This is a genomic window from Paenibacillus sp. J22FR5 (assembly GCF_059691975.1).
Map to the genome: position 1 here is coordinate 57,672 of NZ_JCAUAN010000013.1, position 101,955 is coordinate 159,626.

Annotated in this window: 93 protein-coding genes, 9 pseudogenes and 1 riboswitch (1 of these 103 cut by a window edge); of the genes and pseudogenes, 85 read left to right on the top strand and 17 right to left on the bottom strand. The window is 42.6% G+C overall.

Annotation, left to right across the window (positions count from 1 at the left end; all coding sequences use genetic code 11):
* From AC58P7_RS17805 to AC58P7_RS17850, 10 genes are all read left to right on the top strand, one after another.
* A protein-coding gene (locus AC58P7_RS17805; RefSeq protein WP_497345123.1) for a putative glycoside hydrolase crosses the window boundary here: on the top strand, nucleotides 1–1,065 show its 3' portion. The gene continues 405 nt to the left of window position 1, outside the view; 1,065 of the gene's 1,470 nt are visible here — the last part of the coding sequence; its start codon lies off the left edge, out of view; its stop codon occupies nucleotides 1,063–1,065.
* Nucleotides 1,066–1,292: 227 nt separating this feature from the next.
* A complete protein-coding gene (locus AC58P7_RS17810; protein WP_497345125.1) occupies nucleotides 1,293–2,186 on the top strand; it encodes an SDR family oxidoreductase in 894 nt (297 codons plus the stop codon).
* 468 nt (nucleotides 2,187–2,654) lie between these two features.
* The gene (locus AC58P7_RS17815; protein WP_497345127.1) at nucleotides 2,655–3,077 is read left to right on the top strand and encodes a DoxX family protein; all 423 of its coding nucleotides are present in this window, start codon (nucleotides 2,655–2,657) and stop codon (nucleotides 3,075–3,077) included.
* 81 nt (nucleotides 3,078–3,158) lie between these two features.
* A complete protein-coding gene (locus tag AC58P7_RS17820) occupies nucleotides 3,159–3,488 on the top strand; it encodes an ArsR/SmtB family transcription factor (RefSeq protein WP_497345129.1) in 330 nt (109 codons plus the stop codon).
* Nucleotides 3,485–3,904: an SRPBCC family protein gene (locus AC58P7_RS17825; RefSeq protein WP_497345131.1), complete on the top strand. Its 420-nt coding sequence runs from the start codon at nucleotides 3,485–3,487 to the stop codon at nucleotides 3,902–3,904. Before AC58P7_RS17820 ends, AC58P7_RS17825 begins: the two co-directional genes overlap by 4 nt.
* Nucleotides 3,905–4,116: 212 nt before the next feature.
* Nucleotides 4,117–4,269: a hypothetical protein gene (locus AC58P7_RS17830; protein WP_497345133.1), complete on the top strand. Its 153-nt coding sequence runs from the start codon at nucleotides 4,117–4,119 to the stop codon at nucleotides 4,267–4,269.
* Nucleotides 4,270–4,406: 137 nt separating this feature from the next.
* Entirely contained in the window at nucleotides 4,407–4,979 is a 573-nt protein-coding gene (locus AC58P7_RS17835) for a TetR/AcrR family transcriptional regulator (RefSeq protein WP_497345135.1), read from the top strand.
* A 267-nt stretch (nucleotides 4,980–5,246) separates the two neighbouring features.
* Nucleotides 5,247–6,380 carry an NADH-dependent flavin oxidoreductase gene (locus AC58P7_RS17840; protein ID WP_497345137.1) on the top strand — a complete coding sequence of 378 codons (1,134 nt, stop codon included), beginning with the start codon at nucleotides 5,247–5,249 and terminating at the stop codon, nucleotides 6,378–6,380.
* Between the two features lie 40 nt (nucleotides 6,381–6,420).
* Nucleotides 6,421–7,614: a multidrug effflux MFS transporter gene (locus tag AC58P7_RS17845; RefSeq protein ID WP_497345139.1), complete on the top strand. Its 1,194-nt coding sequence runs from the start codon at nucleotides 6,421–6,423 to the stop codon at nucleotides 7,612–7,614.
* A 359-nt stretch (nucleotides 7,615–7,973) separates the two neighbouring features.
* A complete protein-coding gene (locus tag AC58P7_RS17850) occupies nucleotides 7,974–16,310 on the top strand; it encodes a glycoside hydrolase family 94 protein (protein WP_497345141.1) in 8,337 nt (2,778 codons plus the stop codon).
* 210 nt (nucleotides 16,311–16,520) lie between these two features.
* Here the strand turns inward: AC58P7_RS17850 and AC58P7_RS17855 are convergent, their stop codons facing one another.
* The 6 genes from AC58P7_RS17855 to AC58P7_RS17880 all read right to left on the bottom strand — a co-directional run bounded on the left by AC58P7_RS17855 (nucleotide 16,521) and on the right by AC58P7_RS17880 (nucleotide 21,116).
* A complete protein-coding gene (locus tag AC58P7_RS17855; protein WP_497345143.1) occupies nucleotides 16,521–17,369 on the bottom strand; it encodes a helix-turn-helix transcriptional regulator in 849 nt (282 codons plus the stop codon).
* Between the two features lie 47 nt (nucleotides 17,370–17,416).
* Nucleotides 17,417–17,869, bottom strand: a complete 453-nt coding sequence (locus tag AC58P7_RS17860; protein ID WP_497345145.1) for a response regulator — start codon at nucleotides 17,867–17,869, stop codon at nucleotides 17,417–17,419.
* A 3-nt stretch (nucleotides 17,870–17,872) separates the two neighbouring features.
* A complete protein-coding gene (locus tag AC58P7_RS17865; RefSeq protein ID WP_497345147.1) occupies nucleotides 17,873–18,232 on the bottom strand; it encodes a sensor histidine kinase in 360 nt (119 codons plus the stop codon).
* A 546-nt stretch (nucleotides 18,233–18,778) separates the two neighbouring features.
* Nucleotides 18,779–20,239, bottom strand: coding sequence for a carboxylesterase/lipase family protein (locus AC58P7_RS17870; RefSeq protein ID WP_497345149.1), 1,461 nt, complete (start codon nucleotides 20,237–20,239; stop codon nucleotides 18,779–18,781).
* 111 nt (nucleotides 20,240–20,350) lie between these two features.
* Nucleotides 20,351–20,641, bottom strand: a complete 291-nt coding sequence (locus tag AC58P7_RS17875; RefSeq protein WP_497345151.1) for a LysR substrate-binding domain-containing protein — start codon at nucleotides 20,639–20,641, stop codon at nucleotides 20,351–20,353.
* 109 nt (nucleotides 20,642–20,750) lie between these two features.
* Nucleotides 20,751–21,116, bottom strand: a complete 366-nt coding sequence (locus tag AC58P7_RS17880) for a hypothetical protein (protein WP_497345153.1) — start codon at nucleotides 21,114–21,116, stop codon at nucleotides 20,751–20,753.
* Nucleotides 21,117–21,422: 306 nt separating this feature from the next.
* On the opposite strand from AC58P7_RS17880, the gene AC58P7_RS17885 reads away from it, so the two are divergent.
* From AC58P7_RS17885 to AC58P7_RS17895, 3 genes are all read left to right on the top strand, one after another.
* Complete coding sequence (locus tag AC58P7_RS17885) at nucleotides 21,423–22,901, top strand: GMC oxidoreductase (RefSeq protein ID WP_497345155.1); 1,479 nt, start codon at nucleotides 21,423–21,425, stop codon at nucleotides 22,899–22,901.
* A 36-nt stretch (nucleotides 22,902–22,937) separates the two neighbouring features.
* A complete protein-coding gene (locus AC58P7_RS17890) occupies nucleotides 22,938–23,726 on the top strand; it encodes a sugar phosphate isomerase/epimerase family protein (RefSeq protein ID WP_497345156.1) in 789 nt (262 codons plus the stop codon).
* A 133-nt stretch (nucleotides 23,727–23,859) separates the two neighbouring features.
* Entirely contained in the window at nucleotides 23,860–25,338 is a 1,479-nt protein-coding gene (locus AC58P7_RS17895; RefSeq protein WP_497345158.1) for a GMC oxidoreductase, read from the top strand.
* A 128-nt stretch (nucleotides 25,339–25,466) separates the two neighbouring features.
* Here the strand turns inward: AC58P7_RS17895 and AC58P7_RS17900 are convergent, their stop codons facing one another.
* Nucleotides 25,467–26,900 carry a GMC oxidoreductase gene (locus tag AC58P7_RS17900; RefSeq protein ID WP_497345160.1) on the bottom strand — a complete coding sequence of 478 codons (1,434 nt, stop codon included), beginning with the start codon at nucleotides 26,898–26,900 and terminating at the stop codon, nucleotides 25,467–25,469.
* 99 nt (nucleotides 26,901–26,999) lie between these two features.
* On the opposite strand from AC58P7_RS17900, the gene AC58P7_RS17905 reads away from it, so the two are divergent.
* From AC58P7_RS17905 to AC58P7_RS17940, 8 genes and pseudogenes are all read left to right on the top strand, one after another.
* Nucleotides 27,000–27,233, top strand: coding sequence for a DUF3502 domain-containing protein (locus AC58P7_RS17905; protein ID WP_497345162.1), 234 nt, complete (start codon nucleotides 27,000–27,002; stop codon nucleotides 27,231–27,233).
* 506 nt (nucleotides 27,234–27,739) lie between these two features.
* On the top strand, nucleotides 27,740–28,507 hold the full coding sequence (locus AC58P7_RS17910) for a sulfatase (RefSeq protein ID WP_497345164.1): 768 nt from the start codon (nucleotides 27,740–27,742) through the stop codon (nucleotides 28,505–28,507).
* A 2-nt stretch (nucleotides 28,508–28,509) separates the two neighbouring features.
* On the top strand, nucleotides 28,510–28,728 hold the full coding sequence (locus tag AC58P7_RS17915; RefSeq protein ID WP_497345166.1) for a hypothetical protein: 219 nt from the start codon (nucleotides 28,510–28,512) through the stop codon (nucleotides 28,726–28,728).
* Between the two features lie 6 nt (nucleotides 28,729–28,734).
* The gene (locus AC58P7_RS17920; RefSeq protein WP_497345168.1) at nucleotides 28,735–28,965 is read left to right on the top strand and encodes a hypothetical protein; all 231 of its coding nucleotides are present in this window, start codon (nucleotides 28,735–28,737) and stop codon (nucleotides 28,963–28,965) included.
* Between the two features lie 9 nt (nucleotides 28,966–28,974).
* Nucleotides 28,975–29,070, top strand: a pseudogene (locus AC58P7_RS17925) (DUF8821 family protein); the annotation flags it as partial.
* 95 nt (nucleotides 29,071–29,165) lie between these two features.
* A complete protein-coding gene (locus AC58P7_RS17930) occupies nucleotides 29,166–29,447 on the top strand; it encodes a hypothetical protein (RefSeq protein WP_497345170.1) in 282 nt (93 codons plus the stop codon).
* Between the two features lie 138 nt (nucleotides 29,448–29,585).
* On the top strand, nucleotides 29,586–29,900 hold the full coding sequence (locus AC58P7_RS17935; RefSeq protein WP_497345172.1) for a hypothetical protein: 315 nt from the start codon (nucleotides 29,586–29,588) through the stop codon (nucleotides 29,898–29,900).
* Nucleotides 29,890–30,846 (top strand): hypothetical protein, encoded by a 957-nt coding sequence (locus tag AC58P7_RS17940; protein WP_497345174.1) that lies wholly within the window; start codon nucleotides 29,890–29,892, stop codon nucleotides 30,844–30,846. The genes AC58P7_RS17935 and AC58P7_RS17940 overlap by 11 nt, the downstream gene beginning before the upstream one ends.
* Nucleotides 30,847–31,365: 519 nt before the next feature.
* Here the strand turns inward: AC58P7_RS17940 and AC58P7_RS17945 are convergent.
* Entirely contained in the window at nucleotides 31,366–33,426 is a 2,061-nt protein-coding gene (locus tag AC58P7_RS17945; protein WP_497345176.1) for an S-layer homology domain-containing protein, read from the bottom strand.
* 299 nt (nucleotides 33,427–33,725) lie between these two features.
* Between AC58P7_RS17945 and AC58P7_RS17950 the strand changes: the two genes are divergently transcribed.
* The 7 genes from AC58P7_RS17950 to AC58P7_RS17980 all read left to right on the top strand — a co-directional run bounded on the left by AC58P7_RS17950 (nucleotide 33,726) and on the right by AC58P7_RS17980 (nucleotide 42,241).
* Entirely contained in the window at nucleotides 33,726–34,637 is a 912-nt protein-coding gene (locus tag AC58P7_RS17950) for an ABC transporter ATP-binding protein (RefSeq protein WP_497345178.1), read from the top strand.
* Nucleotide 34,638: 1 nt separating this feature from the next.
* Nucleotides 34,639–35,391, top strand: coding sequence for an ABC transporter permease (locus AC58P7_RS17955; RefSeq protein ID WP_497345180.1), 753 nt, complete (start codon nucleotides 34,639–34,641; stop codon nucleotides 35,389–35,391).
* Nucleotides 35,392–35,623: 232 nt separating this feature from the next.
* Nucleotides 35,624–37,396 (top strand): sensor histidine kinase, encoded by a 1,773-nt coding sequence (locus tag AC58P7_RS17960; RefSeq protein ID WP_497345182.1) that lies wholly within the window; start codon nucleotides 35,624–35,626, stop codon nucleotides 37,394–37,396.
* 14 nt (nucleotides 37,397–37,410) lie between these two features.
* Nucleotides 37,411–38,481 (top strand): response regulator, encoded by a 1,071-nt coding sequence (locus AC58P7_RS17965; RefSeq protein ID WP_497345184.1) that lies wholly within the window; start codon nucleotides 37,411–37,413, stop codon nucleotides 38,479–38,481.
* Nucleotides 38,482–38,608: 127 nt separating this feature from the next.
* Nucleotides 38,609–40,363: an extracellular solute-binding protein gene (locus AC58P7_RS17970; RefSeq protein ID WP_497345186.1), complete on the top strand. Its 1,755-nt coding sequence runs from the start codon at nucleotides 38,609–38,611 to the stop codon at nucleotides 40,361–40,363.
* Nucleotides 40,364–40,449: 86 nt separating this feature from the next.
* Entirely contained in the window at nucleotides 40,450–41,340 is an 891-nt protein-coding gene (locus tag AC58P7_RS17975; RefSeq protein WP_497345188.1) for an ABC transporter permease, read from the top strand.
* Nucleotides 41,341–41,353: 13 nt separating this feature from the next.
* A complete protein-coding gene (locus AC58P7_RS17980; protein ID WP_497345190.1) occupies nucleotides 41,354–42,241 on the top strand; it encodes a carbohydrate ABC transporter permease in 888 nt (295 codons plus the stop codon).
* A gap of 166 nt (nucleotides 42,242–42,407) precedes the next feature.
* On the opposite strand, the gene AC58P7_RS17985 is transcribed toward AC58P7_RS17980, so the two are convergent.
* The gene (locus tag AC58P7_RS17985) at nucleotides 42,408–43,232 is read right to left on the bottom strand and encodes an alpha/beta fold hydrolase (protein ID WP_497345192.1); all 825 of its coding nucleotides are present in this window, start codon (nucleotides 43,230–43,232) and stop codon (nucleotides 42,408–42,410) included.
* A 183-nt stretch (nucleotides 43,233–43,415) separates the two neighbouring features.
* Between AC58P7_RS17985 and AC58P7_RS17990 the strand changes: the two genes are divergently transcribed.
* From AC58P7_RS17990 to AC58P7_RS18010, 5 genes are all read left to right on the top strand, one after another.
* Entirely contained in the window at nucleotides 43,416–44,012 is a 597-nt protein-coding gene (locus AC58P7_RS17990) for a TetR/AcrR family transcriptional regulator (RefSeq protein WP_497345194.1), read from the top strand.
* A 69-nt stretch (nucleotides 44,013–44,081) separates the two neighbouring features.
* The gene (locus tag AC58P7_RS17995) at nucleotides 44,082–44,711 is read left to right on the top strand and encodes a class I SAM-dependent methyltransferase (RefSeq protein ID WP_497345196.1); all 630 of its coding nucleotides are present in this window, start codon (nucleotides 44,082–44,084) and stop codon (nucleotides 44,709–44,711) included.
* 359 nt (nucleotides 44,712–45,070) lie between these two features.
* Nucleotides 45,071–46,510: a spore germination protein gene (locus AC58P7_RS18000; protein WP_497345198.1), complete on the top strand. Its 1,440-nt coding sequence runs from the start codon at nucleotides 45,071–45,073 to the stop codon at nucleotides 46,508–46,510.
* A gap of 56 nt (nucleotides 46,511–46,566) precedes the next feature.
* Nucleotides 46,567–47,625, top strand: a complete 1,059-nt coding sequence (locus AC58P7_RS18005; RefSeq protein ID WP_497345200.1) for a Ger(x)C family spore germination protein — start codon at nucleotides 46,567–46,569, stop codon at nucleotides 47,623–47,625.
* Between the two features lie 10 nt (nucleotides 47,626–47,635).
* Complete coding sequence (locus AC58P7_RS18010; protein ID WP_497345202.1) at nucleotides 47,636–48,733, top strand: GerAB/ArcD/ProY family transporter; 1,098 nt, start codon at nucleotides 47,636–47,638, stop codon at nucleotides 48,731–48,733.
* A gap of 320 nt (nucleotides 48,734–49,053) precedes the next feature.
* Here AC58P7_RS18010 and AC58P7_RS18015 read toward each other — a convergent pair whose 3' ends face one another.
* Nucleotides 49,054–50,232: an MFS transporter gene (locus AC58P7_RS18015; protein ID WP_497345204.1), complete on the bottom strand. Its 1,179-nt coding sequence runs from the start codon at nucleotides 50,230–50,232 to the stop codon at nucleotides 49,054–49,056.
* A gap of 207 nt (nucleotides 50,233–50,439) precedes the next feature.
* Between AC58P7_RS18015 and AC58P7_RS18020 the strand changes: the two are divergent.
* The 4 genes and pseudogenes from AC58P7_RS18020 (at nucleotide 50,440) to AC58P7_RS18035 (ending at nucleotide 54,192) form a co-directional block, all read left to right on the top strand.
* Nucleotides 50,440–50,983, top strand: a pseudogene (locus AC58P7_RS18020) (LysR family transcriptional regulator).
* A gap of 96 nt (nucleotides 50,984–51,079) precedes the next feature.
* Nucleotides 51,080–51,490: a hypothetical protein gene (locus AC58P7_RS18025; RefSeq protein ID WP_497345206.1), complete on the top strand. Its 411-nt coding sequence runs from the start codon at nucleotides 51,080–51,082 to the stop codon at nucleotides 51,488–51,490.
* Nucleotides 51,491–52,639: 1,149 nt separating this feature from the next.
* Nucleotides 52,640–52,720: riboswitch (cyclic di-GMP riboswitch) on the top strand.
* Between the two features lie 148 nt (nucleotides 52,721–52,868).
* Nucleotides 52,869–52,952 (top strand): putative holin-like toxin, encoded by an 84-nt coding sequence (locus AC58P7_RS18030; protein WP_497345294.1) that lies wholly within the window; start codon nucleotides 52,869–52,871, stop codon nucleotides 52,950–52,952.
* Between the two features lie 277 nt (nucleotides 52,953–53,229).
* On the top strand, nucleotides 53,230–54,192 hold the full coding sequence (locus AC58P7_RS18035) for a S8 family peptidase (protein WP_497345208.1): 963 nt from the start codon (nucleotides 53,230–53,232) through the stop codon (nucleotides 54,190–54,192).
* A 208-nt stretch (nucleotides 54,193–54,400) separates the two neighbouring features.
* On the opposite strand, the gene AC58P7_RS18040 is transcribed toward AC58P7_RS18035, so the two are convergent.
* From AC58P7_RS18040 to AC58P7_RS18050, 3 genes and pseudogenes are all read right to left on the bottom strand, one after another.
* Nucleotides 54,401–54,718 (bottom strand): lamin tail domain-containing protein, encoded by a 318-nt coding sequence (locus AC58P7_RS18040; RefSeq protein ID WP_497345296.1) that lies wholly within the window; start codon nucleotides 54,716–54,718, stop codon nucleotides 54,401–54,403.
* Nucleotides 54,719–54,733: 15 nt separating this feature from the next.
* A pseudogene (locus AC58P7_RS18045) lies at nucleotides 54,734–55,417 on the bottom strand (DUF2278 family protein); the annotation flags it as partial.
* A 611-nt stretch (nucleotides 55,418–56,028) separates the two neighbouring features.
* Nucleotides 56,029–56,654: pseudogene (locus AC58P7_RS18050) on the bottom strand (IS1595 family transposase).
* A gap of 74 nt (nucleotides 56,655–56,728) precedes the next feature.
* Here AC58P7_RS18050 and AC58P7_RS18055 point away from each other — a divergent pair.
* The 6 genes and pseudogenes from AC58P7_RS18055 to AC58P7_RS18080 form a co-directional block, all read left to right on the top strand.
* Nucleotides 56,729–57,973, top strand: coding sequence for a Gfo/Idh/MocA family protein (locus AC58P7_RS18055; RefSeq protein WP_497345210.1), 1,245 nt, complete (start codon nucleotides 56,729–56,731; stop codon nucleotides 57,971–57,973).
* A gap of 22 nt (nucleotides 57,974–57,995) precedes the next feature.
* The gene (locus tag AC58P7_RS18060) at nucleotides 57,996–58,220 is read left to right on the top strand and encodes a family 1 glycosylhydrolase (RefSeq protein WP_497345298.1); all 225 of its coding nucleotides are present in this window, start codon (nucleotides 57,996–57,998) and stop codon (nucleotides 58,218–58,220) included.
* A gap of 17 nt (nucleotides 58,221–58,237) precedes the next feature.
* On the top strand, nucleotides 58,238–58,402 hold the full coding sequence (locus tag AC58P7_RS18065; RefSeq protein ID WP_497345300.1) for an SDR family NAD(P)-dependent oxidoreductase: 165 nt from the start codon (nucleotides 58,238–58,240) through the stop codon (nucleotides 58,400–58,402).
* A gap of 236 nt (nucleotides 58,403–58,638) precedes the next feature.
* The gene (locus tag AC58P7_RS18070) at nucleotides 58,639–58,875 is read left to right on the top strand and encodes a hypothetical protein (RefSeq protein ID WP_497345212.1); all 237 of its coding nucleotides are present in this window, start codon (nucleotides 58,639–58,641) and stop codon (nucleotides 58,873–58,875) included.
* A 555-nt stretch (nucleotides 58,876–59,430) separates the two neighbouring features.
* On the top strand, nucleotides 59,431–59,841 hold the full coding sequence (locus AC58P7_RS18075) for a hypothetical protein (RefSeq protein ID WP_497345214.1): 411 nt from the start codon (nucleotides 59,431–59,433) through the stop codon (nucleotides 59,839–59,841).
* Between the two features lie 271 nt (nucleotides 59,842–60,112).
* Nucleotides 60,113–60,634: pseudogene (locus AC58P7_RS18080) on the top strand (SMI1/KNR4 family protein); the annotation flags it as partial.
* Here the strand turns inward: AC58P7_RS18080 and AC58P7_RS18085 are convergent.
* A complete protein-coding gene (locus tag AC58P7_RS18085) occupies nucleotides 60,630–60,761 on the bottom strand; it encodes a hypothetical protein (RefSeq protein ID WP_497345216.1) in 132 nt (43 codons plus the stop codon). The pseudogene AC58P7_RS18080 and the gene AC58P7_RS18085 overlap by 5 nt on opposite strands.
* A 132-nt stretch (nucleotides 60,762–60,893) precedes the next feature.
* Between AC58P7_RS18085 and AC58P7_RS18090 the strand changes: the two genes are divergently transcribed.
* The 21 genes and pseudogenes from AC58P7_RS18090 to AC58P7_RS18190 all read left to right on the top strand — a co-directional run bounded on the left by AC58P7_RS18090 (nucleotide 60,894) and on the right by AC58P7_RS18190 (nucleotide 82,101).
* On the top strand, nucleotides 60,894–62,381 hold the full coding sequence (locus AC58P7_RS18090; RefSeq protein ID WP_497345218.1) for a hypothetical protein: 1,488 nt from the start codon (nucleotides 60,894–60,896) through the stop codon (nucleotides 62,379–62,381).
* A gap of 253 nt (nucleotides 62,382–62,634) precedes the next feature.
* Nucleotides 62,635–62,901: a hypothetical protein gene (locus AC58P7_RS18095; protein WP_497345219.1), complete on the top strand. Its 267-nt coding sequence runs from the start codon at nucleotides 62,635–62,637 to the stop codon at nucleotides 62,899–62,901.
* Between the two features lie 200 nt (nucleotides 62,902–63,101).
* Nucleotides 63,102–63,383 (top strand): DUF6985 domain-containing protein, encoded by a 282-nt coding sequence (locus tag AC58P7_RS18100; RefSeq protein WP_497345302.1) that lies wholly within the window; start codon nucleotides 63,102–63,104, stop codon nucleotides 63,381–63,383.
* A 104-nt stretch (nucleotides 63,384–63,487) separates the two neighbouring features.
* Complete coding sequence (locus AC58P7_RS18105; protein WP_497345221.1) at nucleotides 63,488–65,419, top strand: fructose-1,6-bisphosphatase; 1,932 nt, start codon at nucleotides 63,488–63,490, stop codon at nucleotides 65,417–65,419.
* A gap of 766 nt (nucleotides 65,420–66,185) precedes the next feature.
* Nucleotides 66,186–66,509 carry a helix-turn-helix transcriptional regulator gene (locus AC58P7_RS18110; RefSeq protein ID WP_497345223.1) on the top strand — a complete coding sequence of 108 codons (324 nt, stop codon included), beginning with the start codon at nucleotides 66,186–66,188 and terminating at the stop codon, nucleotides 66,507–66,509.
* 283 nt (nucleotides 66,510–66,792) lie between these two features.
* On the top strand, nucleotides 66,793–66,939 hold the full coding sequence (locus tag AC58P7_RS18115) for a GyrI-like domain-containing protein (protein WP_497345225.1): 147 nt from the start codon (nucleotides 66,793–66,795) through the stop codon (nucleotides 66,937–66,939).
* Nucleotides 66,940–67,256: 317 nt separating this feature from the next.
* On the top strand, nucleotides 67,257–68,045 hold the full coding sequence (locus AC58P7_RS18120) for a hypothetical protein (RefSeq protein WP_497345226.1): 789 nt from the start codon (nucleotides 67,257–67,259) through the stop codon (nucleotides 68,043–68,045).
* Nucleotides 68,042–69,019 carry an ABC transporter ATP-binding protein gene (locus AC58P7_RS18125; RefSeq protein WP_497345228.1) on the top strand — a complete coding sequence of 326 codons (978 nt, stop codon included), beginning with the start codon at nucleotides 68,042–68,044 and terminating at the stop codon, nucleotides 69,017–69,019. Before AC58P7_RS18120 ends, AC58P7_RS18125 begins: the two co-directional genes overlap by 4 nt.
* Nucleotides 69,009–70,799, top strand: coding sequence for an ABC transporter ATP-binding protein (locus tag AC58P7_RS18130; RefSeq protein ID WP_497345230.1), 1,791 nt, complete (start codon nucleotides 69,009–69,011; stop codon nucleotides 70,797–70,799). The genes AC58P7_RS18125 and AC58P7_RS18130 overlap by 11 nt, the downstream gene beginning before the upstream one ends.
* Nucleotides 70,800–71,858: 1,059 nt before the next feature.
* Nucleotides 71,859–72,974, top strand: coding sequence for a 4-hydroxyphenylpyruvate dioxygenase (gene hppD, locus AC58P7_RS18135; protein ID WP_497345232.1), 1,116 nt, complete (start codon nucleotides 71,859–71,861; stop codon nucleotides 72,972–72,974).
* A gap of 17 nt (nucleotides 72,975–72,991) precedes the next feature.
* Nucleotides 72,992–73,945 carry a hypothetical protein gene (locus AC58P7_RS18140; protein WP_497345234.1) on the top strand — a complete coding sequence of 318 codons (954 nt, stop codon included), beginning with the start codon at nucleotides 72,992–72,994 and terminating at the stop codon, nucleotides 73,943–73,945.
* A 4-nt stretch (nucleotides 73,946–73,949) separates the two neighbouring features.
* Nucleotides 73,950–75,215: a fumarylacetoacetase gene (gene fahA, locus AC58P7_RS18145; RefSeq protein ID WP_497345236.1), complete on the top strand. Its 1,266-nt coding sequence runs from the start codon at nucleotides 73,950–73,952 to the stop codon at nucleotides 75,213–75,215.
* Between the two features lie 118 nt (nucleotides 75,216–75,333).
* A complete protein-coding gene (locus AC58P7_RS18150; RefSeq protein ID WP_497345238.1) occupies nucleotides 75,334–76,491 on the top strand; it encodes a homogentisate 1,2-dioxygenase in 1,158 nt (385 codons plus the stop codon).
* Nucleotides 76,492–76,561: 70 nt separating this feature from the next.
* Nucleotides 76,562–78,283: an aromatic amino acid hydroxylase gene (locus tag AC58P7_RS18155; RefSeq protein WP_497345240.1), complete on the top strand. Its 1,722-nt coding sequence runs from the start codon at nucleotides 76,562–76,564 to the stop codon at nucleotides 78,281–78,283.
* A 21-nt stretch (nucleotides 78,284–78,304) separates the two neighbouring features.
* Entirely contained in the window at nucleotides 78,305–79,000 is a 696-nt protein-coding gene (locus AC58P7_RS18160; RefSeq protein WP_497345242.1) for a CoA transferase subunit A, read from the top strand.
* Between the two features lie 30 nt (nucleotides 79,001–79,030).
* Nucleotides 79,031–79,714 (top strand): 3-oxoacid CoA-transferase subunit B, encoded by a 684-nt coding sequence (locus AC58P7_RS18165; protein ID WP_497345244.1) that lies wholly within the window; start codon nucleotides 79,031–79,033, stop codon nucleotides 79,712–79,714.
* Nucleotides 79,715–79,746: 32 nt separating this feature from the next.
* Nucleotides 79,747–79,839 (top strand): annotated as a pseudogene (locus AC58P7_RS18170) (thiolase family protein); the annotation flags it as partial.
* A 156-nt stretch (nucleotides 79,840–79,995) separates the two neighbouring features.
* On the top strand, nucleotides 79,996–80,526 hold the full coding sequence (locus AC58P7_RS18175) for an NUDIX domain-containing protein (RefSeq protein WP_497345246.1): 531 nt from the start codon (nucleotides 79,996–79,998) through the stop codon (nucleotides 80,524–80,526).
* A gap of 66 nt (nucleotides 80,527–80,592) precedes the next feature.
* A complete protein-coding gene (locus AC58P7_RS18180) occupies nucleotides 80,593–81,075 on the top strand; it encodes a DUF2975 domain-containing protein (RefSeq protein WP_171690456.1) in 483 nt (160 codons plus the stop codon).
* 10 nt (nucleotides 81,076–81,085) lie between these two features.
* On the top strand, nucleotides 81,086–81,304 hold the full coding sequence (locus tag AC58P7_RS18185; protein WP_004434885.1) for a helix-turn-helix domain-containing protein: 219 nt from the start codon (nucleotides 81,086–81,088) through the stop codon (nucleotides 81,302–81,304).
* Nucleotides 81,305–81,552: 248 nt separating this feature from the next.
* Nucleotides 81,553–82,101, top strand: coding sequence for a VanZ family protein (locus AC58P7_RS18190; RefSeq protein ID WP_497345249.1), 549 nt, complete (start codon nucleotides 81,553–81,555; stop codon nucleotides 82,099–82,101).
* A 271-nt stretch (nucleotides 82,102–82,372) separates the two neighbouring features.
* On the opposite strand, the gene AC58P7_RS18195 is transcribed toward AC58P7_RS18190, so the two are convergent.
* On the bottom strand, nucleotides 82,373–83,710 hold the full coding sequence (locus tag AC58P7_RS18195; protein ID WP_497345250.1) for an S-layer homology domain-containing protein: 1,338 nt from the start codon (nucleotides 83,708–83,710) through the stop codon (nucleotides 82,373–82,375).
* A 711-nt stretch (nucleotides 83,711–84,421) separates the two neighbouring features.
* Here AC58P7_RS18195 and AC58P7_RS18200 point away from each other — a divergent pair.
* From AC58P7_RS18200 to AC58P7_RS18265, 14 genes and pseudogenes are all read left to right on the top strand, one after another.
* Nucleotides 84,422–85,717, top strand: coding sequence for a class I SAM-dependent methyltransferase (locus AC58P7_RS18200; protein ID WP_497345252.1), 1,296 nt, complete (start codon nucleotides 84,422–84,424; stop codon nucleotides 85,715–85,717).
* Nucleotides 85,718–85,734: 17 nt separating this feature from the next.
* A complete protein-coding gene (locus tag AC58P7_RS18205; protein ID WP_497345254.1) occupies nucleotides 85,735–86,754 on the top strand; it encodes a hypothetical protein in 1,020 nt (339 codons plus the stop codon).
* A gap of 53 nt (nucleotides 86,755–86,807) precedes the next feature.
* Nucleotides 86,808–87,050 (top strand): acyl carrier protein, encoded by a 243-nt coding sequence (locus tag AC58P7_RS18210; protein WP_497345256.1) that lies wholly within the window; start codon nucleotides 86,808–86,810, stop codon nucleotides 87,048–87,050.
* Nucleotides 87,051–87,101: 51 nt separating this feature from the next.
* On the top strand, nucleotides 87,102–89,303 hold the full coding sequence (locus AC58P7_RS18215; RefSeq protein WP_497345258.1) for an amino acid adenylation domain-containing protein: 2,202 nt from the start codon (nucleotides 87,102–87,104) through the stop codon (nucleotides 89,301–89,303).
* A gap of 52 nt (nucleotides 89,304–89,355) precedes the next feature.
* Complete coding sequence (locus AC58P7_RS18220; RefSeq protein ID WP_497345260.1) at nucleotides 89,356–90,420, top strand: cysteine peptidase family C39 domain-containing protein; 1,065 nt, start codon at nucleotides 89,356–89,358, stop codon at nucleotides 90,418–90,420.
* 67 nt (nucleotides 90,421–90,487) lie between these two features.
* Entirely contained in the window at nucleotides 90,488–91,255 is a 768-nt protein-coding gene (locus tag AC58P7_RS18225) for a sugar phosphate isomerase/epimerase family protein (RefSeq protein WP_497345262.1), read from the top strand.
* 22 nt (nucleotides 91,256–91,277) lie between these two features.
* Entirely contained in the window at nucleotides 91,278–91,544 is a 267-nt protein-coding gene (locus AC58P7_RS18230; RefSeq protein ID WP_497345263.1) for an acyl carrier protein, read from the top strand.
* On the top strand, nucleotides 91,541–92,899 hold the full coding sequence (locus AC58P7_RS18235; RefSeq protein WP_497345265.1) for a class I adenylate-forming enzyme family protein: 1,359 nt from the start codon (nucleotides 91,541–91,543) through the stop codon (nucleotides 92,897–92,899). The genes AC58P7_RS18230 and AC58P7_RS18235 overlap by 4 nt, the downstream gene beginning before the upstream one ends.
* Nucleotides 92,900–92,902: 3 nt before the next feature.
* Nucleotides 92,903–93,808, top strand: a complete 906-nt coding sequence (locus tag AC58P7_RS18240; protein ID WP_497345267.1) for a glycosyltransferase family A protein — start codon at nucleotides 92,903–92,905, stop codon at nucleotides 93,806–93,808.
* Nucleotides 93,809–93,841: 33 nt separating this feature from the next.
* The gene (locus AC58P7_RS18245) at nucleotides 93,842–94,696 is read left to right on the top strand and encodes a VOC family protein (protein ID WP_497345269.1); all 855 of its coding nucleotides are present in this window, start codon (nucleotides 93,842–93,844) and stop codon (nucleotides 94,694–94,696) included.
* 128 nt (nucleotides 94,697–94,824) lie between these two features.
* Nucleotides 94,825–96,216 carry a family 43 glycosylhydrolase gene (locus tag AC58P7_RS18250; RefSeq protein ID WP_497345271.1) on the top strand — a complete coding sequence of 464 codons (1,392 nt, stop codon included), beginning with the start codon at nucleotides 94,825–94,827 and terminating at the stop codon, nucleotides 96,214–96,216.
* A 24-nt stretch (nucleotides 96,217–96,240) separates the two neighbouring features.
* On the top strand, nucleotides 96,241–96,381 hold the full coding sequence (locus AC58P7_RS18255) for a thiamine pyrophosphate-binding protein (RefSeq protein WP_497345273.1): 141 nt from the start codon (nucleotides 96,241–96,243) through the stop codon (nucleotides 96,379–96,381).
* A gap of 404 nt (nucleotides 96,382–96,785) precedes the next feature.
* Entirely contained in the window at nucleotides 96,786–96,977 is a 192-nt protein-coding gene (locus tag AC58P7_RS18260; protein WP_497345275.1) for a hypothetical protein, read from the top strand.
* A 163-nt stretch (nucleotides 96,978–97,140) separates the two neighbouring features.
* Nucleotides 97,141–97,278 (top strand): annotated as a pseudogene (locus AC58P7_RS18265) (Mur ligase family protein); the annotation flags it as partial.
* Between the two features lie 57 nt (nucleotides 97,279–97,335).
* On the opposite strand, the gene AC58P7_RS18270 reads toward AC58P7_RS18265, so the two are convergent.
* On the bottom strand, nucleotides 97,336–97,980 hold the full coding sequence (locus AC58P7_RS18270; protein WP_497345277.1) for a peroxiredoxin-like family protein: 645 nt from the start codon (nucleotides 97,978–97,980) through the stop codon (nucleotides 97,336–97,338).
* A 73-nt stretch (nucleotides 97,981–98,053) separates the two neighbouring features.
* On the opposite strand from AC58P7_RS18270, the pseudogene AC58P7_RS18275 reads away from it, so the two are divergent.
* Nucleotides 98,054–98,196, top strand: a pseudogene (locus AC58P7_RS18275) (short chain dehydrogenase); the annotation flags it as partial.
* A gap of 20 nt (nucleotides 98,197–98,216) precedes the next feature.
* On the opposite strand, the gene AC58P7_RS18280 reads toward AC58P7_RS18275, so the two are convergent.
* A complete protein-coding gene (locus tag AC58P7_RS18280; protein WP_497345278.1) occupies nucleotides 98,217–99,158 on the bottom strand; it encodes an LLM class oxidoreductase in 942 nt (313 codons plus the stop codon).
* 337 nt (nucleotides 99,159–99,495) lie between these two features.
* Between AC58P7_RS18280 and AC58P7_RS18285 the strand changes: the two are divergent.
* The 6 genes and pseudogenes from AC58P7_RS18285 to AC58P7_RS18310 form a co-directional block, all read left to right on the top strand.
* Nucleotides 99,496–99,620, top strand: a pseudogene (locus tag AC58P7_RS18285) (sugar ABC transporter permease); the annotation flags it as partial.
* A gap of 518 nt (nucleotides 99,621–100,138) precedes the next feature.
* Nucleotides 100,139–100,465 (top strand): hypothetical protein, encoded by a 327-nt coding sequence (locus AC58P7_RS18290; protein ID WP_497345280.1) that lies wholly within the window; start codon nucleotides 100,139–100,141, stop codon nucleotides 100,463–100,465.
* Nucleotides 100,383–100,799, top strand: coding sequence for a reverse transcriptase domain-containing protein (locus AC58P7_RS18295; protein WP_497345282.1), 417 nt, complete (start codon nucleotides 100,383–100,385; stop codon nucleotides 100,797–100,799). The genes AC58P7_RS18290 and AC58P7_RS18295 overlap by 83 nt, the downstream gene beginning before the upstream one ends.
* 297 nt (nucleotides 100,800–101,096) lie before the next feature.
* Complete coding sequence (locus tag AC58P7_RS18300) at nucleotides 101,097–101,357, top strand: hypothetical protein (protein ID WP_497345284.1); 261 nt, start codon at nucleotides 101,097–101,099, stop codon at nucleotides 101,355–101,357.
* A 147-nt stretch (nucleotides 101,358–101,504) separates the two neighbouring features.
* The gene (locus AC58P7_RS18305) at nucleotides 101,505–101,684 is read left to right on the top strand and encodes a hypothetical protein (protein WP_497345286.1); all 180 of its coding nucleotides are present in this window, start codon (nucleotides 101,505–101,507) and stop codon (nucleotides 101,682–101,684) included.
* Between the two features lie 83 nt (nucleotides 101,685–101,767).
* The coding region (locus AC58P7_RS18310; RefSeq protein ID WP_497345288.1) for a hypothetical protein at nucleotides 101,768–101,955 on the top strand (188 nt) is incomplete at its 3' end.

Here is a 101,955-nt window from a genome sequence, read left to right on the forward strand (position 1 = left end):
GCAGAATTTGGCCAGCCTTACATAAAAGATCCCCAAGCACTCATGAAAACTCTTGAACAGCATAAAATCTACCCAATCGCTCGTATTGTTTCCTTTAAAGATACGGTTTTGGCGAAAAAACGTCCAGACCTTTCTTATGTTGACGGCAACAGTATTTGGCGAAATGGTAACGGTGACGGGTTTATCAACCCATTCCTTAAAGAAACATGGGATCATAATATAGATGTAGCAAAATTGGCTGCAGAACTTGGGTTTAAAGAAATACAATTTGACTATGTGCGATTCCCAGAAGGCTTTGAAAGTAGGGACAAAGTTCTTAAATATTCATTGGGCGATTACAAGGATAAAAAACCAACTAAATTTGAACAAGAAGAAAAAGATTATGTTGAAGCCTCTAAGAAATATCAAGACGATTTGACTTCTTTACAGATAAAGTTGACAGATGCTACGAATACCTACAATTCAGCAAATACCGACGAAAATAAAAAAGCAGTGGACGATGCTCAAAAGAGCATGTCTGATCTAAAAAAACATGCACCCCAAGTACCGGATTTTAGCGATAAAGCACGTATGACACAGCTTCGTGTTGATGCTGTCAGCGACTTTGTCGCATATGCCAGAGAACAACTAAAACCGTATAAAGTAAAAGTCTCTGTTGATATCTTCGGATATTCTGCTACATTGCCTGAAGCTCCAGGTATCGGTCAGAACTTTAACCGCATTTCAAGCTCAGTAGATGTAATTTCGGCTATGATTTATCCAAGTCATTGGTCCGATGGTTATTTTGGAATTTCAAAACCAGATAAAGATCCATATAAACTTGTTACCGAATATATGAAAGCTGAAAAAGTGAAGTTTGCACAACTCCAGACTCCACCCCTATCGCGTCCTTGGATTCAAGACTTTACAGCAAGCTGGTTAGGTGCCGGCAATTATATTAAATATGGCAAGGCTGAAGTAGATGCACAAATTAAAGCCTTAAAAGATGCTGGTGTTACTGAATACCTAATCTGGAATGCTAACAATTCCTACACAGAAGGTGTAACCTATATACCAGTTGAATAACACAAAAACAAGGCTGCCGCGGAACCAACCGGGCAGGCGGCAGATGATCAGCTGCCTATTCTCAACTAAATATAACTGACAAGTAAGATTTCGACTTTTCATCTCCATCTTTTCAAAATGTTCAGGAACGGCACGGTCCAATACAGGACGGTGCCATTTAATTTGTGTAGCCTAAGTGATTTTCAGAGCATAAACTGAGATATGCCGAATGCAAGGAGTAGAAACATATGCGACAAGTAGATGGATACATGAAAAAAGTCGAGATGATTCCAATCCAATTCCCGCCGCAGCAACAGCCGTTTCAACCAGGATTGGAATGGATGATGGTGCCGCTACCAGTTTCGGAAGACCCCAACTATCGAGGAAGCGGAAAGCTGGCGGGAAAAACAGCTATCGTATCCGGCGGGGACAGTGGTATCGGCAAAGCGGTCTCAATTGCATTTGCCAAGGAGGGGGCAGACCTCGTCATCGTTTACCTAAATGAACATCACGATGCCGAAAACACGAAACAACGCATTGAACAATTAGGGCGTAAATGCTTGACGATCGCTGGCGATTTGGGCGATGAAAGTTTTAGCCGGTTTGTAGTAGATAAGACGCTGAACACATACGGGTCAATCGACATTCTCGTAAACAATTGTGCGGAAATGCATATTCAAAAGAGCTTCGAACAGATAAATCCTCAACAGTTGGTACGAACGTTTCAAACGAACATTTTTTCCTTCTTTTACTTATCACAAGCCGTCCTGCCTTATTTAAAGCGGGGAAGCTCGATTATTAACACGACATCCAGGGTCGCCTATCTCGGGAAGAGCGATTCGATTGACTATGCAGCTACAAAAGGCGCCATTGTAACATTTATCCGTTCACTTGCTTTGAATTTGGTTGATCGGGACATTCGCGTGAATGGTGTCGCCCCAGGACCGGTCTGGACACCACTGAACGTATCGGCAGGGTATACGGTTGAGGAAATCATGACATTCGGTTACGAAACTCCGATGAAACGGGCCAGCCAACCGGCGGAGTTGGCCCCTGCTTATGTTTATCTAGCAAGCGACGACTCCAGATATGTAACGGGACAAATGATTCATGTTAATGGTGGTACCATTACGAATAGTTAAAACGTTAAGCATACAGCGGATAATACTGACAGGACTACTAAGTTTATGTAAAAAAATTGGGAATCCACTTCCCGAACGTGTTACAGGATGTGATCTTTTAATCAATTTATTGATGAAATGTATATTAAAGAACTTAGGGAACGTACAGGCGATTTACCATTAATTTTAGTACGACCGACATTGATATTGACTAATACTGAAGGAGAAATATTACTTGTACAAAAAGCTTCGGCATTATCGCGCCGAGGCTTTTTAACATTTAGTCAAAGAGCCATATGGCATAAAGTGTTGTCACACATTGCTAACTAACGTTTTCATGTGGAGTTTAAAAATGTTGTTGACATGACACCATATGGTGTCTTATACTCAAATAGACACCATATGGTGTCCAATTGGGAGCTAGTCATTTAGAAAATTTGGAGCAAGAATATAGTTCACTTGAATCAACACTTATGAGGAGGAAACAAAATGAGCACGTTCATTGGTACGGAAACAACCGCGAAAGTAGAAACCCAGCCACGAGGAAAAATGATTGCTTATTGGTCAGTCACATTACTACTTGCAGCAGCTGTTACGTTAAGTGGTATCGGGCAACTGATGCAATATGGAGGAAACCTCGAGTTAGTGAAGAATCTTGGTTACCCATTATACGTCTTGACCATTCTCGGGATTTGGAAAGTGCTTGGAGCCATCGCTCTCGTCGTGCCAGGTTTTCCTCGGCTTAAAGAATGGGTTCACGCTGGTATCTTCTTTTTAATGACTGGTGCGGCTTTATCTCATGTTTTTGCTAACGATTATGGTGAGTACGGGTTTCATATTATCCTTCCGTTTTCATATGCTGCACTAAATATCGCCTCGTGGGCGCTACGTCCGAAGAGCCGCAAACTTTAAGGAGGTGGTAAAATCAACGGCTCTCCCTTCGTACCACCAATAAGTTTCTACTACAGAAAATAATATTTTGGAGTGGGTGCTATGAGCGAGAACAACCAGTCGCGGGATGTGTATGACGCGATTGCTGATCCAACTAGGCGCCGACTGATTCGTTTGTTAGCAGAGGCAGAGGAGATACCGCTTCATGAGTTAACGGCACAGTTTCAAATGGGCCGTACAGCGGTATCCAAGCATTTGACAATCCTTAAAGAGGCCGGACTGGTACTTGATCGAAAAGTCGGGAGAGAGACGCGATTTAGGTTAAACGCCTCTCCACTCAGAGAAATTCAAGATTGGGTGGCTTTCTACAGCAATTTTTGGCGTACGAATATGTTGCGCTTGAACCAACTATTAGAGGAGGAAGAAGAATGAGTTTAACATTAACCTTGGACTTTCAGTATAAGACATCGACTGAGAAGCTTTGGTCCGCCTTAACCGATTCAAGCAAGCTTGCCAAGTGGGTGGTCAACATCCACACCGGTCAAGTGACGGAAAATGATTTTAAGTCCGTCGTAGGACACCGTTTTCAGTTTCGCACTCAGCCGACTGAATGGTGGAATGGAATTATCGACGGCGAGGTGCTTATCGTGGACGCACCAAACCGGTTGTCCTATACTTGGGCCAGCGGAGAGAAGCACACGGTCACCTGGACGCTACAGGATTTAGGGGACGGAAAGGTTAACCTTCATCTCGAACAAACCGGAATCTCAAATGCTCAAGCACTGGGTGGAGCTAAGTATGGCTGGAGTAATTGGTGCGGCGAGCTTGAAAAGGTGTTGGAACAATAACTGCAATCGAAACAGAGAGCCATGGCGGGATTCCTGCCGTGGCTCTGTTGTCACTTGCCGAAGTAAATATGATCGGTTGCTTCTCTCGGATACCTATTTTCAGCAAATTCCCGTCCCAAACATATATCAAAAGTATTGCAGGAATAAACATGATCTGCATCACCAATAATAAGGTTACACCCTATAGGACATAAAGGAAGGAATTACACACCATGGACATTGATGCTTTTTTAGCTGAAGTCCTCAGCTCAAATGAGGATTGGCATGTAACAACGAAGGATGCAGTATCGGTAATAGATCCGATTATTGAGAAGGTTACCCCTTTTTTTGACAAACATGAAGATTACCTAGAATCAGGATTTTAAGAAAGTCAACACAATCTGGCAGCTGACGGATCGGATCAACTGCTTTCTCAGGGACGGGCAGGATAGTTTTATGAATTTGGATAACTGAGGACTCGAAGTAATTTGACTTTAATCGAATGATCGTTTAATATTGAAACATGAGACATAAAGATGAAAATAAAAGCGAGAGCATTTTTAATTCAGCGATCCAGCTGATAAATGAACATGGTTTATCGGAAACTTCGATGTCCAAGATTGCAAAAAAAGCCAACGTATCTTCTTCAACGATTTACGTTTATTTTGAAAACAAGGAGGATATGCTGAATAAACTGTATTTGAATGTCAAAAAGAAGATGAGTCTAGAAGTGCTTCATAATTACGATGACTCTATCTCGTTACAATCAGCTTTCGAACATGCGTTGAAAAAGTATATAAACTTTATTTTGACCAATAAAGAAGAATTTTTATTTATTGAGCAATTTGCAAACTCACCTCTCCTTCATAAGTTATCTCGAAAAGAAGGAACAGATTTGTTTGAGCCGATCTTTAGCTTACTTGAAAAAGGCAAGAGTCAACATGTTTTCAAACAAGTGGATACGAACTTGCTCCATATGTTCATGTTTATCCCGGCCATGCAATATGTAAAAGAATATTTTGGCGGTCGAATAGAGTTGAAACAGGATAGCTTGAACGAATTAATTCTAATGACCTGGGATGCTTTAAAAGCTTGAGACTTTCAGAGGGAACAAATCCCTCTGATTTGAAATGTTTAATTTTAATCGAACGATCGTTTATTTAAAAAACGAACAGACGGGAGATCATCAAGTAAAGCCAATAAATAAACGAACGTTCGATATTTAGATGTTTAATAACGAAAGGTTCGAAGCGCCAATCCATGAGCACTCATTTGGTCAGGGTTTGCTATTAAAGATGCTTCAAGTATTTGCCTTCTGATGTCTAAACTGTTATCAATAAATCAAATGAAAAGAGGACAAAAAATGAATTCGAAATACAATCCACTGTTCCAGCCTTTCACGTTAAACGGTATTACGATCAAGAACCACATCGTTATGGCACCAATGACAACTTGGGCAAGCAACGATGATTTAACCATTTCCGAGGAGGAAGTCAGCTATTACCGCAAAAGAGTTAATGGGGTTGGACTCGTTATAACGGGGTGCACGCAGGTCACTCCAAATGGACAAGGCTTTACGAATGAATTTGCCGCTTACGACGATTCCTTTATTCCGAGCCTGCGAAAACTTGCTCATGCTGCGAAAAGCGGTGGGGCCCCCGCTTTGCTTCAAATTTTCCATGCCGGTAATAAAGCTTTGCCGAACCAGGATATTGTTAGTGCCAGCGTAATGAAAACAGAGGCTACAGCATTTGCTCCAAGCGTAGAATCAAGAGAGCTCTCGCACGAGGAAATTTTATCGATTATTCATGCCTTTGGAGAAACTACGAGAAGAGCGATTGAAGCTGGATTTGATGGTATCGAAATTCATGGTGCTCATGGATTTTTGATCCAAAACTTTTGGTCGCCAATGACAAATCTACGTACAGACGAATGGGGCGGCACACTTGAGAACCGCTTGCGTTTCCCAACTGGAGTTATTGAGGAGATCAAAAGTGTCATTAAGAAGCTAACACAAAAACCGTTCATTTTAGGATTCCGCCTTTCCCCCGAAGAATCGAAACAAGGGGGGCTGCGAATGAAAGATACTTACGAATTAATTGAGCGACTTGTTGAACTAGATGTCGACTATATCCATGCTTCGTTGGATGATTTATCTTCAAAACCGATTAACAGCGAAAATGACAAAACACGGCTCGAATTGATTCTCGAAAAGGTAGACAGCAGAGTACCCGTCATGGCTGCTGGTTCCGTTAAAACACCTGACGATGCGCTTAAAGCTATAGAGTTAGGGGTACCGCTAATTGCTATTGGTCATGCGTTAGTTATGGACCCAGAGTGGGTTGAAAAAGCTGAAAATGGCCGGGAAGCAGAAATCGATATGGAGTTGAAGGTTTCAAAATCCGTCCATCTCAAACTTCCGGAAAAACTTTGGAATGTTATTCAGGCAATGCCGGGTTGGTTTGCGATTAGCAAAGAAGAAGAGCAATTGAACTAAACGGAAATATTGGAAAGAAGAATAGGAGATTGTATTTATTATGACCAACAAGAACACACAGCATGTTTTTAGACTAGCTTTGCTGCTTGGTTTATTTTCGACACTCGGGCCTTTTACTATCGATATGTATTTACCGGCGTTCCCGGAGATTGTGAAGCAATTCGATACGACGGCTTCGCTGGTGCAGCTCAGCTTGACCGCTTGTTTACTCGGACTCGGCATCGGCCAGATCGTTATGGGTTCGTTGAGCGACGTCTACGGTAGACGCAATCCGCTTCTCATCTCCATGGCCGTTTATGTCGTTGCCTCGTTAGCTTGCGCATTCTCGCCAAATATCGGGGTATTGATCGTATTTCGGTTCGTGCAAGGTTTTGCCGCTTCGGCGGGCATTGTTATCTCCCGCGCAATCGCTCGCGACCTGTACAGTGGTCACGAGCTCACAAAATTTTTCTCGTTGCTCTTGCTTGTTGGTAACTTAGGTCCGCTCGTGGCACCGGTTACCGGTAGTGGGATTCTTTCTTTTACTACTTGGATCGGCGTATTTATAGCGTTGGCACTGCTGGGAATCTACCTATTGACGATGACAAAATGGAGACTACAGGAGACTCTGCCATCTGATCGCCGCAGGCCCAGCAATTTCGTGCAGCAGCTGCGGAACTATGGATCGCTCATGCGAGATCGCAAGTTTGTTGGCTACATGCTGGCACAAGGCATTATGATCGCGGGGGTCTTCGCGTATGTTTCGGGAACGCCCTTTATTTATCAAAATATTTACGGGGCCTCGCCGACCGTATTCGCTCTATTGTTCGGATCGAACGGCATCAGCCTGATCATCGGCTCCCAACTGGTCGGGCGGATGGCGCATCGCGTATCCGAACACGCCTTTCTATTGTTCGGCCTATGGCTTGCCTGTTTGGCAAGCGTCGCTGTCTTAGTGGTGGCCATCGTCCATGGACCGCTGTTCGCATTGGTGATTCCGCTGTTTTTCTTCGTAGCGGCAATCGGCATTACATCAACGGCATCATTCCCGCTTGCAATGGAGAGCCAAGGTCATATGGCGGGCAGCGCTGCTGCGCTACTTGGTGTCATTCCCTTCTTGCTCGGAGCGGTCGTCTCTCCGCTAGTCGGCATCGCGGGTGAAGACACTGCTGTTCCGCTAGGCGTAATTATTTTATTGACGAGCGCCGCAGCGATGCTGGCTTACTTCTTTCTGGTAAGAAGAAGCCCACGATGAGCAGCTTAAGTTAGTAGCATGTGGTAAATGGAAAACACCAGTCTGGCACTGTAACTTAGTGATGGACTGGTTTTGTTTTTTTGGCAATAGAATTTTTTTCATAAAAAATTTGCTTCATTTTCAACGTAATTACCCCATCCCACGACTTCATTTTAATCATGTTATCCAGTATTTTAGAACTTTGCTCCACAACTACAAAGCAGATTTCTGACAACAACATATCTCTTTGGAGTATGAAAATTCCACTTTTACTAATTAAATCATGCAAATTTGGGGATAATTTGATTGTCCCGGAATTCTTCGTTGTACCGGACGACAGTACGCTAGAAATTGTTAACAACTGATCTCCGGAGGGACCCATGGCTTATATTACTGAAAAACTTTGTCAAAGAGCGCGTGAACTCGCATTGCAGCACACGCCAAGTGTAGTGCGAACTCATCCAAAATACGTATGGAATCAATTCGATGAAGACATAGAGAGCTTAAGGGAATTTGTAATCTCGTTGCAAAACAGTCCCGCGAGTTGTGCTTTACCAGCGGAAGAATGGCTGCTCGATAATGCTGAATTTATCGAGGAACAGGCATTAGGGGTGAAAACAAGTTTTTCCAACCGCTCCTTTGATTGCTTACCACGCCTTCGAAAGAACGGCATATTACGCATCCAAGCTCTTTGTGAAGATTATTTGGAGCAGGTTGACGGTGTATTGGATGAGGAAACCATTGTTTCCTATATGAACGCTTACCAGGAAGTTTCCGGATTGACGCATGCCGAAACCTGTTCCATCTCGCTCATCCTTCGGGTGACCTTGATTGGAAGGCTGTCCGAAACGATGGCACTTGTGCGTGATCACCGAGAGGTTTGCATGGAAGTTGAACGGTTGCTTTCACGGATAGAGCCTTCCAGGTTAAATCCGGAAGCGATCAACGCAGAATTGGAAGCAGCCGGGCAGACTATTCCACTTTCCGGACCGTGGATCGTCCATCTGATCAGTCACCTGCGGGAGTGGGCAGAGGATTCCGCATCCGTTCGCGAGTGGCTAGTATGCAAATTGGAGAACGGTTCTGATGACCTGGATCGCATCGTATCTTACGAGCATCGGCTTCAGTCAGCTTATCAGGTAAAAGCAGGCAATTTGATCAGCAGTTTACGCAAAAATGAGCGTCTGGATTGGAATACCCAGTTCGAACAGATCAGCTTGCTCGATCAGACGCTACGTCAAGAAAGTACGGGTGACTATTCTCTTCTTGATTCTTATAGCAGGAATGAGATTCTTAAACGCGTTGAAGGATTAGCACGCCGTATGCGTGTGCCCGAAACCTTGATCGCAAGTACAGCGGTAGCTCTCGCGAAGGAAGAGAAAGAACGGGTGGGCGAGGATCGGGAGAAGGCAGATGACTTACCGCGACCGACGTTTGCGGCTTACTTTTTATTTGAACCGGCTGGAATCAAGCAGTTAGTGCAATCATTGCGAACATGCAGCCAGCCTCGCCAAGTGCGGGGAACCAGTATTTTGCAGCGAGCAACCGGCGCTTATTTTGCTTCGCTTATTGGATTGTTCGCAGTTGCACTTCTTATCTCTGCCGCTTGGATTGGCGGTGAACGGGGCTTTACATCGGCAGGGTGGGCAATAGTTTTGCTTACGCTTTCCATTCTTGTAAGCGAATGGGTCATCACATGGCTTCATTTTGGCATTGAGCGCTTTTTCCGCCCCCGGCCTTTGCTGCGTTATGATTTTTCCAACGGTGTGCCTTCGGATGCAACCACGATGGTCGTCATTCCTGCCATCTGGTCTACACCTGAGGAAGTGGAGGAGCTTGCGGATCGTCTGGAAATCCATTATTTGGCCAACCGGGATCCAAACATCCATTACGCTCTTTTAGGGGATTTTACCGATGCTCCAGAGGAAAAGCTTTTGGAAGACGATGCGCTTGTTGCCTTCACCAAAGAAAGAATCGGGAGACTAAACCGGATGTATGCCAGCCCAGGAGGAGCGACCTTTCATTTTTTCCAGCGCCGCAGACAGTGGAACCCTGCCCAGGAAGTATTCATGGGATGGGAACGCAAACGCGGAAAATTGGTGGAATTTGTCGAGCTGCTTAAAGGAAGCAAGGAGACAAGTTACGACTCCATGATAGGAGATACGGTTGATCTCCCGCCAATTCGCTACATTATAACGTTGGACGCGGATACACAGCTTCCGATGGGGAGCGCGCAGAGGATGATCGGTACGCTGCATCTTCCTTATAACAGACCGCGCTTAAATCAAGCGCGAACCCGGGTCGTTGAAGGGTATGGCGTGCTGCAGCCGCGAATTGGAACTAGCCACGAGTCGGCCATGCGGTCGAGGCTTGCTTACTTCTGTTCGGAGCCGGGAATGGATCCGTATGCGTTTGCCGCCTCAGATCCATATCAAGACGCAATGGAGCAGGGGATTTTTACGGGAAAAGGTATTTTCGATGTAGATGTATTTGCGGAAGTGTTATGCGAACGTATTCCTGAAAATACGGTGCTTAGCCACGATTTGCTCGAAGGAGGGTTTCTGCGGGCAGCTCTGCTTTCGGACGTTGAACTAATCGATGACCATCCGTCTAAGTTTCTCGCTTATCAGAAGCGTATGCACAGGTGGGTACGAGGAGATTGGCAGCTGCTCTGCTGGCTTTTGCCCCGTGTTTGCGACCGTCGGGGAACGTTAAAGCCCGTCGATCTATCCGCTATTACGCGTTGGCAAATGATCGACAACTTACGCCGCAGCTTGTTACCGATTTCTTATCTCGTGCTCTTGGCACTTGGTTTAACCGTTCTGCCTGGATCCCCGGGGCGTTGGTTTGTTATCATTCTCGCAACCATGCTTTTGCCGATTATCCGCCAACTTTTTCTCATTCAGACAGCCGTTCGCCATCCCCGGAGAGTGTTGTCTACGGCAATACACGTCTTAATGAATATCTTGACCTTACCGTTTCAAAGCGCGGTTCTGCTCGATGCGATCTGTAAAACCATATACAGACTGTTGATCAGCAAACGCCGTATGCTTGAATGGACCAGTTCTTCTCATATTGAACGAAGCAATAGGGGAAACCAACACACGTTATTGCTTAACACACGCGGCGGATATGGATTGATTATCCTTTTTGCAGTAGCTGTAGCGATGTGGCAGGAGCCGGGACTCAGATGGATGGGCTTCACGCTTAGTTTGATTTGGGCTTTAGCTCCTCTCGCTGTCCGCTGGCTGGACCAGCCAGTTGCACGTGAGAAGCTGCTGCTCACCCCTGTGGAAGAGGATGAATTGCGCGTGTTGGCCAAACAAATTTGGTCGTTTTATGAGGATTTTGCCGGTCCTAAAGATCACTTTCTGCCACCTGATAATGTGCAAATTGACCCTCCAAACGGAGTTGCGCATCGTACGTCGCCGACCAATATCGGTTTTTTGCTAACCGCTGCCCTAGCCGCTCGGGATTTCGGGTTTATCGATACACCGGAGTTAGTGAAGCGTGTAGAGCGTACGGTGGGCACCGTCGAACGGTTAGACAAATGGAACGGGCATCTGTATAACTGGTACGATACCCTCTCACTTGGCGTACTGCCGCCATCCTATGTCTCAACCGTGGACTCGGGTAATTTCGTGGCCAGTTTGATGACGGTCAAACAAGGGTTAGCACATTGGCTAAAGACCGACTTCACCATGAGCAACCAGCCAAATCAGACAGTTGTTGGAAGCCATAAGGGGTTAAATGTTGAGTTTGCCGTCGAGCTTGATCAAATGAGTCCTGGAGAAATGACTCTAATCGGGATGGAAGAGCAACACGCTGACAAGGGGACGGAAGACAGATACACGTCGACTCAAGCGGCTTCTATGGATTGGATGGAGCTCGGCTACAAGCTGATCGCTCGTCTCGAGACATTGATTACGGAGACCGATTTCAGGCCGCTTTATGACCATAAAGCCAAATTATTCGTTTTAGGGTACCATGCGGCATCCGGCGAGCGGGACAACATTCTCTATGACCTGTTAGCTTCCGAAGCCAGACAGACAAGCTTTGTTGCGATTGCACTAGGGCAGGTATCTGTGTCTCACTGGCTTGCACTCGGTCGAACGGTAAAAAGGCAAGGGAACCAGACTACCCTGGTTTCATGGTCCGGGACAATGTTTGAATACTTGATGCCATGGCTGATTATGCGTACTTATCGGAACACCATCTGGGACAGCACCTATCGAGGCGTCGTGAAGCGGCAAATCGAATACGCTCGTGAACGGGGAGTTCCCTTCGGTATCTCAGAGTCTGGTTATTACGCGTTTGATTATCAGATGAATTACCAATACCGGGCTTTTGGAGTTCCAGGCCTCGGTTTCAAACGTGGACTTGAGCAAGATTTGGTTTTGGCGCCTTATGCGACTGTCATGGCCCTTCCATTCGCAATGCGTGATGGCTTGAAGGATTTACTTCGAATGGAGAAACTCGGAGCGCGCGGACAATATGGCTTTTACGAGGCCATTGACTTTACCCCTGGGCGAATGCCTGAAGGTGAGACTTGCAAGATTATCCGCAGTTTCATGGCACATCACCAAGGAATGAGCTTGCTGACGCTTGCCAATGTACTGCTGCCTAGTAAAATGTATGATTACTTTCATCGCGATAAACGTGTGCAGGCGGCGGAACTGTTGCTACAAGAACGGATTCCTTCTCGGGATTCCATTATAAATCGTGAATTATCGGGACAGTCGCGGATCGAAAAACCGAAACCGGCACAGATTGCCCCACTACGGGAGTATGTCTCTGCCGATACTTCGGTTCCGGAAGTGAATGTACATTCGAACGGGGCGTTCACGACGATGATCTCCAATAGCGGCAGCGGATTCATCCGGTTCGAAGGCATGGATGTAACACGCTGGCGGGAAGATCCAGTGACGGACCACTGGGGAAGCTATATGTATATTCGGGATGTCGCAACGGATAAGGTGTGGTCTCCGGCCTTCCAACCTTGCCGCGTGCGGTCAGACAAGCAGCGGGCGCAGTTCTCGCAAGAGCGATCCACTTTCCTGTGTGAGGAAGACAATATGAACTCGACTCTTGAAATCAGCGTTTCGCCCGAAGTGAACGCGGAAGTCCGTCGGTTAACGCTTTCCAATGTGGGGAGTGAAGAACGGATCATCGAGGTGACGACGTTTCTCGAAATCGCGTTAGCGCCTCACGAGGCAGATAAAGCGCATCCGGCTTTCACTAAATTATTCGTTGAAACGCAATTTGATGCTGATACGGAATGCCTTTTTGCCCGCAAACGTCCCCGTGACGGCGGAGAGAAATCCGTGTGGGCGTTCCATACGTTAACAACCGGTGGCCGGCCTCTCGGACCTGTTGAATTTGAGACAGACCGGGCTCGATTTATTGGCAGGGGATACACATTATCCAGACCTAGGGGAATCGAAACCCGTCTTGGCAGCACGGTTGGTTCTGTGGCCGATCCTGCATTTATCATGCGGCGTCGTTTAACCATCCAGCCTGGTGAACATGTCCAACTGAGCGCTGTTACAGGTGTAGCAGAGTCGAAGGAGGAAGCGATCGACATTGTTCAGCAATTGTCTCAGGAACAACAAATCGAGAGGGCTTTTCAACTTGCTTGGACGAGGAGTCAAATCGAATTACAGCATTTACATATAACCTCTGCCGATTTGGCTGTTTTTCAATTGCTAGCGGGTCGTACGCTGTATACGGCTCCTCTGCGGCCGGAGCGTGAGAGCAGTATTGCTGTTAACCAAAAGGGACAGCAGGGACTCTGGGCGTACGGCGTCTCCGGTGATCGGCCCATTGTGATTATACGAATCGCAGATACGATGAATCTATCTTTTATTAACAAGCTTCTCATTGGATATGAGTATTTGCGACATAACAGGCTGTTCATCGATCTTATCATTTTGAATGAATCGGTAGAGGGATATCAGCAGGATTTACAGGAAGCCCTTCGGCGAATGTTGGAGCAAATCGTTGGACGACATGGCTCAGGGCAAGGGGGAGTACACATCCTCCCAGCCTCTCAATTATCGGAAGGCGATAAGTCATTATTGTTCGCGGTATCCCGTATTGTGCTGCGAGCTGATGGCCCAAGTCTGAAGTCGCAGTTAAAAGTACCTGTTCCGAGCCGCACATCGGATGAGCCGCTACCGATAACCGCTCCACCGAACCGCTTTGTAACTGATAAGGCAGTGGAAACGAATGATCTCCTTTTCTTCAACGGTTGGGGAGGCTTCACACCAGACGGCCGGGAGTACCATATCGTTCTGAAAAACGGCAACTACCTGCCGGCACCATGGATTAACGTGATGGCCAATCCGAAATTCGGCTGTTTGACATCGGAACTGTACACAGGGTATACATGGTGGCGCAACAGCCGCGAATGCAAATTAACCCCATGGTCGAACGATCCCGCAATCGACCAACCAGGGGAAGTTTGCTACTTACGGGACGAGGAAAGCGGAGAATATTGGCCGCTGGCACCGGCCCGCACGAACGCAGCCTCCACATATAAGGTGGTGTATGGTCGTGGGTATACGCGTTATCATCATGAAAGTCATGGTCTTCAACAAGAAATGACCGTTTTTGTGCCGCTGGATGATCCTGTCAAAGTGATTAAATTACGACTTCAAAACACGACGTCCGAGCAGCGGAGATTATCCGTCACTTATTATGCAGAATGGGTGCTTGGCGTGCACCGTGAAGGGAACGCTTCGTTCATCGTCACGGAATGGGATCCGGTGAATGCCGTGCTTACGGCACGCAACACGTATCAAGAAATTTTCCGGGATGCGACCGCCTTTCTAACGATTCATCCGCAAACGGAAGCACCGGCAGAATCGGCGAAAGGAAGCAAACAGACAGCCGCTGTGACTCCAGATATGGAAATGACATGGACAGGGGATCGCTTGGAATTTTTAGGCCGCAACGGCACTCTTGAAAATCCTGCTGCCATGAACCGACTTCACTTGTCGGGCGCAACCGGACCAACGTACGAAGGCTGTGGAGCGGTGCAATCCAAATTGGTGATTGAGCCTAACACTGAACAGACCGTCTACATCCTGCTTGGCTGTGAAGATTCCAGTGAATCCGCCGCTCAGCTTACACAAAAGTACCGTCAATCCCATGTTTGCGAGCAAGCATTCGAGGATGTGCAAAAGTTTTGGGACGATGCAATGAGTACGATTACGGTTTCAACGCCTTGCCCTGAGATGGACGTCATGCTGAACAACTGGCTGCTTTACCAGACGCTTTCCTGCCGGATGTGGGCGCGTTCCGCATTTTATCAAGCGGGCGGAGCTTACGGTTTCCGCGATCAGCTGCAGGATTCACTGGCTTTGCTTCATAGTCGTCCCGACCTCACGCGAGCGCAAATTCTACTGCACGCCGCCCACCAGTATGAAGAAGGCGATGTTCAACATTGGTGGCATGAAGAGACGCACCGCGGCATTCGCACCCGCTTTTCCGATGATTTGTTGTGGCTTCCTTATGCCGTGGTCAGATACATTGAACATACCGAAGACGAGAGCCTATTAAACGAAACCGTTCCGTTTCTTCGCAGCGAACCTTTAAGTGAAGAGGAGCATGAACGTTATGAGCCGACCGTATTGTCCGAGCAAAGCGGTTCGATCTTAGAACATTGCCTGCGTGCGCTCGACCGCGGTTTACGTTTTGGCGAGCATGGGCTGCCGCTGATCGGAATCGGGGACTGGAACGACGGCATGAGCCGTATTGGAGCTGAAGGGCGTGGCGAAAGCGTGTGGCTTGGCTGGTTCTTGGGTGATGTTTTGCGAGGAGTGGCTGATTTGTGCGAACATCGTGGGGACCTTGAGCGAGCAGAAAATTATCGGCGTATACAGGAAAAGCTTGCGGATTCACTTAATGAAAAGGGGTGGGACGGTCAGTGGTACCGACGGGCATTTACCGATGGAGGACAATGGCTCGGTTCCATCCATAATGCGGAGTGCCGCATTGATGCTATCGCTCAGTCATGGTCCGTCATTTCAGGAATGGCGCCGCCAGACAAAGCTTTGCAGGCTATGCGTTCATTCGATCGTGAGCTAGTGGATCGAAGCTTGTCGGTAGCGCATATTCTGTATCCGCCGTTTGACCAAACGGATCCAAGTCCAGGCTATATTCAGGGGTATCCTCCCGGTATCCGTGAGAACGGAGGCCAATACACACACGGCGTCCTCTGGAGCATCATTGCTTGGTGCGGGCTTGGGGACGGGGACAAAGCGTTTGAGCTGTTCCACATGTTGAACCCGATCATGCATACGAAGACGTCTGCAGAAGTGCGGAAATATGTCGGTGAACCTTATGTTATGTCTGCCGACGTGTATACAGAAGAGCCTCATAAAGGCCATGCCGGATGGACTTGGTATACAGGCGCATCGGGATGGATGTATCAAGCGGGCGTTGAATGGATTATCGGCCTGCGCCGCCGAGGAGAACGGTTGTTCATCCGTCCATGTATGCCAAGTGAATGGCCGGAGTTTTCTGCCAGCTACCGTTTCGGGAACGCAGAGTACCGCATCACCGTCAAAAATCCGTCACACAAGTCCAGTGGACAAACGATGCTATCGATCGATGGACTGGAAGTCGACTTTACCGAGTACGCCACGGAGGACGGTCCTTTCATCCGATTGCGTGACGATAGTCAAATCCACCATGTAGTACTGACGCTTTAGTTGAATATGTAGAGGGGTCCAGCCAACGTGATAACGACATGTTGGCTGGACCCTATTTACTTCTAAACACGGAATAAATTTTAATGTCGCTGGACAAAGCCACCAAGAATGATGAAGAAGTTGCTTGACCGTCCAAGGACATGCCAAGTTCGATAAATAGGATACGATCCAATTTTCATATCTTAATACAGTAAGTTTACTGGTTTTCTACTAACCTTCGCTCCGAAATTCCTGTGGGGTGCATCCAAAGTGTTTTTTAAAGATTTTTATGAAATGCGGTGGGGCAAGAAAGCCTAACTTAGAGCTGATGTCGGAGATTTTGAGCTCGGTGCTCTTTAACAGATAAGCAGCTTTCTCCATCCGCAGAGCGTATAAATAATCGCCGATCGTTTCCCCGGTAACGGTTTTATAGACTTTAGACAAATACACGGGATGTAGACCGAAATGATCGGCAACCATCTGCAAGGAAACTCCTTCGGACAGATGTTCTTGAATAAAAGAACGGACCTTGGCCGCGATGTTATTCTGAGTACTTTCCAGGTGGGTGCTGGAGCTTTCTTTCAGATTTGCTATCACTTTGGCAGCCCAATCGTATAAGCGTTGTGTGGATAAAAAGTTTGTTTTTCTTAGAAAGAATTCAAAATCTTCACTAAGCTGCTCATCCAGATTACCGCCATTTTTGAGAATGCCGATCGAAAGAGAAGAGGATACGTACAAGAAGATGGTGAACAGCTGGTCATAGGTAAATTCGGACTCAAGATTCGATACCAGGAGCGTATGCTCCAATTTCATAAGGGCTTCGTCCCAACTGCCCGATTCCAGCAATTGAGGAAGCAGCGGGGGTTCGAACAGGTTAATCGTTGAAGGCTCAAGCCGATTGTTCGATTCGTCATCGCTAAGCGTAATGAAATAGCTTTTATTTGACCCTACATTACGGGTAATAGCTAACACTGCACGTTGGTATAGCTCGGCGACAGGATCGGGAAACGTGCAGGTTGGGCTGAGACATATCGAGATATTGCTATTTAAGAAAGTATGAACGTGGTTTTGTAGCTTCACCGCGAAAGAATCGACTAGCTTCATTGCTTCCACGCGTTCCCATACTTTTATGAGAAAGATAAGAAAGGCAAGTTGGATTGAAGCGTATATTGAATACGCTGATAGGAGCTGATTTCTCTCCATTCGGCTTGCAACGCTTCAATCGCGCTCTGCACGGTGGCCACTAGTTCCTCAATCACGACAGGCTTAAGCAAGTAGTTAAATGCGCTCTGCTGCATGGCTTTTTGCGCATATTGAAAATCGTCATGACCCGATAAAATAATACATTTGATCTTTCTCGATAACTGGTTGATGTGTTCGATCAATTCGAGGCCATCCAGCTCCGGCATCCGAATATCGGTTATCAGTACGTCAATCGCATGTTCTTCTGCGATTTTTAGCGCTTCCGTGGCTGAGTATGCTTGATGAACGGCCTCGATCCCGTAATCCGACCAAGGGATCGTCAGAGCCAAGCTGTCGACGACCGTTTTTTCATCATCCACAATTAATAATTGATACATAGGTTATCCCTCCGAAATCTCTGGCTTACCCCAAAATAAGCTAACACATAAGCCCCCAAGCGTGCTTTGACTAAATTCCATGCCCGTAAACGAGTTGAAATGAATGCCAAGACGCTGATGAATATTCCAAAGCGCACATTCCATCGTTTCGTCCAGCGGCTGTTTGATTTTGAGTTTGATCGTTCTAATCTCTTCCTCCGTCATACCTCGTCCGTCGTCCTCAACCGTGATCCGGTAGCCGGCTTCGGTTTCAGTTCCTGTGATGATGACCTTGCCGGCTGACTGTTTTTTCTCGATCCCATGGATGATACTATTCTCGACTAAAGGTTGGATCAACGATTTCGGAATGGTCAAATGGTTCATGGAGTCAGGGATCCGAATTTCGTAGTGAAGCCTGTCCATTCGCATGCACTGGTATTATATCGGTATAACGATACGGAGAAGTGCCTGTCAATTTCGGAACGAGAGGATGTTCTAAAGCGGTTGGTCAAATAAAACGTTGAGCTGTTGGATAATTTTCAATCCATCTGGCGGCGGAACAGGGAAGGCGGCCTTGCGCGGAGCATGGGACCCTAGCTTCGGATAAGAGGTCAATACGTGGAGCGGATCTCAGCGCTGAGCCATCACCTTTCGAGTGAATAATAGAAAAGCGCAGGTCCATGCTGGAAAATCCTGCACAGGTTGTTGAGGTCACTGAATGCTGGTTGACTTTTTGATTCAAATAAAACAATACATTGCGCATCAGAATCAACACTGGCAGAATTAATGATTATCCATCTGCCCGCTTTCAACTCCCCACAAACAAACCGTTAAAAAGCGATGCAACAAATCTATCAAAAACAAAGCGGCAGTTCATGAACGGTTGACGATCCGAACTGCCGCTTTGTTTCTTTTCACTATAGGAAGAAATTATAGTACAAAGACTTGATTAGGAAAATGATTTTCAGGCAGCGCAGGTTCATGATCCAGCTTACATTCCTGATTGAGGATCATAACTGGGCGATTCGCTAAATTGAACATGGGCCAGTCAGGCAGACCCTCGGTTTGAGGCCGGCCCGTATGGATAAAAGCTGCCCAAGCCGCATGCATATGGACTGCGAGTTCCTTTCCACTTTGAGGGACCGCAAAAAAAGCAGCCATTGGATCCAATTCATTCGCTTGATCTGCCTCAGATTCACCTTGAAGGAAATGAAAGATAAAGGGATTTTCAGATCCATGAGTCGCACCCTGCCCGCCCGAAAACTCGAAACGATAAAGCCACAGGGGCTGATCTTGTGTTGCTGCCATTTCAGCGAGACGAATCGTCGCATTATGGTACACGTACTCGGTGAGTGTATGGCTCCAGGCATCTTGAGCAGGCTGCAAAAGAGCGGCTTCGCGGAAGGCGGCCCAGACCAGCGCGCTGTTCGAACCGAAAAGATTGAACATAACCGCATCGCTTGGTTCATTCATTTCCGGTGAATACGAAGTGTATAACACGCATTCGTCCTTATTCGTCCCGACAAGCATTGGAATTTTGCGGTCAAGCCCTGCAAGTAATTCGTCAATAGGCTCCATGGAGATGGTGAGTCCGTCGCGTACAGGACCAAAGGTATGAAGACTGTTGTCCTGTGCTTCCAGTATCGTTTGCGCGGGAAGCGTCAATAATCGATGCGCTTCATTATGGGGAATCTCCAGTTTATCCAGAAGCCGAAGAGTAATTCGGGAGGCTGTGCGAGTGTCCCGAATAGCTTGTGTCGCGCCGCTCTGGGCGATAATTTGGTGAAACAAGCTTTGCGCAGCGGGTACGGTCAGCAGTGTGCTTGCGCATTTGGCTCCGGCTGATCCGCCTGAAACGGTGATGCGGTTCGGGTCGCCGCCGAAAGTAGAAATATTTTCCTTGACCCATCGGAGCGCCGCAACGATGTCCAGTATCCCATTGTTGCCAGATGTCTGATAGGCTTCGCCCAACAGGTCGCCCAAATAAAGAAACCCTAAAGCACCCAATCTGTAGTTAATGGAAACGCATACAATATTATCCCGCTGAGCAAAGGTATAGCCGCTAAAAAACGCACCAGTCCCACTAGTAAAGCCGCCGCCATGGATATCGACAAGTACGGGACGATTCGCTTGCTCCACACCCGGCGTCCATATGTTGAGACTCAAGCAGTCCTCTGATTGCTCTCCAAAATTGTAGTAAGCATTAATCGGTTGGTATGAAATAGGCCCGTATCGGTCAGCCTGAAGCACCCCCTCCCAGGGCTGCAGGGGACACGGAGGAGTAAAACGGCGCTCGCCGATTGGGGGCTCCGCATAAGGAATGCCACGAAAAACGTGTAGATTACCTTCTTCTACACCGCGAATCTGTCCATATTTTGTATTTACTATCAAGGATATAGGCCTCCCATCATGAATTAATTAAAACTATTATATCAAGTTAAATCCATAAACAGTAATATATTATTTGACATAATATTAATAACTCATAGGTTATATGTAATCTTACAGCTGTGCGAAATAATCGATCAGAAACTGACGGAATGTCTGTGCAACTTGGCCCAGATAACGATTTTTCTTCCAGTGCAGTTCGATGGACCGGAAGCAAGAGGGACGTTCGATCCAAAGATGCCTGACGGACTCGTCCATAGTCCCGCTCCATGTGATGGAAGGGACAAATGCAATTCCCTGTCCCGCACGGATGAGCCCTCTTACCGTTGCCGGGTCATCGCTTTCAAACGTAATACGGGGGATAAATCCCGTTACCTTGCAGAAGGCGTCAGTTATCTCAAGCAAGCTGTTGCCTCACTTGAGGCAAATGAGACCCTCATTCGCAATTTGTTCCAGGCAGATGCTGGTTTTGGATGATAATGGATTATCCTTGGGAATGGCTAAAAGAATTTCCTCATTCAGTAATTCGATCTTCTCCGTACCCTTGAAGCCTGACCGGCAGGGAGGTTACGCGAAGGTTGAAGTGGGATGCAGCCGGGTTTCGGTAATGCTGATACAACTGAAAGGTAACTTCCGGATAAAGTATGCGAAACTCTTTTATTAAATGGGGAATAATGGAGGATTCCACATCGAAAGAGAAGTGGATTGTACCTTTCACTTCACCTTCCTCGTCTTGGAGCTCACATCTTGCTTCGTCCAGTTCCTTCAGAGCGGTTTCGATCCTCTTCAGAAACATCTTGCCCTTCGTGTTCAACTCAATGTGTTTGCTTTTGCGGTCAAATAAGGATACACCCAGCCCCTTTTCGAGAGTTTGTATCATTTTATCAAATCCGGTTGGGAAATATGAAGTTCTCCGGCAGAACGGGTTATTTTTTCAGAATGCGCCACATGTTGAAAAAAGATTAGCCGGGTGCGGAACCGAAACGCAAGGTGATCCCGATCTCGTGAGTAATTAGAACCTTTAAGGATGATTTCATGTAATTCAATTCTTTTCTTTAGAGCAATTGAGTTGCTCTAATGGGCAAGCACGGACGGCATTTATTGCATTCTACATGAATAGAATACTTACAATTGTTGATTGGCGGAGATAGCGAAAGCGATCATTTTCATCAAGGGGGGAGATAAAATGCCGGGCAACATGCTTGAGGACGACGGATCCTATCCATGGATTCCGCTGGTTTCACTGGAGCAGATGGAACAAACCGAATATGATGTGGTCATCGTCGGTTCAGGTGCAGGCGGAGGCGCTGTTCTTTGGCGGTTGTGCGAGCAATGGAGAGAAAACGGAAAGCGAATCGGCGTTGTAGAGGCCGGAGGCCTCTTCCTGCCGACACATGCCTTAAACGTACCTACGATCGGAAACATTGTGAAAATACATAATCAAATTGGTTCCAATCCTAACTATGTCAAGCCTGTTGGTATCCAACCATCCGGAATGCCTGGTGCAAGGAGCCTGCATGCAATCGGCGGTAAAACGCTGCTATGGGGTACCGTTGCTCCCCGCATGCTGGAATCGGAGCTTGCCCGGTGGCCGATTCCGTTAAAAGAACTGCAGATGTATTATAACATTGCGGAAGAAATCATGAATGTCAATAAAGATTATCCGGAAGGAAAATATTTCACGTCTATTGTCCTGAAACGGCTCCGGGAAAGAGGATTCATTGAAGCGGACCATTTACCTCATGCAACAAACTGGAAGGCCAGTCATGACGGCGTTGTAAATTCGAACGTCTATTTCAGCTCAATTACCTTTTTGGCGATCGCTTTGAATATAAGACTGCTTGATATTGCCATTAATGCGCATGCCGCCAAGATTTTGTACGCGCAAGGCAAAACCCAGGGAGTGGAGGTTATAGGCTCCGACAAGAAATCACACTTCATTCGAGCAAAGACGGTCGTTTTATCGGCTGGCACCTTTGAATCCCCTCGTATTTTATTGAATTCCGGACTCCATGGGAATATCGGCCATTATCTCACCCCTCATTCTCCCTTGGCTTCAATAGGTATGATTAATAGAGCGGAGTTTCCTGAGTTGTTAGGTGTAATCTCAGTACTTATTTCTCAAACGGAAGAACGTTCGTTTCAATTAGATATTCAGGGGCCTATGCCATTCCAAGCGTATCAATATCAAGTACAGCCGCTGCAAAATGAGCTTCTTTGTTACATGGACGGCTATGGTGTGGTTGAGTCGCGTTTCGAAAATCGGGTTTCCATAAATCCCGCTGTCCGTGATGAATACGGAATACCGGAGATTCAGATTCAATTTAATTACAGTGAAAAAGATTATGCCGTCATTCACCAAATGGCGCAGACCATGCTTCAGGCGGCAGGCGCCGCCGGTATGAGACTGATTCCTCAGAGTGGACGGCAAGAGCTAATAACGCTGGGACTGCCAGGAAGCGATAACCACGCAACGGGAACGTGCCGAATGGGCAATAATCCAGAGAAAGCGTCAACGGACAGATTCGGTGAAGTTTTCGGAGTATCCGGCTTGTTTGTGGCAGATAACAGCGTCCTGCCTGGCTTACCATCTGCGAATCCAACATTAACGTCGATTGCTTTGGCGATCCGCACCGCGGATTATATCAGCCGGAGATTCCGCTAAACAAGGAACGGAATTGACTGAGATAGGGTGAGATGGATGCGATTTATAAAATACGGTAATGAAATGCATGAGAAGTCCGAATTTCCTTCGGGACTACAGCTATACTCGGTATTTAAGGAGACCCAGGAGGATTATTTCGGTACGCTTAAGAAAGTGGCGGAAATGGGATATAAATTAGTAGAGACGGTCAGTTGGAGTTATCTGAATCTTCCAGCTCCAGAATTACGAAGTATGTTGCATCGTGCAGGGTTAAATCTCATATCCGCACATGTAATTGACATTCAATTGGAGAAAGATTTGCAGAATCAACTTGATTACGCCCAAACGATCGGCGCTCGTTACATCGTTATCCCTTTATTAAAGGAAAGGTTCGCAAACAAGGCGGCGCTTCAAGCGACCATTTCTTTCATGCGCAGGATCGGCAAGGAAGTAAAGCGTCGAGGAATGCGGCTGCTGTATCATCCGCACGATGTCGAATTTAAACTAATGAACGGAGTTAGCATCGTTGATCAAATTCTTTCGGGGGTAGGTAGCGATTTATTGCAATTAGAATTGGATTTGGGCTGGGTAAAAAAGGCAGGTTTGGACCCCATTGCAACACTAAAGAAGTACAGAGGCGTAACTCCGATTGTTCATGTGAAAGATGTGGATCAGAGCGGTAACTTTACAGATGTCGGGGGCGGCGCGATCGACTGGCCTTCGGTGTTTCGTGTGATGAAGGAAATCGGTGTTCACTATTATTTCGTAGAATTGGAACCCGGCCCACATCCTTTGGAGAGCGCAAAAAACAGCATTGATTATTTGAAATCCATAGGCGAAGCATAGGAGTCTTGTTAAATTCCCCAGTCGAAACTAAATCATCGGGATTTTATTCCTCTTTTTGATCCTCAAGAATAAAAGTATTACATGCTTTGTTTTTAATGAATGGTTGATTATCCGTTCTTAAGGAGAGGGAAAATTGCCGAACAATACATTGGACAGTTATGGATCCTATCCATGGATTCCGCTGGTTTCACTGGAGCAGATGGAGCAAACCGAATATGATGTGCTGATCGTCGGTACAGGTGCAGGCGGAGGCGCTGTTCTGTGGCGGTTGTGTGAGCAATGGAGGGCAAACGGAAAGCGCATCGGCGTAGTAGAAGCCGGAGGCCTCTTCCTGGCGACACATGCCATTAACATTCCTACGATCGGCGACACTATAAGATTACATTTTCAAATTTACTCCAATCCTAAATATGTCAAGCCTGTAGGCATCCAACCATCCGGAATGCCCGGTGCAAAGATCCTATATGCAATCGGCGGCAAAACGCTGCTTTGGGGTACCGCTGCTCCCCGCATGTTGTCGTCGGAGCTTGCCCAATGGCCGATTCCGTTAAAAGAACTGCATATGTATTATAACATCGCGGAAGAAATCATGAATGTCAATACAGATTTTCCGGAAGGAAAATACTTCACGTCCATTGTCCTGAAACGGCTTCGCGAACGGGGGTTCATGGAGGCGGACCATTTACCGTTTGCAACAAACTGGAAAGCCAGCCATGATGGAGTAGTAAATTCGAACGTCTATTTCAGCTCAATTACATTTTTGGCGATAGCTTTGAATCTAAGGCAGATTGATATTGCCATTAAAGCGCATGCCGCGAAGGTTTTGTACGCTCATGGCAAAGTCGGAGGCGTGGAGGTTATAGGTTCCGACAAGAAATCACACTTCATTCGGGCGAAGACGGTCGTTTTATCGGCGGGCACATTCGAAACCCCACGTATTTTATTGAACTCCGGACTCCATAGGAATATCGGCCACTATCTCACCTCTCATTCTGCCCTGTCCTCAGTAGGTGTGTTTAATAGAGCGGAGTTTCCGGAATTAATGGGGGGGTTGTCGGCTCTCATCCCTCAATCGGAGGGACGTCCGTTTCAATTGCAGATGGGGGGACCTATGCCATATTTTGATTATCAATATCTAGTACAGCCGCTTCAAAATGAGCTTATCAGCTATATGACCGGGTATGGAAAGGTCGAGCCGCGGTTCGAAAACCGAGTTACCCTTAGTCCCGATATGCGTGACAAATACGGAATTCCGGAGCTGCAAATTCATTTCAATTATAGTGAAAAAGATTATGCCGTTATTCATCAAATGGCGCAGACGATGCTGCAGGCGGCAGATGCCGCCGGCATGAGACTGGTTTCTCTGAATGAAAGGCAAGAACTGATTACGCTGGGACTGCCGGGAAGCGACGGCCATGCATCGGGAACGTGCCGGATGGGCAATAATCCGGAGGAAGCAGTAACGAACAGATTCGGTGAAGTCTTCGGCGTGTCAGGTTTATTTGTGGCGGATAACAGCGCTTTGCCTACCTTACCTGCTACGAATCCTACATTAACGACGGTTGCTTTGGCCATCCGTACAGCGGATTATATCAGCCGGAGATTTCGATAGGGGGAGGTTGTGTTGGGCACTATGATTGACGTTAAGGTCAATGGAAGGAATCGAAGCCATGCATATGAGAAGGAAAGGGCAGGCCGAAAATAATTCGTCTGTCCTTTCTGCTGTCATCCACATCCCGATTACAACATTTGACTGTTGATATAATCTGCGGTACGAATCGCCAATGCCACGGTAGTCAAAGTCGGATTGGCAGGCCCGCTCAGACGTACCACACTGTTATCAGCCACAAACAGACCGCTTATACCGTGGATTTGACCATAGGGGTTGGTTGCCGACGTCTCGGGATCAACGCCCATCCGGCAGGTTCCGCACTCATGGTTATCTTCCCCTGGCGCAATCTGCCTAGGCTGACTTTCCCAATCCAGTTTCATACTGGTTACTGCACTTCGCATAGAGCGGAACATTTCATTAATCAACGCCCGGTCCTGATTGCTATAGGCAAAATCCACTTGCATCCGTGGAACACCATATTCATCCTGTGTATCTGGTAAAAGGTATACGCGATTTGCATATTGCGGTTCAATGGTTCCAATGCAGAAAAATCGGAATTTCAGTTCGTCCAAGAGCGGCTTCTCTTCATAATCGTACCAAAAATAGTCAAAAGGAGAAGTTCCAAAACCATAAATGACCTGCCTCTTATCCTTAGGAATTGGAATCCAGATATTGGCAACGCCTGCTACTTCGCCAAATTGGTTGCGGTTCGCTTTGGCATCGGCTGTGACTTTCATATGATTAACCAGATAGTGCCCGATAGCAGGCCCTTGAATGCCGGAAGCAAGAAGAAGCCGCGGTGTCTCCCATGTGCCGCAGGAGAGGATCACGGTTTTGGCTCTTATCTTATAGGTTTTCTTATCCGGGGTCATGACCATAACGCCAACGGCTTTCCCTCGATCTGTCAGCACTTTGACAGCCCGCGTGTTAACTGCCAAATCGAAGGGTCTTATATTCAAAGCATAAGACAAAAAGAGAATCGAACTGAAGAAAACATTCGAATGAACCTGGCCATACTTGGTAGGTTCCAAATCAACCGCCATGGGGGTATCTGTTGCATCGTGAAATCCGCTAGAGCGAAGCCGGTTAAGCAGAATTTGCTGAATCGAAGAGCCCGCGGCATATCCTGAAGTTACATTCATGATTTGTTCGGCGATCAGATAATAAGGAACCATTTGTTCATAGGAAATTGGCCAGGACAAGAATCTATCGGGGGTTAAACGAGGTGATAGCAAGTACCATTGGAGCGTTCTTCCACCAAGCGCTCTTACTATTCTTGCTCCTGGATAAGAGGGCCATAACTTCCCGATGTACTCCGTATGTATTGGATTATTAAAGTATTGAACAAAACGCTCATCATTCATAGTCGGGATATTCCGTCCATGTGTCGGCAATAACAGAGAACCCGCTTCAATCACTCCGATTCTTTTTTCATTTTTACTTAAGTGCTGGCAAATTCTCCAAAGAGCGGCTCCCCCTCCCGCACCGCTGCCAACGATCAGCACGTCATAATCCGTTTGTGCCATATTCTCAATGGGAGTTAACGGAATCCAATCGTCCATAGTCATATATCAACAACCCTTCTGGAAAGTATATCCTCATATCTATGTGTAGATCGCGATGGTTATGTAACGCAAAAGCAAGCAGCCCCACTGCATGTAGTGCTTACTTTTTTCTATTCACCGGCCGAAAAGCTGCCGGAGTTGAGAGCAAAGCTGAAGGCCGCGGGTGTTGATAAAGTAATAGTGAAGAAACAAGAGGCTTTCCAACGATTTTGGTTTGAATCGTTCGAATCTCATCTTCTGTCATGCCCCGTCCGTCATCATGATTTTTTCTTTATATGTTTAGATTACGAAATGCAAAGTTTGTTTTGCGCTATATCGGAACAATTTTGAAACGAACTATAATAAAAGTGCAAGTCAAACTAAACATCGAGAGGGGAAAAAATAGCCAGAAAAAATAATGATCGCGGCTGTGCCATTGCGGTTGTCATGAGTAATTCGCCATCGCAGGCATTTTACCCGGTCCAATTGCCATGTACTCCGCGATTTGCGTCGGATACCGGAGGGCTTTGTCTTTTCAGATAAGGTGTGGGAGTAGTACTCCGATAGGTTCCATCCGACGTTCCATCTGGAGGTGAACCAGCTTGAACCGATAGACCCGCTTAATGGGACAAGGCGTATCATGCTCGAAGGTTATTACCTTTGTCATAAGTCGTACTGAAACAGGTATCGGGGGACAGCGCGCAGCTGGAATACGTCGGATAGCTTACAGGCAATATGGGTTTCCTCTGCGCCGCGAATATATGAATGAATTATTCGAAAATCAAAATAATTCAATAATAGAGAGGAACTAAAACATGAAGGCTATTATGCTTATGTTTGACACATTAAATCGACATATGTTACCACCCTATGGTTGCGATTGGGTTCATGCTCCAAACTTTCAAAGGTTAGCGGAGAGAACGGTTATGTTTGATCGTGCGTATGTAGGGAGTATGCCCTGTATGCCAGCTCGCAGAGAGATTCACACGGGGAGGCATAATTTCCTTCACCGCAGTTGGGGGCCGTTGGAACCGTTTGACGACTCCATGCCCGAGTTGCTGAAAAAAAGCGGAGTTTATACGCACCTTGTAACGGACCATCTACATTATTGGGAAGATGGCGGAGGAGCTTATCACACAAGGTACAATTCGTTCGAATTTATACGCGGCCAGGAAGGAGATCCCTGGAAAGGGCAGATCGCCGAACCAGAGCATCCAGCAATGGCCGAGATGGAAAATGTGCTTTCGCATATTCGTCAAGACTTTGTGAACCGCCAATATATCCGGGATGAAGCTGACTTTCCGCAGGCTCAGACCATAGAAAAGGGTATGGAATTTATCCGAAAAAATGTTATGGAAGACCGCTGGTTCGTTCAGATGGAGACGTTCGACCCACACGAACCATTTTTTGCACCGCAGAAATACAAGGATTTATACCCGCATGAGTACCAGGGGAAACATCTCGATTGGCCGCCCTATGCTCCCGTAAAGGAGACCAAAGAAGTCGTTGATCATGTCCGGTTTGAATATGCAGCGTTACTGAGTATGTGTGACGCGTACTTAGGGAAAGTGCTCGATCTGATGGACGAGCTTGATTTGTGGAAGGACACCATGTTCGAACCCTAAAAGTGCCAGCTACAAGCTTTAACCTTTCACATTCGTTTGGCACGTTATTGTTTGACGTATCAAATGACCCGTTACAGCAGTCCCCTTTGCAAAATAAGGAAGTTGAAGAAAACATGATTGTTTTATTGAAGGAGCTTATGGCTGCAAGTGAAACACCCGAAGAGCAATATATACGTTTAGGTCTTGCTAACAATGATATGAATAAGGACAACACAAAGTAATTATCCATGACCTTCAGTGAAAATACCCCACTTGGCATGTTGCTGGCTAATGAAGCCGCAGCTGCGGTATTGGAAAAATATATGCCTGGAATCTCAACTAATCCTACGGTAAGCATGGGCGCAGGCTTATCGCTCAAGCAACTGGCAGGCATTCCGCAAGCGAGCCTTCCTAATGAGTTAGTTATGGCTATTGTGGCAGATTTGGCTGGAATCGGGGGAAAGCTGGATCAAAGTTAGTAGAAGTCAAAGGAGTTAGAAGAGAAGTTTAAGTTTGCTAGGCAGAAGTCTAAAATAGCCGGAACAATTCGGGGCTCGTTTTTTGTAATTAAAGGAGAATATTAAAGTAAGGAAAAGCGTAAGTGGTCAATCACTTGTAAACAATTGCTTTTAAAAGGTTCCTCTTTTGGCAATCATATACCAAAAGGTGGTGATTTATATTGTGGATTATAAAAACAGAACATAAAAGAGATGAAGATGGTGGAACTGTAGCTCTAGAACTGGAAACCGATGATAAGCTTTTTGATGTTAATGTTAGATGGGATGGTTGTACAGAAATTCACGTATATTCAGTTACAGAAGAAAATCGTGAACTAAAAGATACTTTTCATACGTGTGATTTAAAAGGATTTATTGATACGCTGCAGACCCTTGATAAAGTTTGTCAGGATTACTTTGGTGAGGGAAGTTATTGGGAACGGAAAAAAGATGAAGAGGAATAGCGCATGTATAATGACCCGCATAATGCGGGTTTTCGTTTTTTTTCAATTCTCAAAATAATCCAATTTCTTACATATGATTTAAAGTTTTTGGTTATAGTACCAAATAGTGATAAACATGATGACGTGGAGGCATAGAGCATGTTAAATTTATCCGAACTCGAGAATGTTCATACGGATATTGAATCCGTTCACGAGGTCGTCCAATGTTTAAAGGCTAGAATCGATGGCATCTATATTGGAATTCACATCCTTAAGAATCGGGAGGGGAATTACTTTTATGAGCTCAGTCACTATTACAGAGGTGCAGACAATGCCGGTCTTTTAGTTGCAATGGAAAACCGTTATGCCACACTGGAGGAAGCAGCAAGGGGGGCACTACAAGATGCAACGATGTGTTACCGAAGAACTGATGAAGGCGGGTCTTGGCTAAGAAACGATTCCTTTGTTCAATAAAACAAGGGTTGCTGGATGTGAGAAGCGAGATGAATGGAAGGTTGGACTAGGGATGCAGCATACACTACTCTCAGAGCTAACGCAGCTTATCGCCGCACTCAAACGAAACGAGGCAGAGACCGTTTATACAATTCCGGGTGAGATCATGAGCGCTGTTAAAAAGGCAAAAAACCTGGAAAGGTTTCTACATGAAATATTTCTTGCTGTTAACGGCAGCGGCGGGGTCAACATCATTAGCATCATCCGAAGAGAATTTGGTATGCGATCGGAAATCGCCAATCATATTGATCAATGGGCGACGTTTAGCAGAGATCAACTCGAGGATGAACTCCACGATGCAATAGACCGGGCAGAAATTCGAGCAGGGAAGCAAAGCTTGTTTTTTGAAGGTAATCCCGACAAAAAAGAAGTGGCAGAAGCGCTTTCGCTGCTCAAAGGCATCGCACATGCGGCGGTCAGGTGCCAGTTTAATCCTAAGCGTGCTGGAGAGGAAGCATATATCGAGATACTGGATCATCTCATCAGGTTTTGCGGGCTTCCCCATACGCATTCTGCAGGTAATATGATCAGCTATAGAAACCTGATTTCTTCGGATCGACTGTCCTCGATGTCAGGAAACAATGAGCTCATTACTACCGCATTAAAAGCTTATGTAAAAGAGTGGTATCAGCGTACATCCTTTACGTTCCTTGAAGACAGGGAATGGTATTATACGTACGAATCCGTTCTAGCATATACATATATTTTAACCGGAGAGCAGCTTGAGCGTTTGCAAAATGATTTTATCCAGTATATCCGAGATGAATTCATATTGGTAAAGGCCAAGCCGGAACTTCACAAGGCTGAGCAGTTGAAAACTATGCTAGAAACCGTATTGAACTGGAGGGCTCCTAGTGAGGCAGAAAGTAGTTCAATCAATGCAGCTTCTATGTTGACTAAAAATTAAAGACTGAAGGAACGTACTTTGTTCCCACCAGTCTTTTTTAATATCGTTCTAATTAACTTCTGAAATATGCTGTTGAGTTGGCTTGAAAACTATTTCTATAGAGAACGTTATCTCTTTAGTTAACCTACAAACACAGTAAATGACGGCATTATAATTTTTTAATTCACATAGATTGTTGAGAAGAAGCTTGCAGTGTCGATTGAGCTTGACTAATCAATGATTGTGCTTGTGTTATTTCAGTTGAAGCCATTTTATGTACGGGAAAACGATTTAATCTTAGTGGAAATGGGTCGTGTATAAGACTACTTGTAAGATATCAATCATTTTCCAGTTCTATTTGGGTACTAAGAGCGCGCCGAATAACGATCTCCTAATTATCAAACACAACCAGGTTCCCGCAGGATTGAACGGCACTCTCTCTCCACTTGCAGACAGTTTACTGGAATAAATCGGAAAGGCGCCCTCAGTTAAGTGACTTCTAGAAAAAACTACAGTCAAAGAGCCAGGAATGGAAGCCGTCTATTGCGTTAAAAAATAAATTGGAATATCTCCACCAGCAGCGGGGATTGCAGTTTCGGTCCGATCATCTCCTAAATAAGACATTTGAAGGAGATGGATTTGTCCAGGCTCAAGAGACAAGTCGGTAAAATCTAGCCTGATCTCCACTATCTTGCCATTCGCTTTCGTAGTGTATTCCGGGGCATTCAATGTTTTGATTAACGACCACTTCCAGTCATCGCCGTTACCGCTATAATGGTAAAGCCGGTTACCTTCAAGTAAATAATCCGCCCGGAACTTCTGCCATGGTGCAACAAGATAGCCGTTATCTGACCATGCATCCGTGCGAATGTACAACTGCCCCTTACCCGGCGCCACCCCGGTTTCGAGTAACAAATGGAGACTATCGGTTGTACCTATCACCTTTAGACTGCCACCCTCACTTTGCTCAAAGGCGGATTGTTTCGTCCAACCCTCCATATTTTCGTTTATTGATGGTAGAGAAATCGATTCCGATTGTTGCCGAAGAAGTGCTCCACGACCAAAGCTAGCACCATCTCCATCCAGAAAAACGACTCCTAGACGAGTTCGAGCCACCGTTTCCGTACCGGAGAGGGTGATTGGCTGCTGCGGGGCTAGCTGGGCCCAACCGGAAAACAAATCTTTGTAATGAATCAGGGTATTCCGATCGGCGGAAAAATAGAAATCTGTCCATTGGAAAGGGAATCCGTGCATTGCAGCGGCCCACCACGCATAAGCAAAGGCTTCGCCGGATCCGTCCTCCGCTCGGGCGGAACCGGCGGGAACGGTTGAAACGGCCGCAGTACGGATCCCTTTCGTTTCCTGGTAAAAGTCACATTTCGCTGTTTTCTCCAGCCATAGGTCAACGGGCATAAAAGTGCCCTTGCTGAATAACCAGCTCTCGGATAAATACCAATCACCGGACTTGACCCGAGAAGGTGAGAGGCGGCCTTTCTCATCGTAGTCGCCATTCACATCGTCCGGATTCCAAGCCCCCATGAATACACGAAGCCCTCTTTGATGAATGTAGTCGATCATATGATTCTGTCTTTCGCGTGTAACGTCAAAATCATAACCGGCATTATCGAGATAGATTCCGTATGCCCCTAGCCGCTTCCACTCATCGACGTCATTTTCCATCTGCTCGTAAGAATGGTTGCTGGTTTTTACGCCAAGATCAACGTACCCGAATATTTGCTTGCCTTCCTGAACGAGGGTCGCGACTACCTTAGAGGATCTTTCCCAATCCCAATAACCCGGGTGCTCCACGCCGTCTCCAAGAATAAGCAGATCGAAAGGTTCGAACGCTTGAACCGCCTTTTCGAGGTTCCCCGCGGCATCATTGACAAGGCTCGGCGTTCCATAGTAAATGCCGAATCGCGATAGTGCCGTTTCTGGGCTCTCTTCAACTGATCGAGTGGCGGTGATGGATTCGGCGGGAGGGAGGAACCGTTCCTTTCCTCCTTTGACAGCCACTTTCTCGAGAAAACGAACCGCTTCGGCGCGGGTAAGTGTGCCGTCTGGTTCGAAACCGACTATCGTCTGACCTGAACGACCTTCGGCCAGGCCTTTTTGAAAGAGAAATTTAATAGCTTCCGACACCGAGTAAACGTTGCCGAATGTTGATGCAATCATTTGGGCGACTTGTCCACGCTTGACGGGAAGCGAGCGGGTGGCAGGGATTCTACCACCCTGTACCGGGATTGAATAAAGCGCGGCCGCAGCATAATACGCATCACTCCAATTCTTTGCATTGGAGGGGACGAGGTGCTCAACTGACTTTTTTGTCTGAGGGTAAAATCGTAGCAACATGGAGAGAAACTCAGCTTCGGTAACCGCCCGTTGAGGGAGAAGCAGCTTTTCTCCGTTTTCTTCATAGCCGTTGATGATCCCCTCATTAACACCCCATACAAGAGTATCGTAATACCAGGCCTTATTTTTGCTGTCCAAGTCAAGGTATTCCGTCGAATGAGATGCAGCGTAAGAGGCCGAAGGGAGGGTCTGGCCAACGACTACAACTGTCAATAAAACCGCAAGCGTCTTATGTAATATATTGTGCAAATGTCATTACTCCTTATAAGGTATCGAAGTTCCTTTCCCCATTATAGTTAAAGTATGGAATTTATGGCAATCGTTAAAGTGGATTATTCCGTTATGGTGGGATGAATGTGGCCGTAAAATACTTTAGTGTTTAACAATTGGGAAGGTGAAGTTCTTGTCAATTGGCGGTGATATGAACTTGATCCGATTCCCGTTTTGTGAACTGAATTCGGATGTGCGTATTCGTTATTTAGCATGTGCGGTAAGATGTTTACAGACAGCAAGGTGAAGAGAAGAAAATCATAGGAGGAGTGAGTTTTATGAAAAAATTAGCCATTCAATTGGATCATGTAACGAAGGATTATAAAGGGAAAAAGGCAGTCGATGATTTGTCATTGAATGTGGAAAGCGGAACGGTATTGGCGCTGCTTGGTCCCAATGGAGCGGGAAAAACAACAACCATATCGATGATTCTTGGTTTGCAGCAACCGACAAGTGGGAAAATCAAGTTGCTCGGAGAAGATCCGCGTGATATCAAGGTGCGCAATCGAATTGGCGCGATGCTGCAGGATGTAAGTGTAATCGATAATCTGAAGGTTGCGGAGACGATCAATTTATTTCGCAATTATTATTCAAATCCACTTTCGCTGGAGCAGCTGCTCCATATCTCTGGATTAGAAGCGGAGAAGAATAAAATGGCGGTATCGTTATCGGGTGGACAGCAGCGCAGGTTAGGATTCGCATTAGCAGCTGCAGGAGATCCGGAAATTATTTTTCTCGATGAGCCAACGGTGGGGATGGATATTACTTCGCGTCAGCTTTTTTGGGATACGATTCGTGCAATGGCTGGAAGAGGTCGGACGGTTGTATTAACGACTCATTACTTAGAAGAAGCGGACAATTTAGCTGATCGCATTGTCGTTATCAATAGCGGTAAGCTAGTGGCCGATGGTACGCCGAGTGAGATTAAAGCTGGAACAACAGGGCGCGTCATCTCGTTTACAGCTGGGGCATCCGTTACAACAGAAACTTTGCGAGTTGTTCCGGGAGTTGCGAACGTGGAGTGGAGTGGACGCAGAGTTAAGCTGGCAAGCAGTGATACGGATCGATTGATTGTTGCGCTAATAGAAAAGAATATCGACATGCGTGACATTGAAATTCAAAGCGGCGGTCTGGAAGATGCCTTCCAAGCACTCGTTCAAATTACAAATGAATTAAAAGGAGCAGTTTAGGATGAATACAAAACTTAAAGCGACAATAGCCCAATGTAAAGCGGAGCTTTTGAGGACGATACGGAATAAACGGTTTGTTTTTTTCTCGGTGGTTATGCCGGTTGCCTTCTTTTTTCTTTTTACCAGTACAATGGATAGTGGTACGAAAGTAAATGGTACGGATTGGGCTTCTTATTATCTCATGTCGATGACGGTTTATGGTGTGGTAGGTGCGGGTTTAACTTCGTTTGCTCAAAGAATTTCTAAAGAGCGTTCACAAGGCTGGATCCGCATGCTGAAAATTACACCGCTCCCTTCTGGATCGTACATCCTTTCTAAAGTGGTGGCGCAAGGCTTGATTAACTTAGCTATTGTTTTACTGATGTTTATTATTGGCGGTCTTGGTAAGGGAATTCATTTATCTTCTACGGTTTGGATAGAAAGTGGGCTTTGGATCTGGATTGGCGGATTCTCGTTCATGGCGTTAGGCACGTTGCTTGGTTCAATCAAAAATGCTGATGCAGTCCAGGTTCTTGCGCTAATGTTATACATGGGGCTTTCAATTTTGGGTGGTCTTTGGTTTCCGTCAGCTTCTATGTCTAGTACAATGCAAACGATTGCTAAATTCACACCGACCTACCGATTGGGGCAAGGGGCTTGGAATTTGGTTGGTGGAACGGCAATAGACTGGAATGGTGCACTTATATTAGCTGCCTATGTGATCGTGTTTATATTATTATCAACGTATATTATGAAAAGACAGGAAGCGATTTAATCGATGGGTAAATCAGGTGTGCGGCCCCAGTATGGCCGCCCTTCTAGGTGAAGCTATGAGGGGAAGGGCAAAGGTTCTTCCTTTTTATTTTCAACTTTTCAACATACGTGCATGTTTCACACTGGTCCAGAAGGATATATACAACCTGTATCGAATACTCATAACGATGAAGTAAAAGGCTCTATATGGAGGTTTATCTTGCCAAAGGTATTTCAACAATGGGGTGGTGAGCGTGCGCAGCAATAGATGGATTAATCCTTTGACTGTGAAAGCTATTCGTATTAAGGCAGGTCTTGTTAGATTGTTGCGTAACCCTTTCGGTACTTCTTCGCTTAGGAAACGAATTGTCGTTACTCTGGTATCGAGTTTTCTAGGTTGTTCCATTTTAATGGCGGCTGTTTCGTACAATGCTATTAACACGATGCAGCAAAACAAAATTAAAACGAACATGGCCTTCGATTTGTACCAGCAATCTATGAAGCTCACGCAAGTTTATTATAATCTGCTCCAGGTAACACAGCAAATGACACCTCAAGGCAATGTCGGCAACCTCATGGATACGTATTTCTCCACTGACGATCTTTACAAGAGATTTCAACTTTCGCTTAGCGTATCGAACAATATCGGACTGATCTCATTTTCTAACCCGGCCATGGAGCTGGTGATGTACTATAACCCCGAGGACAAGCACCCCCTTTATTCAAATCTGCCACTGCGTGAAGATTTTACAATGCAATCCTTGCCTAATGTGGCTGGCAACGAGAGCATCAAATATCAATCGCCACATTTATCGCTTTGCAGATTTAGTGATGATCAGGTCGTTTCGGTGACGAGAGAAATCGCTTTTTCTGACGGTACGAAGCAAGTGATTTATGTCGAGGCTAAGTCCGATATCGCGACGGACATTAGTAAACTTTCATCCAGTTTAAATTTGCCGTATGTGCTGATTTTGAGCGATCAAGAGGGGCAGGTTACATACAGCAGCAATCCTAGTGTTTTTTCTCTTGGACAGAACTTAAGTCTTGAAGGGAGTTCAGGCATAACGAGAGGTCACATTTGGGATCAGCTAGTTAGCGATTACGGTTATCATATCGCTCTTCTGCTACCCGTGGAGAGCTATAACCACGAATTTTACACTTGGAAAAATCATATGTTGTTAATATTGGGAATCGCTCTTATCATTCTTTTATCGATCGCTTTGCTGCTGCTGCGTCTGATCAATAGACCGTTGCGCGTGTTCGAATCGGAAATGGTAGCGCTCGGAAGAGGGCACATGGGCGCGATGCAATATCGTACAGGCATTTCCGAATTTGACAAGCTATTTGACCAGTTTAATAAAATGAAGCAACAAATTCAGCAATTGATTATCGATGTTGAACACAAGGAAAAACGACGGCATCAGTTGGAAATAGAGAAACTCGCATATCAGATAAACCCCCATTTTTTAATGAATACGCTTAATTCGGTACGTTGGCTGGCTGTCATGCATCGGCAGCCTGAAATCGACAAGTTCGTTTCAACGTTGATTTTTTTGCTTAGTTACAATTTAGGGAAAACCCAGGAAACGGCTACGCTCCGAACAGAAACAAAGGTCATGCGCGCCTATCTTGATCTGCAGCAAATGCGATACGATTTCGAAGTGAATTTGGATATTCCTGAGGGCAGCTATCTCGATAGTCCTGTCGCCCGGTTTATCCTTCAACCTGTTGTAGAGAATGCCGTCTGTCATGGCCTTGATGAACACGGCAAGCTGGAGGTGCGCATTTCGCCTGACGAAATAGCTCGTATCATCAAAATTATGATTCGCGATGACGGAAAGGGACTTAGCGAGGAGACGCTTGCGCTGCTGCAGCGTGAATCGCCTGATCAACAGCAGACGGGCCGGGGGATCGGTCTGCGATATGTGCGGTCTATGTTGGAAGCGTTTTACGGTGACAGAGCGCGTCTGCATATTGAAAGCACTCCGTATCATGGTACAACGGTTATCATGTATCTCCCCTATTGAAAGGAGAAACAGATATGATCCGTGTTTTAGTTGTCGATGATGATAAACTCGCGCGAAAAGGATTGATTTCAATCATGCCATGGTCCGAGCATGGCATGATTGTAGCTGGAGAAGCGGCTAATGGCGCAAAAGCATTGGAATTTCTGGCGCAGCATGCCGTGGATCTCATGTTTGTCGACCTCTCCATGCCCGTGATGTCAGGCATAGAACTGATTCAGGCAGCACGAATAAAGCACCCGAGTTTGCGTTCCGTTATGCTTACGTTTCATGAAGATTTTGAAAATGTGCAAAAAGCTTACCGATTGGGGGTTCTCGATTATATTTCCAAAGTGCGTCTGGAGTTGGAGGATGACGAGCAAATTCTCAAACGTATCCGGCATAAGCTAGCTGACGAATTTCCTCAGCATGTACCGAAAACCGGATCCACCGTGCCTGTCCAACATGATATTTTTAGAGATGAGAACGGTCGAGATGATGAGCAATGGCGCAAGCTCGAACAAGATTGGCATTCGCTTTACTGGTTGTATAACGATGCTATATTCCAGCAATTATGCACGCAAACGATTGAGTCGAATCGTTCAGTTCGCCGTCTTGAAGCGTTATTCATGCGTGTGATCTCGCAAGTTGAGATCGCAGCTCAGCTTGATACGGGGTTCTGGTCTGAAATCGATGACATCCGGACGGCGGTAGAATGGATTCGCCGCTACCGGATATTAATTTATTCGCAGGTAACAAAGTCAACAGATTTAACGAAAACGATGATTTGCATGCTCAAGGCGGTGCTGTTCATTCACCAGCATACGGCTGAAACGCTGCATGCAGAAAATGTTGCCGAACATGTGAATATGAGCCGGAGCTATTTTTGCCAATGCTTTAAAAAGTTAACAGGGTTGACATTCAACGATTATCTCAGGCAAGAGCGGATCCGTGCTGCTGAGCGGCTCTTATGCGAAACGAATCGGTCGGTGACATGGATTGCCAATGCTGTCGGGTATGGCGACGCCAAGTACTTTTCGCAGATTTTTTACGAGCAGACGCGGTTGCTGCCATCCGAATTTCGGGCACAATTCAATAGGGAGAATTGATCACAGATAATCGAACAAATACCCCCCTAAATGAAAAAGTTCCTCATAAACACGAGACATCCTTCAGACTCTTTATCTAAACCTTACATGTATAATAAAGGCGAAAGGATACAAGGGAGGGATTAGGTTGAAAAGAAAACTTGTAAGCGTTCTCCTGACAACATTGCTTGCTTCAAGCATGGCAGCTTGTACTTCTACGAAAGATTCAAGCGAAACGAAGGCGCCTTCAACTTCTGATGTGAAAGCTTCTTCAACACCAGAAGTGAAAGCGTCTCCAACATTGAGTTCTACACAAGCAACAACTGGAGATGATGCAGCATTTTCCAAATTTGCATCTCCTGTCGATGTTCATATCGGCATGGTTGTGGATCCGACAGACAAAACGTTGCCGCAAGGTGACAGTGTAGGTAATAACCAATATACCCGCTATCTGAAGGAGAAGTACAATATCAACATTATCGTTGATTGGACGGCTGCAACTGGCAATGACTATAAGCAGAAGGTCAGCCTCTCCATTGCATCGGGTAAACTTCCGGACGGCATGGTTGTTGACGATCGATCCTTTATGACGAAAGCCGCCAGTTCGGGACTGCTGTACGATATCACCGATATGTTCAACCAGAATGCATCTTCTCAAGTAAAGGATATTATGGCAAGCACACAAGGGCGAGCGTTGGAGAACGCAAGCTACAAAGGCAAAATGGTATCTCTCCCCAATATTACGGTCGATACCGATGGCGTTCACATCATGTGGATACGCAAAGACTGGTTGGATAAGCTGAATTTGCCGGTTCCAAAGACGGTTGGAGACATCGAGAAAACAGCTAAAGCGTTCATCGATAACCGTATGGGCGGGGACAAAACAATCGGCATTGCCGGCCCGTCAAAGAATACGTTTCCTTACGCTACTTTCCTTGTTTCTTCCAACAACATGGGTGGATTCGATCCGTTATTCGGCGCTTTAGATGCTTATCCGGGCTACTGGCTGGACAATGGAAACGGCTCAGTCACCTACGGGACGACTACGGACAATACCAAGAAGACGCTTGCTTTTCTGGCTGATTGGTATAAAAAGGGACTTATAGACCCTGAGGTTGGTACCCGAGACAATGTAGGGGATCCGATCAATGCCAACAAAGCGGGTATATTCTTTGGTCCGTGGTGGAATGGCGGATACGGAAACGGCGATTCCTTCAAAAACGATCCAAATGCCAACTGGCAAGCCTATCCTGTTTATTCCGATGATGGCAAATGGAATACCCATATGAAGACTACTGGCAGCACGTATACGCTTATCAGTAAAAACGCGAAGCCGGATGTCGTCAAAGCTATTCTCATTATGAATAACGCGCTTGTTCGCGATGAGGCTTCTTTCAATTTATCCGTCGCTGTGGCCTGGTATCCGCTGCGTAACGTGATGGCGGCTGCCAATGAGACCGAGTACGAGTATACCGAACTTCTCAAAGTATTGAACGGGCAGAAGAAACCGGAAGATTACAATGTGCCTAACAGCTTGTATAAGCTGATGTATGCGGATGCGAAGAAAGTACAAAATGTCATTAAACCGCCATTCGATAACCTGAATGTCAGCAACTTCGACAAGACAAACTTCGGCGATTTCCAGCGTCTATATTCGCTCATGATTGGCGACCGTCCATTTTCAACGATACCGATCAATAAAAAAGTATTCAGCGTAACCTATAACCAAACGCCAACGATGGAGACCAAATGGGCAAATTTGAAAAAGATGGAGGATGAGACTGTACTAAAAATCATCCTAGGCCAAGCGCCAATCGATTCATTTGATAAGTTTGTTAAAGATTGGAAGGCTCAGGGCGGGGATCAGATCACAGCAGAAGTAGCGGATCTCCTTAAAAAATAACTTGTAAAAACTTGCAAAAGGCGTTGATGGACTCAACGCCTTTTACAAATTTTCAATAAAGCTGTTGAGATTGGGGGACAAACGTTATGAGGAAAAGGGGCTTTCAGAAGCATTATTATTTGATGCTGCTTCCAGGCATGGTTTGGCTAATTATGTTCAGTATTGTGCCGATGTTCGGCATCGTGATGGCATTTGAAAATTATAATCCCGGAGTGGGCATATTCGGTTCCGAGTGGGTTGGGTTGGAAAATTTCAAATACATGTTTCAATTGAATGACAGCAAATCGGTAATCATAAACACATTCATTATCGCCGTGGGCAAAATCGTGTTCAATTTGGTCATCCCATTAATATTTGCAATTTTGTTAAATGAACTTACCCACATGCGCTACAAAAAGTTTGTTCAGACGGTCGTCTATTTACCACACTTCTTATCCTGGGTCATTATGGCGACGATTGTTATTGGCATTTTTGGCTATTACGGCGTCGTCAACACAGTCATTCAGATGTTTGGGGGAGATCTCAAGCTTTTTATGGCGGATGCAAGTATATTTCGTCAGTTGATCATCGGCACAGATGTGTGGAAAGAATTCGGCTACAATGCCATCATTTATCTCGCTGCATTGACAGGTGTCAACATGAATTTGTATGAAGCGGCTGCAATCGATGGAGCCAATCGCTGGCAGATGATAAGGAATATTACACTTCCGGCGCTATCGACAACGGTCGTGCTGCTGGGAGTTCTAAGCCTAGGCAACGTGCTCAATGCTGGTTTCGATCAGGTGTACAATCTGTATAATCCGCTTGTATACTCAACGGGCGATATTTTAGACACATGGGTTTATCGGCTTGGCTTGCAGAATCTTCAATTCTCACTGGCTACAACGGCAGGTTTGTTCAAGTCTATCATCAGCTTTGTGCTCATAGTCATCTCATACCGGCTGGCGTACAGATATGCCGATTATACGGTGTTCTAAAGGGGGAGTTGCAATGGTTAGAAATACCACGTTAGGTTCACGTACTTTTGAAATTGTCAATGTGATTCTCCTTGGCCTGCTCCTGCTTAGCTGCTTATACCCGCTATGGTATACCTTCTGTGTATCCATCTCTGATAAATCAGCTGCAAATGCAGGCTTGGTGACTCTCTATCCCATAGGTTTTTCATTATCTTCTTACAAAGAGATTATTAACGACAGACTTTTCGTGAATTCATTTTGGATTTCGATCCAACGAACCGTGCTAGGTACGGCATTCGCCATGCTGGTTACCGTTTTGATGGCTTATCCTTTGGCGAGACCTAAGAAAGATTTTGCTGCGCGAAATACGTTCATGTGGATCCTTGTTTTTTGCATGGTCTTTAATGGCGGTCTGATTCCATGGTATCTCACGATCCAACATTATGGTCTGATCAACTCCATCTGGGCGTTGGTGCTTGGCGGTGGTGTCCCGATCTTTAATGTAATTTTGATCATGAATTTTTTCCGGAATCTTCCTAAGGACCTCAGTGAAGCGGCAATTGTAGACGGTGCCGGCCCATGGGCAACCTTATTTCGGATCTATATTCCTTGTTCCATCCCTGTTCTAGCGGCAGTGGCGTTGTTTATCAGTGTCTATCACTGGAACGAGTTCTTTAATGGTCTGGTGCTGATGAACACTTCCGATAAATATCCGCTGCAAACCTATATCCAGCAGTTGGTTGTGAACATCCCGGTCGGCACAAACCTCACTCCTGAACAATATAAAAAGCTGTCTGAGTTATCCAACAGGACGCTCAATGCCGCCAAGGTCTTCATAGCCATGGTGCCGATGCTTATCGTTTATCCATTTTTGCAAAAATATTTCGTATCCGGAATAATGCTGGGAGCTGTGAAGGAATAACAGGAATGCAAATCCTGGTTTTGGAACTGATGAAGGGAGCCTAAAAGATACATACCTTACAGAGCTAGCAAATCTGAAATCATCAGCTGCGTTCACTCACATTGGGTGAACGTTTATTTTATTTTAGAAGGTGATGGAAAAATATAGTCCACCACCCAAGATCCCCTTATTTTTGGTTTAAATGTTGGGCAAGTATTAAAATGAATTCTGTTTGAGCTTCCAAGGGGGTGAAATGACCTATGCCAGGAATGATATGAAAAGAAGCATGCGGTAGCTCTTCATTTTTTAACTTTAGTCCAAGATGCGGATGTATATAAGAATCGTTCTCCCCGAAAATGATGGTTACCGGCATAGAAAGAAATTCAGCTAATCGTCCACGATAAATTTCAAGCTTTTCCATATCTCCTGAGCGGTAGAGCTCTAAAGTAATTTTATCCTTGATTGGATCTGCGAACAGCTCATAGAAATCATTTACGATTGCTTGAGATACATGGGGGACAGATTTCTTCATAAACCCTTCAAAAACGGGCTTGTTTTGAAGATAGGCAACCCATTGCTCTCCTCCGCCAAGAGAACGAATTATTAATGCGTCTTTATGCCAAATAAAATCAGGACTAAAAGTAGCATCTGAAATAACTAAACTTTGCACACGCCCAGGATTCATACAGGCCCACCTTGATCCTATAAGAACCCCCCAGTCATGTGTGACGAGATGAAAATGCTCAATGGCAATCTCGGCTGAAAAATCGCTAATAAATTCCATATAACGCTCCCACGTAGACGGCTCATCGAAGGCTTCACTTTGTCCAAAACCAGGAAGATCCGGAGCGATAGCTCTAAAACCGGCATTCTGGACGGCCAGGGCAGCTTCTGCCCATAGCAATGAGGATTCAGGGAATCCGTGCAAAAAAAGTACGGCTGGAGCATCCGGATTGCCGCAATCTAAATAGTAAGTCTCTTTTCCTTGAACTGGTATGGTTTTCTTTTGCATGATATACAAATCCTCTCTATATTTAATACCGACCGGTCTGTTTTAAAATAACATAACACTAGCTTTACAGCAAGATTTTTCTTCTAGCTGAAATGATGATGTTTAGGTATTCTTGATTGTTTTTCAGGAAGTAGTATAATATTTAAGACCAAATGGTACTTTTTTGAGGGGGAAGGTTTTATCATGCGCAAAGGCCAAATAACCAAAGAACATATCATTCGCGAATCGGCTGGTTTATTTAATACGAAGGGATATACAGGCGCTTCCTTATCTGAAATTATAGATCGTTGCGGTATACGCAAGGGTGGGATTTACAATCATTTTGAAAATAAAGATGAAATTGCTTTTGCGGCCTTTGATTATTCTTTTTCTCAAATTCTAACTCTTCTTTCCAAAGCACTAGGGAATGCATCCAACTCTAAAGAGAAACTGTTGGCTATATGTGAGGTTTATATCGATATCATTGAAAGTGATACGTTGGAGGGAGGATGTCCAATATTAAATACAGCGATTGAAAGCGACGATGGACACCCTCTTCTCAAAGAACGGGCTCAACAAGCGATGACAATTTTAATCGAAAAGTTAACCATGCTTATAGTCGAAGGCATTAAGAATAAAGAATTTAAAAATGATATAGATCCTGAAGAAGTGTGCAGCTATATCATTGCTGTGGTTGAAGGAGGCGTTATGCTAAGTAAATTATTTGATGATAGCAAGTATATTCGTCATTGCGCGAGTAATGTAGTTCAATATATCGATAATAGGATGCTGATCAAATAAACACTTCATTAGGTGTTTGTGGGTTAAGATAGCATTCCAATTAATATAAAACATAAAGGTGATAGAGATATGACGGAATTCTGGGAATCAAGTTTTATAGAAAAACAAACGATGTGGGGATTTGAACCTACAGACTCCGCAATCGTGACTAAGGACTTTTTCCTTGAAAAGAATGTTAAGGACATACTTATACCAGGTATTGGATATGGCAGAAATGCAAAGGTTTTTATTGACAATGGAATAAAAGTAACAGGTATTGAGATTTCAAAAACAGCGATTGATTTGGCGAGGCAAAACGGGCTTGATATTAGTATTTTTCAGGGTTCAGTAACTGTTATGCCTTTTGATAACAAACGCTATGACGGTATATTTTGCTATGCACTTATTCACTTATTGAATAATCGTGAGAGAGATAAGTTTATTAAAGATTGCTATAATCAGTTAAAGCCAAATGGATATATGATTTTTACGACTGTTTCAAAAAAAGCCCCAATGTTTGGAAAGGGCAAACAATTGGATAAAGACTATTTTGAGATAATGGAAGGCGTAAAAATGTTTTTTTATGATTCTGACTCCATAATACAAGAATTTGAAAAATATGGACTGGTCGAGTTTTCAGAAATTGACGAGCCAAGTAAGAACATGAAAAATAAACCTCCAGTAAAATTTATAATTATAAAATGTAAGAAAGAACTATAAATACACAGTAATAGTATCAAAATTTTCAGTTAGCGATAATTGCATTGGAGGGCGCTTTATTTTGTTCATTCAAGTAACAGGCAACATTCCTATTATGTAGAAATACGAGGTTTGAAAAATAAAAAGACTCCTTGGTATGATGTTTATGGTTCAAAAGCCACTGAACTGCTGGGGACGGAAGTCGCACCGCGAGTTCGGGAAGAGTTCGCAACAACTTGATGTCAGATGATAGCCCAACAATCTAGTTTTTGGATTGTTGGGCTTTTTTTTTATGCGTTACAAGTAATTGAAAACAATCGTTTCCTTTGAGAATAACTTTGTCTAAAATTGGGAAACTTTTAGTTTAGAGGTGCTATACAGTGGACAATCAACGTTCAGAACTACCGAAAAAAATAAAAGAGGGGCTCGCAAGTCCGCCCGATCTTATGATAAAATCCTTCGCCGTTGGGGAAAGGTCGGAACTCTCTTGCCTTTATTTAACGACATTAATAAATAAGGAACTCATTGAAGAACTTGTGTTTTGCAATATTTTATCGTCACAACAACCGATTCCTGAAAACCAAGATTCCGCTCAATGGTTATTAACAGCATTCGGCCAATTGGAAGTAAAGCCAGTGCAAGGGTTGCACGCCTGTATTCAAGAACTGTTAGATGGGCAATGTATAGTCCTTCCGACAGTAGGGGAAGGCGTGTCTATTAATGCTCGCAAACAGGAGCAGCGCAACATTACAGAGCCCGAAATGGAGTCCGTGGTCAGGGGGCCGAGAGAAGGCTTCGTGGAAGACTGGTCACGAAATGTATCGCTGATTCGGAAGCGACTGAAGAATGACAAATTGGTCATTGAAAAAATGCTAATCGGTACGGAAAGCAATACGACGGTATGCTTATTGTTCATGCGTGGAATCGCACCTCAGGAAGTCATAGATGAATTCAGGAAAAGGTTGAAAGCGATTCGAACAGACAGCATTCTAGAGAGTTCCTATATTGAGGAGTTTATCCAGGACAAAGCCTTGACTCCGTTCCCGCAATTCATTGCCTCCGAGAGGCCGGATGCGATCGCAGCGAAATTATTAGAGGGACAAGCGGCTGTCATAACGGACGGTACTCCCATAGTATTAGCGGGGCCGATTACGTTCTTTCAATTATTCACCGCGCCCGAGGATTATTATCAGCGGGCCGACATCGCCACCTTATTACGGTGGTTACGCATGTGTGCGTTTATTATCTCGATCTTTACGCCTTCCTTGTATATTTCCGTGGCGAGTTATCATCAGGATCTGCTTCCAGGAGTGATGCTTACCAACTTGGCCGCGCAACGGGAAGGGGTCCCTTTCCCGGGAGCGATCGAAGCATTTCTCATGTTATTCGTATTTGAAGTGATTCGTGAAGCAGGGCTGCGCATGCCTCGGATCGCCGGTCAAGCAATTTCCATTGTAGGGGCCCTGGTGCTTGGTCAAGCTGCTGTAGAAGCAGGAATCGTATCGGCTGCGATGATTATCGTTGTTTCGATAACGGCTATCGCAAATTTTGTTGCTCCGACGTATGGGTTTGGAATCGCCCAACGAATAATCCAATTTATTTTTATGATTTTGGCAAGTTTTTTGGGTTTTTTCGGGCTTATGTGCGGCGTCTTTTTTCTCTTGATTCATATCGTCTCTCTTCAGTCTTTTGGTGTTCCTTTCTTTGCGCCGCTGGCGCCTGTTCGAAAATCCGATTGGAGAGACTCGCTAATTCGTGTTTCTAGACCTTTAATGCAAAAGAATAAAGAATCGACAAAAATTGAGTCGGAGAAGTCATGATAAAACGATTATTGCTGATATTTAGCGTGCTAGTAATCTGTCCCGGATGCTGGGATATGAAAGAAATCAACCATTTGGCACTCGTAGATATGGTAGGGATAGATCGCGATGATCGTGGAGACTTCATTGCTTACTTTCAAGTTTTGAATCCGACTTCGCTTGAGGCTCGAAATAGCGGTCCGGCTAAAGCGGCGGTATATACGTTTAAATTCGCCGCTTCCAACCCGATGCAAATAACGGAAAAAGCCAGTGAAATGATGTCCAGAAAATTATACACATCACATTTGCAGTGTTACATCATCACGGAGAGAGAAGCAAGATACGGATTAATGACACTGTCTAACTTCTTGGATAATTTTCCGGATCGTCGAACGAATGTTTATTTCGCCCTTACGGACGAACCGTTATCGAAGGTCACGGAATCGTTCACACTACTTGACCGTATACCGGGAAGGAACATCCGAAGGATGCTCGATTTCCAAGCAAAAAGTTGGAGTATGAGTGTGTATCCAATCAGAATGAAGGATATTATTTCCGGCATTCCGTTTAGCCGGCCGACCATTATTCCTATCGTTCATTATTTTGGGAAACAACCGGCTTCAACATCGGAGCGATTAGAAAATATCAATGCTACCAAGGATGTTTTCAATATCACGGGAGGAGCCGTCTTTCTTCATGCGAAAATGGTCGGAAAGATAGATAACGATAGAAAAAAATTGTTTTATGTCTTAAACGGGTTTTCACATAGGAGCAATGAAGTTATCACCATACATGGAGAGAGCGTTAATTTGGAAGTGAACAACATCCGAATTGACCGGAAGTGGAAGTCCGGCAACGTTTTGCATATTCGCATCCATACGGAGTTAGGAATCACATACAATGAACAGAAACAAAGATTAACATTAGAGAATATTGACGAAATGACGAAATCTTTCAATGCTTATTATAAAGAAAAGAGCAATAAGTTTGTACGGTTCGCCCGGGATCATCATTGGGATTTGCTTGGGATTGGTGATACGAAACAAGGCTATGGCAAGTGGGAAGATATTACCGTGGACTTTGAAGTTCAATCGAAAGTAACGACTAATGGTAACATGATTACACCATATGAGTAGGGGATTTCCATTGGAGAAAACATCGATAAGTACGATTCAAATGTTTTTTATTACAACTTGCTACGTGGTGGGAACAACCTTTCTCTTACTGCCAACCGCAACGATCATGGATGCGAAGCAGTATGGGTGGGTGGTTGAATTATGGAGTACAGGCTTCGGGGTAGCGATCGGGGCAATATGGATTTACCTATCCAGCCAGCATCCGGGCCTCTCGCTTATAGAAATCTCCAATAAAGTCTTGGGGAAGTATGTTGGCGGATTCATTTCGTTTTGTTATATCGTATTATTTCTCCAAATAACTTCATGGGTTACCCGTAATATGAGCGACTTCATGCACGTCACGCTAATGCCGAGAACGCCTCAAACGGTTTTTCACATCATGGCTCTAGTCGTCTGCGCATATGCTGTCGTAAAAGGGATCCGCTCGATTGCGCTGGTCAGCATTATTGTAGTGCCGTTCATTTCCATCACATTTTGGGTTCCGTTTACCATTATGTTACAGGAATGGGATTGGAGAAACTTCTCGATACCATTCGATTTTGAGTTTTGGCCAACGGTAGCGAAAACAAAATATGCACTTGGATTTCCTTTTATGGAGACAATTTCCTTTATGATGATTTTTCCACTGATCCGCCAGAAGCTCAAGACCGCCTTTTTGGGTGGAACTGCATTTGCGGGCATTCAAATCGCCATTTCCGTATTTTTTGTGATTGGAATATTAGGGGTCTATCGATCGTCCCATCTTCTTTACCCTGAGTATGTTATCTTTCGGGAAATGGAGTTTTCCAGTTTTATGGAGCACTTCGATTCGATTCTTTCCGTGAACGTTATCTTAGTCGTCTTCGTAAAACTTAGCCTCATTTATTATTGTACCGTTACAGCTATCTGTCAGTTATTTTCCGTTCAAAATCGAGCATTGGTTGCATATCCTCTGGCGTGGGTGATTTCCGGTTATGCTGCACTATTCTCAAACATTTCCGAAAACGCGACATGGGTTCATAATTATTTGTTTATTTATTATGTCCCGTTCGGAATCGGCTTTCCGTTGCTGTTGATTGCGGTCTCCTGGTTTCGCAAACAGGGAAGAGGAGAGAAGCGTATCGCATGATCAGACTTCTTGGGATATTTGCCGTTTTTATCGTGGGGGGAGTCATGATCATGAGAAGAATAGAATCCCCACGACATGAAAAGCGGACCTTTGTTGTGATCACTTGTATCGGTCTCGCTCTATGGGTCAGCCTTCTACTCCATCGACCATTTGATTTGAACAAGGCCATAGGATGGATGATCAATCGCTTTTTCAATATACGTACACATTAGCCAAATTCGAACATTGTTGGTTAATCAGCGCACGCACGTTCTCCAGCGCTGAATACTCGGGCAGCGGCACAAAAGCGGCAGATACGAAACGGAAGCGCCGAAATCTTTTTAAGGGGAGGACTTACTTGCTTGTGCACCAAGGAGACGTCGCGACAACAGTAAGGCAAAAGCCAGAAAAGCTAATACGATAAAACCATACAACAGGAAATAGCCACCCATATGGTAGAATAGACTGCCAACGATCGGGCTACAAGCCATTCCCATATAGCGAAAAAAGTTATAAGCACCGACGGCGGTCGCGCGGTTTTTCATGAAAGCGCCCGTCAGCAGCGTCGTCTGCACGGGGAGCGAGAGCCCAAGGAATAACCCGAAGCAGATAATACCGGCCAGCAACCAAGCTATTGAAATCGAGTAGAAGATTAGGAAAAACAACACCGAAGACACATTTAGAAAAGTAGTCAGAACGATGACCTTTTTTCCGTCTATCCGTGCTTGGATTTTGCCTCCGAAGAAACTGCCTAGCACAATGCAGAGGGACATCGGCAGGAATACCAGTCCCTTTTGCTCAGCCGACAAGCCGTAACGTTCGCTTAAAATGTTCGGCAGAAACACAAGAAAACTATAAAAGACGTAATATTGTATAAACCCGAGAAAAATGACCGACGACCCGATCCGATTCTGTAGTATCGGCACGAAGTCCCGCAATTGAAAGCGGGCAGGCTTATCGTTATCGGGCTTGGTTTCCTGCAGGAAGGTGTAGTTGCAGATAAGCACAAGCAGACCTGTAGCCGCAAGCGCGAGGAACACAGAGTGAAAATTAAACAAACCGCTAAGGAAGCCGCCGATGATCGGTCCGAGTACAGGGCCCAGTGACACCATCATCTGGAATGTCCCCATCGCCTGGCCGCGTTCTTTCCCATCGAACAAATCACTAATAACCGTGACGGCCACTACGGAGCCAGCGGCGATTCCGATCGCCTGCAGCGCCCGGAAGACGAGCAACAGCTCTATACTTTTAGATAAAAAGCAACCAAGTGACGCGATAACATACAGCGATATGCCGAACAGGATGACTTTTCGTCGCCCTTTCGAGTCGGTAAGCGGACCATAGATGATCTGCATGATGGCAAGAAAAAAGGTAAATACGGAAATCGTCAGGTTGACGACAAACGAAGTTGTGTGGAATTGACTAGCAACCTCGGGTAACACCGGCGTGTAGATGGTTTGCGTGAACGGCCCAAGAAATGCGGCAAACGCCACAATATAAACAACGAATTTACGATTCATGATGTGTAATCCTTTCTATGAAGTCTGTCCTATTTACTATTCAATAGTATCCCTAGACCAACTGAAATCATTAACCACCTGCTGCGAACACTCATTTTTGGTCCTCCCAAATCGCATTATTGTCATCGTACTTGAAATCGATTATTTATTCCAACGCATTTCATGTTATAATCTCATTGACTTGAGGGAATGAATGGACAGTGCGAAATGGAACTTCTTCAACTGCAATATTTTCTCGCGGTAGCTCGTTTGGAACATATGACCGAAGCTGTACGAATTCTGCACGTTACGCAATCGTCACTAAACAAAACGATTCAACGCTTGGAGGAGGATCTAGGGGTCCCTCTATTCGATCGAATAGGTAGGAAGCTGCGATTGAATGAGTTCGGAAGCAGATTCCTTCGCCGTGCAGAAACAAATGCTGACCACGCAGGAAATGGTTACGCTTCTTGATAGAGGAGAGGTTGATTTTTGCTTGTCCTCACCTCCTATAGAAGGGGATGACATCGAATGTCAAGTCGTGTTTATCGACCCAATCCTTGTAGCTGTTCCAAAGGGGCATCGGCTAGCAGATCGAAGCAGCGTATCCTTGACAGAGCTAAGGGATGAATGGTTTGTCGGTGTAAAGATAGGGCTAATACGGGAGATAGCTTTATTATGGCACAGGAGTCGATATTTTTCGCGGGCTGCTCTGGAATTCCGTGAGGTAGTTGTAGAATATTTTGTGGCGATATCCAAAGGAAACCGTTAGCTTCGCCATTTCAAATTCGTGATGCACCATCCACGATTTAGCTAAAATCATTCAGTATCACCAAGGATAAGGAAGAGAAAGGGCACCAACATCATTATGAAACGAACTTACATGCGCGTGGGCAGCATTGTAGTAGCCGTAATTGCTGTCGCTAGTCTAATTATAGGAATTAAAGCATTGTTAACGATTCAGAACACAAATCGCATTACGAATGTTGAACTGGTCGGGGCGCAAACGATTTACGGAGAACCTGGCTCCCAAATGATCGTTCGGATGGGAAAAACACTGGCCGTGGCAACGGATAAAGAAGGCATTCCAGATCTGACCGCAGGTTTGGATCTTCAGCCGGGAACATCGATTCCAGATAATCATTTGCTGTTTTTTCCAAAAACGACCCGAGGGCTCCAAGCCGATCTCCACACAGATAACGAGATTTGGATCACGGTTCGCGGCGGGTATACAGTTTATGATGAGAGCGGAAAGAAAATAAAACCGATTATTGAATGATTCGTAGAACAAAGCTCTTTCCTCTGTAGAGGGAGGGGCTTTGTTTAAATGCAAGCCTCATTTACTCAACCTAGGTACTAGTCAAATGCCTAATTATACTTTATATGTTTCAGTGAAAATAAAGTATTAGATTGACGATGCGTCATTAAGGTAACGGGGGAAGAATGGAAGTAGGAGTAGAACGCTTTGTTATGGAAAAAGAACACAAGTGATTTTTTAATATTGGTAGAGGGGTGATTCGCCTTGAGAACTATCCAAAAGGCAAAGTATTGAAGATGAAAACCAGGAGGTATGGCAGTTATTTCCCCATATCCTTAATGCTGAAAAAGTATGGATAACTATTTGCTTGTCGAGTGACAAGAATTTGTTCCGACTGCCGAATGAGGCCAAGAATATATACTGATTACCGAGACAGAACTGTTTAGAATCTTTACTCATGTCTTGTGACAAGAACATTATCTAATTCCGACGGATTGCAGGAAAGTGAAGACCTTAACGATTAAGCTATTCCAGCTAATAGCTTGTCAATATTTAATTATTAATGTCGGATTCATGAGGTGGTATACTTAAAAAATTGCATAGGAAAGAACCGTTCCATAAAGCACGGCAAGATATTCCATATTTTTTCATTTCTTGTTACTTACTCTAAACGGAATGCTTCCTTAGTAGTTTAGATGGCAAAAATCCAGTGGATGAGTTTATTCACACAAGCAATTACCGCTACTATGAACAGCTTTCCTTCGGCACGTTTCTTATCATAATAAGCTCTTAATTTTATTTCTTCATGCTCTGTGGTGCAGTGCGAGAAATGCATGGATGGCTGCCGGGAAACTTTACTTCAACAATTAATAAGTCTGATTCTAATCAGTGCTGAAATAAGGAGAGTTAAGAATATTGTGACATCCCTATACTGCTTATGTCTTTTCATATGCTGTCGAAATCAGACAGGCAAAATAATTCGGGATATCATGGTATTAAAAGACGATGCTTTTGGACTAGAGGGTATGATGATTTTCCATGATCAAGGGCATTTCTTGCTTATGTTCGACAAATTCTTTGAATGCGCTTATAATTTATAATGTGTCTATCTCCCTATATATTTATCCAATGATTAGGAATATAATAGGTTTACAGTAAATAGAAGTCTACCCAAGATAATGGCAAAACCGTTTAAAGGCGGCGACGCAAAGCTACAGGGGCTAAGGGAAACTATGCCAGCCAGCTATCAAAAGGGTAGGCTTTTTCTGTCCAAAAAACATCTTTGGGTCCTATTATTACCCTTTCACATTACACTTTGTAGACTCTTTTTGTTAGATACTAGGCCACCCGGATCTCCCTTTCGACAGGAAGGAGGAGGGTAAAGGTGAAACCAGATGAAATGATAAAGTTGATTCTACAATTTGGGAGTTTCCTGCTGGCATTGTTAACCTTCATCGCTGTAGTCTTAATAAGAATACATTAATACCTTAAGAGACCTACCTTTCGCCGCTAAACGATCAGGTAGGCATTTATGAACCATTAGCCCAGGAGGTCCCAAAAGCCAAAGTATCTAAAAAAACAGGAGTGTTGGTAGCACTCTTGTTTTTTTATCAAAATTACAACTAGAAAAAATGTTCTCCCCGAATAATAGCATAGAGACAGCAGTCCGATCAACAGTAAATTCAGAATTTTTAAAATATTGAATGTATCATAATTATGGCTTCAATTTATAATTTAATCATATATAGGAGGTAATTAAAATGGAGCGAAAATTACATGTAATTCCCTTTCAAGTGCTGGAACAGGCTGAAAAGGTCAATGAAATTCCTAAAGGTGTTGAAATGATTCAGGCCCCAAAAATTTGGCATCAAACAAAAGGGAAGGGCATAACGGTTGCTATATTGGATACTGGCTGTGATATTACTCACCCTGACTTAAAAGAACGGATTGTCGGAGGAAGAAATTTCACGAACGATGATGGAGGAAAAAGGGATGTATACAAGGATTACAATGGCCATGGTACCCATGTTGCAGGGACGATCGCGGCAACGCAAAATAACAATGGTGTTGTAGGTGTTGCCCCTGAAGCAAATCTGCTCATTATCAAGGTTCTTGATAAAAATGGTTCTGGTCAATACGAATGGATTATTGATGGGATTAACTATGCAATTGAACAAAAAGCGGATATTATTTCTATGTCACTTGGCGGTCCAGTAAATCTTCCTGAACTTCATGAGGCAATTCAAAAAGCCGTTATACACAACATCCTTGTCATTTGTGCAGCAGGAAATGAAGGGGATGGCGTTGATTCAACAGATGAGTTTGATTATCCAGGTTGTTATAATGAAGTGATAAGCGTAGGTGCAATTGACTTGGAGAGACACTCATCCAATTTCTCAAATTCAAACAATGAAGTAGACTTAGTAGGTCCGGGCGAGAAAATATTATCAACTTACTTAAATGGCAAATATGCTACATTGAGTGGAACCTCCATGGCTACTCCACATGTTACCGGAGCAATGGCTCTGATCAAAGTTCTTGTCAATACAAGCTTCGAACGAAATCTCACAGAACGTGAGCTTTATGCCCAATTAATAAAAAGAACGGTACCCTTAGGGAATTCTCCAAAACTTGAAGGTAATGGACTTGTCTATTTAGATATTATGGACAAATTGTCTGGAATATTCAATCAACAATTTGTCGCTAAATTGCTGAGCTTATGATGGATAGTCTAGAAATACTGACACAAGAAAAAGAGAAAAGTAAAGGCAGCCAAAAACTTGGATTAAAGAATTTGTTCGCTAAAGGATAACAAGAGTTAAATAATGTTATGTTGAGAGGATGACATTTCTAACGAAAATAAATCTGCAAAAAAATAAAGAACCGTCTTCCAAACAATTAATTGGAAGGCGGTTCTTCTATTGCATGAACTCAAAAGAGTATCGTCCAGCCTGGTTTTACTTGATGCTTTGTATATGAGACTCCGGCGACTTTTAGCCCGCTAGGGTCGAGTAGAGTAATAATATCACCCTTGTCTCGGAAGAATGCAGGTTCAGTTACTGGGATGGACATAAACTGTCCGGGTTCGATGATGTCATGAATCTTGTACTTTTGCTTAGCTTTGTTTGCAATTACCCACCCTGTCAAGTCTACGGCCCGATTGGAAGCATTCAGCAGTATGACTGTTTCGTAACTGCCGTCTTCAGTCAGCACGACGACCCCTGCGATTCGAATGCTGCCGCCTTCCACCTGAACCGGCGTTATGTCAGTATTAGGTACTGGTTCCTCCGCAGGGCCAGTGATTACGTGTCCCGAATTATCGTCGGTGTGCCATGACTGGGACTGAAAAGCGAGGAATACGGCGATCCACCTGTCCTCCGAGGGGAAGTGAATCAGCAGCCCCCCGTCCTGGTAGACACCGTCGTCTTTCGTAAATGTGCCACTGTTACCTTGATTCATATGAATATCGTGAATGCCGTTGCCGATTTCGAATCCAAAAATTTTGTCCGTCTTGCCGTGTTCAGGACCCCATCTTTCACCGAATGCGTACATAACGGCATCTTCTGTTTCCATCGCGCGTCTGATGTAGAAGTCAAGCTTCTCGTTCAGATCGTTGTCTCTTCCCGGTATATTGAAGGCAAGCGGTAGCATGTTACGGCGATCGAATAGATTGCTACGAATATAATCGAGTGCATGTCCGTCAGGCTTGCTTATCAGCGGCGAAAAACCAAATGGCATAGCAGGCAACTCTGCCGTCGTGACATGCTGAAAATGTTCATTCGTACAGTATAACAACTCGGATGGGCTAAGTTGCGACTTGACATTGATCGCTATGCGGAAGTGTTCGTTATTTGCGATAGCGTGCACGTGGTAATGCGGGTTCTCGTTTGTTCCGAGACGCCGGTCGTGTGCTTTGCATTTGAGTAATCCGTAGGGATGGATGGGCATAATGTTCCTCCTTCAATCCGGACTCGAAAAAGTCCGTTGTTCACTCAATTAACCTTTCCACATAAGGGGAATAATTCCTCTTTCTATTCGTTGTAACTTTTTGTAAACCATGATTCATATAAAAAAAACACGATATCGGATGTCAGATTCAATCAAACAGGCGGCCATTACAGAGTATTGGCTCCAGACAATTAGCTTTAAGGTATTTTTAGTAGAATGGCATAAGCGTCAAGAGTTGAATTAGAGATAGCCTGGCTGCTGAGAGGGCAGTCTGAATATCCTTATTCCTGTTATTCCGAACGGGCAGCATTCCTATTATGAAGAAATATGAGGTTTGTAGAACAAAAAGACTCCTTAGTATTATGTTTATGGGTCCTAGATGCTGGCCAGCGAACGGATCCAAAAACAACATCGACAGTCAATAAGTCGTTTAAACGCTATTATGAAGTCGGTAGAGTGTTAGTCGCTCACAACACGGGACGATATGATGAAGGTGTGAATCAATGATTCTTATTGGGGGGATACGATGAAAGCGCCGCCAACTAATCATACCCTTAAGTACGATTTATTTTATGCGTAAAATGTCGAAGGAAAATAATTATTTATTTTGATTATCCAACTAGCTCAGGATAGGTAATCGTCTTAGATGAAAGGCAACAATGGACTAGCCTGTTGAATAACTCGCTCTTGACCTCACGGCGATTGAATCGATAACAAAACTCATCAAGATACGCTTGAAGGTGCTTTGCCGTGGTAAGTTACCACCAATAAAAGCTTTCGCATTTGAGATGATCGTGTGGAGCAACTTTAGATGATCTGGATTTTCTTTCAGGTCGTACTTTCTAGCTTCATGGTGGAAGCCATTTTGGCCAAAGCTTGGTAAGAACGATATCTATCGCTGGCAAATGTTGATCCAGCTTCAATGTACGTAGTTGCAAAGTCAGTGAGCGTCGTTGCTTTGACGTCAGGAATAACCTTCATCTTTAGGTATTTCGGGCAACCCTTCTTGTCTAGTGATAATGCTACAAGCACGGTAGTTAGTTCGGTGCCGCGCCCGCGTTTCGGCGATCACGGTTGTTTGGTGTTGGCAACCCGTACACTCGTAAAGAGGTAAATTACGAGTCTTAATTTCGTAAGCCTTCTGGTGCTGGCATTTCGGGCATCGATATCCGTCAGGCCACTTCATCTTGAACAAATGCTGATGGCAAGATTCCTCAGTCTGAAACTTCTTTCGCATTCAAAGTCTTTCCTGAGCTAACTGGATAATCAAATTATTTATTATAAGGCGGATACATAACGAGGAGGTTGGAGATGTCATTTTCGGAAAATTCAAGAATAGGTGATTTATTAAAAAGTGAAGCTGCTAAGGCTGTTTTGGAAAAACATTTTCCAGGTTTTACTGCAACGCCAAATTTAGAATTAGCTCATGGATTTACACTTAAGGTGATGTCAGGTTATCCACAGTCAAATATTTCACCTGACCAACTAAAAGCTTGTGTGGAGGAACTGGGGAAAATAGAAGAACCAGGAAAAGAGACGATAACAGTAAAAAGTTTTCAAAATTACAATAGGAAAGGTTTTAAAAATGCTTTGAGATGGGGAATTATCGGTCCCGGAAAAATTGCAAAAAAATTGGCCGAAGCGATAGAGGGGACTGAGGGCTCCGAGCTTTATGCTGTTGCATCAAGTTCATTGGATAGGGCAAGAGCCTTTTCAGAGAATTTTCATGTTCAAAAAGTATATGGTTCCTATGAGGAGTTGGTCGAGGACCCTTCTGTGGATGTCGTTTATATAGCTAATCTCAAAACACAGCACTTTGAATCAGCAAAGCTTGCACTAAATAAAGAAAAAGCAGTGTTATTAGAAAAGCCAATGACAATAAATGCAGAACAGGCTGAAGAATTAATTACCATTGCGCGTAACAAGAATGTTTTTCTGATGGAAGCAATGTGGATGAGATTTAACCCAAATATAAACAAGCTGAAGGAATTGATAAATGAAGGCAGTATAGGTCAGGTGAAAAAAATAGAAGCTGACTTCTCATTTGAGTGTGAACCGGATTCAGCACTTAGATTGCCAGAGTTCGGAGGGGGTGCACTTCTGGATCTTGGAATTTATCCGATATCCTTTGCGAATTGGATTATGGGAAGATTCCCCGACTCCATCACATCAAAATGTAGGTTGACATCAACAGGCGTAGATGGTGTGGATACAGTTACCTTCCAATGGAGAACTGGAGAGCGGGCTGATTTGAGCTTTGGAATTGATAGTCTTGGAACCATGAGCGCTAAAGTTACAGGGACTGATGGCTATATTGAAATATATCCGCTTTTTCATAGTGCACAAGTGATTTGCCTTAATAATTCTCAGGGTGTGAAGGAAATTTCCATCCCCTTCAGGATTAATGGATATGAATATGAGGTAGAAGAAGTAATGCGCTGCCTTGATATGGGCTTGAAGGAAAGTCCTATCATGCAGCTTAATGAAACACTTGAAACCATGAAGCTTATGGATGGACTGCGGTCGCAATGGGGAGTAGTTTTTCCATGTAAATAATACTTGAAAAAGCGAATCAAGGATTGAGTACTTCGGAAATTATTTTCGGTATGCGGTTTCGGAATTGGGCCATTTAAATCCTTATATTTGTACGATTAATGACTGGTCATTATTGGACAATTTTGAATGGCAATTGGGTAATGCCCAAACCTTTGGTCTAATAACAGTTGATCAATCCACTCAAACGAGATATCCAAAGGATAGCCTATCATTATTAGATAATATTAGAAAGGCACGGAATAAATAATGAAAGTCTTGGACAAAGTGGTTGTAGTTACAGGAGCTGGAGGTGGTATAGGACGTGAATTAGTCCTTAATCTCCTTTCAAAAGGTGCAAGTATTGCTGCTGTTGACATTAACAGAGATGCACTGGAAGAAACGATGAATCGAGCTGGTGAAAAAAAGATAAACTATCCACATACATCGTAAATCTAACAGAAAGAGAGGCTGTTGAGGCACTTCCAGAGCAAATAATTGCTCATCATGGGGCAGTAGATGGAATCAGTAAATAATGCTGGGATTATTCAACCGTTTGTGCATGTCAATAACCTTGACTTTGATAAAATCAAACTCGTGATGGATATCAATTATTACGGCACGCTGAACTTAAAGATACCAATGTTAAAGTAACCGTTGTTTTCCCAGGTGGTGTTGGTACAGATATTATGAAAAATTCTGGGGTAGAAGGGTTTACCAATACGAATGCAAGCGAACAAGATATTTCCAAATTGTTAACGCCTAAGGAAGCGGCCGAAATCATTGTTCATGGAATAGAAACAGATCAATACAGAGTGTTAGCAGGTAAAGACTCTAAGATCATGGATAAACTGTATTGTTTGAGTCCTAAACGAGCAGCAGACCTGATTGCTAAAAATATGAAAACTCTAATTGAAGTAAAGTAATTCACTCATTCTTTATAACGGGGCTATGATGACATAGTCTAAATTATTTCATCACGGATTTGGTGAAACTTTCGCCCTTCGAGGAGGAAGGTGCGGATTATGAAGCGCAAATATCTTTGCAACGGATTTGTGTCATTAGACACGAAGCGCGCTTTTTTGTCCAATGACACAAATGTGCCTAGATAATTTTAAATGTAAATGCCTGAGGAATCAGGCTTTTATATTTTTATGTGGGAGGATTTGTGTCATCAAAAAATGCACAAATGTCCCAACATTGTAGTCTTGCGACACAAATCCACCTACTTTATAGGAGTTCGATTTTCATGTTCGTATCATACACGAAATTCTCCGATTGCTAACAAGTTAAACTTAACCGCTCAGCTAACGTGCAGAATGTGCAATGTGTCACATATTAATTCCCAAATATGCTATTATTAGCAAAAAATAGTGGAGGACTCTATCTTGAAAAAATAATTTGGCATCTTAATAGGCTCTATCGTAACTCTATCTACAACAGCCCTAGCTGATACTGGACTTGAAAAGATTGAGGGCTATTTGAACAAAAGTATTTCCTTTAAAATTGACTCACCGATTACTTACAACGGAACGACTTATGTTTCCTTATGTGAATTAGGAAGTAAAGTGGGCAGATCTGTAGCTTGGGATGAACAAGAACGAACAATCATTATAGGTAGTGTAGACGGAATATTTGGTGGGACTAGCGAGCTCGAAGGCATCGTCTTTATAAGTATTACTGAGGCAAACAAACGGCTTCAAAATAAGGGGTTGGGACTTAAATCACTAGGACATTCTAAATTTGCCCTAATAAAATATAATTCCTCTGCTCATGACCCAAATGATTCCGTAGTACTGCGGGATGATATATATAGCGATAACTCGGAGTCTATTAGATATTCTACTTATGCAGAGAAGATTTGGATTCCATATGTTTTACATTCCAAATAAAAGAGTTTGATGAGTGCTACTTCTCTGGGATTAATAATGATGTACACTGGCCGCCTAGCGTTTGTGAAAGACCTATCAAGTATTATTGATAAACACTATCTTTGCGACAAAACTAACGAAAAAACGATTGTGGAGAAGCTTGCATTGCACGGCAGCTCCTCTTTTTTCATTCGGTTAACGGGCAGGTTAACGAGATGCGGGTGTAGAAGATATAAGTCATTTCACTAGCAAATAATTTCGATAAACAAGCTCAAGGAGGATATCTCTAACCATGAAATATTTTACAGATTTTAATCTCTCCCACTTTTGGGAGGATAGTGAATATGCATTGAAAGAATATGTTGAAGATTATCCTTCAGATGAACTTATGAAATCAATCGAAAGAGAATTGGATTACAAATTACCGGCTTCTTATGTAAGTCTAATGATATTACAGAATGGTGGAATACCGAAATACACTTGTTTTCCCACTAATAGTCCTACATCGTGGGCGGAAGACCATATCGCAATTACAGGTATTATGGGTATTGGACGTAACAAGAATTATTCGTTATGCGGAGATCTTGGGAGTCAATTTATGATTGACGAATGGCAATATCCAGCCATTGGAATTGTAATTTGTGATTGTCCATCTGCCGGTCACGATGTAATAATGCTTGATTATCGAAAGTGTGGTAAAAACGGAGAGCCAGAAGTGGTACACGTAGATCAAGAATTTGATTATCATATTACATTTCTAGCGAAAGATTTTGAGACTTTTATTATTGGACTAGTAGATGATTCTTCATTCAACTAACGGTGAACGTTTGCTCAATAAATACTTTCCATTTAAGGCTGCCGGTGATCGGTAGCCTTTTCTTGATGGACGACCGATTTTTTTGGGGGGAACGCAGTTCAGGCATGAAATGTAATTCCAACATTAAGGTGCTCCTCCTGCAACTAGTGAATCATAGGGATTGGCGATTTGCCGCTTCGAAACTTTCTGCTGCCGTTTAACGTCTAATGTTTTATCTGGGAAAATGTGGGAGTGGAGGGTGATCGGTGTGAAGGGTATGAGGAAAAAGAAGTTTATTCTACAGGTGGCCATAGCTGCCTTGCTTGGGGTGCCGGCATTTCTGCAAGGAACTTTGAACGCGGAAGCATCCGGTAAAACCGTGTCCGTTCGGCTTCCAGACTTTCCCGTTACGGTGGACGGCAGGCCGATCGACAGCACAACGCTTGAATACCCACTGATTACATACAAAGACATCACCTACTTTCCGATGACATGGAACGTTGGACAGGGGATGGGCCTGCGGATTAATTGGTCGGAGGAGCAGGGCTTACGCATCGAAGAGAACTGGGACATCAAGACCGATCTGAAGATGGATACGGGCGGTAGCTATAAAAAGGGACGGACGTACGCGGCACGTATCGTGGATTTTCCCGTGACGGTTTCAGGCGAGCGCATCGATAACGCCTCCGAGCCATACCCGCTGCTTGAGATGGGAGATATCACCTATTTTCCGATGACGTGGCATTTCGCACATGACAAGTTCCTGTGGGATACAAGCTGGAGCGACGATAAGGGCTTCTCAATCCGGACGATGCCGAAGCCTTATTTTGCATGGGATGCGGTGTACGACGATGAGTATTTCCTCTATGTGCCTTCGAACGAGGGGGGTGGAATGTTCCGTATCAGCAAGGACTTGCAAGGGATGCCCTTTTACATGAACAAGGAGCAGGCTGCGGACATTTGGACGGCTCGCGAACGGCGCTCCAAGCTCACGACGCCTGAGGCGGCTGAGCTTAACGTGAAAGACGACAAGCTCTGGTACCAAGGAGCCGAACTGCTGGGACTGCAGCCTATTTACGATAAAAACAAGGCATATTACGATCAAAACAAGCTACCCATCGGCGTTATTCATTCGATTCGAACGTACGGCAACGCTGTGCAACTTGACGAGCATACGACGCTTCTATCGGCAACGGTTTATTATTTGGCGGGCACCGTGCCTGCGCCTTATACGCCGCATGAAATGCACACGTATATCGTACGCGATGGCAAAGCCTCCGAGATAAGCGGGTTTGCTCAATCGATTACCGGTTATTCCAAGGCGGACGACGGCACATGGGTTTGGAGCTATTCGCCGAATGTGATAACTACCAGCAGTTACAATTCACGAGGGCTTGTCATGTGGGTCGAGCAGGACGGACAAACGAAGCTGTTTAATGATGTGCTTGGCGCACAGAATGTCTCGATGCTCAATGCGAGTGGAAATGAAGCTGTGGTTGAAACATATACGTTATTCGGCACGGATAAAAAGACGGAAGGCTTCTTCCGGCTTCATGCGGACGGCACGTACGAAAAGATCGGCGACATCGTGTGGAGCGGCGAGGGCGAGAGGGCGTACCGACTGCTTCAAGCTTATGCTGCAGGAGGAGCCTCGTACGTCATCGATTCGCTACAAAACCGCATCATCAACGTTGCCACAGGCCAAAGCCGGGAATGGTGGGATTATGATCTGCTGAATGTGGTGAATGCTGCATCGGCTTCATAAACGGGTTAATCCGAGTATGTTTATTTTACAATTAGAAAAGGAGCCGTGCAGCAAGCAGACGACGGGAAACCGCGGCGCGCTCGAATTAATTTAATGATTTTATTTTTTTCCTCTAATTCATTAAAGGGAATACTTCCATAACATTAACTGCACGGTAATCAGGATTCATAGGATGGGTACATCACTAACGGAAAACAAGAGTTTAAGAAATTACAGGAAGGACAGCCAAGCGAATTGGGTGTAGGAAATCGTGATGCTTAAAAAGGTTATACGGAAAACAATGATAATTTATTCTATTTTTGGTCTGATTGTTGGTATTGGATTACTCATAGCTTCTTTCTATACGAATGAAGCAGTTTTTCAAAGCGGAGAAAAAGTATATGCAAGTGGCGTTGAAGCAGGAATGATAGGCGTTCCAGCTTCTGTTCTAATTGCGTCATTTATCGGATTCATTCACGCAATTTTTTTGTGGTTTCCAATTGTATATATTTATAAGAAATTATCCAACAAGATAAGTTAACTTTACTGAGGACAATATGCTTCATAAATTGGATAATTCAATTAGATTGCTCAACTAACGCAGAACTTTAGCTCAATACTCAACTTAGATGAAGCTGCCGCTGCGCTCGGCAGCTTCGTACGTTAACGGGAGTTATCTATGATAAGATGAAATCAATAAACTTATGAAACGGGTGTTTAAACCATGAAGTTTTTGGGAAAATTGAATTCGACTATCACTGGCATAGAAAAATCGATATAACCATTTTTGGAGTTTCAAGGAATGTAATATTGAGCATTGACGGGTCAGAAGAAGGGGATTTCACTGATGATCAGATAGATGCTTATTCGAGTTTTATTAATGATCAAAATAGATTCTTACTCGCGGCTGAAGATGAGCTGTTTTTGTATTATCAGAGAGTATGTATGGACTATAGGGAGCGATTTGGAGAGGGGAAAGCTGATATTCTTACTCCAATAATTTCAGGGAAATCTAAAACCTAATGTTTTTCCCTTTACTGTTTACACTAAGCTTAAAGGTACGCGGCTAGCCCCATTTAAAAAACCTCTTATACATCACCATATTTCCTTGAAGGGGGACATCTGTTTTGGATGCGCAGTTTCTAGATTTATTAGCCCAGAAATATGATACGGAAGAAAAAGTAGTAACAGAAATCATCAACCTTGAAGCGATCTCCAATCTTCCCAAGGGAACTGAGCATTTTGTCAGTGATTTGCATGGGGAGTTCCAGGCTTTTCAGCATGTACTAAGAAACGGTTCGGGTACCGTAAAAGAGAAAATCAAAGCCTTGTTCCGTGAGGTTTGGACGGATCATGAAATCAATGATTTTGCTGCGTTAGTTTATTATCCGGAAGAAAAAATACAGCTGGTTAAAGGAGACCTGTGCAATAAACAAGCCTTGAACCGATGGTACAGACAAACGATTGAACAAATGCTTAAGCTCATTTCTTATGCCTCTTCCAAATATACGCGCTCGAAATTGCGTAAAGCTCTGCCGGAGCAGTTTGTATATATTGTAGAAGAGCTTCTATACAAGACGGATTCGACCAACAATAAGGACCCTTATTATGAGGAGATATACCGGCAAATTATTTCCTTGGGCCAGGCGGACAAGCTCATTATCGGCCTTGCTTATACGACCCAGCGCCTGGTGGTTGACCATCTTCATGTGGTCGGAGATATCTATGACCGCGGGCCGGACCCCGATAAAATTATGGACACGCTGATCAACTACCATTCTGTAGATATTCAGTGGGGGAACCATGATGTCCTGTGGATAGGCGCCTATGCGGGTTCCCTGGTCTGCCTTGCGAATATTATCCGAATCTGCGCCAGATACGACAATCTGGACATCATCGAAGACGTATATGGAATCAATCTTCGCCCACTGCTGAACTTGGCGGAGAAATACTATGATGACAATCCGGCCTTTAGACCGAAGCTGCAGACCGACCATAACGGTTCGGAGCAGGAAATCCTGCAGATTACCAAAATTCATCAAGCCATTGCCATGATCCAGTTTAAGCTTGAAATCCCTATTATCAAGAGACGCCCATACTTTAATATGTCTGAAAGGCTTTTGCTTGAGCAAATCGATTACGACAAAACTGAAATCAAGATCAACGGTAAAACTTACCCGCTGGAAAACACCTGTTTCGCAACCGTAAATCCGCAGCAGCCTGAAAAATTGCTGGAGGAAGAACAGCAGGTGATGGAAAAGCTGCTGTTCTCCGTTCAGCATTCCGAAAAGCTGGCCAGACATATGAATTATTTTATGAAAAAGGGCAGCCTTTATTTAAAATACAACGGGAATTTGTTATTTCACGGCTGTATTCCTTTAAATGAAGAAGGAAACATGGAAGAAATGCAGATTGAAGACAAGACGTATTCGGGCCGTAAGCTGCTCGATGTTTTTGAATATTATTTACGTTACGCCTTTGCGCATCCGGAAGAGACGGATGATCTGGCTACGGATATGGTATGGTACATCTGGACAGGGGAATGTTCCTCGCTCTTTGGAAAGAGAGAAATGACCACCTTTGAACGGTACTTTATCCAAGATAAAGAAACCTATAAGGAGAGAAAGAACCCTTATTACCATTTGCGTGAAAATGAGGAAATCTGCCGGAAAATCCTGCTGGAGTTTGATATGAATCCGGATCATGGACATATCATTAACGGCCACACGCCAGTTAAAGAAATTCGTGGAGAGAACCCCGTTAAAGCAAACGGGAAAATGGTTGTCATTGACGGCGGTTTTTCCAAAGCCTATCAATCCACAACGGGCATCGCCGGATATACCTTGTTGTATAATTCCTTTGGCATGCAGCTCGTTGCCCATCAGAAATTTAATTCAAAAGAAGATGTGTTATGTAACGGAACGGACGTATTGTCTGTAAAAAGGCTGGTGGACAAAGAACTGGAGCGGAAGCTGGTGAGGGAAACCAATGTCGGGGAGAAGCTGCTGCAGAAAATCTCAAATTTGAAGAATCTCCTGGAATATCGCTACATGAAATGAAACAACTGCTAAATGAAACAAGTTACAGCCGCGTTACGCTCCCTCGAAATGATTCAGTTTCCTCACTCAGACTCATGAATTCGCAGGATTTCATCCTGTAGATAGTATGAAGAAGTGGATGGAGGAGGAGCCGGTAGCTTGGGGATGGGGAACTCGGCATGCATCTATTAACAAAATTGGAAAGTAGTAAGTAGGGGGTGAACAGACTAGCTTACGACTGCCGTTGTCAAGTGACAAGAAAATAGACCGGTAAGCATCCGCAGAAATTGCGGATTTTTTTACTTTATCGGAATAAATTCTTGTCATTTCTCAAAGACAAGAATTTGTTCCGATTGCCGATCGAGGCCAAGAATATGTACTGGTTACCGGTACCGGTTGACAAGAACATTATCTCATTCACGAAGGATTGTAGGAAGTTGGAAGCCCATCGATTAAACCGGGGGACGGGCAGTAGAACGTGGTGGTATTTATGATAAGGTTCTCTGCGCTGTCTGTAACGGCAAGTTGTAACAAGGTAGACTACATTAAGTACATACCTATATAGAGGATTTTATAAAAGCAATATCGAACATGATATTTCTGTGCAAAGATTGCAAGGTTCCATTTCCTGCCACCCCCTATAATCAAACTTGAAAGGAGGATCTGAATGGATTGGCTGGACCGCATGAATAGCGCAATGGAATATGTCGAATCACACTAGTCTGAAGAAATTGATTACGATCAAGTGGCTAGAATTTGCTGTTGCTCAACTTACCACTTTAATCGGATGTTTTCGTTCATAACCAATGTGCCGCTCTCAGAATATATTCGGCGCAGGCGGCTGACCCTTGCCGCATTTGAGCTGCAACAAAGCGGTGCAAAGGTCATCGATATCGCTTTGAAGTATGGTTACGAATCACCTGAGGCATTTTCCAGAGCGTTCAAAAAAATGCATGGAGTGATGCCAATGTCAGCGCGCGACAAAGGCGTTTCACTCAAAGCCTATCCTCGGTTATCCTTTCATATTTCGATTCGAGGAGATATGGAGATGAACTACAGAATAGAGGGAAGACAAGCTTTTGAAATGTTCGGCGTATCGTGTAATCAATGACGCTGGAGATTCATTTGAGCAGCCATTTGTTGAAGTACCTGCATTTTGAACCCAGTGTGTTTCCGATGGAATCGTCGATCGAATTCGTGCCGCCGCGGGATTGGGGGGAAATGGCCAGATTCATTCGGTATTGTACAACCACCAAGGCGAGCAATTTTCCTACATGATCGGTTATTTCTTACCCCAAAGTAGCTTGCCGGGTTGAAAAGCTTCAAATTCCCCTCAAACTTACTCGATTTTCCCAACCGGCCACTACCCTGACGGACAGAGCGGTATTCATGAATTGTGGCGGCGTATTTGGGGAGAATGGTTTCCGAGCTCTAATTACGAATTCGCAAACGGTCCCGAGTTTGAAATGACTTACGATCGTGGCAACAATATGTACGAAATGGAAATCTGGATCCCTGTCGTTAAGAAGTCTGCATCTTAGAACAAAGAGCAACACGAGTATCTACACTTCGTGTTGCTCTTTTCATGAAATTCGGTTCATTTAAATTTTGAGACATATATCATATCCATGAGCTAGTAGAGTTACATTTGAAGCGAAACGATATGGCATAATGTTCCAATAAATGGTATCATGGATTTTGTTTTAGAATTGTATGCGGTTTCTTTCGTTAAACATGCTTGTCAAGACAGGAAATCAGAATAGATTAATATGAAGGGAGATTCGACTAATATGAATGAACAAAGTACTAAAAATAAGATAGCTTGGGAACATCGAGCATAAAGGTCAGGTGAAATAGTATGGTAAAAATAAAGTACCGAAATATCATTGATTTATTTGTAATTGCTCTGCGTTGTTCGCCTATTGCAACTTCAATTATTTCTTTCAACAATCTTCTTCGAGGTGTAATGCCAGCTATACAAGCCCTTTTGTATGCTAGTTTTATCAACACTACTTTAGCTATATTTAACGGCAGTGAAAACCACAATGCCATATTTGGGCCAATAATCGGAATCATGTTGGTTATCATCTATACTTATGTTAATGAAACTGTTCAAGACGTGCTGAGTACAATGCAATATAATGCTATTTCATTAAAATATGTTAGTGCATTAACGGACAAGTGTGTAAGACTTTCATATAAAAATGTGGAAGATCCTAAAACATGGGACTTGATTTTACGTACCTGTATCCAACCTACTCCTCAAGACAATTTTAGTAAGTATTTTACGGCGATCATTGAATTTTTTGTAATCGCTATTTCAATTGCCTCAACCATTTTTCTTATGGCTACAATTGAATGGAAACTGGCCATCGTTATTATCCTCTTAATCATTCCCATTGCGATTGTTTCCATCAAAGCTGGGCGAATTACCTATACCGTTTCAAAAGAATTTTCGTTTATTGACAGACTTGCCAATTACTATGGTAATGTTTTGTATCAACGGGAGTTTACTGAAGAGCGTGCCCTCTTCGGATTTACTAAAGTTTTAAATCAAAAATATGTAAAACTGAAAACAACAAGTGTAAACAAACGAGTGGAAATTGCAAAATTCAATGCAGCAAAGTCCAAAGGTGTGTCTTTATGATTGGTTTATTGCTTTTCCCTCTGAAAACAGGTGCGTTAAGCATAGGAATGTTTATTGGCTTGGTAAACATCATATTTAGTCTGATTTCATCCTTGAGCTGGAGCCTTTCTCACAGAATAAGTGAATTGGTAGAGGGCTCACAATATGTGAGAGATGTGCAAGATTTTTTGATGCTTGATGAGCAAGAAAATGCTTCCCACGAGCCAATACCTATCAATGAAATTAACTCTATCGAATTTATAAAGGTAACCTTTAAATACCCCAATACAGAGAAATACATACTCAAGGATTGTTCCTTTGAGATTAAGAAAGGAATCAATTATGCATTTGTGGGTGTAAACGGGGCGGGAAAATCAACGATAACCAAACTACTTACAGGAATGTATGACAATTACGAGGGCACCGTACTCATTAATGGGAAAAATCTGAAAGATTACAAATTACCTGAACTAAAGGGGATGTTTTCAATTGTCTTTCAAGATTATGCCAAGTACTATGTTAGCGTTAAGGAAAATGTAATGCTTGGAAATGTTTTGGAAAATAGTTCAGATAAAATAAAAAAATGTCTTGAATCTATGGATTTGCACGAGAATACTTTCGCAAAGGGTTATGATACAGATCTAGGTACGATAAGAACAAAAGGTTCGGATATTTCGGGTGGTCAATGGCAAAGGGTAGCGATTGCAAGAACCCTTTATTCTAATGCACCTGTTTACATTATGGACGAACCGACTGCCTCACTTGATCCAATGGCAGAAAGCAAGGTTTATCAAGCATTTAAGCGTATTAGCGAAGGCAAAACATCGATATTAATCACTCATCGTCTTGGAGCGGCCAAAATTTCTAATGAAATATTGGTACTAAGAGATGGAAAGATTGAAGAAAAAGGAAATCACGATGAACTAATGAGAATAAATGGTATTTATGCAACCATGTATGAAAGTCAGAAGGGGTGGTATGCTGATGAAAAATAATATGAAAGATATCAGCCTTTTCTATGTCATTGTTCAGGTGATGATTGCCATTGTCAAGTGTTCACCTGTATTGTTTATCTTTTTGAGCTTGCTGCTGTTAGTAGAGGGGATGGGTTTTGGAGTCATGCCCCAGCTTACTGCGAAATTTTTAGATTCTGCAACAGAACTTTCAAAAGGCTTAATATTTTTCAATGAAACTGTAAAAGCACTGATATTTTTAGGATTAGCAAAAATTATTGTTGAGTTGGCAAATGGAACTGACCGGGTAGTATGGAATATTGTTTTTCAAAGAGCAAATATCCACTTCCACAAAAAGATTAACGAAAAAGCTGCAAGGATTTCGCCTTCCGACTATGAGGATACAGGACTCCACGATTACATTGAAAAAGCAAACAGAGGTAAGGATAATTTAGTATTTGGAATAGGCAGTGTGCTAATGAGCACTGTTTTCTTTAAAATACCTGCATTTATTTATCTTTCCTATTATCTTTACTCTATTAAACCGTTTTTTTTGTGGATCATCCCACTGATTTTCGTGCCCGCTTTTTTTACACACTTTGTAAGCATAGGATTATACGACTCGTTGGAGGATAAAACTGCACCTTATCGACGGGAAAACGAACACTACAAGAAATGTATTATGGACATTGAATATTTTAAAGAAACACGCTTTTTAGGTGCTTTTAGTTACTTTAAACAGTTGTTTGTTGATACCCAAATGCAAATCAATTCAATTTCACTTAAGACCAGCATACGTAAAAATGTTTTGCGGACTTCATTAAACATCATAACGATTTGCGGGTATGGAGTCATTCTGTATATACTGTTTACCTCTGTTCTCCAAAAACAGATTTCTCTTGGAGAGTTTGTAGCCATTTTTGCTTCCCTTGGCTCATTGTACGAAATCTTGCAACGATTTTTTAAAAATGAAATTGGGCAATCGGTAAAAGGTTTACCAGCAATCCAGAATTTTTTTAGATACTTACATTATCCAGAACGAGAAGGCAAGGACAAGGATATTTCTTATGGCGATATTACCCTTCAAAATGTATCTTTTGCATATCCAAATTCAAACAGAAAGGCATTGTCTAAGATTAATCTAACCATAAAAAAAGGGCAAACTGTGGCAATCGTTGGCGAAAATGGATCTGGCAAGTCTACCATGTGTCGCCTAATTACAGGGCTTTACCTTCCAACAGAGGGTGAAATTTTTATCGGAGATGATAAAACAGCGGATATTTCGTTAAAAAGTTTGTTTAGAAAAACATCTGCTTTGGTTCAAAATTTCACAAGATATAAAATGCCCCTGGGTGAAAATATATCCATCAGTGATATTGCCAAAACCTATGAAGTCTCGGACTTGGACAAATATTGCAAAATGGCAGGTTTTGATGATGACTTGAAAAACCTTCACAACGGATACGAAACCGTTTTGGCCAGAGATTTTGGCGGCATAGATTTGTCTGGCGGCCAATGGCAGCGGGTAGCATTGGCCAGAGGTTATTTCAAAGAAAGCGAATTGATGATCCTAGACGAACCTACCGCCGCCATTGACCCACTTGAGGAGACAAAAGTTTACGAACGTTTTTCAGAACTCTGCAAATACAAAACAGCCATTATTGTTACTCATCGCCTAGGCTCGGTTAAACTAGCAGATACAGTGATTGTATTAAAAAACGGAGAACTTGCAGAGCAAGGAACACACGGGGAATTAATGGAAAAAGGTGGAGAATACTACCGCATGTACCAAGAACAAAAAAGCTGGTATGAAAATGTGTGAACTCAAGCCTGTTGAGTAACCAGATACTTGATTTGGAGGATGCGATAAATAGCTGTACTTTTCCAAAACTCCAGCAACGGCGATCATTTATTCTGTTTGAATGGCCAGAACGCGCACTGAGGCATAACACGAGAAGAAAAATTAGGATATGATTGAACTAACGGATGAATATGGAGAAAGTTCAGAATATATCAAGTATGTATGATGTTCCAGATGTAAAAAAAGCATTTGAAATAAAGGAGTTCCCTACAATTCTGGTTTTTGATACAGATAAGCTCATATTATAAACGACTGACACAGCGGAACTTGAGGAAGTAGAAGAGGAATAAAATATAATCATTTAGAAGAAGGACGTAAATAAGGGAAGAAAGTTAATCCCGCAAAAAATTGCAGATTTACTAGATGTAGGGTTGACAAGAACATTAGCTCATTAATTGCCGCGTAATACGCGGCTTTTTCATTTTATGGGATCAAGTTCTTGTCAAAACCTAATGACAAGAACTTGATCTCATTCCCGCCTGATCTGGTTAAAGATTTTTTGTTACATTAACGGAAGTATTGGAACTAGTATAAAATCTATCCAATCTCCAAAAGATCTGATTTTTGATTGCACCAGTTTTGTTAACTGTCCGTAGGATTTTCTAATCGAACATAATGGTTCTGTCAGATAAACAGCATCACCCATCATTAATAGATTCAACTAGGAGGATACATCCACATTGTTCTCTGTTTGTTTTCCACAAATTGATCCGAATGGCCTCTCAGGGAAGTTACACGTACCATAACACTTTAGTTAAAGTCAACACAAAAAAGGCTGCCTCAAAACTGAGATTGTTAACTTAAGGGGCAGCTTTTCTCAGTTTGTCTTTGTCATCTTGAACGATAAATTCATATGCTTTAGAAGGACGAAAATGGCACTCTACAAGCATTTTAACAGGTTAAAGCGGATGTGCGTCGATACGTGTATACATTGTCGTATGTTTTTGCAGGATTTTTTAAATCGCACTATACTCAAAATAAAGGAAAAGGATATTATTCCCAAGGAGGCTGTAATAAATTATGAAAAAGGAAGCTTTGAACAAAAACAAAGAGCAGCAGGATTTCTTCCCGATTCATGACTTTGATTATGTCGAATTTTATGTTGGGAATGCTAAGCAAACAAGTTACTTTTTAAGCAGAGCTTTTGGATTCAAGATTATTGCTTATGCAGGGTTGGAAACCGGACAGCGGGATAGAGTTTCTTATGTGCTCGAACTGAAGAAAACCCGGTTTGTCGTGTCCGGTTCGTTGAAAGATGATCATCCGATCAGCGATTTTGTGAAAAAGCATGGCGAAGGAGTAAAAGACATTGCACTTCGTGTAGAAGACGTTGAAAAGGCTTACATGGAGGCTATCTCCAGAGGGGCTATCCCGATTCTAAAGCCGCAAGTTTTAACGGATGAAAACGGTATAGTTATAAAAGCAATTATAGGAACTTACGGCGATACGGTGCATACGCTTGTGGAGAGAAAGAATTACAAGGGGATTTTTATGCCTGGTTATCATCAGGTTGACCATGTGATTCCTTATGAGGAAGCGGGCCTGATTGGCGTCGATCATGTTGTTGGAAATGTGGAACAGATGGAAGAGTGGGTTTCCTATTACGAGAACGTCATGGGTTTTACGCAAATGATCCACTTTGATGATAAGGATATCAGTACGGAGTACTCGGCACTCATGTCGAAAGTCATGCATAATGGGGGACGAATTAAATTCCCTCTGAACGAACCGGCAACCGGAAAGCGCAAATCGCAGATTGAAGAGTACCTTGAATTTAATCATGGCGCGGGCGTTCAGCATGTAGCGATATTGACCAACGATATTTTGGATACCGTGCAAAAGCTTCGCGTTAACGGCGTAGAATTTCTTGACACTCCGGATGCCTACTATGAAATGCTTTCCGCCCGGGTAGGTACGATCGATGAAGACATTCAAAAACTTCAGGAAAATAAGATTCTGGTTGATCGTGACGATGAAGGATATTTATTGCAAATTTTCACAAAGCCTATCGTAGACCGTCCTACTTTATTTTTTGAAATCATTCAGCGCAAAGGATCAAGAGGCTTCGGCGAAGGCAATTTCAAAGCATTGTTTGAATCGATTGAAAGAGAACAGGCCCGTCGTGGGAACCTGTAATCTTAGGAGGCGCGGAGATGTACCCGAGCGTTCGGCTTTTTATGGAGAAGCTAATTGATTATGCAGGACTTTTTCCTCCGGCAGGGCTGCCGATTGAAGCTGCAATCCGGAATTACCAAGTATATAGTCTCGATCAAGATAGCTGGATGTTAGGTAAATTTATCATCCCTGTCACACGGATGCACGAGTTAGTCCCTTATTTGCCTAAGTTTTCAAAAGAAAATCAACTCATGCTGTCCGTCATTGGGAATCGAAGCCGAGAAGCCGATGAATGTATGGAGCTGTTGACGGGAAGTTTCGAGAAGATTCAATCGTTTAGGAATCAATATCAAGCAGTAGCCCGGATTGATGTACTCGATTTGCCGTTACCTCCGATTTCCTTACAAGATCATCTTCTAGAGGCGATCGGAAGAGGGACATCAGAGCTTGGCTTGCAGATATTTTGCGAATTGACACATGAGTTAAATGTGGATTGGAAAACAAGAATGATTGCTAGTTTAAATGAAATTGCTGCATATAATGAAACAAGCGGATATAGGCTTGGTATAAAACTAAGAACCGGAGGCGTTACGGCCGAAGCATTTCCTACAGCTAATCAGGTTGCCTTTGTTCTGGCAGGGTGCAGAGACAGAGATCTCACACTTAAATTTACAGCAGGGCTGCATCATCCTGTTCGCATGTACCGCAATGATGTAAAAACGAAGATGCATGGATTTCTTAATGTGTTTTTTGCGGGATTATTGGCAAACTCGCACAAGTTGGAGATTCAGAAAATCGCGGAAATCATTGAAGACGAGCATCCGGATAGTTTCAAATTTTCAAGTGACGGCTTGCATTGGAGGCATCTCTCTATGACTTCTTGTGAAATCCAGGCCTATCGCAATGAGGGATTAAGCTCTTATGGGAGCTGCAGTTTCGACGAACCGCGTGACGAGATGCGAGAATTTCAATTACTGGAGCAGAGGAGTTAATCGCATGGTCCGTTCTTTTATTGAAGTGGAGCCGCATTCGCATTTTCCTATACAAAACCTGCCATATGGTGTATTCCGTCCCCTTAAAGGCGGACTACCGCGAATCGGCGTTGCAATCGGGAATTATGTGCTGGATCTGGCCGTGTTAGACACCGCCGGCTGTTTTGACCAGACGGCAGTGTCCGGTAAAAACATTTTTAGTCAATCGTCATTGAATGCGTTAATGTCCTTTAGCCGTCCAGTTTGGAAGGAGCTTCGTTCAACCATTGGGCGGCTGCTGGATGCGGAAGAACCGGCATTACGTGATAATGAAGAACTACGAGGCACAGCCATGTATGTTCAAAACGAGGTAGAGTTGCTGCTGCCTGTAGAGATTGGCGATTATACGGACTTCTATGCTTCAAAAGATCATGCAACTAATGTTGGCAGCATGTTCCGTGGCAAGGAGAATGCGCTTATGCCGAATTGGCTGCATCTGCCCGTGGGTTATCACGGGAGAGCCAGCTCCATAGTTATCAGCGGCACGGATGTTCGTCGCCCGCAAGGACAGATGAAGCCGCCGGACTCGGCTGCGCCAATATTCGGATTGAGCCGTCAGCTGGACTTCGAATTGGAAGTGGGCTGTCTGATAGGAACAGGAAATGAACAAGGTCTGCCGGTCTCGATTGAAAAAGCCGAAGATTATATATTTGGGCTTGTACTCGTAAATGATTGGAGCGCGCGGGACGTCCAATCATGGGAATACCAACCGCTAGGACCATTCCTGGCTAAAAATTTCGCTACCTCCATATCGCCATGGGTCGTGCCTCTTGAAGCATTGGAACCATTTCGTGTTCCTGCTCCGAAGCAGGATCCAGAACCGCTTCCATATTTGCGGCAGAGCACTCCGGGTTCTTTCAATATCCAGTTAGAGGTTTTTTTGCAGAGCGATTCCATGAAGCGACCGGACCGTATCTTAGCCAGCAACTTCAGCTATTTGTATTGGACGATGGCACAGCAGATCGCTCATCATACGATAGGCGGCTGCAATTTACGGCCCGGGGATTTGTTGGCTTCCGGTACGATTAGCGGTCCTGATAAGGATTCGCGAGGCAGCATGTTGGAATTGACATGGCGTGGCAGTGAGCCGCTACATTTGGATAATGGTGATGAACGTATTTGGCTGGAGGATGGCGACTGTTTAACGATGACCGGCTGGTGTCAGGGAGACGGCTACAGAGTCGGGTTCGGAGAGGTGACCGGCCGTGTGCTGCCGACCGTTCTAAGCTGATGCTTACGAAGCAAGTTTTCTTTCCACATAAGAATTTATAAGTTTCCGGTACTCGGAAGAACAAATTCTTATTGGCGATAAAAGTTTTTCTCACGAAAACTCTTAGGAGGAAGGTAACATGCCTTTTTATCACCGTATGGGTGAAATTCCCAAGAAAAGACATACGCAGTTCAAGAAACAAGATGGTTCTTTGTACCGGGAACAGGTCATGGGTACGAAGGGTTTCTCGGGCATACAGTCTACTCTTTATCATCATTCCGCTCCGACGGACATCGTTAAGGCCGATATCTACGCTCCCTTCAAGCTAGAGTTCGAAGAACAAGGAGCGTTGACATGCAGGCACTTCCTGGCCGGACAGTACTTAGATACAGGAGATGCGATAAACGGCAGGCACTACATGCTTGGAAATGAAGATATTTTAATATCCGTTTCCAATCCGACGCAAACCATGGATTATTATTATCGTAACGGAGACGGGGATGAATTGTTGTTTGTTCATCGAGGGACGGGAAAAGTTGAGTCTATGTTTGGTAAACTCAGCTACCGTCCAGGGGACTATATCGTGATTCCAGTGGGCACGATTTATCGAATCGTTCCGGAGCCAGGTGAATCAAAATTTTTAAGCATAGAAACGAATAGTTGGATAAGCACACCGAAGCGCTACCGAAACGAGCATGGACAGCTCCTAGAGCATAGCCCTTTCTGTGAGAGAGATATTCGGCTCCCTGAAACTTTGGAAAGCCATACGGATGTCGGCGAATTTGAGGTTAGAACCAAAACCAGAGGGTATTTGCACTCTCATACCTACAACTATCATCCACTTAACGTCGTAGGTTGGGACGGATATTTGTACCCTTATATTTTCAACATCGGAGATTTTGAACCGATTACAGGTCGAATTCACATGCCGCCACCGATTCACCAAACGTTTGAAGGGAATAACTTTGTCGTCTGCTCGTTTGTTCCGAGATTGTTTGATTACCATCCGGAATCCATTCCGTCTCCGTATTTTCATAGCAATGTGGATAGTGATGAGGTGCTTTACTATGTCGAAGGCAATTTTATGAGCCGCAAAGGCATTAAGGAAGGCTCGATTACCTTGCATCCGTCAGGAATTCCTCATGGACCGCATCCTGGAAAAATTGAAGCCAGCATCGGTAAAAAAGAGACTTTAGAGTTAGCGGTTATGATTGATACCTTCCGTCCTTTACGTGTGGTGAAAGGAGCTGCACAATTAGAGGATCAAAATTATCCATACAGTTGGGTTCAAAAATAGCCGGGGAGCCGCAGGAAAGTGGACACTGTCATAGTAGAGGGCGAATGAGTAAGAAGAGGGAGTTGTTGAAATGAAAATAATTCCGACTCATTTAAAACCATATATAAAAGAGCAACATTATGATAGGTATACACCCATTGATCATGCCGTGTGGCGTTATGTCATGCGTCAGAATCATCATGCCTTATATCATAAAGCTCACTCTGCATTTGTAGACGGACTATTACAGTCAGGTATTGAAACAGAGAAAATACCTCGTGTGTCAGAGATGAATGAGTGTCTTTCGAAAATTGGATGGGGCGCGGTTATTGTAAATGGACTTATCCCAGGCTCTGTATTTTATGAACTGCTGGCGAGCGGAATTTTACCTATCGCAACAGAAATCAGAAAATTAACTAACATTGAATACACGCCTGCTCCGGACATTATTCATGAAGCGGCAGGGCATGCACCCATCTTGTTTGATCCGGAATATAGGTCGTATGTGCAAACAATCGGCTCGATCGGCGCAAAAGCTTTTTCCATGAAGGAAAGACGAGAAGCATTCGAGGCGCTTCGGCAATTAACGATAGTCAAGGAGGATCCAAAATCAACGGTTGAAGAAACAGCGGCTGCCCAAAAATTAGTTGAGGAAAAACAAAATGCGATCATCGGATTGTCGGAAGCAGAGAAATTATCCCGTTTATTCTGGGCTACGGTTGAATATGGACTGATAGGGGACATGAATAATCCGAAAATTTACGGCGCCGGTTTATTGTCTTCCGTTGGAGAAAGCAAGCATTGCTTTACAGATGCGGTAGAGAAATTGCCGTACTCCGTTGAAGCGTGTATTGAGAGCCCAAAAACTGTGACAGAGATGCAATCTAAATTATTTGTTTGTAAAAGCTTTGAAGAATTAATGGAAGGCGCCCAATCTTTAGCGAATACGATGGCATTCCGAGTTGGCGGAACGGAAAGTTTAGAGAAAGCGCTGCGCTCGAGAAGTGTTGCCACCTTCGAATTCAATTCGGGTATCAGCGTAACAGGTATCGTCCATGCTCTTGTAAAGGATAAGAACGGTGAAGCGATCTATGTGAATACAACAGGTGAAACAGCTCTTACTGTTAATAACCAACAATTGAAAGGACATGGAAGAGACTATCATGCCAAAGGATTTGGTACTCCAATTGGCATGCTGCAAGGAAATATTGCATTAGAAGCGTGCGATGTTCAAGCACTTGAAAATTTGGGTATGGTTGAAGGAAACTTCGTTGATATCTTGTTCGTTAGCGGTATAAGCGTTTCTGGGCGAATTATAAGTATCATAACAAATAATCAAAAAGCAATCTTAATTTCATTCGAGGATTGTACGGTGACGTTGGATGGAAATGAGCTATTTAAGAAGGAATGGGGCACTTATGATATGGCAGTTGGATCGCGAATTGTTTCAGCATATCCTGGTGCAGCTGACCCTGCTTCCTACTTTAGTACGACCCTTCAGCAAGCTGAATTTATGAAAGAGCCGCCTTCTTCTCTAACCGAATTAGAAATTCTATATCAGAAAGTTGCAACAATAAGAGTGAAAAACACCTTCACCGACGAATGTATTCAAATGCTTGGTGACATTTATCATGAACTTCATCGTTCTTATCCCAATGACTGGCTATTACGGTTAGAGTTACTTGAATTAGCTGCGTCCAAACTTGAATTGAAACAATTAGAATTACCGATTAAAGAAGAATTGAATGAATTAAGTAAATTGGCTTCGTTTACTAACCTAATAAAAAATGGTTTCTCAATCATTTATGTGTAAGGTAAAAAGGAGAGGACAGCGATGAATAAACTTATTCATTCTGTGGAGGAAGCCATACGGGATATTCGGGATGGATCCACGCTGGTTGTTGGGGGATTCGGGTTGTGCGGCATTCCAGAGACGCTTATAGAGGCTTTGAAAGTACAAGGGACTAATCATCTAACCGTGGTCAGTAACAACTGCGGCGTGGACGATTGGGGACTTGGCCTATTGCTAGCCAACAAACAAATCAAGAAAATGGTATGTTCCTATGTCGGTGAAAATAAAACGTTCGAGAAGCAGTTCCTAAGCGGCGAGCTGGAAGTGGAGCTCGTACCGCAGGGGACGCTGGCGGAAAGAATCCGAGCTGGAGGTGCAGGCATTCCAGGCTTCTATACAGCGACCGGGGTAGGCACTTTAGTCGCGGAAGGCAAGCCGCATGAGACGTTTGACGGACGCACATACATTTTGGAACGGGGCATCGTTGGCGATTTTGCCTTAGTCAAAGCATGGAAAGCGGATCCGCTAGGCAACCTCGTTTTCAGAAAAACTGCCCGTAACTTTAACCCGATCGCGGCAACTGCCTGCAAAGTTACGATCGTGGAAGCGGAAGAAATAGTAGGCGTCGGAGATCTGGATCCGAATGAGATTCATACGCCGGGTATCTATGTGCAGCGCGTTGTGAAGTGCGTCAGCAACGTCAAACTGATTGAGCGCCTCAAGGTGCGGAGCGTATAAGTTAATGCTTGCGAAGGAGGAAACTACGACATGAGTGATGACCGTATAAAAATCATAATGCGTGCCGTTCAAGAAATCCAGGACGGTATGTATGTGAATCTAGGGATCGGCATGCCGACCATGATTGCAAGCTATATTTCGGAGGATGTCCACGTGATGCTTCAGTCCGAGAATGGGCTGCTTGGCATCGGTCCTTACCCGGTGCAGGGCGAAGAGGATCCAGATTTGATTAACGCGGGCAAAGAAACGATTACCGCCATGCAGGGGGCTGTATACTTTGACAGTGCAGAGTCTTTTGCTATGATTCGCGGCGGCCACGTGGAGCTGGCGATTCTTGGCGGTATGGAAGTAGCCGAGAATGGCGACCTTGCCAACTACATGATTCCAGGCAAAGTGGTCAAAGGGATGGGCGGAGCGATGGACCTCGTCAGCGGGGCAAAACGTATTGTCGTGATCATGGAGCACGTCAACAAGTTCGGTGAATCAAAAGTTAAAAGAGCGTGTACACTTCCACTAACAGGAAAAAGTGTTGTTAACCGTCTTATTACGGATTTGGCCGTGTTTGACTTTAACGAGAATGGCATGATTCTGGTAGAGTTACAGCCTAACGCCACTCTGGAAGAGGTAGCTGCTAAGACCGAGGCGGCTTACACTGTGTCTCCGCTGCTAATTAATGAAGTATATGCAAAACAAAAGGGGAGAACACATGAATAAAGAAGTCGTTATCGTCAGCGCGATTCGTACCAATCATGCTGGCCTCACGTGCCGTACGGCTCGGCGATGCCGAAGTCGTAGTCGCAGGAGGCATGGAAAGCATGAGCCAAGCGCCATATCTGATGAGCTGTCCAATGACACAAAAGTGCCTACATAAACCAAGTCGAAAAAGCTTTCCAAGGACATTGCCGAATCAAGCTTTTATTATTGTCGGGTGACAGAACATAGTCTATTTAAAAGCCGCGTAAATCGCGGATTTTGTATTTTATGGGATCAAGTTCTTGTCAAAGTCTAATGACAAGAACTTGATCCCATTCCCGACGGATCCGATTGAAGACTTTCTATACGATAATAAGATACTTTTTATTAAGAAAAAGCTTAATAATATAGGTATTTACTACACATTACCAGGTGGCGGGCAAGAATCAGGCGAGACAATGAAAGACACTATTCTACGCGAATGCATTGAAGAATTAAATATTAATACTGGTATTGATAAATTGATTTGTGTTAGAGAATATATTTCTAACAATCACGAGTATTCTTTTTTAGTTAAACAAGTGCATGCTATTGAATTCATCTTTTATTGTACATTTGATGCTGAACATAAGATTAGTCATTTACAGAATGATGTTGCACAGATTGGGTTTGAATGGATAGATATTTCATTGATAATTGCGGCTTTGCAACAAGATAAAGAAAAAGATGATCTGAAGTTCCCTCAAACACTTAGAGATTTTTTATTTGAATATTACATATCTCAAAGTATAGAACCATATTCAATTTTTATTTTTATAAAAAAACGATATTAAATTATTGTAAAACGATAAATTTTGTTGTAAAGTAAAAACTGACATTAAATAAGTGAGGTGCAGTTTATGAAACGAGGAAAAACACTCTTTTTGAAGATAGCTGTTATTCTTATTGGAATCCCAATTCTCGCTTTGTGCATATTTTTAGTGCCTAAGATTGGGAATTTTGCTGGAGAATTGTATCCAGAAACGGCTTATATGAAATCTCTCGTTTTAATCGATATGTACGCAGCAGCGATTCCTTTTTACTTTGCTCTGTATCAAGCTTTTAAACTTTTAAGCTATATTGATAAGAACCAAGCGTTCTCGGAATTATCGGTAAAAGCTTTAAAGAATATAAAATACTGTGCCATCACAATCAGTACCTTGTACCTGCTAGGTATGCCACTCTACTATCTCATGGGGAAGAGAGTTGACCCTCCAAGTTTCATACCAATGGGATTGGTCATTATTTTCGCCTCTATGGTGATCGCCGTTTTTGCTGCTGTTCTCCAAAGACTTTTACAAGAAGCTATTAATATAAAATCAGAAAATGATTTAACTGTCTGAGGTGGAGCATATGGCAATTATTATTAATATTGATGTGATGTTAGCAAAACGAAAAATGAGCGTAACGGAGCTTTCGGAAAGGGTTGGAATTACTATGGCGAATCTTTCCATTCTGAAAAATGGGAAAGCAAAAGCGGTTCGTTTTTCAACATTAGAAGCGATATGTAAGACTTTGGATTGTCAGCCAGGTGATATTTTGGAGTACAAAAGCGATGAAGACACTCAATAAAAACAGACAACAAATTAATTTAACTAACGGGTCACAATAGTTAAACAGTGAAGGGCTGCCGTGGCAGCCCTTCACCCCGTTAACGGGCAGGAGAACGTGGTAATGCTCATGGAAATAAGGAAGGAAATTTATCACAATTCTCTAATTATTGTTTGAGTTTGTAGTGAAGAAGAGCGTATAACCGTGAACTTAATTTATAAACTGAACGTCAGAGAATAAACAGGGATGAAATGAAAAATGGAGGTATTATGAATAAACGAGAACGAATTAAAACAATCATTTTATATGGTGTTTTCATTTGTTACATAGTTTTTTTAATTAAATTATTGTTCTTATCAAGAATTTCATTTTTGGAGATGTTTAATAGTCAAAGGACTTTAAATAGGTCAATCAATCTTATTCCTTTTTATAGTATAAAGGAATATATACTTGGCGGTTCTGCGACTATAAAAAAATTCGCTTTTAGTAATGTGGTTGGTAATATAGTTATTCTTATTCCTCTTGGTACTTATTTGTCATTGTTCAAAAAGGACAAAAGAGTAATAACCAATCAGTTGTTTATATTCTTTGTGAGTTTATCTGTTGAAATCACTCAGGGGCTTTTAGGCATCGGAACATCAGACATTGATGACATAATTTTAAATTGTTTGGGTGGATTGATTGGTATTTTAGGGTATAAGTTTTTAGCGTTTATATTACGAGAAGAGAAAAAAGTACGTACCGTAATCACAATACTATCTGCTATAGGATTACCTGTTATATTATATTTATTATTCATGGTGAGATTGAGACTCTGAATTGCGCTAACGCAGAACGAGAGTTCAATAAAAGCGGCGTCTAGGATTTATTTTTCGGTAAGGCTACCGCTTTTTCTATATTCAAGCCAGTCTACCACATATTTTTAAGAACCTGATGATTTCTAACCACAATGAGCGGCGCGCTGGATCAGCATATCCCAGTCTAATACATTATTTTCACTGGACATCTATGAAATTGAATTCTGAATTATGCTTGTATATAAAAAACAGTTGATCGGGAGAATAGGTCCCGGGCAACTGTTTTTATTTTTTATTTATAATCACCTAGCAGATAATTGTAGAAGGGTTCGTCCACCCAGAACTTATAGGAGTCGACGTTCAAGCTGGCGTTGATTTTCTTTAGGCCAGTAACAACTTCGTCAGATTTATCGCTTAGTGAGAAGGACTGTGCATAATAATGGCCTTTACTGACTTTATTGTTAGCAATCACTTTATAGTCTTTCACATCGGATAATGAATAGTAGAGTGGCTGCCACCAGGAAGAATAAATGAGTCCTGTCTGGTCATTACTGTTCTTTTTAGCATATTGGAAAATGACCTGCTGGAACTTGTTCTTTTGCTCAGCGTTATCGAATTCGAACTCAATGTCGTATTCCTTGGCATAGGCTATGAAATTGCCGTTCTCGATTTGGACGACTTGATAATCATCGGATTGTGTCGGCTCGCCCCATTCTTTCAAATAGATGAAGGCAGATGTTTTGGGCTCCAACTGTACTTTCGCCTGGATGTTCTCGCTGCGCATCAATCCAATTAACTGAATTGCATGCGTAATGTCAGAATGTCCATAGGTGAGAGATTGCTTTGGATCAAAGTTTGCATCGAAACGAGAATCCTTCAAGTTGTAGCCGGTAATGAGATTCTTTTTCAAGGCTTCATCGAAGACAGAACGCAAATCTGTTGATGAAATTAGATCCTCCGTACGCCAGGCATCGTTAATTTTACGGAAAATATCATCATCGGAAGTCGTTCCAATATAATGCTTGTATTGTCCGTTGAAAGTCAGAATCTTACCAAGCAGTTCGCTAGCAAAGCTTTGGCTAGCCGCAGCATCCGCTTCGAAACCAGAAGAGACAAGACCAGTATCAATTGCGGCGGCCAGCTCTTGGGCGGCTTGCAGCGTTAATTGATTGTTTTGATCGTAATCAATATGTACTTTAGCCAGAGCGGCCTTGATTTTATCCTTGGGATAGGTATAGGCGAGTTCTTTCAAGCCGGAGGCTTTTAAAGCTATGAAAGTCGCCTGCAGCTGGGTAAGCGGCTGATCACCCTGCAGCTTGCCTTCGGATAGAATACCTTTTTCGTGTAAAGCAAGCGCTGCTTTGTAATAAGGACTGTCCTTTTGTAAGTCTGTAAATGCATTGGTTTGATCTTTCGCTTCCGCTTTCAAGATGCGGTTCACTGCGATAACGAAATCGCCTTTTGATAAGGAGTCTGACAAGGTGATGGCATACTGATCATTCAAAAACTGCTTGTATGAGACTGTTGAATCACTCGCTGCAGCCGCACTGCTTAATGTGTTTACTGAGGATAGGAGGACAGCTGTTAAAATGGCTATTTGCAAGGGTTTGCGGGATTTCAATGGTTTCATAAGAATGAAACACCTCCGAATTTTTTTAATTCATATAGGAATAGTATGGTTTATTGAAATATATCAGTTAAAATTATAGGTGTCAATAAATAATGGTTGACGTTTAGCGGCGCTGCAGCACAAAAGTAATTTAGTGGTAAGGGAATGAAGGAAGAAATAAACCAATGTAGCTCCTTTTTTTACGCATAAATTGGTATACTATATAACTTTCTAACACACTATGATAGGTGTATCTTTATTATTGATGATGATATTTATGATGATGATGATGTTAGTCCCTTGAGCTGAATATAAATACCAAATGGACCGCAACTGCCTGATCGAGAGCCTCCGTCATTATTTAGCTCCTATCATCGATTAATATCTTTCAGAAAAGTTAAATATTTTATTGGGATTACGTTTTATGCAACTTTACTGGGATTATATGAAAGATTTCTTAAGAAATTGAAAGAAATTACAATTGGAATTATCGTTTTTTTTGGTATTATTTGGATTAGTGGGATGGATACCCGCTGGTACTTTGGAAAAGTACTCATACGACTCATCCACAAATTAAGAAAAACATCCCAACCGCTATTCTCACCACCGGTTTCGTTAGAAAATTATGCCATCACTACATAACTTCTCCAACTCACATAATTATCGTTGGTTGAAATTCTAAGAATGAGTGAGAAAAAGCGAGAAACATTAAAATATAGTGGGAGGATATCTATGGATAAAAAATGTGATTATTCGTGTATAGGTTATTCCAATAGTGAGGGAAGTAAAGAGTTCGTTATGAACTTTGAAACTAAGGCTAGAACAACCCCCAATAACATTGCAATTCAGTATGATGAGCATCAGCTAACCTATAGAGAGCTTGATGAAATGATTAGCGAATTATCTGCTTACATCAAGACCCAATCCAATTTTATAGAAAATTTCCCTGTTGGTATTCTACTTACTGAATCATTTGATCGTAGCATTGCAATTATAAGTATTTTAAAAGCTGGGTATAAATTCATTGTAATTGATCCGGAAAATGATGAAGAACAAATAAAGAGAATGATTAACACTGAATCAATAGGTGTCATAATTTCAAGTGTGAGATTTATTAAAACTTTAAATAATTCTCAATGGGAATGTAACGGATTTAATAGCTATATCTGTATTGACAGCGATGATGTTTATTCAGTAGATGAGTATGAAAAAAATAAATTAATGAATAAAAGATTATGGGAATACGTCGGAAATAATTCAATTGATGATATTACTGGAGGTGGATGGGTTAATAGTTATACAAAAGAAAACTTTACTCATAAGGAAATGGAGGAATATTCAAATAATATATTAGTAAAAATTGATCCATACTTACACAAAAAAGCAAAAGTGCTGGAGATTGGTTGTGCTTCAGGATTAAGTATGTTTAAAATCGCTCCATATGTTGATTTGTATTACGGAACAGATTTATCAAATATCATTATTGAGAAAAACAAACAAAGGTTAACTAAAGAAAACATAAAAAATATTAAGCTTCAATGTTTGCCAGCACATGAAATTGACAAACTTGAAGAAGGGAACTTTGAAATTGTAATTATGAATAGCGTGATTCAATTATTTCATGGACTTAACTATTTAAGAAAAGTTCTTATTAAATCAATTGAATTACTTGGGGAAAAAGGGGTGTTATTTATCGGGGATGTGATGGACTTGGAAACAAAACCGGAACTGTTACAATCATTAGTCGAATTTAAACAAAAAAACATTAATTATCATACAAAGACTGATTTATCCGAGGAAATGTTTGTCCATAGAAAGTTTTTTGAAGATCTGAGATGTGAACTTAAAGAAATAAAGAATGTGTATTTTTCAAAGAAACACCACACAATTGAAAACGAACTAACAAAATTTCGGTATGACATTATCATTGAAGTAGATAAGAAAGAAGAAAAAAGCATTGAAATTTTAAAACACAAAAATCAATATGGTGTCAACTTAATGAAGAAAATAAGTAGTACGTTAACTTAATTAGCGGAGGATTTCAAATGAAAGAGAAAAAGCTAGAATTGATCGATCCCCCAATAAATGGGTATATGATGTACGGTTATCATCTATCTATCACTTTACAACATAAAGAAACATTACCGTGGTATTACTCAAATTTTATAGAACTATTTGGAGATATTAATTCCTTTAAAGAAAACCAAGCTCCTATTCACTTCAATAACGGAGGATTAAATGCCAACCCTTTTTTAAATAAATACCTTAAAATCTCTAGAAATGAATTTATTAGTGGTGAAGAATCAATTGTTGAATTTGTTAAAAAGAATTTACAGTTAAATTTTTATTTTAATACAAATGTTGATGAATACTATATACCAAATCTTCAATATGGGGGATATGAACCTCTTAATCACCAAGTACTGGTCTACGGGTTTGATGATGAAAAGCAAATATTTAATATTATCGGTTACAAACAAGACGGTCATTATGGAGAAACGTTCAGTTCATATAAAGATTTCGAAATTGGATTTATGAATGAATCATCAGTTCCGAGCAGTCCAATAAGATTGCTCAAAATGGATCATGAAGTAAATTATAATTTCAATCTAACCAAAGTAATAGAACAACTAAATAATTATTTAATTGGAACTAAACCACAACAATTTCTATCTCCGTTGGTTGTTGAATTACCAGGTGTTGAAGTCATGTATGGTATAAACGTTTATGATTATTTAGTTTTAGCCATAGAACATTCTATTCTAGATATTAGAGGATATCATACATTAATGGAGCATAAAGCATGTATGCTATCTCGATTAAAATACATTCAGAATATCTATCATATATCGTTAAATCATATATATCTAGAGTATGAAAATATTCATAGGGACACCAGGGTTCTTAAAAACTTGGTACTGAAAAATCAATTACTTCTTGCAGATAATAAATATCAAAGTCCAGATAAGATAGTATCATTAATTAATAAAATAAAAACAGACGAGAGAACATTACTTAATCGTCTAGTTGACTTATTAATGACCAATGCTGTCAAGGTAGAGTGAGCCACAAACCACAAACGTGGGTTGAAATTAATAATAGAGGAGAAGTGTTGATATTGGAACACGATCTATACCAAAAAGTAGATGCTCAGGTTAAAAGTTTACTGAATATTACACAAGATATTCAGTATGACGAGTACTTAGATAATAATGGGTTGGACTCTTTAAAAATGATGAGTTTGATTATTAATTTAGAAGAGATTTTCGATATTACTTTTGATGACGGAGATTTACTATTTGAAAATTTTTCGACAATTGAGAAGATTGTCGAACAGATAAACAATTATTTGAATAAATAATGGTCAGGTTAATGAGCAGCGGATTTTAACGATGACGGGGGTTTAATCGAAATGACTGAAGAGCATATAGATCTTTTTAGTTATAATCATCTATTTACTTCTCAAAATACTCTTCCTTTAAAATCGAGTTTATTACATCATGGTGGGGAGTTCGAAACTTATACAATCAGAATCGATAAAAAATATATGGAGAAAGTTCAAGGAATTGAAAAAATATCTAAAATTCCAGTTGAAACTATTTTGAAATCGGTTTGGGGTATATTAATGCACAAATATAATCATGAGGGGGATGTAATTTTTGGCTGTTTCGATAATGAGGTCAATATTTCAAGTGACAAAAATATAACTTATGCTCAATTACTAGAAGATATCAATATTAGAAATTCAATAAATAATAATTCTTGTAGGGAATATTTCAATGATAATAATCTTGGTCATTTTATATTAATACTAAATAAAGTATTTAGCTTTTCTGATCGAAATAATATGATTGATCAATGTAAGAGAATTGCTGTTACTAACCTGTGTTCCTGTTTTGTAATCATTGAATTAGATGAGGAATTAATTATAAATCTAACCTATAATCCAGATGTTCATGAACATTATGTCATTCATAATATGGAAGGCCATTTTTTGAAGATTATTGAACAAGTTTCAGATAATATTTACTTAAAATTAAGTGAGATTCAAATTATTACTGATAAAGAAAGAGATCAAATAACCAATGCATTTAATAAAACTACAGTTGATTTCCCGTTTCACGATCAAACAATAATAGATATGTTCCAAAAACAAGTTAAGCTAACCCCAAATAAAACAGCAATAATTAACAATGAAATTGAGTTGTCATATGCCGACTTGGATTATATGACCAATGCATTAGCGGAAATTTTAATGTCAGATAATTCTGCCAAATCACAACAATTAATAGCTATTATTTTGGAAAGAAGCCATTATTTGATGGTTTCTATTTTGAGCATTTTTAAGGCTGGATATGGATTTATCCCGATAGACCCAGCTCTTCCGGATAATAGATTAAAAGAAATTATTATTGATGCCAATATTACAACAATAATAACAACAAAAAAGTTTAATGAAAGAGTTTATAAATGTTTAGAGGATCTACCTATTAAAATAGTCACAATAGATGACCATACTGATTTGTTAATGGAGGAACAAAATAAGGCATTTAATAAAGCTAAGGTAAAAGAAAATGATACTGCCTATGTTCTATATACATCTGGTACAACTGGAATGCCTAAAGGTGTAATCATAGAGCATCATTCGTTAGTCAATTTATTCAAAGGGATGGAAAAAGAGTTTGAATTTAGTGATAATAAACGAATTTTGTTACAAACGTCAATTTCATTTGATATTTTTATAATAGAAGCATTATTTCCATTAACAATAGGTTTATGTATTGTAGTTGGGGATGCGAATCTTCAATTTTTCCCCCGTCTTATAAACAATTTTATTAAAAAATATGATATTGATATTATCCAAATGACGCCATCCAGATTGCAATTCATATTGAATAGCGTTCCCAATTTGGTGGCCTTCTCGCAACTTAAAAAAATCATTCTCGGAGGAGAGAAGTTTCCCGAAAAACTATTGAATGATTTGGAATTAATAACCAGTTCTAGTATATATAATGGCTATGGACCAACAGAGGCGACTATCTACACCACCATGAAAAAAGTTTCTTCTTCGGAGGATATAAATATTGGTAAACCATTACCCAATGTAGAGGCGATTATATTAAATCAAGACGGGAATATGCTTCCTGTAGGTGTGTTAGGTGAACTCTATATTAGTGGAAAGGGTTTGGCGCGCGGGTACTTGAACAGAGAGAAATTAAATAATGAGAGATATATAATTCATAATGGAAAAAGAATGTATCGGTCTGGTGATCTTGCCAAATGGCTGCCAGATGGAGAAATTGCACTAATCGGTAGGAAAGATAATCAAGTTAAAATTAATGGAGTTAGAATTGAATTGGGGGAAATTGAATCAATTTTGACTAATCATGTAAGTATTAAAGAAGCGATAACTAAAGTATATAATGATCCGCTTGGGCAGAAGTATTTATGTGCATTTTATGTTTCAGTGAACGGATCAGAATTACATGACTTAAAGCAATTTTTGTTGCAATTCTTGCCCTCATATATGATTCCTGAGCATTTTAAAAGAGTTGAAAAAATGCCTCTCACACTAAATGGAAAAGTTAATAAAGAGGCTTTGTATTGGCAATAAGATTTCCCCCCCCAGCCGGTAATGAACTTAACTTTATCTTGAGGTGATGAATATGCAAAAAACGCTTCCCGTTACATATCCCGCCATTACTTCGTATACATGGCATTCAATTCAACTATCCATTGTATCTAACTATCGCATTTGTCATCCATGGATATATAGCAATTTTATACATCTTGGCACAAATGAAGGCTTTACAGGTGAGAAAACAAATTTTGATTTTGTGAAATTTGATTACTTTTATTATGATCTCAATCCATGGTTGAGAAGGACAACTGAAAAAATAATATATGAGAACCTATCCCGAATATTGTCTATGTCTAACAAAACAATTTCTGAATATATCAAAGAGATGTTAGATAGGAACTATTATGTCTCCATTTATCTTAATGATTACTATCTACCGAATACAACTTTTTATCAAAATGAACATGTTATACATGAGGTTCTTATTTATGGGTATGACGATGAGAAAGAATTGTTCTATACAGGAGGAATATTTGATACTAGGAAATATCGTTTTTCCACTAATCGTTATTGTGAGATTGAAGAGGCATTTCTTAATGTCAACCCGTTTAATCATGTAAAGGGAGATGACTTACCGTTTTATGTATACAAAATTAACGAGAAGGAACATTACCCGTTTAATCTATCCAATGTTGTTGAAGCGATTGATGATTACATAAATTCAAGAGATATAGTTAAGAAGTTTTCTATGCTTAGAACTCCGCCATTTAAAAATAATGTTTGTGGAATAAACGTTTATCAGGTTTTAAAACAATATTTACAAAACTTGTCAGATGAAAAAGAGGGTTATTATCCAGACAGGCGACCTTTTCAGATACTCCTTGATCATAAAAAGTTTATGGTTGAAAGATTAATTTATATGAAAGAAGAAGGACTAATAGGAAGTGATTCACTTATTGTTCAATTTAAAGCTCTTTCCAAACAAGTGGAGGTAATTAGAAACTTTTTTTTGAGATATCTAATTTTCAAAGATAAGGAAGTTATTCATAAATTACTTCCATTAATTGATGAGGTTGTTAACACAGAGGTATCCCTTTTAAATAGTTTAATTAGTAATCTTACTCATGTTTTGAAAAAAAGTGAAGGGTAGGTGAGCTCTCTTGCTAATTAGTTTTACAACAGTCGCATTCAGGTATCGACTAATAGGAATTAGTGAAATGATTAAATTTGCAGTAGATTCTGGCTTCGAGGGAATTGAGATATGGGGGCCCCATATCTTGGAGCTGGATTCGGCACTGAAATGGAAAAGAGCATTAAAAGAAACGAACTTAAAACCTACGATGATAAGCATAGATTCAGCATTAACATCAACAGAAGATTTATATTTAAACACTAAAAAAAATTTTCAGAAAGCAATCCAGTCAGCTGTAGAAATAGAATGCGATTTAATCAGAATTTTTACAGGAGCACCAGGTTCAAGTTTTGCTTCTAACAAGCACTGGGACTTATTTTATAGCAGACTATCCGAGCTATGTAATCTTGCAGAAAGAGACCATATACGAATTGCAATTGAAACTCACCCTAATACTTTGTTAGATAACTCAGAGTCTGTAACAAAATTTTTAAATGAATTTAGCAATAAAGCTGTAGGTTTAAATTTAGACGTTTATCATATGTGGCAGAGTGGTATGGAAATCGAAAGTCTACTTATTGAAGATTTTTTATCGCGAACATATCACGTTCATCTGAAGAATGCCACTTCTAAAGAGGAATTCATATTTAGTCCTGAAAATGTCTATAACCCATATGACAAGGGTGAAGAGATAAGAAATTTAAATGAAGGAAAAATTAATTATGAACCATTTTGTAAGAAGCTGCATCAACTATTCCCTGGTCCTGTATCTATTGAATGGTTTGGTTCAGATCCAATCAATGCCTGCATGAAAGATGTAACTTTTTTGAATAACTGTAAGGCACTTATCTAATATAATTAGGAGCGATTAAATAATGGATAACATGGTTTATTCACTGCTTGATAATATACTTCGTGACATGGGAATTAAGGATAAAGGCGACATGAACTTGGACGATGATTTAATTGAAGTTATGAATATTGATTCTATGCAATTTGTTGAATTGATAGTTCGTATGGAAGATGAAACTGGAACTAAAGTAGATGATGAAGATTTTGTAATGGAAAACTTTAGAACTTTAAATGCGATCATGAATTATTTTGAAGCTCGTAAAGAACCGATTGGAGATGCATCTGCATGAATGAAGTGTTCAATATTCTTTGGGAGAAAACGGTATACACTCATGAGGCAGTCCTAGATACAACATCCGGTATTTCTTGTAGTTACGGTGTTTTAAAGCAATCTGTACATAGTGAAATCACGTTAATGAAAAATAAAGGTGTCCAAAAGGGAAGTGTTATCGTAATTCTAGGAGATAATTCCATTCCTATGTTAACTGTAGTATTAGCTTGCATTGAACTGAATTGTAGAATTTCAATTTTACAGCCTCGCATACACGGGATGTCTGTTGAACACAAAATAAGTCTAATATCTCCAGATTTTATATGGGATACAAAGGGATGGCGTATAAATAACAAGCAAACTGAATCTTTGTTGTATAAAGAACTCCCTGGGCTTTTCTTATTAACCTCCGGTACGGAAGGTAATCCTAAAATAGTACCAAGAACATATGCACAGTTAAAGGAAGAATACGAACTTTTTACGGAAGGAAACGAACTTAACAGCGGAGTAAAAACCTGGACTCACCTCCCATTAGGACATGCATTTGCATTCGGTTGTGCTTTTATTTCAACCATGGGAAAAGGTGGGTTGTTATGCTTATCAAATCGTTTTCTACCAAATGATATAGCCCAGAATACGCAAAACTTAAAACCTGATCTTGTCTTGACTGTCCCTTATATCATTAAACTCTTAACGAGCAGACCCAGTAAAAAAATTGAACCAACTGAACTATTTCTAGTTTCGGGTGGTGCACTTAGTTCTGATGATGCTCAAGCATTTCTTGAAATTTATGGAACTCCTTTATCTATTCAATATGGGTCATCCGAAACCGGTCCGATTTCAATTAATCGCTCGTCACGTGGTGGTTACGACAGCGTAGGTTTACCATACCCCAGGGTTCAATTAAAAATTGATAATGAAAATAATATTCATATTAAAAGTCCCGCAATGTCAAATGGATATTGTAACGATGATTCATTAAATAAATTGCATTTTTCTAATGGTTGGTTTATTCCCGGAGATCAAGGAGAATTGGATTCAAATATGTCATTAAAAATAATAGGGAGATCAAAAATGTTTAATATTGGGGGTTTGAAAGTATCTGCCAAAGAAGTTGAGTCCGTTTTATTAAACCATCCAAGCATTTCTGCATGTAAGATTGATCAAGTTGTGAAAGATAATTCTGACCATTTAATTGCTTACGTCGTTACAAGTGAAGAGAACTTAAGTGTATTTGATATTAAAAGCTATTGTTCCAATCATATGGAGAAATATAAAATTCCTTCACAAATAATAACAGTATCTAAGCTGCCTGAGCATGGTGGGAATTGGAAAGTTCGTGAATTGTCTATAGACGAGAGAGTGAGTGGGTGAGATATGAATGCAGTTGTCATTATAAATACGTTTAATAAATCTTCGTATTTGGATTTAACATTGTTTTCTCTTTCTCAGCAAACCTACCCTTTCTTTTCAATTATTATTTGTGATGACGGCTCTACAGATAACACTGCAAATGTTGTTATGAAATGGAGTAATCATTTAAATATTCAATATGTAAAGACGGATAATAATGGAGCAGCCTTTGCAAGGAATAAGGGGATAAGTCAAATCAAATCAGAAAATAGCCTTTTGATTTTTCTAGATGACGATAGATTATTATTGCCCTCGGGAATTGAAAACCATATTAAATACCATAAGGAAACCGAGTTTCCAACGTTTTTAGTAGGAATACGATGGGAAATGTTTAGAGGTTTAGATGAGAAATCACAATCGTTCATATATGAAGAGATAGCTAACGATCGTTTAATAAGATATAGGAGACATGTAGAAACCTTATCTCGGGTTGTATCTCCTTACCTCAATACACAGGAAAATTTATGGCCTCTTCGTTGGTATGGTGTATTGACCGGGAATCTATCTGTACCTTTTGAATTGGTGAATAAGTTAGATGGGTTTGATTATAGCTTTTTTAGACTTGAAGATATTGAATTAGGATATCGTGCAAAAAAAGCTGGAATGAAGGTCTCTTTTAGCGAAACGATTGAGTCCTTTCATATGGCTCATAAAAGGGTTTTAAATACCGAAAACTTCAAGAATGCTTTAGAATTATTTAAGAAAAAACACTTAGAACTTGATGTCATGTATATCAATGATTTTTTGACAGGGAACATGTGTTCTACTCACTATCTGGAATTAATCGAGAATTATTCATACAACGAACTAGGAGATTCTTGCGTATCATGTAAAAATAATAAAGTTAAATATTTCACTAATTATAAATAACTTCAAAAAATATTAAAAGGAGCCGTGAGTCGCATGACCCAACAAATAAATCCTGATATTGAGCTCGGGGAATTGAAATTAAAAGTTAGTAATTTGGAGCGTTCTATCCGTTTTTATCTAGAGGTAGTTGGTTTTAAGATTTTAAGCCAGGATGCGACTACAGCTGAGCTTACTGTGGACGGCAATCATGCACTGTTAGTGCTCGAAGAGATACCGAATGCTTTGATAACGACTAAAAGGTCGGCTGCCGGGTTATTTCATTTCGCTATTTTACTGCCTACAAGGAAGGATTTAGGGCTTTCATTACAAAATCTAGTTCATTTGGGAATACAAATTGGTCAAGCTGATCATCGTGTAAGCGAAGCTTTGTATATTAGTGACCCTGATAATAACGGCATCGAAATATACCGTGACCGTCCGCGTGAAAGCTGGAGTTGGGATGATGAAATGATGGCAACGAGCCCGATCGATTGGGAAGGCTTGCTGAAAGAAGCCAAAGATGGGGAATGGGATGGATTGCCATCAGGCACGACCATTGGACATGTTCATTTTCATGTAAACAATATTCAGGCGGCTAAACATTTTTACTGTGATCTATTAGGATTTGATATTGTTATAGATGGCGCTCAAGAAACGGATGCTTCATTTATTTCTGCTGGTGGGTACCATCATCATATCGGCTTAAATATGTGGGCGGGAGTCGGGGCTCCTATACCACCTTCCAATGGAACTGGACTGCTCTATTACACCATAAAATTCCCTAATCAATCAGAGTTGGAAAAGACGCTTAGTCAGCTTAGAAATGCCGGCATTTCAGCTGCCGAGCAAGATCAAGCGTGGATTGTCCACGATCCCTCGAACATCGGCATAAGATTGGTTCACGATTAGTCAAAAAGCAACTGTTGGGTGACATCCGACCTGCTTAAGAATCAAGAATTCGCTATCCCAATCACAGCAACACCGTTGAAATTCTGTTCAGTTGCTCAATACAGGATTGGAGAAAGGATGGAACGTAAATGTTGAATACTACTACAGTTATAAATAAAGCTCCTTGGAAAGATACACGGGGCGAGGCAATCCGCGCACACGGTGGAGGTTTTTTATACTCAGACGAGTATTTTTATTGGTTTGGTGAAAATCGGAGGAATGGTGTCAAGGTGTCTTGTTACAGGTCGCGGGATTTAAAGACGTGGGAATTTTGCAATGATGTTTTATCGCTGTATTCAAAGGTCAAACCTTTATACTACCGTACATCGCTTGACTTGAATCCCTTTCAGACAGAAAACGGAGCTACCATTGAACGTCCAAAGGTACTCTATAATGAAAAGACAGGTAAATATGTGATGTGGATGCATTGGGAGAACGGGCAAAATTATCGAGAAGCCCGCTGTGCTGTAGCGTCCTGCGATACGGTAGATGGTCATTATACGTATCATGGCTCTTTCAATCCGCTCGGCAACATGTCACGGGATTGCACGCTGTTTCAGGATGACGACGGGACTGCATATTTCATCTCTGCAGGAAGGGACAATGCTGACCTGCTGATCTATCGGTTGTCAGACGATTATTTGAGCATTGAGGAACATGTAAAAACATTGTGGCCCGAACAATACCGTGAAGCTCCTGCAGTTATGAAGCGAAACGGCGTCTATTTTCTAATTTCTTCAGGCTGCACCGGTTGGTCACCGAATCAAGGAGCCTACGCTTATTCTGACACTTTGACCGGACGTTGGTCGTCACTTTTTCTGCTTGGTGACCAGACAAACTACGATTCGCAGCCGACGTTTATACTAACTATTCCGGGAAAAGAATCGACCAGTTACTTTTATGTCGGAGACCGTTGGGATCCAACCGATTATCATAAATCTTCATATATTTTGCTTCCATTGTCCTTTCAAAGTGAGAGAGAGATGAAGCTGGAATGGGCCGATGAAGTGACCATCAATTTGGAAACCGGGCAATGGAACACCTTGAAAGCTCCTTTCTCCGGGCTGTACCGGTTCAGAATCTGCGAAACAAAATCTTATCTTGCAGCGGCAGATACCCAAGCAGTCGGAAAAGGTCTTTCTTACGGGGATCCAAACCAGAAGTGGATCATCGAGCAAACCGCAGAGGGGTATGCCCGTATCAAATGCGCGTCCAATAATCGCTTTTTGGCGGTTGATCTATCGAGAAATCATGATCATTTTCCTGTTTTATTGACTGAGCCATCAGAGAACGATTGCCTCGATTGGAGCTTTAGAGAAGCGGAAGAAGGAACGGTGAAAATCATCAATAGAAGCACAGGAAAAGCATTGACGCATGCGGGAGAGGAGAGCCTCGACGCAATTCTGACCGCGTATGCTTCGGAGCATGATCCTCGGTTGGGTCGTGATCCACAGCTTCTGCTTATAACAAAAGTTCTTTGAGCCAGTGGACGGCAGTACCTGCTTGTGGGCGAACAAAACAACGTAGACGCTTTAGCATCGGCAATTGACAGGGCAAAGAAGGAAGCCGATCGACCCACTTTAATTGAGGTCAAAACAACGATGGGGCTCGGTAGTCCGAATAGAGCGGGGAAAAGGAGAATATGATGGCTACGATTAGCCGGCCAGTTTGCTACATCTATTCTTGTTCATATCGTCAAGAGTTCGTAACCGCCAAGAAAGGCGGTTTTTTTGTCTCCTTTTCTTATTCCATCCCTATAAATAAACTTGTATATTTATGCATGATCCGATTAGCGGGATTTCGCTCTAATTATGAAAATCCGGGATAGTATATGCCGCGGCTGTCTACAGCTTTCTCATAAATTGTGAAAATGGGACCGGTAATATCAAGGGGTTTGAAGACTATTTTCTCTCTAATTCTGACACCATACATGTAAATAATAGTTTTAGAACAAATGTTTGGATGAAGTGTCTTTCTTAAAAGATGGGTTTTATTCAGCGCTGATGAAGCTGGTGCATTAGAGTATTACGATTTTGTTCACAACATTGGTTTGGAAGAAGAATTAGGTCACAGTTCAACAGAGCCAAAAGGCGAAAGTCAGATAATACGTCTTGGTCAAATTGTAGTTGTCGTCGTTCAAGCGAAAATCGAAAAAGTGCTGACAAGTGGAAATCAAATCGTGATTGTTGCAAGACCGCAGAGGAATGGCGTACAAGTGATAACGGTGAATAAGGTAATATGATGCTTGATGATCCGAAAGAAGCGGTACTGTTTCAGCTTGTAACGCCAGAGGGTGATGAAATTGATCATTCGGTTAATTAGATGTATCGTGCTTGCCTTTGTTCTTAATGTATTTGATTATGATTGCGTTGAAGCAAGTCCGTTATTGTAAAGTGGATGTAGCTCCCTTGACCATACTAGAGATAGATAAGAACTCAGAAGTTGCAGTAAATGAAATGGGAATGAGTGAGCGTGGTCAATTCGATCGACTCTCACGTATAGCTCAGCCAGACGTTGCAGTCATAACAATGATTGGTGTGTCTCTTGAAGCAATTATTTCAATGAAATAGCCAAGATTTTCTTCATCTATTTCGCTTCCCTTAGAACTTCTTCAGTTGATCAATGATTTTCTCAGGCTCCAGCCGCTTCATAAAGTCGGGATTGACATACGCATAGCGGATAATGCCTTCTTTATCGATAATATACGTCGCCGGAACCGGTAGAATCCAACGATCGGTCGCATTGAACGCAGAGAGATCAAGACCGAAATTGTCGATAAAGATGGTTTTAAGATAATCGGGCACCTCATAGAGGACGTTGTAGCTTTCGGCTACTTGGCCGTCCGGATCGCTTATTACTTGGAAGGCGAGCTCTTCCTTCTCCTTTTGGGACAGCGAGTTGTCGGGACTTTGCGGCGTGACGGCGATTAATTGACCGCCGAGTTTCTCAATCTCCGGCAGCAATTGTTGATAAGCCCGAAGCTGGATATTACAGTACGGACACCAGCTGCCGCGGTAGAAGGTTAGAACAACCGGACCTTTCGCAAGCTCGTCATACAGGCTTACTTGCTCGCCAAGCGGATTTGCCAGCGTGAAATTCGGAGCATTATCGCCTTCCTTCAAGCCGAAAACGATGTCCGACTCAAGCTGCTCTTTCATGTGACGAAAAAACCCCGCTTGCATCTCCTCTGGTGCGGTTGCGATAAATACTTCCTTCGCTTGCTCTAATTCGGCTTTAATTGACATCTGAACGCACTCCTCAATGATTAAATTGGATTGATCTATCCATTTTATGGACCAGAATCATCATATCGTTCTAACCGTTAACACGGAGCTGGCATCGAATGCAGGTTTGAAAATCGGTGATGAGGATCGAATGATGCAGCCGGAAGAGGTGCGGAGTTGATTCTATTAACCCTAAAATTACCACAGCGTGTGTTCGTGAAAACCGCGGTGATTTAGACAACCCCCTCAATAGAAAGCTATTCATGCGGAGGGAAGTGAGGCAACACCTCTTCGCCCAATTCCTGAACGACTTCGTTGGCAGGTCTTTGACCGTAGTATAAGAAAAACATTAAATGGTTGACTCCCACAGTCTTATAAAGATTTAACAATTCGACGAGGTGTTTGCTTCCGATTCTATAGCCTTTTGTTATGGGTCTCGGAGGTTCATTCGGGTCTTCGACCAAGTCTAAATACATTGGCTGAGTAAACGGTTTAAAAACGCCGGGCTGATGAATCTCCACCAACTCTCTCCAAACGTTGATCGAATTCTTTTGTTCGAAAGGGCTACGCGGATAATAGATCCAACCATCGCCGTGTTCTGCGTTCCATTCCAAGCTCTGCTGGGATTGGCCCGTAATTAATGTCGGAATTCGTTTTGTCGGTTTAGGTACAAGATTCGCACCGAATAAAAGATCCGGCGGATATTCCTCGTATAAAACCCTTTTTATAAAATGAAACGCCTCGACGAATGCTTCTCCTCGTCCGACATCAGAAATATTTAAACCCCTAAAATCTGCGCCACGGTCTCCAGAAGATACGCCAAAAATAAGGCGATCGGTAAACAATCGATCGATAGAAGCGATTTCTTTCGCTACACGCAAAGGATGTCTTAACGGCAATACGGCCGCGGCAGTGCCTAATCCAATCTTTTTCGTTTGAGTAGCGATATATGTCAAGTAAACCATCATGTCGAAAATTTGTCCAACTGCAGGGTCGCCGAAACCGGGATCCTCTAACAGCACATCGCGAAACCACAGTGCGGAGAATCCGTAGTTTTCCGCCTTTTGCGCCAATTCCACTTGATTTTCCATCGTTGGTGTCTGGGTACGGAAATTTTCAATTGGGACAAACAGGCCCAACGTCAATTCGCCTTCTTTGTAGATCCGATTGTAGCCTTTGTGATTATCGAATGGATTCATTTTATTCACCTTCAATAACATTTTTGGTAGTCGAAGTCGTGTGTAGCATTGCCGTCTATTCATGAATTTATTACGAGCATTAGATTTAACAGTATATATCAGCTTTTTTAATTACCCAAAAATACTCAAATTTTTCGCTAAAAATAATCCGAAAATGAAAAAAATGTAATCAATAATCGAAAGCGCGTAAGAAAGAAATGAGCAGATGACTGATGTAAAGAGGATGTGTGGACCGTAGTGCGATATCGGGTAACGAAAGAGCGCCAGCATGGAGACGATGACTTCTACGTACTCGATAATGGAGATCAAAACAAAAATAAAGGCTGTCATTCCATCCAGGGCGTCCAAATGGCAAATCATGATGCGCATTACATTCCGTATATCAAGGATACGATCACAACGAATATGATGCTCGTGACCTTGCAGACGTTGGGCGTTTTCGGCCTGATCTATGCGATGACCTTTCTGATTTAGGTGAATTACCTCCGTTTTGTGTACCTAAATTGGCTCATGCGTTGTTAAGCTCTAACGGGAAACGATAGTGGAGGAGCTTGCCTCGCGGCAGCTCTTTTGTTCTTTCAAGTAACGGGCAGGACGCGCCTAGCCAAGCTAGGTACAACTAACTGATGCAAGTTCAGTCGGGGTAAGGACCAAGCCGCCTCGTAGCTAGCAGGCAGACGTTTGCGAAATCCAACGGCTGAAGCCCTGTGAAAAGTCACGAAATATCGTGATGAAGCAAATCTGCAGGCCGTAATGAAGTGAATCCTACCGCATCGTGAAACTGAACCCGAAAGGGATAAGTGGGAGCCGAGCCACGTCTGCCCCGGCGAAGGCTATAGAACGCGCGAAGATCTTGGAACAGCAGCGCGGAAGAACTCTCCGGTGTATAGGGAACGGCATGTAGAGAAAGTTGTATCTGGAACTAGGGAGACCCTCCCCAGCACAAAGTTTTTTTTTCGCTGCGGGAAGCATGGTTGCAAGTGAAGAAGAATCGAGGCAGTGCCAGTGTAGATGGACAAACGATTGAGTCTATCGTCCAAGCATACGGAGAAGAAACCTTTCTCGAAGAAATCAGGCAGCAGTTGGTGGACGGGACGTACAAGCCATCCCCTGTGAAGCGGAAAAAGATACCTAAACCGGATGGGAAAACTCGTCCATTAGGAATTTCGACAATCCGAGACCGAACTGTGCAGATGGCAACAAAAATGGTGATCGAAGGTATCTTTGAGGCAGATTTTAAAGATTGCTCTTTATGGATTTCGCCCGAAGAGGTCGGCACACCATGCCATCAAATGTATTCGGGATAGAGTCAATGGGGGAATTGTTAATTGGGTAGTCGACGTAGATATTACGGGCTATTTCGATAGCATCTCGCATAGCAAACTATTGAGACTGGTAGAAGAGCGTATCTATGACAAGCGAATCCTGAAATTAATCAGGCAATGGCTTGAAATAGGTGTGACGAAGGAAGGGATTTGGCACAAAACGGAAATCGAAAGTCCGCAGGGTGGAGTGATATCTCCGTTACTCGCCAATATCTATCTGAACTACCTCGATACGATTTGGGAAAAGCGTTTTTCTCATCTTGGAAAACTGGTTAGGTATGCTGATGATCGTGCGCCACGAATGCATGGCGCGTAAGAAAGCCAAAGCAATGCTGAACAAAAGATGAAGGCGGGCCCTTCGGAGTCGCTGTGCAGGCGGAGGCTTCAAACTACCTTAAGCTGCTGCGGTCAAAAGCCGTTGGTGGTGAGCGTTAAGGAAAAGGCAGAGCAAGACTCTGTCACTCATCCATTGGGCAAGAAGGAAATATAAAGAAACTGGAGAGCCACAAGACACGGGCGATAAATTGGATGGGACGACTTGCAAAGAATTATCCCAAACTGTTTGCACACTGGCAGATAGGAATACTGCCTACGGCTGGATAATGGGAGTCGGATGAGCCGAGAGGTTCACGTCCGGTTCTGTCCCGTTCGGAAGAAGTCCAATGGTTTCCTAGCCAAGGTAGACTGGTACATCCTTTGGAGAATGAGGCTTTTCTGGAATAAGAAGCACAAGAAGCACAGGCTAATTTGGAGTGAGATGCATCTGCTGCTTCAGCGTTCAGGCTTGAAATCTGTAAGTACATCGGAAATCCGTACTGCCCTGGGTGAAGAACGTCGGAAAGCCATATGCGGGAAAACCACACGTACGGTTTGATGAGGAGGGGCTGGCATCCCCAGCTCTTTACTCTACATAGTTCAATCGTTTCGTGAGTACCTTCAAGCATATAAATTCACGAAAGCAGGAAAGTAGAGGAACCATGTGGAATAATTATACAATTCTACCATCTTAGGAGGTCGTGAAATGGCGTTTCCGACACATATTGTATCGGCAGGCGGAATTGTAGAAGATGGAAATGGAAATATCCTATTAGTAAAAGCCCATGACGATGCTTATTTGAACTTTAACGGCTCTGTGAATTATATGGAGTACGTCACTGCGACAACGTCAGAATGTAATGTCAAGCTTCAAAGGCGTGTTTAGTTGTACGAGGGCTCGTGTTTTAAAAATCTTTTCACTAACGGCGTACGATAGTTGAGGGGCTTGCTTCGCGGCAGCTCCTCTATTTGTTCATTCAAGTAAACATTCCTGTTAGTGCTAAGAAATGGACTTTGAAAGAAAATGAGCGCCTCGGTATGATGGTTTTATCAACGGGTTTAACCCAACATCATCAAGGAGGCGCTCTTATTATGAAGTTTAAGCAATCAGACGGTCAAAATCAAAGGATTGAACGAATCTCCACGACTCACCTAAT

Bases quoted from the DNA above. Each gene is read 5' to 3' on its own strand.
- AC58P7_RS18205 (WP_497345254.1), top strand. From the start codon at position 85,735: ATGAAAGAGAAAAAGCTAGAATTGATCGATCCCCCAATAAATGGGTAT.
- AC58P7_RS18140 (WP_497345234.1), top strand. From the start codon at position 72,992: ATGTACCCGAGCGTTCGGCTTTTTATGGAGAAGCTAATTGATTATGCA.
- AC58P7_RS18245 (WP_497345269.1), top strand. From the start codon at position 93,842: ATGACCCAACAAATAAATCCTGATATTGAGCTCGGGGAATTGAAATTA.
- AC58P7_RS17890 (WP_497345156.1), top strand. From the start codon at position 22,938: ATGCGATTTATAAAATACGGTAATGAAATGCATGAGAAGTCCGAATTT.
- AC58P7_RS18090 (WP_497345218.1), top strand. From the start codon at position 60,894: ATGAGGAAAAAGAAGTTTATTCTACAGGTGGCCATAGCTGCCTTGCTT.
- AC58P7_RS18215 (WP_497345258.1), top strand. From the start codon at position 87,102: ATGACTGAAGAGCATATAGATCTTTTTAGTTATAATCATCTATTTACT.
- AC58P7_RS17935 (WP_497345172.1), top strand. From the start codon at position 29,586: ATGTTAAATTTATCCGAACTCGAGAATGTTCATACGGATATTGAATCC.
- AC58P7_RS17825 (WP_497345131.1), top strand. From the start codon at position 3,485: ATGAGTTTAACATTAACCTTGGACTTTCAGTATAAGACATCGACTGAG.
- AC58P7_RS18085 (WP_497345216.1), bottom strand. From the start codon at position 60,761: ATGTTGGAATTACATTTCATGCCTGAACTGCGTTCCCCCCAAAAAAAT.
- AC58P7_RS18160 (WP_497345242.1), top strand. From the start codon at position 78,305: ATGAATAAACTTATTCATTCTGTGGAGGAAGCCATACGGGATATTCGG.
- AC58P7_RS18055 (WP_497345210.1), top strand. From the start codon at position 56,729: ATGTCATTTTCGGAAAATTCAAGAATAGGTGATTTATTAAAAAGTGAA.
- AC58P7_RS17865 (WP_497345147.1), bottom strand. From the start codon at position 18,232: ATGAACCATTTGACCATTCCGAAATCGTTGATCCAACCTTTAGTCGAG.
- AC58P7_RS18130 (WP_497345230.1), top strand. From the start codon at position 69,009: ATGAAAAATAATATGAAAGATATCAGCCTTTTCTATGTCATTGTTCAG.
- AC58P7_RS18015 (WP_497345204.1), bottom strand. From the start codon at position 50,232: ATGAATCGTAAATTCGTTGTTTATATTGTGGCGTTTGCCGCATTTCTT.
- AC58P7_RS17860 (WP_497345145.1), bottom strand. From the start codon at position 17,869: ATGTATCAATTATTAATTGTGGATGATGAAAAAACGGTCGTCGACAGC.
- AC58P7_RS17815 (WP_497345127.1), top strand. From the start codon at position 2,655: ATGAGCACGTTCATTGGTACGGAAACAACCGCGAAAGTAGAAACCCAG.
- AC58P7_RS18185 (WP_004434885.1), top strand. From the start codon at position 81,086: ATGGCAATTATTATTAATATTGATGTGATGTTAGCAAAACGAAAAATG.
- AC58P7_RS17820 (WP_497345129.1), top strand. From the start codon at position 3,159: ATGAGCGAGAACAACCAGTCGCGGGATGTGTATGACGCGATTGCTGAT.
- AC58P7_RS18165 (WP_497345244.1), top strand. From the start codon at position 79,031: ATGAGTGATGACCGTATAAAAATCATAATGCGTGCCGTTCAAGAAATC.
- AC58P7_RS18300 (WP_497345284.1), top strand. From the start codon at position 101,097: ATGAGCCGAGAGGTTCACGTCCGGTTCTGTCCCGTTCGGAAGAAGTCC.
- AC58P7_RS18150 (WP_497345238.1), top strand. From the start codon at position 75,334: ATGCCTTTTTATCACCGTATGGGTGAAATTCCCAAGAAAAGACATACG.
- hppD (WP_497345232.1), top strand. From the start codon at position 71,859: ATGAAAAAGGAAGCTTTGAACAAAAACAAAGAGCAGCAGGATTTCTTC.
- AC58P7_RS18230 (WP_497345263.1), top strand. From the start codon at position 91,278: ATGGATAACATGGTTTATTCACTGCTTGATAATATACTTCGTGACATG.
- AC58P7_RS18025 (WP_497345206.1), top strand. From the start codon at position 51,080: ATGAAACGAACTTACATGCGCGTGGGCAGCATTGTAGTAGCCGTAATT.
- AC58P7_RS18195 (WP_497345250.1), bottom strand. From the start codon at position 83,710: ATGAAACCATTGAAATCCCGCAAACCCTTGCAAATAGCCATTTTAACA.
- AC58P7_RS18120 (WP_497345226.1), top strand. From the start codon at position 67,257: ATGGTAAAAATAAAGTACCGAAATATCATTGATTTATTTGTAATTGCT.
- AC58P7_RS18095 (WP_497345219.1), top strand. From the start codon at position 62,635: ATGCTTAAAAAGGTTATACGGAAAACAATGATAATTTATTCTATTTTT.
- fahA (WP_497345236.1), top strand. From the start codon at position 73,950: ATGGTCCGTTCTTTTATTGAAGTGGAGCCGCATTCGCATTTTCCTATA.
- AC58P7_RS18305 (WP_497345286.1), top strand. From the start codon at position 101,505: ATGGCGTTTCCGACACATATTGTATCGGCAGGCGGAATTGTAGAAGAT.
- AC58P7_RS18180 (WP_171690456.1), top strand. From the start codon at position 80,593: ATGAAACGAGGAAAAACACTCTTTTTGAAGATAGCTGTTATTCTTATT.
- AC58P7_RS18125 (WP_497345228.1), top strand. From the start codon at position 68,042: ATGATTGGTTTATTGCTTTTCCCTCTGAAAACAGGTGCGTTAAGCATA.
- AC58P7_RS17880 (WP_497345153.1), bottom strand. From the start codon at position 21,116: ATGATACAAACTCTCGAAAAGGGGCTGGGTGTATCCTTATTTGACCGC.
- AC58P7_RS18270 (WP_497345277.1), bottom strand. From the start codon at position 97,980: ATGTCAATTAAAGCCGAATTAGAGCAAGCGAAGGAAGTATTTATCGCA.
- AC58P7_RS18110 (WP_497345223.1), top strand. From the start codon at position 66,186: ATGTTTTCGTTCATAACCAATGTGCCGCTCTCAGAATATATTCGGCGC.
- AC58P7_RS17830 (WP_497345133.1), top strand. From the start codon at position 4,117: ATGGACATTGATGCTTTTTTAGCTGAAGTCCTCAGCTCAAATGAGGAT.
- AC58P7_RS17965 (WP_497345184.1), top strand. From the start codon at position 37,411: ATGATCCGTGTTTTAGTTGTCGATGATGATAAACTCGCGCGAAAAGGA.
- AC58P7_RS18070 (WP_497345212.1), top strand. From the start codon at position 58,639: ATGAAAAATTCTGGGGTAGAAGGGTTTACCAATACGAATGCAAGCGAA.
- AC58P7_RS18220 (WP_497345260.1), top strand. From the start codon at position 89,356: ATGCAAAAAACGCTTCCCGTTACATATCCCGCCATTACTTCGTATACA.
- AC58P7_RS18190 (WP_497345249.1), top strand. From the start codon at position 81,553: ATGAATAAACGAGAACGAATTAAAACAATCATTTTATATGGTGTTTTC.
- AC58P7_RS17985 (WP_497345192.1), bottom strand. From the start codon at position 43,232: ATGCAAAAGAAAACCATACCAGTTCAAGGAAAAGAGACTTACTATTTA.
- AC58P7_RS17900 (WP_497345160.1), bottom strand. From the start codon at position 26,900: ATGGACGATTGGATTCCGTTAACTCCCATTGAGAATATGGCACAAACG.
- AC58P7_RS17845 (WP_497345139.1), top strand. From the start codon at position 6,421: ATGACCAACAAGAACACACAGCATGTTTTTAGACTAGCTTTGCTGCTT.
- AC58P7_RS18280 (WP_497345278.1), bottom strand. From the start codon at position 99,158: ATGAATCCATTCGATAATCACAAAGGCTACAATCGGATCTACAAAGAA.
- AC58P7_RS17850 (WP_497345141.1), top strand. From the start codon at position 7,974: ATGGCTTATATTACTGAAAAACTTTGTCAAAGAGCGCGTGAACTCGCA.
- AC58P7_RS18005 (WP_497345200.1), top strand. From the start codon at position 46,567: ATGAAAGAAATCAACCATTTGGCACTCGTAGATATGGTAGGGATAGAT.
- AC58P7_RS17920 (WP_497345168.1), top strand. From the start codon at position 28,735: ATGACCTTCAGTGAAAATACCCCACTTGGCATGTTGCTGGCTAATGAA.
- AC58P7_RS18250 (WP_497345271.1), top strand. From the start codon at position 94,825: ATGTTGAATACTACTACAGTTATAAATAAAGCTCCTTGGAAAGATACA.
- AC58P7_RS17885 (WP_497345155.1), top strand. From the start codon at position 21,423: ATGCCGGGCAACATGCTTGAGGACGACGGATCCTATCCATGGATTCCG.
- AC58P7_RS17990 (WP_497345194.1), top strand. From the start codon at position 43,416: ATGCGCAAAGGCCAAATAACCAAAGAACATATCATTCGCGAATCGGCT.
- AC58P7_RS18235 (WP_497345265.1), top strand. From the start codon at position 91,541: ATGAATGAAGTGTTCAATATTCTTTGGGAGAAAACGGTATACACTCAT.
- AC58P7_RS18155 (WP_497345240.1), top strand. From the start codon at position 76,562: ATGAAAATAATTCCGACTCATTTAAAACCATATATAAAAGAGCAACAT.
- AC58P7_RS17950 (WP_497345178.1), top strand. From the start codon at position 33,726: ATGAAAAAATTAGCCATTCAATTGGATCATGTAACGAAGGATTATAAA.
- AC58P7_RS17810 (WP_497345125.1), top strand. From the start codon at position 1,293: ATGCGACAAGTAGATGGATACATGAAAAAAGTCGAGATGATTCCAATC.
- AC58P7_RS17995 (WP_497345196.1), top strand. From the start codon at position 44,082: ATGACGGAATTCTGGGAATCAAGTTTTATAGAAAAACAAACGATGTGG.
- AC58P7_RS18030 (WP_497345294.1), top strand. From the start codon at position 52,869: ATGATAAAGTTGATTCTACAATTTGGGAGTTTCCTGCTGGCATTGTTA.
- AC58P7_RS18225 (WP_497345262.1), top strand. From the start codon at position 90,488: ATGATTAAATTTGCAGTAGATTCTGGCTTCGAGGGAATTGAGATATGG.
- AC58P7_RS18240 (WP_497345267.1), top strand. From the start codon at position 92,903: ATGAATGCAGTTGTCATTATAAATACGTTTAATAAATCTTCGTATTTG.
- AC58P7_RS17840 (WP_497345137.1), top strand. From the start codon at position 5,247: ATGAATTCGAAATACAATCCACTGTTCCAGCCTTTCACGTTAAACGGT.
- AC58P7_RS17980 (WP_497345190.1), top strand. From the start codon at position 41,354: ATGGTTAGAAATACCACGTTAGGTTCACGTACTTTTGAAATTGTCAAT.
- AC58P7_RS17835 (WP_497345135.1), top strand. From the start codon at position 4,407: ATGAGACATAAAGATGAAAATAAAAGCGAGAGCATTTTTAATTCAGCG.
- AC58P7_RS17975 (WP_497345188.1), top strand. From the start codon at position 40,450: ATGAGGAAAAGGGGCTTTCAGAAGCATTATTATTTGATGCTGCTTCCA.
- AC58P7_RS18035 (WP_497345208.1), top strand. From the start codon at position 53,230: ATGGAGCGAAAATTACATGTAATTCCCTTTCAAGTGCTGGAACAGGCT.
- AC58P7_RS18200 (WP_497345252.1), top strand. From the start codon at position 84,422: ATGGATAAAAAATGTGATTATTCGTGTATAGGTTATTCCAATAGTGAG.
- AC58P7_RS17910 (WP_497345164.1), top strand. From the start codon at position 27,740: ATGTTACCACCCTATGGTTGCGATTGGGTTCATGCTCCAAACTTTCAA.
- AC58P7_RS17955 (WP_497345180.1), top strand. From the start codon at position 34,639: ATGAATACAAAACTTAAAGCGACAATAGCCCAATGTAAAGCGGAGCTT.